The sequence below is a fragment of the Nonomuraea sp. NPDC050022 genome (assembly GCF_044460705.1).
Lineage (GTDB): Bacteria > Actinomycetota > Actinomycetes > Streptosporangiales > Streptosporangiaceae > Nonomuraea.
The window spans coordinates 445681-559356 of record NZ_JBITKE010000004.1 but is presented as its reverse complement, the minus strand read 5'-3'; the positions used below and the strand labels follow the sequence as shown (position 1 = coordinate 559356).

Below are 113676 nucleotides of genomic sequence, written 5' to 3'. Positions count from 1 at the left end.
CTGGCCGACCCACCGGACGCGGTCTTCGTCACGCTGCACGGCGGCGCGGGTGAGGACGGCGCCATCCGTTCCATCCTCGAACTGCTGAACGTCCCCTATGTCGGCGCCGACCCCGACGCCTGCCGCGTCGCCTTCGACAAGCCCACCGCCAAGGGCGTCGTACGCTCGGTCGGCCTGCGCACCCCCGAGTCGGTCACCCTGCCCAAGGAGACCTTCCACGACCTCGGCGCCACGGTCGTCCTGGGCCGCATCGTGGCACATCTCGGCCTCCCCCTGTTCGTCAAGCCCGCCCGTGGCGGCTCCGCCCTGGGCGCCTCGATCGTCCGCACCGCCGAAGAGCTCCCGGCCGCGATGGTCGGCTGTTTCGCGTACGGCGACACGGCGCTGATCGAGCGTTACGTGGCGGGCGTCGAAGTAGCGGTCTCGGTCGTCGACCTGGGCAACGGCCCCATCGCTCTGCCCGCCGTCGAGATCGTCCCGGACGAGGGCGTCTACGACTACGCGGCCCGCTACACCGCCGGCCACACCGAGTTCTTCGCGCCCGCCCGCCTCTCCCCCGAAGCAGCCGCGGCCTGCGCCGAAACCGCCGTGACGGCCCACACCGCCCTGGGCCTGCGGGACATCTCTCGCACCGACCTCATTGTCGACGCCTCAGACCAGCCACACTTCCTGGAGGTCAACGTGGCCCCTGGGATGACGGAGACGTCGCTGCTGCCGATGGCGGCGGAGGCCGCGGGCCAAGACCTGGGCGACCTCTGCCGCATCCTCCTCCAGAACGCCGCCTCCCGCGTACACGCTTGACGTCTACGCGTCGTCTCCCGCTCTCCCCTGGCGCTGACCTCACGCCACCTTCCACCCTGGGGTATGACCCCCCTCCGTTTTGTAGGGCCGGCCTCTGCCCCGTCTGGTGTTTTGCCGGGCCGGCCTCTGTCCCATCTGGCCTTCCCGCAGGCCCGGTGCCGGACTCACCCTCGGCGTCGCATGCCCCGCGTCGGAGCTACCTCGACTTCGCACACCCAACACCGGGCGTAGCTCCGCTTCGCACGCCCGGCCCCTTCACCCCTTCACCCCCTTGGCCCTTCACCCCTTGGCCCTTCACCCCCTCACCCCCTTGGCCCCTCACTCGTCGGGACCCACACCTTTTGAGCGGGTCCACGCGCGGTGAGGCCGACGCCCGGTGGGCCCTCGATGTCCGATCCACAGCTTGGACCCCACACCGTCAGCTCACGCTGCCGATCCACATCCCCGACTCCCACCCACAACAGGAGGCATCACCGCCGTCAGGAGGCATCACCACACCAGCAGGGGATCACCGCGAACTAGCAACGCAGCACCCGAGCCAGCGGACACCTCCCAATCACCGGGCCCACCCTGCCGATCGTCTCTCGCCTCTCTGAATCTTGTGAGTCGTGAAAGTAGCCTGGGCATGTGCCGATCGATTCGACCTATCCCAAGAGCTTCGCCAGCGACAATCACGCAGGCGTCCACCCCACCATCCTCGAAGCCATGGCTGCGGCGAACCACGGGGACGCACCCGCCTATGGCGGTGACCGCTGGACATCAACCTTCGAGGACCACATCAAGGACGTCTTCGGCCCAGGGGCGGAAGGCTTCCCCGTCCTGAACGGAGCCGGCGCGAACATGGTCGGCCTCGCGCCCATGCTCGGCCGCTACGACGCCATCATCTGCGCCGACACCGCCCACATCGCCACCCACGAAACAGGCGCGACAGAACGACTGCTGGGCGCGAAGCTCCTGACGGCCCCCACAGCCGATGGCAAGCTACGCCCCCAGGACATCACCACACGACTCGACACCTTGGGCAGCCACCACAACTCCCAACCCCGCGTGGTCTCCATCTCCCAGGTAACCGAACTCGGCACCTGCTACTCCCCCGAAGAACTCGCCGCCCTCGCTGATACCGCCCACGCGGCCGGCTTGCTCCTCCACATGGACGGCGCCAGACTGGCAAACGCGGCCGCCCACCTGAACACCACCCTCAGTGCCATCACCACGGAAGTCGGCGTAGACATCTTCAGCTTCGGCGGCACCAAGAACGGCGCGCTGGCAGCTGAGGCAGTTATAGTCCTCTCCTCTTCTTCCCTCGCCCACGCCATCCCCTTCCTCCGCCGCCAGTCCCTCCAGTTGGCCTCCAAGATGCGCTTCGTCTCAGCCCAACTCTCGGCCCTCCTCACGAACGACCTCTGGCGCCACAACGCAACCCATGCCAACGAAATGGCCACCCGCCTCGCCAACGGCATAGCCGACCTCCCCGGCCTCACCCTCGCCTACCCCGTCCAATCGAACGCCGTCTTCGCCACACTCCCCAAACCGGCCGCGGCCGCCCTCCTCACCCGCTACCAGTTCCACTACTGGGACGAGACCGCCGGGACAGTCCGCTGGATGACCGCCTTCGACACCACCCCGAATCATGTAGACGACTTCCTCGATGACATCCACAAGTCCCTCGTCCTCCCCTGATCCTCCGGCCCTGACATTCGCGTGACCTCCCCCGCCCACGCACTCCACAAGCCTCCGGCCCACGGTTTCACGTGAAACAACCCTCCCCAGGCCGCTAGTCGGACGCACTGTAAGCGGCTACAGGAACTCCTGGTAGCCGGGCACCACGTGCCAAGCGGATGGCCAGACGACTCCAGCCAGGTAGGCGACCACGAGAATTCCCGGTGGACGGACCATGGAATCGCTCACCGGGGTCTGCACTGGCCTCGTTGAGGGTGCTTCTGGGCCGAGCTCGTCGACGCCGTTCGGGTCTCGGTGAGTCGCAGGGGTACTCCGATGCCGTGGGGCCGACGGAGGAGGTCCTGCGGCATCTACCGCCTTCGGCCATTGCCCTACCTAAGCCCGCCACCCCCAGGCGATCATCGCCGCAGGGCCAACGAAGGCGATCCTGCGGCACCGATCACCCTCGGCCGCTGCCCTACATCCACCACTCCCAGGCGATCGTGAGGCCCTGGCCACTCCGACCTTGCCGCCAGTCCGGCCTCCCCCGCTGTCCGCAGAACCGAAGGCCACATGGCGGTGTGCCTGGAGAACCGACGTCTTCGGAACAGGATGTCCGTGTCCATCCACCCGGAGTGCCTCGTGTCCGTTAACAGGCACCACCGACGCCCCCGTTTCACGTGAAACCATCCACGCGCCAGCACAGCTGCAACCCATCACACCCCTCCCCCGACGGACGTCCATGGATGTCCCGCAGAGCGGTGTAGTTCTCCCCCGCTCAACCCTGCTCGCCCGCATCGGAAACGCACAACGAGATCGTTGATCCGCCGTTGGATGGGACACCACCCAACGGCGGTGATGTCCCGAGAGCGAGGGAGGCGGTGGGCGATGGGGAGTGCCCCTTCTGGATGAAGTTGGCGGCCGGGACAGGTTATGACCGGCGGTACGACACCTTGGCCTGGTCGGTTTCGCGCGGGTTGCTGCAGCCCTCCTGCCGGCGAGAGGGACGCGAACGTCCGGGAGTAGATCGCCATGAGCACTGGTGAGCTTGGCTGGTCCGGGCGCTCGGAGATTGGCCGGTCCGGGCGTCCGGAGGTTGGTTGGCCCGGGCGTCCAGAGGTTGGTTGGCCCGGGCGTCCGGAGGTTGGTTGGCCCGGCGTCGGCCGGAGGTTGGCCGGTCCGGACCGCGCGGAGGTTGGTTGGCCCGGCGTCGACCGGAGGGTGGCCGGGTCGGGCGCTCAGAGGATGGGCCGGGCTGGCTTCTCCAGGTCGTGTGGATCAGCGCGAGTGAAAGCATTCTCACCGTCGCGGCAAGAAATAGGTGTGATCGTGTACAAAACGCGTAGCGGGAGAGATCAACCGGTGGTGCCGACCAATCTCTTCGACCGCTACTTCGCCGTGATCCACCGGTACATCGCCCGTCGCCTGCCCGCGGACGACGCTGACGACCTAGCCGCCGAGGTGTTCCTCGCGGCGTTGCGCGGCGGATACGACCCAGCCGTGGGAGAGATCAGGCCCTGGCTGTACGGCATTGCTACCAACCTGGTCGCGCGGCACCGCCGTACCGAGACCACGCGGCGGAAGGCGCTCAGCCGCGCGGCGGAGCGTGACTGGGACGGCCACGAGGACCCCGCACTGAATCGAGTGCTCGATCGGGTGGACGCCGCGCGCTTCACCGCCCCGCTCGCGGGGGCGCTGGCCGCACTGAAGCAGCGCGATCGCGACGTGGTGCTGCTGATCGCGTTGGGCGGCCAGAGTCACGCCGAGGTCGCTTCCGACTCGGCAGCGCATCGAGCGAACGGCTCCGCTGAACTCCTCGGAGAGGTCCATACTGCAGACCTCCGTACCGAGCGCGCTCCCTGCCTCCGCAGCCGATGAGCGCGCATGGCGTGCGGCGGGAGCACCTGCCCGGATCAAGCCGCGCTGTCCCAAGGACAACCCGGCCGACGAGTGCCGACCGATTCGGATCCCTGCCCAGCCCCAAGGCTGCGAACGGCGTGACGGGGACGACGCTCGGGTCGGGGACTACTCCCTCGCGGCCTTCACGCTCGCCGATCTGGCTGCCATCCCCGCCGACCGGAACGGCCTGCTCGCCAAGCTCCGTGACTATCACCGCATATGGCAGAGTCGGGGGTTCGAGCAGCCGTTTGATGAGTTCCTCCCTCTCGCGGGCAATCTTCTGTCCATGCCGATCCGCCCGCAACTTCGTGCCACGATCCTGCGTCTGTTGGCGGAGCTTCTCGACACCAAGGTGTACGGCACGGCAACCGATCCGCTAGGCAGGCAGGCGTTGTCGATCACGTTCACCCGTGACAGTGAGCAGCATCAGTCGCGGGGATCGAAGTCGCTCCCCGCGTACACGCGCACTCTCTTGGACATGGAGACCAGCGCCAAGCTGGCCCGGACCAGTTATGTGCCGGGCGGCTCCAGAGGCGACATCCTGACTTACTACGCCGCGCAGGCGCCTGAGACGGGGTGGATCGCCTCTCGGCCAATACCGCCGAAGTCCTGCAAGGTCAGGTAACCGGGGTTAGGGATGCTCGCGCACAGGTACCGCCGACTTTTCGCGGCCGGTGAATCGGTGTGTTGTGCGTTGGCTTTGCCAGATCGCGCCGGTGAAGCGTTCCACCGGGATGCGCCACTCGCGGATGACGACCGGACCGGACCGGCCCGCCCGCGACTCGCCTACAAATCGCCTGACAAGGGTGGGGGTGAAGGGCGGGCTGCGGACGACCTGACTGAGTGGCCGAGAAACCACACCGCTCTGCGTGACGCCATCCACAGGATCACCTGACCGAGGCGGAGCCGTCCGCGCACGCCGGGGGCGCCAGAGCAGGTGGAGGGTTTCACGTGAAACAGGGGCGTCGGTGGTGCGGCCAGGCGAAGGCGGCCCGCACCGTGGAGTGGCTGCCACCGCGAGGCGCGAGCGAGCAGCCCACTCGGCGCGCCCACGGGCAGCACCCGGCGCGGCGCAGCCGGGGTGCGGCGCTGCTGTGCTTGTGGGAGACCCAAAGAACGGCCTTGTCGGGGCGTGGGCGCATGCAGGCCGCCCAACCGCCCATCCCACGGCTCGGCCGTATCCCACTGAGTGGTGGGATCCACAATCTCGCCGTGAGGCTTCCATCCGTGACGAGCAGGGCTGCGTGGCCGAAAACGCACACCGCTCTGCGTGAGGCCATCCCCGGCCAGCCCGCGACTCGCTTACGGTCGCCTGCAGATCGTCCACGACCCGCCTTTCACCCCCACCCTTGACCTCTACGCCCCCTCTGAGGGCGCCCGCTCGGGACCCGCGCTCGGGACCCGCGCTCGGGATGTTCGCCTCGGGGCGCCCGTGGGGACGCCCGCTCGAGGGGTTTGGCTCGGGACGCCCGTCGGGACCTTCGCTCGGGGATTGGCTCGGGGGGTTCAGCTCGGGACGTCAGCTCGGCGCGTCCACTCGGCGCGTCCACTCGGAGCGTCCGCTCGGGACCCCAGTCCGGGGGTTCGGCTCGGGACGTCAGCTCGGGGCGCCCGCTCGGAGCGCCCGCTCGGGACGTCAGCTCGGGGCGCCCGCTCGGGGAGTTCGGCTCGGGACGGCCGCTCGGGTGTTCGCTCGGGTGTTCGCTCGGGGTGCCCGCCGAGGTCGTCTCTCGAGGCTCGGGGGCTCGCCAGTACGAGTGGCGGCGGTTGGTGGAGTCGGAGCTGGTGGTGTTTCACGTGAAACACGAGCTATTCCGACGGACAGCCACGGATCGAAAATCGGGTTCAGCGGGCCCGGCGTACCCGCCTCGCCGGCGCCGAAGGACTTCTCGACCTCGGCCACCGACATCGATCGCGAGCACCCCGCTGATGTCGCGGCCGGGCTTCCTGCAGATGCTCCCCGTCGTTCCTCAGGCGATACGGCGCCTTAGGGGTCATGTTTCACGTGAAACGGCCAATGGTTTCACGTGAAACAGGGGTTAGTCTTCGGCGTCCTTCATGGCGCGGACGGCCTCGGGAGCCATGGTGCCGATGATGCGCTCAAGGTCATCGATCGTCGCGAACTCCACCACGATGCGCCCCTTTCGGCGACCGAGGTCGACTTTGACCTTGGTCTCGAAGTGGTCTGAGAGACGGTCTGCGAGGTGGACGAGGCCGGGCGCGGAGGGCTTGTTGGGCTGGCGGTCGCGGGTGGCCTTGGGCGCCGCCTTTGAGCTGCCGAGGGAGACGATCTCTTCGACGGCTCTGACGGAAAGAAGTTCGGCGACGATCCGCTTGGCGAGTTGGATTTGCTCTTCCGGGCTGTCGAGGCTGAGGAGGGCGCGGGCATGGCCGGCGCTGACGGTGCCGGCGGCGACGCGGAGCTGGACCTCCGGCGGGAGGTTGAGCAAGCGAAGGGTGTTGGTGATGTGAGGACGGGATCGGCCGACCTTCTGGGCGAGCTCTTCATGTGTCGCCCGGAAGTCGTCGAGCAGTTGCTGGTACGCGGCGGCTTCTTCCAAGGGGTTGAGCTGCTCGCGCTGGAGGTTCTCGATCAGCGCGTCTCTGAGGAGCTCGTCGTCCTGGGTGTTGCGGACGATCGCGGGGATCGGGTCGAGCTCAGCCAGTTTGCAAGCGCGCCAGCGGCGCTCCCCCATGATCAGCTCGTACTTACCGCCGCCCACCGAGCGCACGACGATCGGTTGCAGCAGACCGACCTCGCGAATGGACGCGGACAACTCATGGAGGCGCTCGTCGTCGAAGACATCACGGGGCTGGCGTGGGTTGGGAACGATCGCGCTGAGGGCGATCTCCCTGAAGTACGCTCCGGCAATCGGCTTGGGGCCGGCGGTCTCCCCCGTTGCGCCATTCGCGGGGGCTACTGTCCCCGTGCCGTCAACGATGGGACCGGTCGGGATGAGTGCCCCGAGTCCCTTGCCCAACCCCCGCCGATGCTGACTCACTGCTTCTCCTCATCCACCGGGCCGATTCCGGTCACTCCAGGAGAGGTTACCGTCGTCAACGCAACAGGGTGCCCGCTCGCCACACGCGGTTCCTCCGGATTTACACCGCCACAACCTCACGCGTACACATCCGACCAGGCATGCACTCTGCAGGCCCTGTACCCCATGGCTTTGGCCGCCAAGACAGACCGTTCAGAAAGATTCGAATCTTGGAGCGGCAGTTTGGGGGTGTGGGTGTGTGAGGAGGTGGGAGGTGCGGGATGCAGGGGTGCGGAGTGCGGCGCGGGGGCTGCGGATGCAGGGTGCGGGGTGGCGCGGGAGGTGCGGGAGGTGGGATGTGCGGGGTGGCGCGGGGGTTACCGGAGGCGTGAGTGGCGTGGGAGATGGAGGTGAGTGGGGGTGTGGGGAGTTTGGTCGAGGTAGGGGGTATCACGGCGTGCCGCGCTTCGCTCGTATGCCGTCTTCGCCGCGCTACCATCGCACGTCGTCTTGTCGACGCCCGGCATCACGCACCCCGTGGGCGCCCCCGGACTTGGAGGGCATGGTGAGCGGCCCATGGTCCTATGGGTTGTGCCTACGAACCCGCCCCGCGTGCACGGCCTCCACGGGGCCGTCGGGGCGCCGCCAGGTCCTACGCTCTTGTATGCCCTAGAAGGGCGGTTCGCAGGGCGGCCGCCGCATTCAGGCCGTACGAGATACCTACGGCCACACAAAGCTCAGCCCTACGACACGGCAACAGGTCAGACGGCGGCGCGGTGGGCGATTTCTCGGGCGGCGTCCATGTAGGCCATGGCGCCACTCGAGCCAGGGTCGTACGTCATCACCGACTGCCCATAGCTGGGCGCCTCAGAAAGGCGGACGCTGCGCGGGATGACCGTGCTGAGGACCGTCTCCCCAAAGTGGGCGCGGACCTCGTCGGCGACCTGGGACGCAAGCCGGGTGCGGCCGTCGTACATAGTGAGGACGATCGTCGACAGGCTGAGCGTGGGGTTCAGGTGCGCCTTGATGAGGTCGACGTTGCGGAGGAGCTGGCCCAGGCCCTCCAGCGCGTAGTACTCGCACTGGATGGGGATCATGACCTCTTCGGCGGCGACCAGGGCGTTGACGGTCAGGAGGCCGAGCGACGGCGGGCAGTCGATGATGATGTAGTCGAGCTCGATCGCCTCGAAGGCCCCCAGTGCGCGGCGGAGGCGGGCTTCGCGGGCGACGAGTGAGACGAGTTCGATCTCGGCGCCGGCGAGGTCGATGGTGGCGGGGGCGCAGTAGAGGCCTGGCATGTCCGGCACCTCCTTGACGATGTCGGCCATCGGCAAGTCGTCAACGAGCACCTGATAGACGTCCGGGACATCGCCCCGGTGCTCGGTGGCCAGGGCCGTGGAGGCGTTGCCCTGGGGGTCGAGGTCGACAACGAGTACGCGCTGGCCGTGCATCGAGAGCGCGGCGGCGATGTTGACCGAGGTCGTGGTCTTTCCGACGCCACCCTTCTGGTTCGCCACCGCGATCACTCGGCACTTGGGCGGCCTGGGCCAGGCGCCGTCGCCTCCCCCGGGCGCTTCGCCCGCCTTGGCGGCGGCTGTTTGGGTGGCAGATGTTTCACGTGAAACCACTGAGCTGAGCGCCTCTCGTACCAACGGCGAATCACCGGGGTTTAGGGGGGTCTGGGTCACGTTGGCCATCCTTTCAACCAGTGGCAGGCCGGTGCCAGGAATTCGCTGTCGCGACACGCCCATTTCGGGCCAGCCAACCCCGCTGGGACTCTCGGACAGAGGACTGTCCGGCCAGCCAAGACCGCTTGACGCGATTGGCACGACCGTCACCTCCTTCGTCGCCGCCTACCGGGCTCCGGCGCGCGACCTGCTACCACCCGAACCAATGTTGCAGGCGGCTCGACCTTACCGCGCCCGACGGTCACAAGCTCGGCTGTCCTCGCCCCACTGGCCCGCAATTGGGGCTCCGCCTCGGCAAGTTCCTCCGCGGCCCGCTCCCCCTTCATGGCGATCAACTCGCCGCCTTCGCGAAGAAGTGGCATGGCCCACTTCAGCAGCCGGTCAAGCGGCGCGACCGCGCGGGCGCTGGCGACGTCGAATTCGCGCTTGCCCGCCAGCTCTTCCGCGCGGCCGCGCAACACCTCGACGTTGTCCAGTTTGAGCGCTTCGACGCACTCCTCCAGGAAGACGGTACGGCGAAGCAGCGGCTCCAACAGGGTCACCGTGATGTCCTGCCGTACGATCGCCAACACGAGGCCCGGCAACCCGGCGCCCGAGCCGATGTCGACCAGCCGCACCTCCGGCGGCACGGCCTCGGCGACGACGGCGCAGTTGAGCAGATGACGATCCCAGATCCGGGGGACCTCGCGGGGGCCCAGCAGCCCGCGTACCACCCCAGGGCCGGCGAGGAGCTCGGCAAACGCCTGTGCGCGGCCCCAAGCCTCGCCGGTGAAGACCTCTCGCGCCACATCGGGCGGAGGCGGCAGCTCACGCGCTTCGTCGGGCGGAGGCGGCAGCTCGTCGGTCACTGGTGGGTGGCCCTTCCTCGGGGGTCATGGGCGATGGTCTCTATCTACTTAAGGCTAGGTGAGCGATCACTTGGCAAGGCTAGCGGGCCGCCCTGAATGAACGCCGCGCGCCACACTCTCTGCACTCCGCACGGACCCGGAATGCTCCAAGCTTCACGAAAGGTGGCAATCAGCTATCGAGCGGACAAGCCGTACGTACATGAAGAATGCCCTCACGCGAACCGGCCGCCGTCCCCGAGTGCGGGACGGCGGCCGGTCGGCGAGCGAGTGTGCGTACGTGTGGTCAGACCGGGAGTACGACCACGTAGCGGTGCGGTTCCTCCCCCTCGGACTCGCTACGGAGCCCGGCGGCCGCCACCGCGTCATGGACGATCTTGCGCTCGAAGGGCGTCATCGCGTGCAGCGCCTTGGGCTCGCCCTTCTCCTTCACCTCGTTGGCGATCTCGGTGCCGAGCTTGGTGAGCTCGGCGCGGCGCCGCTCGCGGTAGCCGGCGACGTCGAGCATCAGCCGGGACCGCTCCCCCGTCTGCCGGTGCACGGCCAGGCGGGTCAGCTCCTGGAGCGCCTCCAGGACTTCCCCCTCGGGCCCGACGAGGCCGGTGCCCTTGAGGCCCACGACCGAGACCAGCGCGCGGTCACCTTCGACGTCCATGTCGATGTCGCCGTCGATGTCGGCGATATCCAGGAGACCCTCGACGTAGTCTGCCGCGATCTCGCCTTCCTGCTCGAGCGCGTTGAGATCAGGAGTCTTCTCCTGCTCGGCCTCGGTCATGGCCGGCCTCTCCTTCGTGTTCACGACTTCTTGCTGCCGGTGCGCTTGCTGCGGGGCTGACGACTGGGCTGCTGCCGAATGATCTTAGGCTCCGGCGGCGCGGAAGGCACTTCCTCTTCCGGAGTGGCGCCGCCCTTGCGGAGCTTCGAGAGCAGGCCGGTCTTCGGCTCGACCGGGACCACGTTGCCCTTGGCGTCGAACTGCGGCATCGGGTGGCGGCTGTAGAACCAGTGCTGCTGACCGAGCGTCCACAGGTTCGTGGTGACCCAGTACATGATCAGGCCGAGCGGGAAGTTGAGGCTGAAGAAGGCGAACAGCGGAGAGATGTACATCAGGATCTTCTGCTGCTGCGCCATGGGGTTGTCCGGCATTTGGGCCATGGAGCGGGTGACGCTCTGCCGGACGGTGAGGAACGTGGTCAGCGAGCTGATCGCCACGAAGACGCCCAGCACGATCTTCGTCGTGACGACGGTGGCGCCGAACCCCTCGACCTGGGCCTGCGACATCCAGAAGCTGGCCGGAAGCGGCGCACCGAAGATGTGCGCGGATCGGGCGCTGTCGACGAGCTGCTGCGTCATGCCGTAGACCGGGCGGCCGTCGGCCATGGCCCGCAGCACGGTGAACATCGAGATGAAGATGGGGAACTGCGCGACCACGGGCAGACAGCCACCGAGCGGGTTGGCGCCCGCTCCCTGGTAGACCGCCATGACTTCCTGGTTCATGCGCTGCTTGTCGTTCTTGTAGCGCTTGCGGAGCTCCGCCACCTTGGGGGCGAGTTCCTGCATCTTGCGCGACGAGCGCATCTGCTTCAGGAAGAGCGGGAAGATCAGAACCCGCATGAAAACGGTCAGCGTGATGATGGTCAGGGCCCATGTCAGCCCGCTGTCCGGGTTGAGGAATGTGCTGTATCCCTGATGGATCCAGATGATGACATGGGCTACGGCTTCATAGAGCCAGCTCAGCCAGGACAGCTCCACCGAGCTATCTCCCTTGCGTTTCGTGGGACCGAACCGGGCGTGGGGGCACCGGGTCTATACCTCCGGGATGGAATGGGTGGCACCGCCCGATGCGCCGGACAGTCAGCCATGTGCCGCGCAATGCACCATGTACGGCTATCGCTTCGAGCCCGTAGGCACTGCACGACGGATAGAAACGGCAACGTGGACCGAGCATCGGGCTGATGAAGGCCCGATAGAACCGGATCGGGATGATCAATGCCCGAGCGGGGAGGCTCGGCATCCCTTGCGGCTGCTCCGTCATCTGTGTCCATCCATCGCGGACTCGCGCCGCCTGAACAAACGATCCAACGCGAGGTCGAGCTCGGCGGCAAGGTGCTCGTATCGCGCTGACGCGGCCGGTGGATTGGCGCGTACCACCAGCAGGCTACCTCGCGGGAGCCGGTCGAGACGGTCCCGCATCAGGTGTCGGAGCCGCCGCTTGACCTTGTTACGGACGGCGGCGCCACCCACAGCTCGGCTCACCACGAAACCAACCAGAGGCGTCGAATCCCCAGAAATGCCTAGATGCACTACCAGGGTAGGACGGCCCGCGCGCTTCCCACGCTTGACGGCCGCCTCGAACTCCTCCCCGCGTCGCATGCGGGATTGACGGGAAAGCACCATATACGCCTATCGCCCGCCGGCGGACTTCACCGGCGGGCGGACTATCGGACGCGAGTCGATCAGGCCGACAGCGTTTCGCGGCCCTTACGGCGGCGAGCGGCCAGGATGGCGCGACCGGCCCGGGTGCGCATCCGCAGCCGGAAGCCGTGGGTCTTCGCGCGGCGACGGTTGTTCGGCTGGAAAGTACGCTTGCTCACGGGTGGGCTCCAGGCTTGAAGGTGCGCCGCAGGGGCGCTGATACACACATGGCTGGCTTGCCAAGAGAGCGAGGGCACGCGAAATAGCCGTCGCGTGACAAGCCGACCATGGCACGTTACGGGGCAAGCATGCCCCAGGTCAAACTGGCGGCCCGGACGAACGGGTTATCCACTAATCCACATGCGGGTTTTCCACATCCTCGGCCGCGTCCACAGTATGTGCACTCAGGTACCACTAGGCTGTGGACAACGCTTGAACACAGCTGTGCACAGAGCTACTGTCAGCCCTCCCAGAGCCGCTCAAAGCCTGTGCATAACTTGTGGATGGCCTGTGGATGGTGTGGGCGTCCAGCTCGGCCGACACGCTGTGGACCAAGGCGCCGGCCGCCCCTGCGGGTGGGAGCTCCATGTGGATAACTCGCCCCGGTGGACAGCCAGTGACGGTGCACCGACGACTTGTGACGTACGTGTGCGAAGCGCCAATAATCAGGCCGCAACAGGCCAATGCCCGCACTGGGCAGGCGGTAAACGATCTATCGCGGGGGGCCGCGAGAGGAAGGAGGGGCACCGCACATGAACCATGTCGACCTCGGCAAGGTATGGGCGAGGGCCCTGAGCAACTTCCTCAACGAGAACGTCCCGATACAGCAGCGCACCTGGCTCTCCATGGTGCGCCCGATCGCCCAGGCCGACGACACGATCGTGCTGGGCGTCCCCAACGACTTCCTGAAGGACCTCATCGAGGGGAAGCTGCGCCCCCTCGTGGCCCACGCGCTCTCCCAGGAGCTCGGCCGGGCGATGCGCCTGGCCGTGATGATCGACACGACGGCTCCCGAGCAGCAGATGCCGGACCTTCATCCACAGCCTGTGGCTCAAAATTATCCCCAGGGCCTGGACCCCCAGCCACGTTACGCACAGCCCCCATCGGCCCAGCACTACCAGGCTTCCGAGCCTCCGCAGTTCTATTCTCCACAGCCGGACCCGGCTCAGATATCCACCGAATATCCACAGCCCACGTTCACTTTTGAACAGGGGCAGTCGCCTGTGGAGAAACTGCCGGAGCCGACGCACAACCGCTGGGAAGCGAAGAGCAACAAGCCCAGCGAACCCGCCCGGCTCAACCAGAAGTACACCTTCGAGACATTCGTCATCGGGGCCAGCAACCGATTCGCCCACGCGGCCGCCGTGGCCGTAGCCGAATCCCCCGCAAAGGCGTACAACCCCCTCTTTATTTATGGCGACTCGGGCCTGGGGAAGACCCACCTCCTGCACGCGATCGGGCATTACGCCCAGAGCCTGTACGACGGCGCGCGGGTGAGATACGTGAGCTCGGAGGAGTTCACCAACGACTTCATCAACAGCATCCGCGACCACAAGGCCGACGGCTTCCGCGGCCGCTACCGGGCGATCGACATCCTGCTCGTGGACGACATCCAGTTCCTGGAGGGCAAGGAGCAGACGCAGGAGGAGTTCTTCCACACCTTCAACACCCTGCACAACGCCAACAAGCAGATCGTGATCTCCAGCGACCGGGCGCCGAAGCAGCTGATCACGCTGGAGGACCGGCTGCGCAACCGGTTCGAGTGGGGCCTGATCACCGATGTCCAGCCGCCCGAGCTGGAGACCCGCATCGCGATCCTCAGGAAGAAGGCCATCCAGGAGGGCCTGGCCGCCCCGCCCGAGGTCCTGGAGTACATCGCCAGCCGCATCTCCACCAACATCCGCGAGTTGGAGGGTGCCCTGATCAGGGTCACCGCCTTCGCCAGCCTCAACCGGCAGGGCGTCGACCTCCAGCTGGCCGAGGTGGTGTTGAAGGACCTGATCACCTCCGACGGCGGCGGCGAGATCACCATCGCCACGATCATGGCCAAGACCGCCGAATACTTCGGCATCAGCATCGACGACCTCTGCGGCAGCTCGCGCAGCCGGGCTCTGGTCAACGCCAGGCAGATCGCGATGTATCTGGTACGCGAGCTGACCGACCTCTCACTGCCGAAGATCGGGCAGCAGTTCGGCGGCCGCGATCACACGACCGTCATGCATGCCGAGCGCAAGATCCGCTCGCTCATCGCGGAGCGCAGGTCGATGTACAACCAGGTCAACGAGCTAACAATGCGCATCAAACAGACGTCGCGCGGATCCTGACCGTTATGCACAGCCTGTGGATAACACTGTGGATCAGGGGAAACGTCAGATCGCGACGGCCGTACGCCCCATCTTCGCCTGAAAAATCCTGCGCGATGCCTGGGGATAAAGTTGGGGACATCCTGAGGACAACCTGGGGACATCCGGTGGATGACTTGTGGACGGCCTGTGCACAGTCGAAAAAGGGTCTCCCGCGAGGCCGTTTATCCCGTGGATAACCTGTGGAAAGCCGGTGGATGACCAGTGGATGAACGCACCATGATCTGGGGACGAGCTGTGGGCAACGAACCTTCATCCCCAGGCGGCGAAGTTTCCCCCAGGCGTAATCCACCGAGCATGTGGGCGACGCCACGCAAGCTGACCAGGGGAAACGCCCGTTGTCCACACTATCCACAGCCCCTAGTGTGAAGACCACCTATCTCTCTTACTAAGAAACTCAAGACCCATAGAGGGGTTCTCCCGGAACTCGGGTGCGGGAGAGGCAACACTTGAATCAACGACGAACTCAGGAGGCTGATGACCGTGATGTTCCGAATCGAGCGAGACGTCCTCGCTGAGGCGGTGGCATGGACGGCACGCAGCCTGCCCGCGCGACCGTCGGTCCCCGTTCTCGCCGGAATGCGGATGGAGGTCACCGAGGACCAGCAGCTGAAGCTGTCGGGCTTCGACTACGAGGTCTCCGCCGAGGTGACGCTCGAACTCCACACCGGTGAGGCCGGCGTCGTCCTGGTCTCCGGCAAGCTGCTCGCCGAGATCACCCGCGCGCTTCCCGCACAGCCTGTGGACTTCGTCGTGGAGGGAGCCAAGGCGGTCGTCACTTGTGGCAGCGCCCGGTTCACCCTGCTGACCATGCCTGTGGAGGACTACCCGTCGCTGCCGGCCATGCCGCCGGCCGCCGGCCGGGTGGGCAGCGACGTCTTCGCCGCCGCAGTCGGCCAGGTCGCCGTCGCCGCGGGCAGGGACGACACGCTGCCCATGCTCACCGGCGTACGGATGGAGATCGAGGGCGACACCGTGACCCTCGCCGCGACCGACCGCTACCGCCTGGCCGTACGCGAGCTGAAATGGCAGCCCGACCAGCCCGACTTCGCGGCGATCGCGATGATCCCCGGCAAGACGCTCGCCGACTCGGCCAAGGCGCTCGGCGCGACCGGCGCCGAGGTGGAGATCGCGCTCAGCTCGGCGGGCGGCACCGGCGAGGGCATGATCGGCTTCTCCAGCGCCGGGCGGCGGACCACGACGCGGCTGCTCGACCCCGAGTTCCCCAAATACCGCTCGCTGCTGCCGACGGAGTTCTCGGCGCGCGCCGACCTGTCCACAGGCTCGTTCGTCGAAGCGGTCAAGCGCGTGGCCCTGGTCGCCGAGCGCAACACTCCGGTACGCCTGGCGTTCAAGAGCGGCGAGGTCGTGCTGGAGGCCGGCAGCGGCGACGAGGCCCAGGCCGTCGAGGTGCTGCCGGTCGACTACGAGGGCGAGGAGATGAACATCGCCTTCAACCACCAGTTCCTGCTGGAAGGGCTGGGCGCGATCGACTCGGACGTCGCCCGGCTGCAGATGACCACGTCCACCAAACCCGCCATCCTCACCGGTGGAAAGCCTGTGGATGACGGCGGAGTGCCCGACTACCGATACCTGATCATGCCGATCCGCTTGTCGAGCTGAAAATCCCATCGGGGATTATGGAGGCCTGACTAGGGGAGTTGGTACATCATGCAGATCGGCATGGTCGGACTTGGCAGGATGGGCGGCAACATGGCCGAAAGGCTGCGCCGCGGAGGTCACGAGGTCGTGGGCTATGACCACAACCGGGAGGCCAGCGACGTCGGCAGCTTGAAAGAGCTGGTCGACAGGCTGGAGACGCCGCGCGCGGTCTGGGTGATGGTCCCGGCCGGCAAACCCACCCAGCAGACGGTCGACGAGCTCGGCAAACTCCTCTCCGAGGGCGACATCGTCATCGACGGCGGTAATTCACACTATGTGGATGACCAGAAGCACGCCGCCGAGCTCGCCGAGCGCGGCATCCGCTTCGTCGACTGCGGCGTGAGCGGCGGCGTCTGGGGTCTGCAGAACGGCTACGCGCTGATGTGCGGGGGCGACGAGCCGGTCGTCCAGCACATGATGCCGATCTTCGAGACGCTCAAGCCCGAAGGCGAGGACGGCTTCGTCCACGCGGGCGAGGTCGGCGCGGGACACTTCGCCAAGATGGTCCACAACGGCATCGAGTACGGCATGATGCAGTCCTTCGCCGAGGGCTGGGAGCTCCTGGAAGCCTCCGACATCGTCAAGGACGTCAAGGGCTGCTTCAGCAGCTGGCGCACCGGCACCGTCATCCGCTCCTGGCTGCTCGACCTGCTGGTGCGGTCGCTCGACAGCGACGAGCACCTCGAGGAGCTGCGCGGTTACGCACAGGACTCCGGCGAGGGCCGGTGGACCGTGCAGGCCGCGGTGGACCACGCCGTGCCGCTGCCGGTGATCACCGCCGCGCTGTACGCCAGGTTCGCCTCGCGTCAGGAGGACCCGCCCGCGATGAAGGTGGTGGCCGCGCTGCGCAACCAGTTCGGCGGCCACCCGATCGCCTCGGCGGAGGGCTCGACGGGCATGGGCGCCGACTCCCCCGGCGCCGACGTGACCCCGCCGAACGTGCGCTGAGCCGATATCGATTTATCCGATGCCGGTTTTCCACAGGCGCACGCCGGTGACCCCAGTGAGCTGCGTGGCCCACTAACCTTCTTGGGGTGCACGTCGCCCATCTGTCGCTGACCGACTTCCGGTCCTACGCCTCCGTGGAGCTTGGCCTGGAGCCGGGCGTCACGGCGTTCGTGGGGCCCAACGGCCAGGGCAAGACCAACCTGGTCGAAGCCCTCGGCTACGTCGCGACGCACTCCAGCCACCGGGTGGCGAGCGACGCGCCTCTCGTACGACGGGGCGCGAGCCGGGCCATCGTGCGCTGCGCCATCCACAGGGACGACCGGCGGGCGCTGGTCGAGCTGGAGATCAACCCGGGGCGCGCCAACCGCGCCCGGCTCAACCGCTCCCCCGTGTCCAGGCCGCGCGACGTCATCGGCCTGCTGCGCACGGTGCTGTTCGCCCCCGAGGACCTGTCGATGGTCAAGGGCGACCCCTCTGAGCGGCGGCGCTTCCTCGATGAGCTGCTGGTGAGCCGCACTCCGCGCTTCGCCGGCGTACGCGCCGACTACGACCGCGTGCTGAAGCAGCGAGGAGCGCTCCTGCGTGCCGCCTCCCAGGCCCGCAGAGGGGCCAGGAGCGCCCGAAGGGCCGAGAGTGACACAGGATTCTCAGCGGCGGGCGCCGGAGACGTCCTGAGCACTCTGGAGGTCTGGGACGCGCATCTGGCGAGACACGGCGCGGAGCTCCTCCAAGCGCGGCTCGATCTCATCGACGCGTTGCGCCCGCTGGTCGCCGGAGCCTATGCCGCGCTGGCCCCCACGAGTGCCCCCGCGACACTGGCCTATCGCAGCAGTTTGTCCACAGGCGGCGACGCGGCTGAGGACGAAGTCCCCGGTGAGACGGGATCTTCCGATACACAGACGTTATCCACAGACTTGGGGAAAACCCTTGAAGAACGACTCCGCGAGCGGCTATTGGAAGTCCGCGCGGCCGAGCTGGAGCGAGGTGTCACGCTCGTCGGCCCGCACCGCGACGACCTGATCCTGGGCCTCGGCGAGCTGCCCGCGCGCGGCTACGCCAGCCATGGCGAGTCGTGGTCGTTCGCGCTGGCGCTCCGGCTGGCCGCCTACGACCTGCTCCGGGCCGAGGGCGGCGACCCGGTGCTGATCCTGGACGACGTCTTCGCCGAGCTCGACAGTCAGCGCAGGCGCCGCCTGTCCGAGATCGTCGCCCCCGCCGAGCAGGTGCTCATCACCGCGGCGGTGGCCGACGACGTGCCCGGGGAGTTGATCGGGGCCAGGTTCGACGTCGCAGAAGGGAGCGTGACGCGTGTCCGCTGACAGCAACCGCCAAGGATCCGCCGACGGCACATCCCGGGTGCCCGCCGATGACAACCCCACGGCCAGGGGCGCGGCGATGGCCAGGGAGAAGCTGGCCCAGGCCAAGGCCGACGCGGCCAAGCGCGGCCAACTCCCCCGCCGCGAGCCCAGGCGCAGGGCGGGGGCGGCGCGCAGGGACGCCGGCGATCCACAGCTTTTCGGACGCGCGATCTCCGACCTGCTGGCCGACCGCGGCTGGGAGCGGTCGGCGGCCGTCGGCGGAGTGTTCGGCCGCTGGTCCGACATCGTCGGTCCCGAGCTCGCCGCGCACACCAAGCCCGATTCGTTCGACGACGGCGAGGTGCTCATCCTGGCCGATTCCACCGCGTGGGCGACCCAGGTACGCCTGCTCGCGCGCACTCTCGTACGCCGGCTCAACGAGGAGCTCGGACACGGCACGGTGACGAAGGTGAAGGTCAGAGGCCCGCAGAACGCACCGCGCGCGGCCGGGGGCCTGAGGGTGACCGGCAGCAAGGGCCCGGGAGACACCTACGGCTGAGCCGGATCGGCGACAAACCCATGGGCCGGATCCGCGAGAAAACCCATCAGAGAGCCGCAGACGCGATGACCCCCCTTCCTGTGGGGGGATGCTCGAAGAGGGGGAAATCAAGCGACAGGCCGTTACAGGCGCGTTCAATGCCACCTTGGGCCCTCAGAGCCGGTAGAATGAAACTGGATTCCGGACACGTCCGTTTGCGTGTCACCCCCGGCACGCATACAGCGCCGATTCCCCCGGGTGATCAACGCAACGGGGCACTCACGACGGTGACGGGCACGGCAGGGGCAGCTTGACATGTGTCGCCTCCCCAGCCGCGTGTCCGCGGCAGGAGGATTTGGCACTTGTCCTACGACGCTAGCTCAATCACCGTACTCGAAGGGCTTGAGGCGGTTCGCAAGCGCCCGGGTATGTATATCGGCTCGACCGGTGAGCGCGGTCTGCATCACCTGGTCTACGAAATCGTCGACAACTCGGTGGACGAGGCCCTCGCCGGCCACGCCGACCGCATCGACGTCACCCTGCTCGCCGACAACGGTGTGCGGGTCATCGACAACGGCCGCGGCATCCCGACCGGCATCCACCCGGTCGAGAAGCGTTCCGCCGTCGAGGTCGTGCTGACCACGCTGCACGCGGGCGGCAAGTTCGACGGCAAGTCGTACGCCGTGTCCGGAGGTCTGCACGGCGTCGGCTCGGCCGTCGTCAACGCGCTGTCCACCGCGATGGAGGTGGAGGTCAAGCAGAACGGCCACATCTGGCGGCAGCGCTACGAGCACTCCAAGCCGACCGCGCCGCTGGCGACGGATGGGGAGACCACCGAGACCGGCACCACGATCACGTTCTGGGCCGACGAGTCGATCTTCGAGACCACCACCTGGAACTTCGAGACGCTCTCGCGGCGCTTCCAGGAGATGGCCTTCCTCAACAAGGGCCTGACGATCGTGCTGCGCGACGAGCGGCCCGACCACGTCAACGGCGACGTCGTCGAGGTCACCTACTGCTACCAGGGCGGTCTGTCCGACTTCGTGACGCACCTCAACTCCAAGAAGGAGCCCGCGCACGCGTCGGTCATCGACTTCGAGGAGCACGGCGACGGCGTCTCCGTAGAGATCGCCATGCAGTGGAACAACTCCTACAGCGAGTCCGTCTACACCTTCGCCAACACCATCAACACGGCTGAGGGCGGCACCCACGAGGAGGGCTTCCGCGCGGCGCTGACGTCGATCGTCAACCGCTACGCGCGCGAGCAGAAGTTCCTCAAGGAGGGCAAGGACGACAACCTCTCCGGCGAGGACGTCCGCGAGGGCCTGACCGCGATCGTCTCGATCAAGCTGGCCGACCCGCAGTTCGAGGGGCAGACCAAGACGAAGCTCGGCAACACCGAGGCCAAGTCGTTCGTCCAGAAGGCCTGCAACGACCACCTGCGCGCCTGGTTCGAGCGCAACCCGGGCGAGGCCAAGGACATCATCAACAAGTCGCTGCAGGCCGCCAGGGCCCGCCTCGCGGCTCGCCAGGCCCGTGACCTGACGCGGCGCAAGTCGCTGCTGGAGTCGGGCAGCGGCCTGCCGGGCAAGCTGGCCGACTGCCAGTGGAACGACCCCGACAAGTGCGAGCTGTTCATCGTCGAGGGCAACTCGGCCGGCGGTTCGGCCAAGGGCGGCCGCGACTCGCGTTTCCAGGCGATCCTGCCGATCCGCGGCAAGATCCTCAACGTCGAGAAGGCCCGGGTCGACAAGGTCCTGCAGAACACCGAGGTCCAGTCGCTGATCACGGCCATGGGCACCGGCGTGCACGACGAGTTCGACATCAGCAAGCTGCGCTACAACAAGCTGATCCTGATGGCCGACGCCGACGTCGACGGCCAGCACATCACCACGCTGCTGCTGACGCTGCTGTTCAGGTTCATGCGCCCGCTGATCGAGGGCGGCCACGTCTACCTGTCGCAGCCGCCGCTCTACAAGATCAAGTGGGACCGCAAGGGCGACGACGCCTCCTACGCCTACTCCGACCGCGAACGCGACGCGATCATCGAGGACGGCATCGGCCGCGGCAAGCGTGACCCCCGTGCCCACGACGGGGTCCAGCGGTTCAAGGGTCTCGGCGAGATGAACGCCAACCAGCTGTGGGAAACCACCATGAACCCCGACAGCCGCGTCCTGCTCCAGGCCACGCTCGATGACGCGGCCCAGGCCGACGAGATGTTCAGCGTGCTCATGGGTGAGGACGTCGAGGCACGCAGAGCCTTCATCATCCGCAATGCGCGAGATGTCCGTTTCCTAGACGTGTAGCGCACGGCCGTACAGTAGAAAAGGATCTTCACACGTGACGGAAGTGAACACTCCGCCTCCACCGTCTTCGGACCGCATCGAACCGGTCGACATCCAGACCGAGATGCAGCGCAGCTACATGGACTACGCGATGTCGGTCATCGTCTCGCGTGCCCTGCCGGACGTGCGTGACGGTCTCAAGCCGGTGCACCGCCGCGTGCTCTACGCGATGTACGACGGCGGCTACCGCCCCGACCGCGGCTACTTCAAGTGCTCGCGCGTCGTCGGTGACGTCATGGGTTCCTACCACCCCCACGGCGACTCCTCGATCTACGACGCCCTCGTACGCCTGGCGCAGCCGTGGTCGCTGCGCCACCCGCTGGTCGACGGGCAGGGCAACTTCGGCTCTCCGGGCAACGACGCGCCCGCGGCGATGCGCTACACCGAGTGCAAGCTCGCGCCCATCGCCATGGAGATGCTGCGCGACATCGACAAGGACACCGTCGATTTCCAGCCCAACTACGACGGCCGCTCCCAGGAGCCCGTCGTACTCCCGGCGCGCTTCCCCAACCTGCTGGTCAACGGCTCGGGCGGCATCGCGGTCGGCATGGCGACCAACATCCCGCCGCACAACCTGCGCGAGGTGGCCGAGGCCGTCAAGTGGTCGCTGGACAACCCCGAGGCCTCCGAAGAGGAGCTGCTCGAGGCGGCCATCGCGCGGGTCAAGGGCCCCGACTTCCCGACCAAGGGCCTGATCGTCGGCCGCCGGGGCATCGAGGACGCCTACCGCACCGGCCGCGGCTCGATCACCATGCGCGCCGTCGTCGAGGTCGAGGAGGACAACAAGGGCCGGCACGCCCTCGTCGTCACCGAACTCCCCTACCAGGTCAACCCCGACAACCTCTCCTACAAGATCGCTGAGCTGGTCAAGCAGGGCAAGGTCACCGGCATCGCCGACGTCCGCGAGGAGTCGTCGTCGCGGGTCGGCCAGCGGCTGGTCATCGTGCTCAAGCGCGACGCCGTCGCCAAGGTCGTCCTCAACAACCTGTACAAGCACACCCAGCTCCAGGACACCTTCGGCGCCAACATGCTGGCCCTGGTCGACGGGGTGCCGCGTACGCTGCGGCTCGACCAGTTCATCACCTACTACGTGGCGCACCAGATCGAGGTCATCGTCCGGCGGACGCGCTACCTGCTGCGCAAGGCCGAGGAGCGGGCCCACATCCTGCGGGCGCTGCTCAAGGCGCTCGACCGGATGGACGAGGTCATCGCGCTGATCAGGCGCTCGCCGTCGGCCGCGGAGGCCCAGGGCGGCCTGATGACGCTGCTGGAGATCGACGAGATCCAGGCCCAGGCCATCCTCGACATGCAGCTGCGCAAGCTCGCCGCCCTGGAGCGCCAGGCGATCCAGGACGAGTACGACGCGCTGATGACGGCGATCGCCGACTACCAGGACATCCTGAGCTCGGAGCCCCGGCAGCGGCAGATCGTCGGTGACGAGATGGCCGAGATCGTCGCCCGCTTCGGCAACGACCGCCAGACCGAGATCGTCGCGTACGACGGCGACATGTCGATCGAAGACCTCATCGCCGAGGAAGAGATCGTCGTCACCATCACTCGCGGTGGCTACGCCAAGCGCACCCGTACCGACCTTTACCGGGCGCAGAAGCGTGGTGGCAAGGGTGTCAGGGGCGCGCAGCTGCGCCAGGACGACATCGTCGACCACTTCTTCGTCACGACGACCCATCATTGGTTGCTGTTCTTCACGAACAAAGGCCGCGTTTACCGCGTCAAAGCGTACGAACTCCCCGACGCCGCGCGCGACGCGCGGGGCATGCACCTGGCGAACCTGCTGGCCATGCAGCCCGACGAGACAGTAATGGAGGTCCTCGACCTGCGTGACTACGACGTCGCCCCTTACCTCGTGCTCGCCACCCGCAGCGGCCTGGTGAAGAAGACCCGCCTGTCGGAGTACGACTCCCCCAGGTCCGGTGGTCTGATCGCGATCAACCTGCGGGACGACGACGAGGTCATCGGGGCCCGCCTGGTCTCCGAGGAGGACGACCTGCTGCTCGTCTCCAAGGGCGCGCAGTCCGTCCGCTTCACCGCCTCCGACGATGCGCTGCGCCCGATGGGGCGGGCGACGAGCGGCGTCATCGGTATGAGATTCCTTGATGGTGACGAACTTCTCGCCATGAATAGAATTGCCGATGGTCAACATGTGCTTATCGCCACGAAGGCTGGGTACGCAAAGCGGACACCCGTCGAGCAGTATCCAGTTCAAGGACGTGGCGGTAGGGGCGTGCTGACTGCGAAAATCGTCAGTTCCCGTGGCAAGCTGGTCGGAGCAGTCATGGTCAACCCAGAGGATGAGGTCTTCGCGATCACGTCCGCCGGCGGGGTGATCCGGACGAGTGCCGGGGAGATCAAGCAGTCCGGCCGCCAGACCATGGGAGTGCGTTTGATGAATCTCGCCGAAGGCGACAGCGTGGTGGCCCTCGCCCGGAACGCCGAGTCCATGGAGACTTCGGTGGAGATTGAGGAAGACGGGGGAGGAGAGTAGGTCATGAGCGCCCAGGGTGGCTCCGCCAGGACTAAGGCGGCCCGGGACAACGGCCAGCAGCCGAAGAAGCCCAATGAAACCGAGATCTTCGACGGACCGGTCGACGAGGAGAAGGCGACGCCTCCGCAAGGAGTAGTGCCGCCGGTCACGGGTCAGCCAGGGGAGGAGCAGACGACGGAGGGCAACGAGACCGTCCGCCTCCGTCCCTCGCTGACTTCCGAGGCCCCTCCGCTTGTCGAGATGCCCAAGAAGAAGTCCTCCGGCTCCGCGGGGGCCCGTCTCCCCCGCAAGGCCCACCTGGTCCTGCGTCGCGTCGAGCCGTGGTCGGCCATGAAGTTCAGCTTCGTGGTCTCCCTCGTCTGCTTCGTGGTGCTGTTCGTGGCAGTGGCCGTCCTGTACGGCGTGCTGTCCGCCTTGGGCGTGTTCGACTCGCTCGTGGACCTGGTCAACCAGCTCGGCAAGGGCGAGCAGGGACAAAACTCGATCCCGATCGACATCGCCTCTTGGTTCGAGCCGGTCCGCATCCTCGGCTACACCGCCCTCATCGGCGCGGTGAACGTGGTGCTAATCACGGCACTGTCCACGCTGGGGGCGGTCATCTACAACGTCGCCTCCGACCTGGTGGGCGGCGTCGAGGTGACCTTCAGCGAGGCTGAGTAGCTTTCGGTCTGTTGTACGTGGTTCTGTGGCTCGTCGTTTTGCGGCTTTTGGGCTCGCGTCGCCCGTCGATCTTTCGGGGGCGGCGCGAGCAACTACGGAGAGGCGGTAAGCTTTTCCTCGTCCGAACAACCGGTTCGCCTTCCCTGCTGGGGATGCGATACGGTTTGGCGTACGCGGGGCTATAGCTCAGACGGTTAGAGCGCTTCCCTGATAAGGAAGAGGTCCCAGGTTCAAGTCCTGGTAGCCCCACACAGTTCGAGCAGTTCAGAGGCTGGATCCCGAGATCGTGGATCCGGCCTTTTGATCGTTTGGCCCTCACTAGGCCGTGACCGGACCTCAACCCGTCGTCGGGGGACCCAGCTCATAGCCCTTAGGACGGCCCCCGACCTTCCGAGCAGGCGTCGTCCAGGACTGCGGCGACGCGATCCAGGACGGGGTGCGGCGGGGTGAACGGGACGCGCAGGTAGTGGGTCAGGGTGGCGTCGGCCGCGAAGCGTGGGCCCGCGACGAGCGCGATTCCGTGCTCGTCCGCGTGGCGCACGACAGTGTCGGCGGGTGTCGCGCTCAGCCGCAGCCACAGGGCCAGCCCGCCGGGCGGGCGGGTGAAGCGCCAGCGATCGTCGCCGTCGAGCAGGGCACAGAGGTGGTCGCGCTGTGCGCGCAACTCCTCCCGGCGCAGTTCGAGCACCTGCTGGAGGTCGCTCAGGAGTTCGGCGGCGACGAGTTGTTGCATGGGCGACGCGGACAGGGGCCCGGCCAGGGGGTGGTCCTGTAGGTCACGAACGAGCGAGGCTCGGGCGCGGATCCAGCCGACACGCAACCCGCCCCATACCGACTTGCTGGCCGACCCGATGAGCAGCGCGCCGGCGATCCGTGGCAGGCCGGCCGGCTTCTCGCGCAGGTCGAGGTCGCGCAGTGTCTCGTCGGCGATCACGGTCACTTGATGGCGGGCGGCCAGTTCGGCGACGGCGCGGCGGACATGTGGGGACATCAGCGCCCCGGTCGGGTTATGGAAGTCGGGCACCAGGTAGGCGAGGTGGCCGCGCGCGGCGGCGAAGGAGGACTCCAGCTGGTCGAGGTCCCATCCGTCGCCGGTGACCCGGAAGCCGACCAGCCTCGTACCGGCGGCGCGCAGCACGTGGAGCGCGTCGAAGTACGTGGGTATCTCCACCGCCGTGAGGCGGGGCCGGAAATGGGCCGCCAGCAGGGTCAGCGCGGCCCGCGTCCCATTGGTGACCAGGATCTGCTCGGGCCGGGTGGCCGTCCCCTCACGGCTGTAGCGCGTGGCGATCATCGCGCGCAGTTCGGGCAGCCCCGGTCCCGGCTCCCCGTGTTCGGCCAGAACGGGCCCGGCCCGATCGGCCGCCCGTCGCATGGCCTCCAGGTACGGCTGCTGCGGCGCGGCCGGGACGGCCCGGCGAAGGTCGATCGTCGACCCGGTTTCCCCGGACGCCGAGAGCGGGGCGACACGCTCGGCCGCCGCTGGGGGCAGCCGCACGATGCTGCCGCTGCCATGCCGCGTATGGACCCATCCGGTCTCGCGCAGCCCCGCCAGGGCGGCCGTTACCGTGCCCCGGCTGACCCCGAGCGTCGCGGCCAGGCGGCGCTCGGCGGGCAGTTCGCTTCCGGCGCGGATGCGGCCGTCCAGCAACGCTTCCCGCACAGCGCGGGCCAGCGCCGTGCCGAGTGGCTCCCCCGTGTCGCGCCAAGACCGCAGAGCCCTGGCCAGCTGCTGCTCTCCGATCCTCACTGGTCCAGTTTTCCACGATTGGACCAGGCGGCTGGGTAGGTGGCCCGCATACCGTCGTAAATCGTTCCAGACGAAGGGAGAACCACCACCATGCACCCCACACTCGCCGCCGACCGTGACCAGCTGCCCGAGCTGTTGCGGGTGGTTTCGGAGCACAGTGCCGACCTTCTGGGGCGCCTGGCGGAACGGGAGGTCGTCCCCACGGCCCCGATCCCCGAGCCGGCTGCGATGCCCGTGCGGGGCGAGGGGTTGAGAGCGGCGCTTGAGGAGTTCACCGCGCGCTGGGAGCCGACGCTGTCGGCGAGCGCCGGGCCGCGCTACTGGGGTTTCGTCACCGGAGGTGTCACACCGGCCGCGTTGGCGGGTGACTGGTTGACCGCGACCTGGGACCAGAACTCCTTCACCTCTCTCGACGCGGCGGGGCAGCACCTGGAACGCCAGACGATCGCTTGGCTGCGCACCCTGTTCGGGCTCTCCGGCGACCACCACGGAACGTTCGTCAGCGGCGCGACCATGTCCAACACCGTCGGGCTCGCCATCGCCCGCGAGTGGATCGGCGAACGGACCGGCGTCTCGCCGGCCGAGGACGGGGTCGGCGCGCTCGGGCCGGTGACGGTGCTGTCGGGCACCGCGCACTCCAGCGTGGCCAAGGGCCTGTCGATGCTCGGGCTCGGGCGCCGGGCCCTGGTGACCGTACCCACCAGCCCGGGGCGGGAGTGCGTCGACCCGGCGGCGCTGGAGCTCGCGCTGCGCCAGGTGGACGGCCCGTGCGTCGTGGTGGCCAACGCCGGGACCGTCAACACCGCCGACTTCGACGACCTGCGCGCCATCGCGGCGCTGCGCGAGCGTCACGACTTCTGGCTGCACGTGGACGCCGCTTTCGGCGCCTTCGCCGCCGTCTCCCCCGCCCACGCCCACCTGTGCGACGGCCTTGACCTGGCCGACTCCATCTGTGTCGACCTGCATAAATGGCTGAACGTGCCGTACGACAGCGCCCTTCAGTTCACGCGCCGCCCGGATCTGCAGACGGCCGTGTTCCAGAACGCCGCCGCCTACCTCGGCCCGCTCGGTGACACGCCCGACAGCGGCCACCTCACACCGGAGAACTCCCGGCGTCTGCGGGCGCTGGCCGCCTGGTTCACCCTGCGCTCCTACGGACGGGACGGCCACCGCGAGATCACCGAACGGTGCGTCGCCTGCGCCCGGCTACTGGGCGAGGCCATCGAGAACATCCCCGGTCTGCGGCTGCTGGCGCCCGTCCGGCTCAACGTCGTGTGCTTCACCCTGGCCGCCGACCCCACCGCCGAGCGACTGGCCGCGCTCGGCGAACGCCTCGCCGGCGAGGCGTTTTTCACGCCCACCGTCCTGGACGGCGTGCCCGCGCTGCGCGCCGCCTTCTCCAACTGGCTGACAACGGAATCCGACGTCCATCACTTGGCCGAATGCCTGCGCGCCGCCGTACGCCACATCTGAGAGAGAACCAGGCGTCATCCGCCCTAAGGAGTCGGCATCCCAGTAGTCGGTGTCCGATCATGTGCGGAGCTCAGGATGGCGGCCAGGAGGGTCAGGCCCACGCCGATGCCCAAGGTGTGTTCGACGATCGCGACCGCCGTGTATTCGCCGGTCACGAACCCGCCAGGCCGCAGAATCACCATCGGCAGCTTCCAGCCGCTCCACGCGAACAACGAGCCGGACGCCCCGAAGGCCAGCGTCATCGGAACCCACCGCCGGAGCCGGGCGGGGCGGCCACGCGTGAGCGTCCACACGCTCCAGGCTCCGAGCAGCGCCCACAGCCCGGAGCTCCCGCTCAACAGCCGATCGTTGAGCTCCAATTGGGCGCGTGACGCCGGGTCGAGGCCCAGCGTCCCGCCCAGTGCCCAGGACGACCAGAGCAGGCCCAGCCCGACGGCTACCGTCATCGCCACCGTCACCAGCGCCGATGAGTGTGCCGGGCCGTCACCGACCCGGCCCAGGAAGGGCCGCGGCCATCGCTCCCTCAGGTAGATCGGCAGGGCCACGGCCAGCCCCACCGCCATCCCGGCGAAGCCGATGGCGATGAAGACCTCCTCCCCCTGCGCGGCCGAGCCGGAACCGTCGCCCCCGAACAAACTGCTGATCATCACGTACGGAAGCATCGGGACCAGAAAGCCCGCGCCCACCCAGGAAAAGAAGATCACCGGTACGGCCGCCAGCCGACGGCCCCACGGCTGGGCCAGCGCCAGCCCGAGGGCGATCCCGGTCGCCGCCATCACCACGGTGACGACGTTCAGCAGCACCCAGTCCGCGGTGCCGTAACCGTCCGGAGCGTGCCCGAACAGGCCCGCCGCGATCCAGACGACCTTGACGGCCAAGTACAGCGACATGCTGAGCGCCGCGCCATACCCGGCGAGCCTGCGCACCCGGCTCCATCGCGCACCTACGCTCGAAACGTCCATCTGCCCCCGAACCCCTCTCAACCGGCTGGTCTCTGCATTACCGAGCCTTCCGGAGCCGTCGGTCGGGCGGCCTCCCCCCACGTGGTGATCCTGCTCCCCCGCACGAGGGAGCAGGATTGTCGCTGGGCCTGTACGAATGGACCCGGCAGATGCACGCGGCCATCGGCACCGTCTTCACCGTTGACGACGACGTGCACGGATCCGTCCTGAGGGTGCCGGACTGCGCCGCCGAACTCGTGTCGTACTTCGACACCGGGCGCATCGACCGCGGCTGCGGCGGCACTCCCGTACCCGAGAAATAAATCCTTGGTCGCACCCATTCGCAACAACCGATCGCCAGGCCGCAACGTCCGCACGTGACGGCGAGCCCGGGGCGGACGCGAGGCTGGCCGCATGAGCGCAACAAGATCCATTTCAATGGCGAGGCGGCTGCTCGCTGTGGTCGCCGGCGGCTGTCTGGCCATGACCGCGGGCGTCACGCAAGCCGCCGCCCAGGCGGCGCCGACGACGCCGATCGTGCAGCTGGACTCGGGCCGGATCCGGGGGGTGGACGACGGCAGGGTAAGGACGTACTCGGGGATCCGCTTCGCGCAGCCGCCGGTGGAGCGGCTGCGGTGGAAGGAGCCGGTGCGGGTCGCGCCTTGGCGGGGGGTGGCCGACGCCACCAAGCCCGGCCGGCCGTGCCTGCAGGTGGAGGCGGGTAAGCAGCTCGGCGGGGAGGACTGTCTGTTCCTCGACGTCACCGCGCCCGCCAAGCCGTCGCGCGGGCCGCGGCCCGTGATGGTGTGGCTGCACGGGGGCGGTTTCCTCACCGGCTCCGGCAGCATCTACAACGCGCGGCGGCTGGCCGACCAGGGCGACGTGGTGGTGGTGACGCCCAACTATCGGCTGGGGGCCTTCGGCTACCTCTCGCTGCCGGGACTGCCCGGCTCGGGGAACTTCGGGCTGGCCGACCAGGTCGAAGCCCTGAGATGGGTGCAGCGCAACGCCGCGGCCTTCGGCGGCGACCCGGACAACGTGACGCTGTTCGGTCAGTCCGCCGGCGGGATAAGCACCTGCGCGCTGCTGACCTCGCCGGCCACGCGCGGCCTGATCGACAAGGCTGCCATGCAGTCGGGGACGTGCATGCTCGATTGGCCGAACGGTACCTATCTTCCGATCCCGAGTGTGGGCGCGATACAGCCGTACCGTTCACTGAAGAAGAGCTGGGACGCTGGCCTGGCCGCGGCCGAACAGCTGGGCTGCGTAGCGGGCAAGGAGCTGGACTGCCTGCGGGCCAAGCCGGTCTCCGAGCTGATGAAGGTCAACGGGAGCTTCGGCAACAATGTCGCGTACGGCACGCCGCTGCTGCCGCTCGACCCGGTGCGGGCGCTGCGCGAGGGCAGGTTCCCGCGGGTGCCGATGATCTCCGGCGCTACCAAGAGCGAGAGCAACGGCTTCGTGGCCGGCGCCGCACAGGCCGGGTTCCCGGTGACCGCCGAGAACTACCCGCAGTTGATGAAGGGCGCGTTCGGCGAGCACGCGAACGCGGTGCTGCGGGAATATCCGCTGACGGACTTCACCTCTCCCGGCCTGGCCTGGGCGACGGTGAGCAGCGACCGGGCCTGGGCCTGCCCGACCTTGGAGACGGGAAAGGCGATGACCACCCGCACCACGGTGTACGCCTATGAGTTCGCCGACGCCAAGGCGCCCAACATCATCGGCACCCCGTCCGAATTCCCGCTCGGTGCCCAGCATGCCAGCGACCTGCCCTACCTGTTCGACCTGGACGGCCGGCCAGAAGACGGCATGACGCCGGAGCAGTGGCGGCTGGCCGAGCAGATGATCGGCTACTGGACGTCCTTCGCCCACACCGGGCGGCCCAAGGTCGCGGGCGCACCCATATGGCCCGCCTTCGCACCGTCCGGCCAGACCGTCCTCAGCCTGAAGCCCGCAGGGCAGGGCGGCATCGGCCCGGTCGACCTCAGCGCCGAGCACCGATGCGGCTTCTGGAGCGGAATCGCCGATTGAGCAGGCGATGGTGCCTGCGGGCACCATCGCGCGGAATGGCAGACTGTGCGGATGTCGATCAGGGTTCTGCTCGCCGACGACGACCCGATGGTCCGCCGGCATCTCACGGCGATTCTCGGCTCCAGCGCGGAGATCGAGGTGGTCGGCGAGGCCCGTGACGGGGCGGAAGCGGTCGAGGAGGTCCTGCGTAACCAGCCGGACGTCGTTCTGATGGATCTCCGGATGCCGGGCGTTGACGGGATCACCGCGACGAAGGAGATCGCGGCGCTCGCCTCGCCACCCGCTGTCATCGCGCTCACGACGTTCGACTCCGACGAGCACGTGCTCGGTGCCCTGGAGGCCGGCGCCGGGGGCTTCCTGGTGAAGGCCACTCCGGCAGAAGACCTGATCAACCTGGTCAAGGTGGCGGCCGACGGGAACGTGGTGATGTCACCGAGCGCGGCGCGCAGACTGCTCGCGCGGTCGTCCAGAGGGGACGAGCGGCGCGACACCGCCCGGTCGCGGGTGGCCGCGCTCGCCGAGCGCGAACGCGAGGTGCTGGCCTGCCTCGGCGATGGGCTGACCAATCCGGAGATCGCGGGGCGACTGTTCCTGTCGGAGACCACCGTCCGCAGCTACGTCTCCCGCCTCCTGGTCAAGCTCGACCTCACCCACCGTACGCAGGCCGCCCTGCTCGCCCACCAGGCCGGTCTCCTCGACTAGGTGTCCGCCGTGCGCGCATTGCCACGTTTCTCCAGACCGGAGCTCATTGTCAGCGACCGGAGGATCATGCTCTGGGCCGCCTTCGGAGCGGCCGTGCTGTGCGCTATCATCCAGATCGTCCTGTATGTCGCGTACGCTCGCGGCGCCGCCTCGCTCACCGAGCTGGCCCTGAACCTCCTGCTCGACGCGTCCCTGCCGCTGGTGATCCGCTTCCCGTGGACGGTGGGAGCGCTGGCCGTCGCGGTCACGACGGTGTTCGCGCTGGCGCCGGGTGTGGAGCGGGTCGCCCCGCCCGTGGCGGCCCCGATCGTGGTGTCGTTCCTGGTCGTCCTGCTGCCCTGGCGGCAGGCGTTCGCCTGCGCCGCGGTCCTGGCGGTGCCGGCGATCCCGATCTGGTCCCCCTCATGGGGGACGCTGTACGTGGCGCTGTCGGCCACCGCGCTTCCCGCCCTGATCGCCCTCTACCTGAAGGCCAGGAGCGAACTCGTACGGTCGCTGCGCAAGCGAGCCGAGCTGGCCGACTCCGAACGCCACCTGCTCGCCGAGCGAGCCGAGACCGGCGAACGCCGGCGCCTGGCCGCCGAGCTGCACGACATCGTCACCCACCACGTCACCGAGATCGTCCTGCACGCCGACGCCCTGCGCGTCACCACCCGCGACGACGACGCCCGCGCCGCGGCCGAGCAGATCCGGCTCGCCGGCACGCGCACCCTCACCGAGCTGCGCGACCTCATGCGGGTGATGAGCACAGGGGTCCGGATGTCGCCCGCCGAGCGTCCCGACGACGACACCGGCGGCGACCTGGCCGCGTTGGCGGCAGCCGACCGCGCGGCGCTGCGCGTCGAGGGCGATCCCGGTACGGTGCCCGCGGTGGTGGCCCGCGCCGTCTACCGGGTGGTACAGGAGTCGCTGACCAATGCCCGCAAGCATGCCCCCGGGGCGCCGGTCACCGTCACCATCGCCTATCCCGGCGACCGGGCCGACGTCGAGGTGCGTAACGTGCCGCCTCGGCGGAGCGTCGATCCCACGTTGACCGGTGCCGGCTCCGGGATGGGCCTGACCGGGCTCAATCGCCGGGTGACCCTGCTCGGCGGCACCTTCAGCGCGGGGGACGACGGTGAGGGAGGCTTCACGGTCACCGCCAGCATCCCCGCCGCCGTCACATGAGGACCTCAGGCGAGAGCCGTGAGCAGGCCGATCGTCAGAGCCAGGCGCTTCGGGATGTGCTCGACCAGCAGGTGCTCGTGCCGAGCGTGTGCCCCGTCGCCCACCGCGCCCATGCCGTCCAGCACGGGCCGCCCGAGCGCCGAGATGAAGTTGCCGTCGCTGGCGCCCCCGACCGACACCTCGTCCAGCGGCCAGCCGAGCCCGGCCGCCACCTCCCGGGCCTCCTTGAACAGCCGCTGAGAGGCGGGGTTCGGGGTCATGGGCGGCCGGTTCCACTCGCCGGTCACGGAGATCGTCACCCGTGGATCGGCGGCCCGCAGGCCGGCGAACACGTCGTCGATCCGTCCCATCTCGGACGGTTCGGTCACTCGCACGTCGATCCCGCAGCTCGCGTGACCGGCCGTGACGTTGCGGCCGGTGCCGCCGGTGATCACGCCGATGTTCACGGTGGTTCCGCGCTCGCGCGAGGCGGAGCCGGCCAGGGTGGTGACGATCTCGGCCAGGGCGTGGATCGCGTTCGCCCCCGCGTACGGGTCGAGCCCCGCGTGCGCTTCCACCCCGGTCACGCTCAGGTCGAACAGCCCCACGCCCTTACGGGCGGTCTTGAGCGCGCCGTCGAGTGACGCCTCGAAGACCAGGCTCGCCAGCGCGTCCGCGCTCGCGGACTCGATGTGCTCGCGTGAGGCCGGGCTGCCGATCTCCTCGTCCCCGTTGAACAGGAAGCGCACGCTCGGATGCGGCAGCCCCAGCTCGCGTAGCCCGCGCAGTGCCCAGATCGACTGCACCAGGCCCGACTTCATGTCGAACACGCCCGGCCCGGTGGCCTTGCCGTCGACCACCGTGAACGGCCATTCGGCCAGGGTCCCCGTGGGCCAGACAGTGTCGTAGTGGCTGAGCATCAGCACGGTGCCGGGCGCGGTGCCCTGGTAGGCCAGCTCCAGGATGTCACCGTACGGTCCGCCGTCGTGCCGGACCTCCGCGTCGGGCGGGCCGAGGAGGTCGACGGCCCGGGCGCGGATCGCGTGCAGTCCCTTGACCAGCATGGCCTTGTCGGAGCTGTGGGTTTCCAGCTCGACCACTGCTTTGAGGTCGTCGAGCATGGCCGGGAGGGCCTGGCGGGTCCAATCGGTGATCAAGCCGGGAGTCCTTCCAAAGCGGGGATTTCTCAAGGCTGCCGCTGGTGGGGACGTTTCTCATCGTCCGTTCGGCCAGCAGAACTTTCCGCGTTCGTATCCTCGTACCAACCGACACTTCCCCATTTACCGGCGACGTGGGATGCTCCGGGCTGTGAACGAGCCCGATAAGCCCGCTCGGCGCATCGACCCCCCGTATGACCGCGACGGTATCGAGAGCACGCATACGTACGGCGCGGTGCTTCTCGGGCTGGGACTCGCGCTCTGCGTGGGTGCGCTCATCGTCGAGAACGGCCACCCGCCTTGGCAGGTGCTCGGTGTCTCCGCGCTCGTGGCGATCAGCGGCCTGGCGATGCGCATGGAGGCGGCGATACAACGACGTTCGCAGTGACGCCGCGCTGTTCGGTGGCGTCGATGAAGTCGTGGAGGACCTGGCGGGAGCGGGTGAGCAGGTCGATGTGCTCGTCCAGGCCGTGCATGCGGGCTTTCAGGGTGTCCAGGAGCTCGGGGCAGGGCTCGAGGTCGGGGGCCGCGCCGGTGGCGCAGGGCAGCAAGTAACCGATTTCCTGGGTCGACAGTCCGGCTTCGAGCAGCCTCCGGATCTGAGTCACGGTCAGGACGGCATCGCTGGTGTACTCGCGGTAACCGCTGGCGGCGCGGCGGGGCTCGAGCAGGCCCTGGGCCTCGTAGTAACGCAGTTGATGCGTGCGGACTCCGGTCCGACGGCTCAGCTCTCCGATCAGCACGCGCGCTGCTCCTTGACCTTCATATCGGTGTGAACGTTGATGATTCTGCCATGAGCACTATGAAGCGGAATCGCGACGTGACGGTCATTGGTCTCGGTCTGATGGGCCAGGCGCTGGCCGGAGCGTTCCTGCGCGCCGGCTACCCCACGACCGTGTGGAACCGTACGGCGGCGAAGGCCGAACATCTTGCCGCCCAGGGGGCGAAGGTCGCCGACTCGGTCCGCGACGCCGTCCTGGCCAGCCCGCTCGTGGTCGTCTGCGTGTCGGACTACGAGGCCGTGCGCGCCCTCCTCGATCCGCTGGGCGAGGAGCTCGACGGTCGCGTCCTGGTGAATCTGACCTCCGGTACGTCGCTGGGCGCCCGCGAGACCGCGGAGTGGGTGACGCGGCGGGGTGGCAACTACCTCGACGGAGCGATCATGGCCACCCCCGCGGCCGTCGGGGCGGAGGCCGTCCTCCTCTACAGCGGGCCGCGGTCGGCCTTCGACCCGCACGAGTCGGCCCTGAGGAGTCTTGGCGAGGGTACGACTTACCTCGGCGACGACCACGGCCTGTCGGCGCTGTACGACGTGGCCGTACTGAGTCTGATGTGGAACATCCTGAACGGCTTCCTCCAGGGTGCCGCCCTGCTCGGCGCGGCGGGCGTGGACGCCACGGCCTTCGCCCCGATCGCGAGCCAGGGGATCGAAACCGTGAACGGCTGGGTGTCCACCTATGCGCGGCAGATCGACGACGGCGCGTACCCGGCCGTTGATTCCACCATCGACACGCACCTGGCCGCGATGGAGCATCTCATCCACGAGAGTGAGTCCCTCGGGGTGAATGCCGAACTTCCGAGGTTCATCAAGGTCTTGACCGATCGGGCCGTGGCGGATGGGCATGGCGGCAGCGGGTACGCGGCGATGATCGAGCAGTTTCGTCCTGCATGACACACCGCTGCCGTCCTTGCCCAGGACGGCACAGGACGGCAGCGGAGTCCGGCCGGCCGCTATAAGTCGCTGATGTGGGGGATGATCTCGGTCAATACCCAGAGGGCCAGACCGAGGGCGATGAGGTTGACGCGGCCGCCGCCGACGTTGAAGGCGGCGAGCACGAAGCAGGCCAAGGCGAAGATGAGCAGAATGAGGGTGAGCATGCTGGGCGTCCGTCCGTTCGGTGTTACGGGTGTGGTTGCTCAGCGCTACCCATGATCGCCTGGTTCAGGCGTGGCGATTGATCACATGCCCCGAACTGTGACCCGGCCGCCTACCGCGACTCGCGGTGACGCGGATCTCTCATCAGGCATGCGAACGAAAGATCCCGGCCGACGGGTGTCCAGGACCGTGGCGGCACGCCATGGGCGTGCGGGGATCGGAAGTCTGCGGTTCGAGTCGTCGGTGACCTCTCCGGCGGCCGGCTCGGCCGGAACTAGCCTGGGCCCGTGGAGAAGCCCGGGTTCGTGGAGAAGCCTGAGGAGGAGGAGCCCAAGGAGGAGTACGCGACGGCCTGCCGGCTCGTCTCCGGCAGGGTGCCCAGCTTGTTGACCTCGTTGGTCAGCCCTTCGAGGACCGCGCGCAACTGGACCTGGGTGACCTCCGCGAAGGTACGCAGGTAGGCGATGCGGCGTTCCAGTTCCTCGGCTTCGACCGACTGGACCTCTCCACTCGCCCGATAGACGTTGACCGCCTGGCTGGCGGCCTCCTCCGCCTGCTGCTGCGCCTCCTGGAGGATCTGCTCGTACTGCTGGCGAGCTTGGCCCACCAGCCTGCGGGAGTAGTCCTCCGCCTCGGCTATCTGGGCGTCCGCCGTCTGCTGAGCGCGGGAGAGGAGGTTGACCGCGTCGACGTTGAGCCTGGCCGAGGCGCCCGGGGAGGTGTCGTGGCCGTGGTCCTTGAACCAGTTGCGCAGCCGGTCGACCTCCGCGCGCAGGTCGGCCTTCTCCGTGTCGCTGGCCGCTATGTCGTCGGCCATGCGGAGGAGGAACGTACGTACCTCATCCGCGTTGTAGCCGCGGCTCCCGAGCTTGGCGCGTGAGAAGTCCTTGTTCCGTACCCGATCCGGCGTCAGTGGCTGGCGGTCGTTCGATGGGTTATGTGCCCATGGCGTCTCTCCCGTCACTGCTCTCTACCTCCAGCACTGGTGAATTCGTCGAAGCGGATTTGCTCGGCCGGCACGCCGGCGTCCAGCAGCCGGGCGATCGTGCTCTGAACCATCTCTTCAGAGCCGCATACGAAGACCTCCTGGCCACGCCAGGCCTTCAGGGCGACGTCCACCACATAGCCGCGCTCACCGCGGTAGAGCCCGTCATGGGACACGACGGGCACGACACTCAACCATGGGTGCTCGGCGTCCAGCTTGGACAGTGCCTCCATGTCGTACAGCTCGCGGGCGGTCCGGGCACCCACGAAGAGGCGGATGTTGCAGCGCGCCCCTTCGTAGGCCACCTGCTCCACGAGCGCCTTGAGGGGAGCCAGGCCCGTGCCGCCGGCGATCAGGAGGAGATCCTTGGGCAGGCTCGTGTCGAGCGTCAACCGGTCGCCCAGCGGTGCGCCGATCTTCAGTGCGTCGCCGCGTTGCGCGCCGTGCACCAGGGCCGTGCTGACCGCGCCACCGTCGACCACCCGTACGTGCAGGTCAATCGTGTTGTCGCGACGCGGCGCGTTGGCGAAGGAGTAGAACCGCCACATTCTCGGTCGCAGCCCGACCGAGATCGACGCGAACTGGCCCGCGCGGAAGGGGTACGGGTAGTTCAGGCGAGCCCGGATCACCGCGATGCCGGGGGCGCGCGACTCGTGCAGGATGATCTCGCCATCCCACCAGGGCGGGGTCGTGGCCGACGCCTCTTCGGCCGCTTCGGTCATCACCTTCGCGACCAGTCCGTACGCCTGCGTCCAGTCGTTGGCCAGAGCGGGTGTCCAGCGATCGCCGAGGAAGTGCTGCAGCGTGGCCAGCAGTGCCTGGCCGACAGCGGGATAGTGCTGCGTGACCACGGCGAACTTGCGGTGGTCGCGGCCGAGCTGCTGGAGGAACGGCACCACGTCTTCCACGTGGTCGACGTTGCTGACGACGCGCCCCAGCGCGCTGACGAGCCGATCCCGCTGAGTGGCCATGGACACCGGGAACAGGGCCCGCGTCTCGGGGTACATCAGGAACAGGGCTGAGTAAAAGAACAGCGGCACCTGATCACCCGACCGGGCGACCTGGTGCCAGCTGTCCTTTAAGGCTTGCGTGTCCACTTACCCGGCTGCCTCTGCGGGCTTCTCCACGATGGAGCCGCGCACCTGGCCCAGGACCGCCACGACGTTCGCCACGACCTCCTCAGGAGCGCCGAGGTCGCGGAGCACGGTGACGAGGATGTCGCCGACCTGGTCGTAGTGCTCATCGGTGATGCCCATGCCACGGTGCGCGTCGGCCAGGTCGTGGCCCTCGTACACCTCGGGGCCGCCGAGGACGGAGCAGAGCAGCATGACCATGTGCCGCTTGAGCCGCGCCATGTCGATGCCGTCGAAGTACGGCTTGAGGTCGGGAGTGTCCAGCACGACCGTGTAGAAGCGGTCCACCGCTTCACGAACGGTGGGAGCGCCACCGATCTTGTCATAGTCCGAAACCACAGCTACCACAAAACCTCCCAAATCGGACACACATGCACGTGCGGGTACATGGGGTCAATTTCCTTGGTTCTCCGCTGTCGCGGGCGCCCGTCCGGCTGGACGGTCGTCAGTCGGCGGTCTGGGCCTCCCACTCGGTGGAGGTCACGTCTGTCTTCTTCCTGCGGGCCACGACCGGCTCCGCGCGTTCAGTGCACGGCAAGGGTCGGCGGGCATGTCGAAGGCGGCGGCCTCGGGCCGCGGCGGTGGGATCACGCCGCACTCCATTGCCGCTGGTACCACCACGGCCGAAGCCGTGTGCGGTTTGAGCGCCATTCATGCCCCCATAGAGCGGATCCTGTGCAGGCCGAATGCCTGTACCGGCCCTTAACCCTTCAGGTGTCCGAACACGTGAATATGCCTCAGGCACACTAGGGGGTGACCAAGATGCTGGCAACTCGTCGCTCACAGAGCGTGTCGCCTTTTACACACAGCCACTCCGCGGTCAATTCCGGTCGTTGCCCTGACTTCTCCATGACTACCTGTGGCACGACCGGGGCTGACTCTATCGGTTCATGGCGATCTAGCTGACAATGTCAAAGGAGAGCGCCTCTTCGTGGCGCGGGATCGACCGGTTCCTTCGCGCGCTGGCGGGGGCGTCACACAGGTGCGGGTCAGGGGCTGGGCCTGGGCCGCGACCTCGAAGCGGACGCCCTGGTCGATAGCACGCAGTCGGCTGCGGCGGCTGATGAGATGCGGACCGTTCCATTGTGTCCGTCCTTTCAGGAATGGCTGAGTCAAGTCGCACTGAGTTACCTCAACCTCGTCCAGAAAACGCGAACCCGCTGTTCATGATTTCCTGCTGACCTGGGGAAACGCGGCTTATTCGCGGCATTGAGACGCGCGCATTCATCACTGAATGCGATGCGGCATAAACAGAGCGACGGTCCGCTTGCGGCGGGGCCGTCGCTCTCCTGAACGTCGCTGCCTGCGGTTATTCACACAGGGCGGTGTCGAGGGCGGCTTCGAAGTGTTTGAAGGCGGACAGTTCGGTGGGCAGCGCGGTGACGGCGATGGTGGCGGCCCGGCCGTCGTCGGTGATGGCGTTGGCGGTGGCGTAGCCGGGAGCGGAGCCGCCGTGGGACCAGGCGTAGCCGCCGCAGCTGAGTTTGAAGGTGGCCAGGCCGAGCCCGTAGCGGGAGCCGCCGACGGTGTCGAAGTCGGGGGCGTCGACGGTGGTCTTCATCTGCTTGAGCTGCTCGGGCTTGAGTAGCTTGCCGCCTAGTAGCGCGATCATGAACCGGTTGAGGTCGGTGGGGGTGGAGATCAGCTGCCCGGCCGCCCAGGCCATGGAGGGGTCCATCGTGGTGACGTCGGTGTACGGGTCGCCGGACTTGGCGGCGTAGTAGCCCTTGGGGTGCGGGCCGCGGATGGACTGGTCGCCGAGAGCCGGCCAGTACGTTCTGCGCAGCCCGAGCGGCTCGATGATCCGCTGGGTGATCTGCTCGCCGATCGGCCGGCCGGTGACCTTTTGCGCGATGAGCCCGGCCAAGATGTAGTTGGTGTTGCTGTAGCTCCAGCCGTGGGTGGGGGAGTTCTTGCTGGTCAGCCCAGCGTCCACCAGCTCACGCGGCTCGTAGTGGGTGTGCTGGATGGTCAGATAATCCTTGATCAGGACGTCGTCGTAGTCGGCCAGGCCGCTGGTGTGCTGCAGCAACTGCCGGACCGTGATCTTGCGGCCGTCGACGCCCTTGCCGCGCACCACCTTGGGCAGGTACTTCTCGACCTTCGCGTCCAGCTCGATCTTTCCCTCGCCGACCAGCTGCAGCACGACCGTGGCGGTGAACATCTTGGTGTTGCTGGCGATGCGTACCTGCCCGTCGACGGGGACCTTCGCCTTGGTCTCCAGGTCGCCCACTCCGGCGGTGTAGTTGCGGGTCCGCCCGTCACGGCCTCGTACGGCCGCCAGCGCGGCGGGGTACTTGTCGACCTTGACCAGGGCGTCCAGGCTCTTCTGGACGACGTCGGTGTCGGCGCTCGCCGGTGTGGCGGACAGGCCCAGGCCGCTCAGCGCGGCGACGGCCACCGCCGCCAGGGCCAACCGGCTACGACGCTTGGTGGAGGGGTACGACATCGGGGGGCTCCCTGCTTGGTGGCTCGTTTGCGATGCCACAAGCCTGTCGGCCGGACCACCTCGTGATCGATCCCACTCGCTGGAGTTCACAGGTATAGCCAGCGCTACCGGCGTTCGGGCGGGCCGTCACGGCCCGCCACCCGGCATCGCGCTACCAGTCGCCGCCTTCCTCTTCCTCGTCGCCCTCGAAGATCTCTTCGGCCACCTCGGCCGCGACGAACCCGCCCACCAGGCCCGCTGCTCCGGCCGCGGCCACCGTTCCCCAACCGGGACCGCCACTGCGGTGGTGGTCGTCGTGGTGCCCGTAGCCCTCGTGATGCTCCATGTGGCCGTGGGACCCATAACCGCCGTGGGACCCGTAACCGCCGTGCGAGCCGTAACCGCCGTGCTGGGCCAGGCCGGTCAGCCAGCGGTCGAGCTCGCTGGACCAGTCGGTGTGCAGCGCGTCGTCGTGGCTGACGTGGAAGCGGCCGATGGCGTCGCCGGAGTAGCGGCCGGCCCGCTTGTCGGCCTCCAAGATGACCTCCAGCCCGGCCGGGCTCGCCACGAAGGTCAGCTCGACCTCGCCCACGACCCCGGCGTGCTGGGCGGGCGGGTAGAACTCGATCTCCTGGTAGAACGGCAGGTCCTGGTGCACTCCGTACAGGTGGCCGGCTTCCAGATCGGCGGACTTGAAGTGGAAGCCGAGCCGCAGCAACGCCTGGAGGATGCGGAGCTGGGAGGGCAGGGGCTCGACCGCGATCATGTCCAGGTCGCCCTTGTCCACGGCCTTGGCGATGGCCAGCTCGGTGCGTACGCCCAGGGCCATGCCGTTCAGGTGCTGGCCGTCGATCTCGCTGATCGGCGTCTCCCACGGCACCGGGATCTGGAAGTCGAGGGTGCGGTTCTCGCCCTCGCGCAGCGTGAACGGGCCCGAGACCTGGGTGCGGGAGAACTCGCCGAGCCCGCCGTGCTCGCCGTCGCCGTGCTCGATCTCCACTCGCGCCACGAGGCCGAGGGTGATGTGCTCGATCTCGGCGTCGAAGTCGCCGCCCTTGAGACGTACCTGCCCGGTCAGCAGCCCGCCCGGCTGGATGCGCGGGGTGGAAAGGACGGTGTCCACCGAGGGCGCGCCCACGCCGAAAGCGCCCAGCATCCGTTTGAAGACCACGCTGTTGTCTCCCTGTCTTCGGGATCGGTTGTGTCAGCCGCCCGTCACAACGATCAACGCCAGGGCCGGGTTCCGAAGCGGTCAGGATTCGAGAAGCGCGGGTCACCGAGCCGCACCTAGCCTGAGCGATGTCGGGAGGGCGGTCCGCCGGTTCCGGCCCGCCCCGCCGATCAGGTAGACAGGGGGCCGTTGCCGAAGGGGGCGACCTGATGGGGAGCGCGACGGCGGCCCCGCCCAACAGATGGAGACACGATGAGCATGGCCACGAGGACGGACACGCAGTCGCCTGAGCCGAACGTCGCCGACAGTCACGACCTGATCCGCGTGCACGGCGCTCGCGAGAACAACCTCAAGGACGTCAGCGTCGAGCTCCCGAAGCGCAGGCTGACGGTGTTCACCGGCGTCTCCGGCTCGGGCAAGAGCTCGCTGGTGTTCGACACGATCGCCGCCGAGTCGCAGCGGCTGATCAACGAAACCTACAGCGCCTTTGTCCAGGGTTTCATGCCGACGCTGGCGCGGCCCGAGGTCGATGTGCTCGACGGGCTGACCACGGCGATCATCGTCGACCAGGAGCGGATGGGCGCCAACGTCCGCTCCACCGTGGGCACCGTCACCGACGCCAACGCGATGCTGCGCATCCTGTTCAGCCGGCTCGGGCAGCCGCACATCGGCTCGCCCCAGGCCTACTCCTTCAACGTCGCCTCGATCAGCGGAGCGGGTGCGGTCACGCTCGAACGCGGCGGGAAGGCGGTGAAGGAGCGGCGCGAGTTCAGCATCACCGGTGGCATGTGCCCGCGCTGCGAGGGCATGGGCAAGGTGAACGACATCGACCTGACCCAGCTCTTCGACGACTCCAAGTCGATCGCCGAGGGCGCGATCACCATCCCCGGCTACAAGACGGACAGCTGGTGGACAGTGGGGATCTTCACCCAGTCGGGCTTCATCGACCCCGACAAGCCGATCCGCGACTACACCGAGACCGAGCGGTACGACTTCCTCCACCGCGAGCCGACCAAGGTGAACGTCAACGGCGTCAACCTCACCTACGAGGGGCTGATCCCGAAGATCCAGAAGTCGTTCCTGTCCAAGGACCGGGAGGCGATGCAGCCGCACATCCGGGCGTTCGTGGACCGGGCGGTCACCTTCACCGCCTGCCCCGAGTGCGGTGGTACCCGGCTCAGCGCGGCGGTCCGGTCCTCGAAGATCAAGGGGATCAATATCGGCGACGCCTGCGCGATGCAGATCAGCGACCTGGCCGAGTGGGTCCGCGACCTCGACGAGCCGTCGGTGGCGCCGCTGCTCGCCAAGCTGCGGCACACCTTCGACTCGTTCGTGGAGATCGGGCTGGGCTACCTCTCGCTCGATCGGTCGTCGGGCACGCTGTCGGGCGGCGAGGCGCAGCGGGTCAAGATGATCCGCCACCTCGGGTCGTCGCTCACCGACGTCACCTACGTCTTCGACGAGCCGACGATCGGGCTGCACCCGCACGACATCCAGCGGATGAACGGCCTGCTGCTGCGGCTGCGCGACAAGGGCAACACGGTGCTCGTCGTGGAGCACAAGCCGGAGGCGATCGCGATCGCCGACCACGTCGTCGACCTCGGTCCCGGCGCCGGTACGGCGGGCGGCACCGTCTGCTTCGAGGGCACCGTCGAGGGGCTGCGGGCCAGCGGCACCATCACCGGACGCCATTTCGACGACCGGGCCGCCCTCAAGGAGACGGTGCGCAAGCCCACCGGCACGCTGGAGATCCGCGGCGCGACGGCGAACAACCTGCGCGAGGTCGACGTCGACATCCCGCTCGGCATGCTGGTCGTCCTCACCGGCGTGGCGGGCTCGGGAAAGAGCTCGCTGATCCACGGCTCGGTGTCGGGGCGGGACGGAGTGGTCTCGATCGACCAGGGCGCGATCCGCGGCTCGCGACGGAGCAACCCGGCGACCTACACAGGACTGCTCGAGCCGATCCGCAAGGCGTTCGCGAAGGCCAACGGCGTGAAGCCGGCGCTGTTCAGCGCCAACTCCGAGGGCGCCTGCCCCACCTGCAAGGGCGCCGGCGTCATCTACACCGACCTGGCGATGATGGCCGGGGTCGCCACCACCTGCGAGGAGTGCGAGGGGAAGCGGTTCGAGGCCTCGGTGCTGGAGTACCACCTCGCCGGCCGCGACATCAGCGAGGTGCTCGCGATGTCGGTGACCGAGGCCGAGAAGTTCTTCGGCGCCGGTGAGGCGCGTACGCCGGCCGCGCACGCCATCCTCGACCGGCTCGCCGACGTCGGGCTCGGCTACCTCAGCCTCGGGCAGCCGCTCACCACGCTGTCCGGCGGCGAGCGGCAGCGGCTCAAGCTGGCCACCAACATGGGTGACAAGGGCGGCGTCTACGTCCTGGACGAGCCGACCACCGGCCTGCACCTCGCCGACGTCGAGCAGTTGCTCGGCCTGCTCGACCGGCTCGTCGACGCGGGCAAGTCGGTCATCGTCGTCGAGCATCACCAGGCGGTCATGGCGCACGCCGACTGGATCATCGACCTCGGTCCGGGCGCCGGCCACGACGGCGGCCGGATCGTCTTCGAGGGCACACCGGCCGACCTCGTCGCCGCCCGCTCCACCCTCACCGGCGAGCACCTCGCGGCCTACGTCGGCGCCTGACCGAGGCCTTCGCGGACTCGGCGCCGGATCACCGTCCGGCGCCGAGCACCGCCCAACTGCCGGATCACCGTACGGCGCCGAGCACCGCCCAGCGGCCGGACCGCAGTCTGGCCAGCTGGGTGGTCATCCGAATCACCAGGAAGGCCGACAAGCCCGACCAGATCCCCACCAGCCCCCAGCCGAAGCTCAGCGACCCCCATACCAGCGGCAGGAACCCCAGCACCGCCGCACCCAACGTCGCGGTCCGCATGTACGCCGCGTCCCCGGCCCCGAGCAGCACTCCGTCCAAAGCGAACACGACGCCGCCGATCGGCTGCAGCGCGACGAAGAACCACCACGCGTGGGGCATCTCGGCCAGCACCGTCGCATCGGTGGTGAACGCGTGGGGCAGGATGCCGGCCAGCGCCGCGAACACCACCCCGAGCAGCGCCCCGAAGACCAACCCGCAACCGGTCACCTGCCAGGCCAGCCGGCGCGCCCGTTCCCCGTCGCGCGCGCCGAGCGCGGCCCCGACCAGCGACTGGGCGGCGATGGCCAGCGCGTCGAGCACGAAGGCCAGGAACATCCACAGCTGGAACACCACCTGGTGGGCCCCGACCGCCGCCGTGGAGGTGTGCGCGGCGACCACGGTCGCCGACACCCAGCACGCCTGGAAGACCAGACCGAGCACCATCATGTCGCGCGCGAGGCCGAGCTGGGCGCGCATCGCGGCCGGGACCGGCGCGAGCGGCACGCCCTCCGCCAGCAGCGCCCGCACGAACAGGCTCGCCGAGATCACCTGCGCGACCACGTTGGCGAACGCCGAGCCGTTGAGCCCCCAGCCGAACCCGTGCACGAGCACCGGGCACAGCACCGCCGAGATCCCGTTGCCCACGAGCACGTAGCGGAGCGGGCGCCGCATGTCCTGCACGCCGCGCATCCAGCCGTTGCCGGCCAGGGTGATCAGGATCATCGGGGCGCCGAGCAGGGCGATCCGCAGCCAGCTCACCGCGGCGGCGGCGACCCGGTCGTCACCGGCGAGCAGGCCGGCGATCGGCGCGGCGAGGAGTTGCCCGGCCACGATCAGCACCAGCCCCACGATCGCGCCGAGCCAGGTCGCCTCCACGCCCTCGATCACGGCATCGGTACGGCGGCCGGCGCCGTGCAGCCGGGCCGCGCGGGCGGTCGTACCGAAGGACAGGAACCGCATCTGGGTGGCGATCTGCGCCAGCACGATCGCGCCGATCGAGAGCCCGGCGAGCGGCACCGCGCCGAGATGGCCGACCACGGCGGTGTCGACGAGCAGGTAGAGCGGCTCGGCGGCCAGGACGCCGAGCGCGGGCACCGCGAGCTTGAGCAGCTGGCGCAGGGGAGACCCGGCCCGGTCGACATGCTCCACTATGCGCTCCTCTGGTAAGGCGCTCAGCCAGCTTTCGCTCCTGACGGCCGACTTTAACTGTAAGGAGCACCTAGCGGCAATGCCTCTTACTTCGGTAGTCGAAGCCAAGGTCGGGCGTGCTCTCGGAGGTGATCGAAACGCGCCCGCGCTTCCCCGCGAATGGGGTAAATTACGCGATCACTGATCGGCCGTTCGCACAGGTGCCGCCGCACCGGCAGGCGTCCGCGAGCCGCTGGGCTGGAGGTCGAAAGGCGTGACCGCGGACAGAACCGCGTGGGAGCAACAGGCGTCGGAGCAACAGGCGTCGGAGCAACAGGCGTGGGAGCAACACAGCGTGGCACGGGTGGTCTCGCCCGTCAGACCGCGCAAGCTGGCGAAGGTGCCCTTCGTCGAGATGGCCGACGGGCGGTTGCAGGGAGTCGTGTCGAGCGGCTCGGACATCAGCCGGGTGTACGTCTCGTCGGTCACCGCCGGGACCCATAGCTACAACTGCAGCACCAACAACAACCGGCCGTGCGGCGGTTTGTACGGCGACATGTGCAAGCACCTGCGATCACTGGTCGACGAGGCGGTGCTGCAGTACGGCCAGGACCGGGTCGCCGGCTACCTGCGGGTGGAGCTCGCCGAGGGGGAGAGGCTGTCTTACCACCTGAACGGCGGTGTCGAGCGTACGCAGGGGGCCGAGGTGTTCAGCCGGTTCCTGCGCCACCTGGCCTACCTGGAGTTGCCCATGACCACCGAGCCCATCGCCGAGCTGCACTGGTTCCCGTCCACCGGGGCGGTGGGCTGATGCTGAGCGTGCAGCTGGCGGAAATGGTCGACCAGCCCCTGCCCGGTGTCGGCGAGGCGCTCGACCTGGTGACGGGCTTCGACGAGGCCCTGACGAACGGCTTGGCCCGGCTCGGCGAGGAGCGCGCCTCGGCGCTGACCGACCTGGCCGGCGCGGTGGCGGCCACGCCGCTCGGCGATCGGGTGGGGGAGGCGGCGGCCAAGGTCGCCGCGGGCTCGGTCTCGGAGGAGAACGTCACGGCGCTGGCCGGTGGGCGTACCGCGCTGCTGGGCGCGGTGCACGACGCCCTGCTGGGCCGCCTCGACGCGGCACTGGGCCGGCAGCGGGACTCCTGGGCGGAGCCGCCGGCGGCCGGTACGACCGACAACCTGCTCAGCGGGTGCCGGTCCTGGCTCAACGAGCTGGCCATCACCGGCTGGCGAGGCGTCGACCACGACCTCGTCTCGGCCGTGAGCCAGACGATGGAGGCGCTGCTGGCCGAGCCGCGACTGCGCCGGCCGGCCGTGCTGATCGACGGCCTGGCCGCCGAGCTGCGCGCGTCGTGCCCGGTCGCGACGATGGAGGTCGTACCCGCCCGGCGCTGGGCCGACCTGTGGGCGCGGGCGCTGATGCTCACGCAGGCGGGCGGCCTGCCCGCGGGCGCCGGCGAGCCGGTGTCCGGGCGGCTGCTGGTGCTCGGCGTGGACGTGCACGAGCACGCCACCGCCGTGCAGGCGCAGGTCCACGCGATCCTGGAGCCCGCCGACGGCGGTCAGTGCCGTCTGGTGCGTACGAGCGTCGCCGCCACGAAGGTGGACACGATCGTCGGCACGGCCGTGTGGCGGCTGCTGTCCGGGGCCCCGGTGCTGCTCAACGCGCTGGCGAAGCACCGCAGCCTGGACATCAAGGACATGCCGCTGCTCGGCGGCGGCGACCTGGTGTGGCACGACGACCGGGCCACGGTGGGGAAGCCGGCGGACCCGTTCACCACGGCGAGGCTCCAGCTCGGGAGCGCGCTCGCCCCGGCCGTGCCGCCGCTGGAGCGCCACCCGGTGCGCCTCGCCGAGCCGGTGCTGGTCGAGGGCTACTCCGTGCCCAAGGGTGATCCGATGGTGTTCGACTTCGACGGCAAGACGATCACCGTGGACATCGACCGGCTGCCGTCATGCGGCCCGCTCACGCCCGCGATCGTGCGCGGCTCCGAGTCGTGCATCGGGCTGCTCCGCTGGGACGCCGGCCGATGGCTGCTCCAGCCGCTCGCCGTCCAGGGGACGGTCAAGAAGCTGCCGGTCACCGCGCACAACGGCGACTGGGCGCAGGGCGCGACCGACCCCAAGATCGCCAAGGCCGAGGCCAGGAACGGCGACGCGGTGGCCGTGCTGCGCGAGCGGGCGGGACGGCTGCTGCGCAAATGACTGCCAACAACGAGAACAGGCGGCAGGTGCTCTACTGGCGCCTGCTGGCCCGGGTGTTCAACACCGAGGAGCAGGCGGCCCTGGAGTCGGCCAGCGTGGCCGTCGTGGACGACCTCGGCCTGCCGGCCGCCCTGCTCGACCCTTCGGTGTCGGTGGACAACCTCGTGCAGCGCTTCCCCGACCTGGCCGCCGAGTTCGACGGCCTGCTCGACCACGCCGAGGACGCCGAGGACTCCGGTGAGCAGGTGCGCAGGGCCGCACTGATCTCCAAGCTCCTGCTCAACGTCTTCGCCACTGGGACGGGCGACGTCTCGGCCTCCCAACTCGCCGCCTGGCAGAAGGACGCCGGGTGGTTCAAGAAAGCGTGCCGGGGAGGCGGCGCCGGGCAAGGCCAAGGAGAGCAGGGCGAGGGATCCGGCCAAGGCCGGGGGCTGGGCACCGGCGGCGGCGGTCGCGGAATCGACGACGCCGAGCTGAACAAGGCCCTGGCCAACCTGGAAGGCGACCTGGTCCGCCGCATGCGCCTGCGCGAGGTGCTGTCCAACTCCTCCCTGGCCGCCCAGCTCAATCCCAGCATGTCGCTCATCGAGCAGCTGCTGCGCGACAAGGACAACCTCTCCGGAGTCGCCCTGGCCAACGCCAAGGCGCTGATCCGCAGGTTCGTCGACGAGGTCGCCGAGGTGCTCCGTACGCAGGTCGAGAAGACCAGCGTCGGCAAGATCGACAAGTCGGTGCCGCCGAAGCGGGTGTTCCGCAACCTCGACATCGAGCGGACGATCTGGAAGAACCTCACCAACTGGAGCCCGGAGGACGAGCGGCTGTACGTGGACCGGTTGTTCTACCGGCACACGGCCAGGCGGACGACTCCGGCCCGGCTGATCGTGGTGGTGGACCAGTCGGGGTCGATGGTCGACTCGATGGTCAACTGCACCATCCTGGCGTCGATCTTCGCCGGGCTGCCCAAGGTGGACGTGCACCTGGTCGCCTACGACACCCGCGCGCTCGACCTGACGCCGTGGGTGAAGGACCCGTTCGAGGTGCTGCTGCGGACGACTCTCGGCGGCGGCACGGACGGTACGGTCGCGATGGCCCTGGCCCGGCCGAAGATCGTCGACCCGCGCAACACCGTGATGGTCTGGATCTCCGACTTCTACGACAACCGGTCGCTGATCGACGACTTCACGTCCCTGCATCGTTCGGGGGTCAAGTTCATCCCGGTCGGCTCCGTGAACAGCTCGGGGTACGCCAGCGTGGACCAGTGGTTCCGCGAAAAGCTGAAGGACCTGGGCACCCCCGTGATCTCCGGCCACATCCGCAAACTCGTGCTCGAGCTCAAGAACTTCCTCACCTAGGAGACCCGCGAATGACTGAGACACTGCGTGCCCCCGCCGAGGTCAAGTACGCCGAAGAGCTCGACTGGCTGGAGTCCATTGACGACGGCCCCAAGCCGTTCTCGTGGCGGCTCAGCCCCCGGATGGTCCGCCTGTTCGTGCTCGGCTCCGAGCGCTCGGACGGGCTCGACCGCGAGATCCCGCAGAAGTGGTTCGGTGACCGCAGCTTCGTCGAGCGCAGCATCGTGACGCTGGCCTCCGACCGCGGCCTGCTGCTCATCGGCGACCCGGGCACCGGCAAGAGCTGGCTCGCCGAGCTGCTCTCGGCGGCGATCAGCCGCAACTCCACCCTGGTCGTCCAGGGCACGGCCGGTACCACGGAAGACCACATCAAGTACTCCTGGAACGTCTCCATGGTGATCGCCAAGGGGCAGTCCCGCCAGTCGATGATCCCCTCGCCCATCATGACGGCGATGGAGCGGGGCGTGATCGGCCGCTTCGAGGAGCTGACCAGGTCGACCAGCGACGTCCAGGACGCCCTGATCTCCATCCTGTCCGAGAAGTACGTCTCCATCCCCGAGCTCGACGACGACAACATCGTCTTCGCCCAGCCCGGATTCTCGATCATCGCCACGGCCAACAGCCGGGACCGGGGCGTCAACGACCTGTCGTCGGCGCTGAAGCGGCGCTTCAACTTCGTCCGCATCCCCGTGGTGACCAGCAAGACCAGCGAGGCGGAGATCGTCCGGTTCCGTACCACGGAGCTGCTGCGCCGGCACCGCATCGAGCTGGACGTGCCGCCCACGCTGCTCGACATCCTGCTGCAGAGCTTCGCCGACCTGCGGAGCGCGGCGGCCTCGGCCAAGAGCGACGACGACAAGCTCGAGTCGGCCCTGTCCACGGCCGAGCAGATCGGTGTGCTCGAGGACGCCATCCTGCACAGCCAGTTCTTCGGGGACCGCCAGTTGCGGGCAGAGACGCTCGGTGGCTCGCTGGTGGGCTCGCTGGCCCGCCGTCAACCGGAGGACCTGGCCATCCTGAACAAGTACTGGCACGGCATCGTCGAACCCCGCAGCAAGAAGGACGGCGGGCCGTGGACGGACTTCCTCGAAGGTGGCCGCCAGGCCATCAAGACGCTCTCATGAGCCCGTTCGGCGCACTCCGCGAGCAGCTGCTGGACGCCGCCGCCGCGTTCGCCGGCGAGCCGGACACCCTGGCCGGGATCCTGTCGGGCCTGGTCGACGACGTCGACCGGGCACTGAGCGAGCAGCTCGAGATCTTCCCGGTGTGTCACCACTCGCCGGCCTCGGCGCTGGCCATGGTGCGGCGCCTGCGTGAGAAGCAGCCCAAGGTCATCTATCTGGAGCTGTGCGAGGACCTGCGGCCGCTGCTCGACGAGCTGCGCAACTGCCGCCTGCCGGTGGCGCTGCAGGCCTTCGCCTCCGACGTCGACGGCTTCCCGGCCAGCTGGGAGCCGCTCAGCGTGGTGGCGCCCATCACGGAGGTGTCGGCCGAGTACCAGGCCATCTCGTACGCGCTCAACACGCCGGACGTCGAGCTGGTGCTGGTGGACCGCTCGACGGACCACGTCTTCCAGTGGCTGCCCCGCGACCCGGCCGATCCGGCCGAGCCCAAGCAGGGCGGGGACGACGACGCGGGCCTGCACGGCGACGCCGTGGGCGTCGAGATCGGCGACCTGCGGCCGCGCTTCGCCGAGCTGGAAGAGCACCTGCTGCACCACGGCAAGGTCCGGCACTGGTCGGAGTGGTGGGACCAGTACGTCGAGCAGCCGCTGACCGGCGCGGACTACGACTCGTACCGGCAGGTCATGGTCCTGATCGGCAGCCTGTTCCGCCGCCTGCGCCCCGAGGGCGACCGGCGGACGGACCGCGACGAGGACCGCGAGCGCTACATGTGGACGCGGATGCGCGAGCACCTCGCCGCGACGGGCGCCGACCCGGCCGAGTGCCTGTACGTCTGCGGCGCCTTCCACGCGGCCAGCCGGGTGGAGCAGTTCGGGCTGGCATCGGACGCGCCCTTCGAGATCACCCCGCGTACGGCCACCCAATGGCTGTACGGGCTCATCCCGTCGAGCCACTCGGCCATCGAGGCCCAGTTCGGCCTGGCCTCCGGCTCGGTCTCGATCGCCGCGGCCACCTGGGAGAAGGCGCTGCAGCGCGACGGCGTCAAGCCGTACCAGCTGGCGGGTCAGAAGAAGCCGGCCAAGAAGCCACGGAAGCCGGTGGCGCCCGTCCCGCCGCAGCCGGTCACCGACCGGTTGTCCGGCTTCCTGGCCAAGCCGCCGGTCCTGGACGGCCTGGACGAGGCCGAGCTGCTCGGCTGGTCCGTCGACATCGTCCGGCTGGCCCGGCGCAACGGCTACCAGTCCAGCACCGCCGACGCCATCGCCGTGTTCGAGACGTCGATCCTGCTCGCCGGGCTGCGTGGCCGGGGACGTCCCACGCCGTACGACTTCCAGGACGCCGCCGTCACCTGCATCGAGAAGGACACGGTGCCGGGCCGCCGGGACGTGCGCCGCCTGTGCGAGATCCTGCTCGGCGGCGACCGGATCGGCCAGGTGGGCTACCACGCCATGCCGCCGCTGGCCCAGGACGTGTTCGACCGGCTGCGGCCGCTGGGACTGGACCTGAGCAAGCGCACGGTACAGCGGGCGCTCATGGACCTCAAGGCGGACCCGCACCTGGTGCCCTGCTCCGACCTGCTGTGGATCCTGCGTCACCTGCTGCCCGACGACGCCGTACGGCCCATCATGGGCGCGCGGCGACTGGGCGAGCGGGCGATCCAGGAGAGCTGGGACCTGACGATCGGCAAGCACCAGCGCTCGATCATCGAGCTGGGCTACGAGGGCATCACCGTCGAGCAGGTGCTGGAGCAGCGGCTGCGGCGCAAGGTGTGGGACCCTAAGGCGACCGCGGCCGTGGCGCTCGCGGCCGTCGAGGACTCGATCCTCTACCTGCGCAGCAGGCGGTTCACCGACGAGCTCGGGGCGCGGGCCGTGGAGCTGCTGGCCGCCGAGCGGTCCGTGGACGACGCGCCGGAGGTGCTGCGCCGGATCAGGCGGCTGCTGGCCCACTACCGCGCGACCGAGCCGGAGCTGCCGGCCTGGTGCGAGGCGTTCGTCACGGCGGGGTTCGCGCATTACTGCACGCTGCTGCCGACCGCCTTCGTGGACGAGTACACCGGGGTCCGGCAGGTGTCGGCCATGCTCGGGTTCCTGTTCACGATGGAGAGCCTGGCGCTGGCGCTGGGCTGCGAGCGGGCCCAGCTGGAGATCGCGGTACGGCAGTCGCACCCGGAGGCGCCCGCCAAGGTGGCTCTCCTGTGGTCGGCCCAGTACCTGCTCGGCACGTTGCCGCTGGCCGAGCTGCGGGCGCGCTGCGACGAGCTGCTCGCCAACCCGCTCGTGATCCCGGCGTTCCCGGAGTACATGAGCGGGTTCGCGCAGGCGATGGAGCCGGCTCCCGCGCTGGCGTCGTTCGTGGTCGAGCTGATGTCGAAGGCCTTCGGCCGGTTGCCCGACTCCATCCTGCTGCCGTGGCTGCCCGGCCTGATCCTGACTCTGCGCGAGCAGGCCGGTGAGCTGGTGCCCGTACTGGTGCGCGAGGCGGGCCGTACGTTCCCCGGCGGCCTGGCCGCGCTCGACCAGTGGACGCCGCCCTGGTCGGCGAAGCCCGCCAAGAAGGCGGTAGGTGCGGCGGCGCCCGCGCAGGCGGGCCCGGTGACCGACCTGCTGGCGGGACATCCGGCCGCGACCGACGCCGTGGCCGCGCTGCTCGGCTGCGAGGGCGGCTGGCAGCAGGCCGCCGACGGCCCGTCCGGCGGCACGTCCAGCGGCTCGTCCAGCGGGGAGGCGGGCGCACTCCTGGCCCGTCACCCCGAGACCGCCGACGCCGTGACGGCGGTGCTCGTCAGCGTGTGAGTCGGGGACCGGCGCCTACCGATTCACCGGTAGGCGCCGGTCCGCAGGGTTCGGCGGCCCCGCCCTTCTCCCAGGTGCCCCGGTCGCGGCGGGTCACATGGGAGGTGGCGGCACCGGGCCGAGCTCGGGGCGTTTGGCGACGCGCCCGTCCCCCGAGGACCGGCCGCGCAGGCGCCGGTAGATCCAGGGCCCGGCGAAGCTGGCGACCCAGCGCACCTCGGCCCCGGCCACCCGCCAGCGCGCGGCCGGGGGGAGCGGGGTGAGCGGGACCGACCAGGTGTCGTCGCTGCCGGGCAGCCCGATGGCGTGGGCGATGGCGGCGGCGATCCTGGCATGACCCAGCGGACTGGCGTGCAGCCGGTCGCTGCTCCACATCCTGGCGTCGGTGGTGAAGGAGTGCGGGAAGGTGTCGACGACGATGACACCGTGGCGGGCGGCGGCGGCCTTGATCCGGTCATTGATGTCGAGCACGCGGGGGACCAGCCGCCGGGCCAGCGGGGCGATCTTGCCGATGTCGGGGAAGGTCACGGTCACCACGCACGCGCCGGACGCGGTGAGCCGCTCGAACATCTCCTCCAGCGCCGAGGCGACCGCGGCGGCGTCGAAGCCGGGCCGGACGAGGTCGTTCATCCCGGCCATCACCGTGGCCAGGTCGGGCCGCAGCCGCAGCGCCGGGCCGAGCTGCTCGTCGCGGATCTGCCCGGCCAGGCGCCCGCGAACGCCCAGATTGGCGTACTGGACGTCGGGGTTCGCGGCGGCCAGCTGCTCGGCGAGCCGGTCGGCCCAGCCGCGGTGGCCCCGGACGTCGTCACCGTCGCCGAGGCCCTCCGTCTGGCTGTCACCGAGGGCGACATATCGGGCGTAGGTCATCCAGAGAGTAGAGCCCACAAGACGGCCGGGGTCAACGGCGTTCCGGTGACGCGGCCGGCGATCTCCGGAAGCGCGGCGGCGACCGCGTTGCCGATGGCCGCCGGCGGGCCGATCGTCCCCGACTCCCCGGCGCCCTTCATGCCGCCCGGCGTGCGCGGCGAGGGCACCTCCAGCGTCGCGAGCCGGATGTCGGGGATCTCCCGGGTGGTCGGCAGCAGGTACTCGGCGATCGGCTGTCCCTCCTCGGTGTAGACGATCTCCTCCGTCAGCGCCATGCCGATCCCCTGCGCGATCCCGCCGAGAACCTGGCCCTCCACGATCGCCGGGTTGACCAGCACACCGGAGTCGTTGACCGCCCAGTAACCCTCGACCTCGACCGCTCCCGTCTCCGGATCGACCGCGACCGCCGCCGCGTGCGCCCCGTAGGCGTAGGTCATGTCGGCCGGATCGTAGGAGACCCGCTCCTCCAGCCCGGGCGCGGCCCCCTCGGGCAGGTCCCAGCCCCGCCACGCCGACGTGGCGATCTCCCGCAACGTCAGCGACGCCTGCGGATCCCCCTTGACGCGTACGACGGAGTCGACGATCTCCAGGTCGGCCGGCGCCGCCTCCAGCCGATGGGCGGCGATGGCCACGATCTTCTCCCGCAGCCGGTCCCCGGCCAGGGCCAGCGCGCCGCCGCCCACCGCGAGCGAGCGGCTGGCGATCGACCCGATCGAGGAGTACGGCGTGGCCGAGGTGTCGCCCAGCACCACGCGTACCCGGTCGAGCGGCACCCCCACCCGGTCCGCCGCGATCTGGGACAGCGCCGTCTCGATGCCCTGCCCGACCCCCGACACACCCGACGAGACGACGACCGAGGCGTCCTGCTCCATGCGCAGGATCGCGGTCTCGAAGCCCCCGGCCAGCATGCCCATGGCCTTCATGCCCATCGACGAGCCGAGCCCGGTGCCCTCCACATGGCAGGAGTAGCCGACGCCGCGCCTGCGCCCGTCGTCACGGGCCGGGGGAGTGACCAGGTCGCGCAGGGTACGCAGGGCTCGGGGATAGTCGCCGGAGTCGTACGCCTGCCCGGTCCGGGACGTACAGGGGAGCTCGTCGGGGCCGAGCATGTTGCGCAGCCGCAGCTCCACCGGGTCGGCGCCGAGCCGTCTGGCCGCCTCGTCGATCAGCCGCTCCCTGGTCCAGGTGGCCTCCGGCTGACCGAAGCCGCGGTAGGAGCCGGTCGGGGTGGTCGTCGTGACGACGGCGCGCAGCCGTACCCCCGCCCGGTCGAAGCGGTAGGGGCCGGGCAGCAGCGTGGCGGTCACCGCGAACGGCGAGATGCCGACGTTCGATGGGTGGCCGCCGAGGTCGCCGACGACGTCGGCGTGCAGCGCGACGAAGCGCCCGTCCGCGTCGAGCGCCAAGCGGGCCCGGTGTACGGCGGCCCGCGAGGGCAGGGTCGCGGCGAGGCGGTCGGTGGGCGACTCCGTCCAGCTCACCGGGCGGCCCAGGCGCATGGCGGCCAGGCAGATGAGCACTTCATCCGGATACAGGTGCTCCTTTCCCCCGAAACCCCCACCGGCGTCGCCGGTCACCACGCGTACCCGGTCGTGGGTGAGCCCGAGCGCGTCCGCGGCCTGCTCGCGTACGTGGTGCGGGGCCTGCGTCGAGGTCCGCACGGTCAGCTCGCCGTCGGCGAAGTCGGCGACGATGCCGCGCGGCTCCAGCGGGTACGGCGTGGCCCGGCCGAACGTGAACGTCATCTCCACCACGTGCGCGGCCCCCGCGATGACCGCGTCGCAGTCCTGGTCGCCGAGCGTGAAGTCGGTCAGCACGTTGCCGCCCCAGTCCGGGTACAGCAGCGGGGCGTCATCGGCCAGCGCCCGCTCGATCCCGATCACCGGGGGCAGCGCCTCGTAGCCGAGGTCGAGCAGGTCGGCCGCGTCCCTGGCGGCCTCCGGCGTCCGGGCGACCACCACGGCGAGCGGCTGGCCCACGTAGCGGATCGCCTCGTCGAGCGCCAGGTAGGAGGTGACGGGCTGGCCGGGGCTCAGGGTGACGCAGGGCAGCCGGACCGCGGCGGCATCGCCCGGCGTGATGACGTCGAGCATCCCGTCGATCGTCCACGCCTCCTTGGCGTCCCAGCTCACCAGCCGCCCGTGGGCGATGGGGCTGCGGACGACGACCGCGTACGCCATGCCGGGCAGCCGTACGTTCGCGACGTAGCGGGCGCGGCCGGTCAGCAGCCGGGCATCCTCGCGGCGGGGCGTCCTGGCACCCACATAACCTTCAGGCATAGCCCGATTGTGAGCGTGGGCGGGCGGCCGGTCCATCGACACACGGGTGTCACTCGGCTACCTCTTGTGTCACCCGGCCGCCTCTTGCGTCATCCGGTTGCCGTCCGGCACGGGTGTTACCCGGCCGCCTCCCACACGGCCTCGAAGGCGGCTCCGGTGATCTCGGTCAGCTCCCAGATCTCCACGGCCTGCTCGGTGAGGAAGCCGTGCTCGTCCTGGAGATGCCGCCACCAGTAGCGGTGCGCGGCGCGGTCGGGTCCGATCTCGATCTGCCTGACCGCCCAGTGCTCGCCTTCGCCCTCGACGGTCTCGAACAGCCATAGGCCGCCGCGCTCGTCGTCGCCGCGCCAGTGGTGGCGCGGCAGGTCCGACTCGGCGAGCTGCTTGATCAGGTCGGGAAGCACGGCTCCACTCTAGGTTGATCGCGAGCCGCCATGGGTAGCCGGTGGGCATGAGGCGACCACGGGGCAGCCGTGCAGACGTTCCTGCCTTATCCCGACTTCGCGCGCACCGCGGCGGTCCTCGACCCGCTGCGGCTGGGTAAGCAGCGGGTCGAGGCCCTGCAGATCCTGCGCGCCCTGACGATCCCCGGCTACGGCTGGCGGCACCACCCGGCGGTGCGCATGTGGGCGGGTTACGAGGAGGCGCTGGTGCGATACGGGATCGACGTGTGCGGCCGGTGGTGCGCCACCGGCCGCGCCGACACCTGTGCCGACACTCTGACCAGGGAGTTGGCCGAGCGCTGCGGCAGCACCGCCGTCCGCTCCCAGGTATGCCTGGAGGCGGACGGCGAGCTGCCGCCGTGGCTGGGCGACGCCGGTTTCCATCTCAGCCACCGCTCCGCCCTGCTGCGCAAGGCGCCCGGCTTCTACCGGCCGCTGTTCGGCGACGAGCCCGACGACCTGGACTACGTCTGGCCCGCCTCGGGCCGCCCGCCCTCGTGCCTGCCCGGCCGGGAGTTCGGCTGAGTCCGCCCGAGTTCGGTTGAGCAGGCCGGGAGCTCAGCTGAGCAGGCTGTCTCCGATCCAGCCCTCGGGTGCGCAGCCCGGTGGGATGGCGAAGACAGCCGAGCCGACGGGTGTGATCCACTCGTTCAGCAGGTCGCCCTTGGCCAGGTTGCGCTGGATGGGAACGAACTGCCGGTCGATGTCCGCCTGGTAGGAAGCGAACAGCAGCCCGGAGTCCGATTCGCCGTCCGGAGTGAGCCCTTCGTCATAGTTGTAGGGACGGCGCAGGATACGCAGTCCCGGGTCCGTGACGTGCGCCCGCCTGATGTGGGCGTACTCGGAGATGATCGGGAAGCCGAGCTTGTTCACCTGGCGGTAGTCCGCCTCGTCGCGTTCCGCCCGGCCGGTCAGCGGGGCGCCCGTGTCGAGACGGCGGCCGATCGTGAACTCCCTGGCCACCCGGTCGGCCGCGTCCCATGACTCCAGGCTCATGCGGATGCGCCGCAGCACCAGGGTGGTGCCGCCGCGCAGCCACGCGGGTCCTTGGGAGATCCACACGGCCCGGTCCAGGTCGGCGGGCTGGATCGTGCCGTCGACCTGGCCCATCAGGTTGCGCCGCGTCGCGCTCTGGAAGCCGCGCTGGATCCAGCGGACCTTGGCGAACGCGCGGGCGTCCTTGACGATCATCCGCAACGCGTGGGCGACGGTGACCCCGTCGTCCGCGCAGATCTGCACCATCAGGTCGCCGCCGCTCCACCGCTTGTCCAGCTTGTCGATCGTGAACGACGGCAGCGGAGCCACCGGCGACTCCGCCTTCACCGCCGCGAACAGCCCCGGACCGAAGCCGAACGTGATCGTCAGCCGGGCGGCCGTCGCGGCCAGCTCGGGCTCGGTGTCGGCCAGCGCGGGCCGCCCCTGGGTGAGGCGGCGCGCGTCGTCGGTCAGCAGCTGGAGGAGCCGTACGACGGCCTCCTTGTCGCTGTCCGGCGACAGGTCGAGGCCGACGAAGACGGCGTACGCCTGCGGAGGCGTCGCGATCCCGGCCTGGTGGGGCCCATGAAAGGGCTCGACAGTGGCTTGCGCGGGGGCTGCGGTCAGGGCACCGACGGCCGTCAGAGCCCCTCCGGCGATGAGACCCCGGCGGCTGATCACTTGTGGCCCATGCCGGGCTGGTAGTCCTCCTTGCCACCGGCGAAGTCCTTGCCGATCGCGGTGAACTCCAGCTGCTCGCCGCCCTTGACGGTGAGCGTGAACGGGATCCGGGCGCCCGGCAGCACCTCCTGCGCGACGCCCATCAGCATGATGTGGTCGCCGCCGGGCCGCAGCTCGTGCGTGCCGTGCGCGGGGATGACGAAGCCGCCCTCCTTTGGCCGCATGATCATCTTGCCGCCGGACTCCACGACCTCGTGCAGCTCGATCTTCGGGGACAGCGGCGAGGCGCCGGAGACGATTGTCACCTCGGCGTCGGTGTTGTTGACCAGCGTGCCGAAGGCGGCGCTCATCCCCTTCTTCGCGGTCTTCACCCAGGGGTCGGTGATGGTGAGGGCCACGGCGGGGGACTGCTCGGCGGCAGCGGGGGACTGCTTGGCCGGTACGGCGGCGACCTGCGCGGAGCCGCAGCCCGTGAGCGCGAAGGCAGTGGCGGCGGCGAGCAGCAGGGCATGGCGAGAGAACATGAGGGAATGCCTTTCTCCACCCGGTACGGCACGCCGAAGCGCGCCCTGCCGGGCGTGGTCATCGAAACGGGGGTTAGCTGGTTTCGACGACCATCGGCGGACCCCGCCCGGAGACCACGTGCCGCAGCACGGCCGAGCGGAAGACCGGTGGCTCCGCCGTACACGGAGCTTGGAACGGCGCCCGGATGACGGGCAGCAGCACGACCAGCAGCCGTACGGCCAGATGGCGCAGCAGCCCCCAGAGCAGGGCCTCGCCGCGCGCCAGCCACAGGGCGGTCAGCCCGATCGCCCAGCCGTGCGCGACCAGCATGCCAAGACCCGGCACCAGGCCCGAGTGCGCGTGACCGATCGCCGCGATCGGCGAGGCGGCGTGGGCCAGTGAGAACAGCAGGTGCATGACCACCTGGAGGCCGCCGAGCAGCGGCAGGATCGCGCCTACGGTGCGCTCGCGCCCCGACAGCGGGAAGGCCGCCGCGAACGACAGCCCCAGCGCGATGCCCATGGCCGGCGCTCCGACAGTGCCGCCGCCGAACGCGTGCGCCGCGACGCCCAGCCCGAGGCACACCGCGGCGAAGGCCGAGGTGCGGGCGAGGCGGAAGGGCAGACCGGCGGTCACAGTGCCGTCATCATGCCACGGCCGTTGGCCGCCCCGCGATCAAGAATCGGAGTGAATACTCACTCCGCTCTTGACGGAGTGAGTATTCACTCCGTACCGTGGTCCGCATGAGTGAGAAACCAGTCCGGCGCAGGGCGCCGGGAATGAGCCCGGAGGAGCGCCGCGCGATGATCATCGCCGCCGCCCTCCCTCTGGTGGCCGAGTACGGCACCGCCGTCACCACCAGCAAGATCGCCAGAGCGGCGGGCATCGGTGAGGCCACCGTCTTCCGTGTGTTCGCCGACAAGGACGAGTTGCTCGACGCCTGCATGGTCGAGGCGATGCGGACCGACCGCGTGGTCACGGAGCTCGCCTCCATCCCGCTCGACCAGCCGCTGGCCGACCGGCTCACCGATGCGGCCGACGCGCTCCGCGCCCACCTGGAGCGGATGGGCGCCGTGGCCGGAGCCCTGCATTCCAGCGGCCACCGGAGCGGCGAGCGGCGCGGCCGCCCGCAGCCGGGCAGCCGGGAGGCGTCCATGGAGCTGATCGGGGACTCGATCGCCGACCTGCTCGAACCGGACGAGGCGGCGCTGCGGCTGCCCGCCGCGCAGGTGAGCAAGATCTTCCTGGGCCTGCTGTTCGCCCGGTCGGCCGTCCTGTCCACCGGCCAGTTGGTCGAGGTGTTCCTGCACGGAGCCATCAAGGAGAAGGAGTCGGCATGACCGTGTCCCTCAATCACACGATCGTCTCCGCCGCCGACAACAACCGGGAAGCCGACTTCTTCGCCGACATCATGGGGCTCGAGCGTCTGCCACCCACAGGGGCCCGCGGGCACTTCGCCCCCGTGCGGGTCGATGAGCGGCTCACGCTCGACTACATGACCGTCGAGAATCCTGAGGGGCATCACTTCGGGTTCGACGTCGATCCGGCCACGTTCGACGCGATCCTGGCCCGCATCCAGGAGCGCGGCGTGCCGTACGGGAACCACCCCGCGACCCCCGACAACGGACGGATCGACCACCCGCTCTGCCCGCGCGGGCTGTTCTTCACCGACGCGGTCCGCAACCTCTACGAGATCATGTCGCGTGAGTGAGCGCGCCTCGCCGATCAACGCGAAGCAACCGGCGGCGTGCGCCGCCGACCGACTCGGGGCCACGCCGACCGATGCGGAGCCACTGGCCGCGCCATCGGCCGACACGACCGCTTCTTCCCCGGCATAATGGCGCTCAATGCCGAAATTACATGACCTGGCGGATTATGCGGCGACCATGGGTCCCGTCATCGGCGCGGTCCACGTGAACGTGCATGCCTCGGCTCGCGCGCAGGACGCGGGACTGCTGCCCGGCTTCCTGATCGACCTGCGTTTCACGCTCCCCCTCCGCCCGCTGAGCCGCCGCTCGCTCGCCACGATCTACCGGTACGGCGACGCGGCCGAGCTCGACGCCGAGATCCAGGACCACCTGGACCTGGGCATGCTGGAGGAGGACGGTGACGGCGCGCTGCGGGCGACGGCCAAGGCGCTGGCGTTCATCGACGGCCTCTACGCCGTGCACGCCGCCACCACCGAGCGGATCTGGGCGGGCCGCGACCTCAAGACGCTCGCCGACCTTGCCGGACGGGTGATCGGCGCGGCTGGAGCGGATCCTGGTGACGCGCAGGGCGCCACGACGGATCTGGGCGCCTTCGCCGCGATGGCGCCGCCGTACGAACCGGTGGGCACGCCGACGGGTGTGCTGCTGTTCAACCGGCTCGCCGCGCTGCGCTACCACCGCGCCGACTCGCACGCCGCCGCCTGGCGGGCCGCCGGCCTCACCGCCGCCGAGATCATCGTGCTCGGGCCGGGGCCGCTGCGCGACCGGATCGAACGGGAGACTAACCGGCGGGCCGCCGAGCCGTACGGCGCGATCACTGAGCACGAGCGCGCGCTGTTCCACGACGGCCTGCTGGCACTGGTCTAGCGAGCCCCGGCCCGCTCAGAGCGAGCCGGGCAACACCGCTCCGAGCGAGCCGGGCAACGCCCACTCAGAGGGCGGCGAGTAACGCCCGCTCAGAGAGAGGCGAGCAACCGGCCCACCTCCGCACGGTCGTTGACGCCGAGCTTCTCGTACACGGCCTGCAGGTGGTTCGCGGCCGTCCGGGTGGAGACGGTGAGCCGGGCGGCGATCTGCCGGTTCGTCAGGCCGGCCGCCGCGAGCTGGACGATCTCCCGCTGGCGCGGCGTCAGCTCGGGCGTGGCCAGCTCGACCAGCGCGGGCGTCGACACCCCCGGGCAGCGCCTGGCCAGCGACCACGCCCTGGTCTGCGCCCCCTTGGCCAGAGCGCCCCTGCCCATCGCGCGGTAGGCGGCGGACTCCTGGGCGGTGGCCTCGGCGGCGTACAGGATCATCCCGAGCCGCTCGAACCCGGCCGCCACCGCACGCAGCTCGTCGGGGTCGCCGGTGGCCCGCGCGTGCCGGGCCAGGAGCCCGGCGAGGTGCCCGTCCACCCGTTCGGCCAGCGCGGACAGGCGGTCAGCGGCCAGCGCGGGAACCCCCAGCCGCACCAGATCGTGCAGCGCGAACATCAGATGCCCCGACTGCTCGTGCTTCTCCGCGGCGTCGGCCGCCGTCAGGCACAGGCGTACCGCCTCGTCCAGGTCCCCGCTGGCCGCCGCCACCCACACCGCGGCCTGCAGCGTCGGATAGCGGGTGAACGCCCATCGGGAGGCCAGCTCCTCGGCCTCGGCCTGCAGGTCGCGCGCCTCCGCCGTCCTGCCCAGCAGCGCCAAAGCGTGCGCCTGCTCGGCCAGGCACCGCCCCCGGTACGGCGAGCGGTCGTACAGCCCGGCGGCGTCGTCGCGGCTCCAGCGCACGGCGCCCTCGGCGTCGCCCCGCAGCCTGCTGACCAGCGCGCGGAACGCCCCGAACCCGGAGACCGACAGCTCGGCGGCGGCCAGCTCCATGCCGTAATCGGCGGTGCGCTCCGCCGCGTCCAGCCGCCCGGCGAACGTCTCGGCCGCGCAGCGCGCGTCGAGCATCGTCGGCAGCGCGTGCGGCGTCTCGTCCCCCCAGCCGTCCACCCCGGCCAGGGCCTGCTCGACGACCGCGATGGTGTGCTCGGTCCGTCCCGAGTAGGCGCTGGTCCACGAGTCGAGCGCGGCCAGGTGCGCCGCGCCGCGCACGGTGATCGGCGTGCACGCGCGAGCCCGTTCGAGCGACTCGACGGCTCGGGTGGTGCGCCCCGCCCAGAACTCGGCCACGCCGAGGTAGATGTGCGCCTCCTGCTGCCAGGCCGAGTCGGTGAGTGTACGAGCCGCCTCGCCGAGCACCCGGCACGCCTCGGTGAGCGAGCCCGCCCAGGCGTGGTTGAGACCCAGGCTGATGGCGTGCTGCGCGCGCTCGCTCTCGGTGACCACCGCCGGTGCGGTCTGCCGCAGCGCCGTCAGCGCGGCGTCGGCGTCGCCGAGCACCATGAGCGACTCGCCGAGCAGCGCGACCGCGGCCACGCTCGGTCCCGCGTCCATCGCCGCCCTGGCCAGCCGCGCGGCCAAGCGGGGATCCTGCCTGGCCCAGGCCAGCCGCGCGGCGACGAGCAGCATGTCCGGATCGGTGGTCGAGCCGCTGTCGAGCCGCCACACGGCCGCGCGCAGCACGTCCTCGCGCCGCCGCAACCCGCTCGCCTCCAGCGCCTCGGCGAGCATCCGCAGCCGCCGCCGGGTCCGCAGCGTGCCGCAGCCGCCGCGTACCACCTCGCCATAGAGGGGGTGGCCGAGCCGCAGATGCTCCCGCTGCACGTCGCGTACGGCCACGATCAGCCCGCGGTCCTCGACTCGCTCCACCGCGATCGGCGAGGTGAGCGAGACCAGCAGATCGGTGCCGAGCGGCTCGCCGAACGCCACCAGCTCCAGCACCTCCCGCTCCTCCTGGTCGAGGTGCCCGATCCTGGCGTCGACCAGCTCGCGCAGCCGGGTGGTCATCGACAGCTCGCCCTGCCAGCGCCACTGCCCGTCGGTCTCGGTCAGACATCCCGAGGTACGGCCGGCGTGCACGACCTCGCGCAGGTAGAGCACGTTCCCCTCGCTGACCCTGGCCAGGTGCCTGACGGTCTGTCCGGCCACCTCCCCGCCGAGCGCCCCCTCCAGCACCTCCCCGACCTCGGCCACGGTCAGGGGCGGCAGCTCGACCCGGCGGAGCAGTTCGTCCTTCCACAGCGCGGCGACCGGCGCGGGCAGCGGCTCACCGCTGCGCACCGTGACCAGTAACCTCGCGGCGCCGCTCTCCGCCAGGTGGTGCACCAGCGCCGCCGAGGCGGCGTCGAGTCGGTGCGCGTCGTCCACGCTCACCAGCAGCTCGTCCCGTCCCGCGCTGATGCCCAAGTGTCGCGCGGCCCAGCGCAGCAGGTTCTCCCCGCTGCTGGGCGGTTCGGTCAGCGCGTGGGCGAACGCGCCGAACGGGATCGCCGCCGCCGTCTCCGTACCCAGCGCCCGAACCACCCCGTACCCCTCCAGGCCGGACAGCGCCTGCGCCGCCAGCCTGCTCTTGCCCACCCCCGCGTCTCCGGCGATCATCACGCCCGCCCGCGACCGCAGTGCCCCCCGTATGGTCGCCAGCTGGCCCCCTCGCCCGACGAACGGCCATCTGCTCCCCAGCTGCTCGCTCATCGTGCCTCCTCTCACCCTCGATGATGGTGAGCGAGGTTCGCGGGAGGTTCAGGGCTGATCTCGGGTCAAACCGGCGGCGGAGAGCAGCAGGTCGACGATCGCCTCGCTCCCGCTGAACGGCACCGGTTCGCCACCGACTTCTTCGAGCAGCCCGCGGAGCTGGCCGCCGGACTGCTCAGGCTCGACCAGCCGTACGATGACCGTCCTCATTTCGGCACCATCTCCCCGACCGGTTCAGGCCAGGTTCAGGTGGGTTGGAGAGGGGCCGCTCAGGTGGGGTAGGGCGCGGGCTCGACCTCCAGCTCGCGCATCCGCTCGGCGTACAGGGCGTAGCGCCGCCGCGCGTCGCCGCGCCGGCCTGCCGAGTCCAGCACCCGCACCAGGCCGAGGTGGGCGCGCTCGTCGTAGCGGTCGCGTTCGAGCAGGCGCAGCCAGTAGCGAGCCGCCTCGTCGTGCCGCCCCTCGCCCGCCCGTGCCGTCGCGAGCCTGGCCGCCGCCCGCACGTACGCCAGCCTCGCCTCCTCCCGCAGCCCCACGGCCCAGTCGGCGTACGGATCCTCCTCGCAGAAGTCGCCCCCGTAGGACGCCTCGGCCTCCGCCCACCGCGCCAGCGCCTCCGCCGCCCGGCCCGCCTGATCCAGTTGCCCGGCCGAGCCCACCAGATCGAGGAAGCCCTCCACATCGACGTCCACGTTGGCCAGATCGAGCCGTAGCGCGCCCTCGTCGGAGACGACGAACTCGTCCGCCGGACGTACATGATCCGGATCGAGCACCGCTCGCAGCGTCGACACCATCACGTTCAGCCGCTTCAGCCCGACCGCGTCGCCCTGCTGCTCCGGCCAGAGGATCTCCACCAGCCGCTCCCTGCCGATCGCCGCGCCCCGGCGGCTGACCAGGATCTTCAGCAGATCGCGGGCCTTGCGCGACTGCCAGGCGGTGCGGGCGACGGGCACCGCGCCGCGCAGGACTCGGAACGTTCCCATGGTCTCGACCCGCACGCGCGCCTCCGCCACCGGCGTGAACCGGCCGACCAGCGCGTCGATCCGGGCATCGAGCGCCCGGCAGCCGATCGCGTGCATGCGGCTCCTGACCTGATGCGCGATCTCCCTGCCGGGCACCGCGTCGCCCAGCGCGGCCCTGACCAGCTCGGCCCTGGCCCGGCCGATCGGATCGCCGAGCGCCGACCACTGACGCACCGCCTCGTCGGCCAGCCGGGAGTCGCCGTCGAGCTCGGCGCGCAGCTCCACCATCGCGGCCCGCGCCGCGTGATCCCTGCGCCGCACGGCGACGGACTCGGCCTCCGACAGCAGCACCCTGGCCTCGTCGTACCGCCCGGCGGCCAGCGCGACACGGGCCGCGACCAGCCTGGCGTCCACCCCGGCGATGCCTTCCGCGTGCTTCAGCGCCCGCGCGGCCACGCGGGCCGCCTCATCGGGATCGTCGTCCGTGAGCAGGACGGCCAGTTTGTTCAGGGCGTTGGACAGCTCCTGAACCTCGCCGGACGCGCCGGCGTCCGCGATGATCCGCCGGTAGATGGCCATCGCCGACCTGCGGTCGCCGCGCAGCACCTGGATGTCGGCCAGCCGGATCAGCCCATAGCCGACGAACCGCGACCCCATCGCCTCCCACCTGGCCGCCGCGTCCGCGGCGTCGATCGCCGCCTCCTCCAGCCGGCCGAGCCCGATCAGCGCCTTGGCCCGGTTGGCGATGTTCAGCGCGGCGTACGGGGCGAACGACACCAGATCCGACAGCCTGGCCGCGATCTCGACCTCCGCCAGCGCCCTGGTGTAGGCGGCCTCGTCGAGGTGACAGGAGGCGCGATTGGCGCGGATGCGGATGAGCTGGACGACGTCCCCGGCCCGCTCGGCGTACTCCAGCGCGCGCAGGTAATAGGCGTCGTTGGCCCGCCGATCGCCGTCGAGCGAGGCGAGCATGGCCTGCACGGTGTTGGCCGCGGCCAGGGCTCCCGGATCGCCCAGCGCGCTGGCCAGCTCCAGCGCCCGGTCCGCCAGCTCGGCGCAGCCCGCCCGGTCGCCCTTCAGCCAGAGCACCGACGCGGTGGAGGCCGCGCACATCGCCGCGTCGGCCGGCGGCAGCCCGTACTCGAAGCCCTTGGTGTAGATGGCGATGGCCGAGTCGAGGTCGCCACGCAGGTGGTCGATGAGGCCGAGCCGCCTGGCCAGGAACGCGTCGAACACCGAGGTCGCCGCCGCGCGGGCGAGCAGGTCGCGCGCTCGGGTCCAGTCGCCGCGATTCTGCTCGGCGATGCCCGCGAGCCGCTGCATCGCCGGCGACTGCCGGATCGGCTCGGGCAGCAGGGCGAGCGCCGCCACCACGTCATCGCCGCGCTCGGCCAGGCGCAGGCCGTGCGTGCCGAGCAGCGAGGTGACGAGCGTGCTGTGCCGGGTGGCGACCGCGGCGCGCAGGGCCAGCTCGGGCTGGTCGTGCTCGACGTACCAGCGGGCGGCGACGGCGGCCGTGTCGTGGGCCTCGTGCCGGTCGAGCGGCGCGTGCGCGGCCAGTACGTGGGCGCTGGTGGCGGTCAGCCGGTATCCGCTGGGGAGAGTCGGCCGGTGCGCGCCGGTGGGCAGGGTCGGCCGGTGCTCGCCGACCGTGGGGTGGTTGCCTGTCCCGGCCGGCTGGTGTCCGTCGGCCGCGCGGTGGGTGCCCGTCGAGGCGGCCCCGGACCGGTGTCCGTCGTGGCCGGCCTCCAGGAACAGGCCCCGGCTGGTCAGCGAGGCCAGCGTGTCGGGCGGGGCGCCGAGCGCGGCGGCGAGGTCGTCGGTGAGCACGGGCAGCACGGTCGCCGCCCGCAGCAGCTCGCGCATCGCCGCGGGCAGGTCATTGAACGCCGACAGCGTGAGCCGCTCCAGCGTGGCGGAGGTGGCGGCCAGGCCCGCGGCCGTACCCGGCCAGGCGGCCGGATCGGTGCGGGCGAGCGCGTCGAGCGCGGCCCGCACGGCGGCGGGCCAGCCGCCACAGGCGTCATGCAGCGTGGCGGCGATCGCCGCCCCAGGCTCGCCCAGCCGCTCGCGCGCCCAGGCCGTGGTCTCGCCGATCGTGAGCGCGAGGTCGGTCGCGTCGAGGTCGAGCACCTCATGGTCCTGGCGAAGGCGGGCGGTGGGGAACGGCAGCGGCGCCCGAGATGCGGTGACCACGTGCAGGTGGCGGGGGGCGGCCCGGACCAGGGTCTCGACATAGCGTACGGAGCCGGCCGCGCCGACGATCGTCTCGATGCCGTCGAAGACTAAGGCGAGCCCCCGTCGCAGCCGCCCCGCCAGCGCCTCGGCCAGCGCGCCCGCCAGCGCCGCCGCCCTGGACAACTCGTCGGCGTCCGGCCCGAGCGGGGACTCGGCGGCGGCGGCGAGCTCGGCGGGCAGGTCCGGAACCACCTCCGCGAGGGCCGCGACCAGCGCGCCGGCCAGCGTGGTGAGGTCGCGATCGGCGGGCCCCAGCCGGTGGAGCACCGCGCCGACCGCCTCACTCCAACTCGTCAGCGCGATCGACTTGCCGTAGCCCGTGGTGGCCACCAAAGTGGTGAGCCTGTGCGTCAGCGCCCCGTCGAGCCGCCGGTCGAGGGCGGGACGGGGTTGCACCCACCCACGTTCCACCCACGCATGCTACGCCGGGGATCGCGAACGACTCCAGAGTTCGCAAAGTGCCACCTCCCGGTAACCGGGCCGGAGGCGCACTATGGTCGAGTACCTCTTCGAGGAGGGTCGCGGTGGATCAGGACCTGCCCGGCGGAGCGAGGCTGATCGTGGGGGTGGACGAGTCCCCGGCCTCGCGCTGGGCACTGGCGTGGGCCATCGGGGCCGCGCGGCTGCATCGGATGGCGCTGATCGCCGTCCACGTCAGCCGGGCCCCGGTACACCCCTTCCCCGAGGCGCTGCCCGTGCAGCACGCCATGAAGGCGGGGGAGGAGGCGCGGTGCAACGAGGTGATCGCGGGCGTGTTCGACGACGTGGCCGGTGGGCTGCCCGCCGACCTCACCACGGCGGTGGTCGGCCGGGTCGGTGACCCCGGCTATCACCTCGTCGACCTGGCCCGTGAGGGCGATCTACTGGTGCTGGGGCGGGGGAAGCGGGGGATGATCAGCCGGTTGTTCCTGCCTTCGACGAGCATGTACTGCGCTCGGCACGCCAAGACGACGGTCGTGATCGTCCGGCAGCCGACACCGCCGGACGAGCCGCACCTGCCGGGGGAGCGCACGCGACGGTTCTGGAGCCGCAAGCACATCTAGCTGGGTCGGGTGTCCGTTTCTCCTCTCTCCGACTCCCGGACCTCCGACTCCCGGACCTCCGACTCCCGGACCTCCGACTCCCGGACCTCCGACTCCCGGACCTCCGACTCCCGGACCTCCGACTCCCGGACCCCCGACTCCCGGACCCCCGACTCCCGGACCCCCGGCTCCCGGACCCCCGGACCGTTCGGACCCCCGGACCCCCAGGTCCGTCGACCCCGGTTCCCCCGGGTCCCCGATCCCTCCGACCCCCGGACCGACCCCCTCGGGTCCCCTGGGTCCTCGACCTCCTGGGTCCCCCGGTCCCCCGAAGGGGGTATCTCCCAATAAGGACCCCAGCCCCCACAGACCGTCACAGGGATCGAGACGGTCGTTAGCCCAGGGCTTCCTTCAGGACGCTCAGGCCCGAGGGGATCTCGGCTTGCTGGATCGCGCCGTACCCCAGAACCAGGCCCTGCTGGGCGGGGCTCTCACCGCAGTAGGCGTCAAGCCGTTCCAGGGCCAGCCGGGGAACCGGGCGTACGGACACTCCGGGGGAGAAGCGGGCGCACAGGTGCAGCCCCGCGACCGAGGGGACCAGACGCAGGCGGTCGTCACCGGCGAGGGCGTCGACGACGAGGGCGTGGCGGGCGGCGTACTCGCGGGTGGCCTTCCTGATGTGTCTGGCCAGCAGGCCCTCGTCGATGAAGCGGGCCAGCGCGGCCTGCGTGGACAGCTCGCCGTGGCAGTCGCTCAGCTGCCTGGCGGCGCGCAGCGCGGGCATGAGCGAAGCGGGGGCCACCAGGAAGCCGAGGCGCAGCATGGGCAGCAGCGTCTTGGAGAAGGAGCCGATGTAGATGACCCGCCCCGCCCGGTCCAGGCTCTGGAGCGGCTCCAGCGGCCGGTCGCCGAAGCGGAACTCACTGTCGTAATCATCCTCGACGATCACGCCACGCCGCCGCTCCGCCCAGGCCAGCAGCGCGGCGCGCCGAGCCAGCGACATCGGAGTGCCGAGCGGGAACTGGTGGGACGGGGTGACATACACCAGCCGGGCGGCGTTGGGGATGGCGGTCACGTCGATGCCCTCGCCGTCCACCGGGACTCCGACGACGCGGGCGCCCAGCGAGCGGAACAGCCGGCGCGCGGGCGGGTAGCCCGGCTCCTCGACCGCCACGCAGGCGCCGGGGTCGATGAGCACCCGGCCGACGAGGTCGAGCGCCTGCTGGGCGCCGTCGGTGATCAGGACGTCGTCGGCGCCGGCTCGTACGGAGCGGCTGATGCCAATATGTCGGGCTATAGCGTCCCTTAGGGCTTCGTGGCCGGAGGGGTCGGCATATCCGGCGAGGCTGGTACGGAGCTCACGGGCCACCAGCCTGCGCCACGTCTCCATCGGGAACAGCCGGGGATCGGGCACGCCCACGCGGAAGTCGTACTCGTGACCGGCGGCTGGTGAGTCGGCGGCCACGGACCGCCAGATGGCGCGGGGCCGTACGACCCCCTGGGGCGCCGCCCTGGTGCGTACCCGCTCCGCCGAGACGAACGTGCCCGCGCCCGCCCGGCCGACGAGGAAGCCGTCGGCCACCAGCCGGTCGTAGGCGACCGCGACCGTGTTCCGGGAGATCTCCAGCCGTCTGGCCAGCTCGCGGGTCGGCGGCAGGCGTTCGCCCGATCTGAGCCGGCCGTCGAGGATCGCGTCCAGCAGCTGCCGGTAGACCTGTGCGGCCAGGTCACCCCGGCCATGAAGGCTTACATGGACATCCATCTTGGCCCAATCATTTACCCGAAAATTGGAGCTTATATCGGGACAAGATGAGTCTTAGGTTGGAGCCATGACAGAGCGCATGAACCTCGGCGAACTCGCCGGAGAAGCCTACAAAGCCATGGCCGGCCTAGACCGGTACGTCCGGCACAGCACCCTGCCCGCACCCTTGCTGGAGCTGGTACGCCTGCGCGCCAGCCAGATCAACGGCTGCGTCTACTGCGTGGACATGCACAGCGGCGACGCCAAGCAGGCGGGCGAGAGCGACGCCAGGCTGCACGCCGTGGCCGTGTGGCAGGAGGCCCCCTTCTTCACCGACCAGGAACGCGCCGCCCTGGCCTTCACCGAGGCCGCCACCAGGCTCTCGACCGACGACATCACCGATGAGATCTGGCAGCGGGCCGCCGAACACTTCGACGACCAGGAACTCGCCGCCCTGGTGGTGGCCGTCGCCACGATCAACGCCTGGAACCGGATGGGCGTGGCCACCCGCATGACCCCCGAGTCCTACAAGGGCTGACCACCGGTGCCACTCTTACCGCGACGGGACCTGCGACGATGACTACGACGGGACCCACTCCGGAACCCACGACGGGACCCATAACAGCGAGCAGACGGTCGAGCTGGGGGTCGAGCAGAGGGCTCCTCGTACAGGCGCAGCTGGCGAACTCGATCGGCGACGGTGCCTACCTGGTCACCTCGGCGCTCTATTTCGCCAGGATCGTCGGCCTGTCGGCGACGGAGATCGGCTTAGGGCTCACGCTGGGCTGGGCCGTCGGCACCGTCGCGGGCGTCCCCCTCGGCCACCTGGCCGACCGCCGCGGGCCGCGCGGAGTGGCCGTCCTCCTGGCCCTGTCGACCGCCGTCGCGGTCATGTCGTTCCTGTTCGTGCGGTCGTTCGCGCTGTTCGTCCTGGCCGCCTGCCTATACGGCACCGCGCAGACCGGCCTGTCCGCGGCCCGCCAGGCGCTGCTGGCGGGACTGATCGAGCCGGGCAAACGCACCGAGGTCCGGGCCGTACTCCAGTCCACGATCAACGGCGGCCTCGCGATCGGCGCCGCTTTGGGCGGATTCGCGCTGCACGTGGACACCCGGGAGGCGTACCTGGCCGTGTTCGCGGTGGACGCGGTCAGCTTCCTGGCCGCCGCCCTCCTTCTGCTCCGGCTGCCCGCCGTCGCCCCGGTCCCCGCCGCTGCCGGGCCGAAGCTGGCCGTGCTAAGGGACCGGCCGTACGCGGTGATCACGCTGATCAACGCGATCATGCTCTTCTACATGCCGCTGCTCAGCCTGATCGTCCCCCTCTGGATCGTCCAGCGCACCACGGCACCGACCTGGCTGGTCTCGGCCCTGCTCCTGGTCAACACGGTGAGCGTGCTGCTCTTCCAGGTACGGATCGCGCGTCGGGTCAGGGGCCTGGCCGACGCCTCCCGATCGGTGCGGTACGCGGGCCTGGTCATGCTGGCGGCCTGCGCGGTGTTCGCGATGTCGGCCATCGGCTCGTCGGCCTGGCTCGCCGGGCTGATCCTGCTCGCCGCGTCTGGGCTCCAGGCGTACGGCGAGATGCTGCTCGGGGCGGGCGCCTGGGAGATCGGCTTCGCCCTGGCACCGGCGGACAAGCAGGGCCAGTACCAGGGCTTCTTCGGGACCGGGATGGCGGTGGCCAGGATGCTCGGCCCGGTCGTTCTCACCACCCTCGTCATCGGCGGGGGCACGCTGGGGTGGCTGCTGGTCGGCGGCCTGTTCGTGGCGGCCGGCGCCGCGATGGGCCCGGCCGTGAGCTGGGCCACCCGCAACCGCTACGGTTTGACATGATCTACCTGGTGTCCGAGATGGGACGGGATAACCGGCCCCACCTGGGGTTGTTCATTCGTTCTTTGCACATCCGGTACATCTGGTTCGTGCACAACACAAGGACCGCAGCCATCCCTTGCTAGGCTGCATGTCAACCGTTGGGTCTCACCCCGGCAGGTGAGGCCGTCGAAGAAGTGGGGTCACACCGTGAAGAAGCTTGTCGTTCTGGCGCTGATCGCCCTTGGGGGGCTGCTGGTCTGGCGCAAGGTGCAGGCCGACCGCGCCGAGCTCGATCTCTGGACCGAGGCCACCGGCAGCGAGAACTAACCGACCTGGCGAGGCGATGAATGACGTCGTCCAGATAAAGCTGGCGTGCCTGGACCTGGCCGGCACAACAGTCGGTGACATCGCCATGGTCGAGCGGGCTTTCGCTGAGGCGATAGCCACTCAGGGCATCGTCCCCGGGACCGGCGCGTACGCGCGTGCCATGGTGCACGTGCACCGGTCCCGGGGCTGTCCCAAGATCGATGTCTTCCGAGGGATCTTCCCCGGCAACGAGGCCCAGGCTCAGGCGGCGAACCTGACGTTCGAGCGCTCATACGAGGGTGCGCTCGACCGAGCAGGTCTCGTTCCCATGCCCGGAGTCATCGAGGTCCTCGACAAGCTCCGCGGCTCCGGCCTGAAACTGGCCCTGATCACCGGCTTCAGCCGCGTCACCCTGAGCCGCGTCCTCAGCGTCCTCGGCTGGCACGACAAGATCGACCTCGCCATCTGCCCCGAAGACGCCGGCGGCCGTGGCCGCCCCTGGCCCGACATGGTCCTGCACGCCGTACTCCGCCTCGGCATCGAGGACGTACGACAGGTGGCGGTCATCGGCGACTCGGAAAGCGACATGCTCTGCGGCCGCCGAGCCGGCGCCTCGATCGTGGCCGGCGTGATGACCGGCGTCCACAGCCGGGAGCGACTCCTCAAGGGAGGCGCCACACACATCCTGGACTCGATCGCCGACTTCCCAGGCTTGATCTTGAGCGAAGACCCGAGTAGGCAGCAGATGGGTGTCGGGGGCCGGTAAGCTATCTTCGTCACGTCGAGGGGCCTTAGCTCAGTTGGCAGAGCGCCTGCTTTGCAAGCAGGAAGTCAGGAGTTCGAATCTCCTAGGCTCCACCAGCAAAAACACCCCGCCACTGATCATGTGACGGGGTGTTCGTGCCATTAACGTGCCATTAGCTCGTGGAGACCAGCGCGCCCGCGCCGTCGTCATCTCCCCTCTTGCGCTTCTTCTCCGCCTTCTTTCGCTCAGCTTTCACTCGTGCGGTGAGTGCGTCGGCGATCCGCTGGTCTGCGTCTCGGGTGGCGTGCTGGTAGATGAGCGCGGCCCGGTCGCTGTCGTGTCCCATCCGTGCCTTGAGATCAGCGAGGCTTGCCCCTGACTGCGCGGCCAGCGTGTTCCCCGTGTGTCGAAGATCGTGAAAGTGCAGGTTCAGGAGACCCATCTCCTTGAGCGCGTCCGCCCATCGGGCTTCACGCCGAAAGTTGCCGCCCCGTAGGAACGCGCCCCGCTTGCCGAGGAACACGAAGCTGTCTTCGGCCTCGTCGACGAACAGCGCGAAGTGCTCGACCAGCGACGGGATGATGACCGAGGGAATGCTGACAGCCCGCCGGCCAGCTCGTGACTTGAGCGGCCCCAGGCGCATCTCACCGCCGTCGAGTTCGAGGAGCTGTTCCCGCACCTGCACGGTTCGTTCCTTGAGATCGATGCTCGAACGGCGCAGTGCGATCACTTCACCCCAGCGCAAGCTCGCGAAGGTGGTGAGCAGGATGAGCGCCTTGAATCGCCTGTCCGCCATCCGGTCGGCGAGCTCGAAGACCTGAGTCACGGTCAGCACCGGGCGTTCTGGGGTGTGCTCGTTGCCCGCACCCTTGATCCGGCACGGGTTGCGACTGATCATCTTGTCCTCTTCGACAGCCGTCATCAGCACGGCCCGGAGCAGGCGGTACGCCTTTGCCGCCGTGGAGACGGACACGCCACGGTCGAGGAGACCCGCACGCCAGGAGCGGACCGTCTTCGTCGTGAGCTTGCCGACCGAGACCTTTCCCAGCGTCGGGACGATGTGGCGCTCCAGCAGCCACGTGTACAGCTCGACAGTCTTCGGCCGAAGCCCCGGACGTTCCTTGATCCAGTCCCGCGCGTAGTCGGCCAACTCGATCTTGCCGCGCTCAGGATCGGTCCATTCCCCCGAGATCATCTGAGCCTCGATGAGCGTCAGCGCCCGATCAGCGTCCGTCCTGGTGGCGTAGGTCGTTGTACCTGTGTGGATTACGCCGTCTGGCCCGGGATAGCGAATCTGGAAGCGTCCAGAGGGGAGCTTGCGGATATTGCCGAAACGCCGGTGTCTGTCCTTGTTGGCCATCAGGCGGCCCTCCCTGTGACGTCCTGGTGGGTGAGGGGCGCGATGGTGCCCGCGACGACGAAGGCGATCAGAGCCGATTCGCGGATGCGGACGTGTCTGCCGACCTTCACGAACTCGATACGTCGCTCAGAGATCAGGCGACGGACGAAGCGCGCCGAGGTGTGCAGCAGTTCGGCCGCTTCATCGACGGTCAGTAGCTGGTCCACGTATCTACCTCCTTCACGCCGCTTGTGGATCTGCCGAAAGATCTTGGCCGTCTGCTCTGGCTTGGAGTTCGGCCATGTGGGCGCGCCAGCGTTGCCGCTCGCGAACGGATCGCAGGAGCCGGACAGCCAGGGGAGCGACATTGGCGTCACCGACCGGGATAGGTCGCCAGACGTAGCGGTGTGGGTCTATGGGCTCGTCTGCCTTGCCGAGGGCCTCCAGGACCCAGGTACGGCGGTCCTGCTTGTGCTCCGCCAGCGTCTTGTTCGACCACTTACGGGAGACCAAGACGCGGCGGCCCGCATACCCGAGGTGTTCGGGCTTGTGCGCCTTGGACCGGCATCGGCCAGGCGCCATCCCCACCTTGGCACCCTTGGGCTGGACGCCGTAGCGCAGCCAGTTCGGGCAGGTCGGCGAGCACGGCTCGTAGCGCAGGGCGTCTACGAAGCGAGCCGCGTGCTCCTGCTGGGCGCGACTGTCGAGTCCGTCGCCGAGGCTTTTGGTCAGATACTTCGATAGGTAACGGATGCACTGGTCGGCGTCCGTAGTGCCCGCGAGCACGCCCTTGACGTCCACCTGCTCACCGAAGCGGATCGCATGCAGCGGCTCGGCGTCCAACTCGTCGAGGGCCTCGTCCCAGGTAGGGAGTACCTCTCCGGTGGCGGGGTCGAGGTAGCCGGCCCCTTCCTGCCAGACCGGCAGGTGCTCGCCCTCGAAGACCACCTGATCGACAGAGGGCCACCACACCTGGTGGTACGTGGCCGCCGCGATCTGCTTGATCTCCGCTCGCGGTAGCGTCCCCCGGATGGCCATGTGCAGGTGCGGAGCAAGCCGTTTCTGTGGTTCCACGGTGGCGAAGTACTGCACGTCGTAGCCAGCGACGCGGCGAAGGTTCTGCACGAACCGGTCCACCAGCTTGGAGAAGTGCAGCGCGTCCCGAGCAGCCCGCGCGTAGTCGTAGGTGTTGGGATCGACGGGCGCGCCGTCGCGGACCTTGCCGTACGAGGGCAGGGTGAGCGTGACGAACAGCGAAGGCCGGTAGGTCCTGCCGTCCGGGGCCTGGAACGTCCGGCCCAGCGTCGTGTGCGCCATCTTTCGCTTGGGCAGGTCTGGCGCGTCCTGCCGCCGTCGGGTCGAGCGCGAGCGCTTTGGAGTCGCACGGCCGAGCACGCTCCCGCGCATACCAGCCGCGTTGATCTCCTCGTCCAGGCCCTCGATGACCGAGTCCAGGTCGGTGGTGTCGCCGCCGTCGCGTTCGGTGTCGTCGCGCTGCGCTTGGATGTCGGCGCGGAACTCGACCAGCCAGCGCTGTTCCTCGTTGGGCTTGTCCGGGGTGATCGTGGGTTCGTCGTCCAGGTGCCAGCCCTCACGGCATTGGGCCTTGCGCAGTTGCTTGTTGCGCTTGGCGCACGGCGGGCACTTGCTGTCCATCGGCGAGCCGCACGGAACGTCGATGATCTCCCACCGGCCGGTGTGGGTGTCGAGCCGCTTGAGCGGGACGGGGCGGATGCACACGCCGTGTTGCTTGGCGACCTCTTCCATGACGTCGCGGGCAAGCGGCTGGGCCATCCGCAGGGCGCGAGGGGTGGACCGGTCCGTCATCGGGCCTCACCGCCCTCTGGGGCGAAGTCGGCGACCATGGCGTGGATGTCGGTATCGGAGACATAAGCCGCGCGGACGCGTACCGGGTCGGGCGAAGTTTCCAGCCGGACGTAACCGATGCCCGCGCCCTTGTCGGGGTTCGGTGAGATCTGGTCGGCGAGCGCGCCACGGTCGCGTGCGCCGTCGCCGAGGACCATGTCCACCTGTTCGGATTCGTCGAGCCGGAGGGCGATCTTGTCGGGGAACAGGTTGCGGATGCTCATGACCTCTTTGCGCGGGTCTTGAAGGGCCGCCAAGACGCCGACACCGACCGCCCGTCCCTGGGTGGTGAGCGTGGCCAGCGCAGCGGAGACGCGCCGTCGGAGGTCCTTGTCAGCCTGGTAGGCGGTCAGGAACGCGACCTCATCGACGATGACCAGGATGAACGGGTCATCGACGGTGGGCGTGTGAGAGCGCTGGACACCGCCGAAGCGGGCGGCCCGCTCCTGCATCGTCTTGACGGCCTTTTCCAGCAGTTCGGCGCACTCTTCAGGGGTGGCGGCGTAGTGGGAGCCGAACAGGGCACGGCCGAAAGAGAGCTCCATCAGTTTGGGGTCCAGCGCCCAGATCTCCACCAGGCCCGCCCGAAGCGCCGGGAGTAGCGCGCGGATGGTCGACCAGATGATGGAGCCCTTGCCCGCACCCGTGGCACCCGCGACCAGTACGTGTGTACCAAGGATCTTTAGCAGCCAGGGAGAGCCGTCCTCCTGCCTGCCGATCTCGACCGGCCCCACGGTCGGCACAGCTGGGATGGGGAGAGCGGGCATCGGCGTGGCCAGCGGATCGCGTCGAGGGAAGGTCAGCATCAGCCGACCGGCCTTGACTACCTGGACACGGCACGATGGTGCGCCGAAGCCGTGCGCGAGATGGTCGGTACGGTCGGACCAGTCTTTGACGGTTTGCCCGTCGAGCATGCGCACGGTGACGGTGTCGGCCCAGGCGCTGCAGGTGACCTTGCCGAGGCGGGGCAGGTAGTCACGGCCGCGCAGGTGTTTGCCGAGCCCGGAGACGATCATGACCGGTTGCCAGTGGCGGCGGTAGACGAATATGAGCCGCCACCAGGCCAGCAGCCGCCGGCCGACCCAGCGGGCGAACGAGCCGCGATCGACGAGGGCCCAGGCGATGAGCCCTGCTGGGATGGGCGCGACCAGGAGCAGCGCAGTTTGCCAGCCGTACAGCCAGCACAGCACGGATGGCACCGCCAGGACCACGACGGCGATCGGGTGCCGCCAGACGGTACGGACCAGACTCACGAGGAGCCGACCGGCCAGGATGGCGATGGTGATGATGGCGGGGGTGGTGACGACGGCCGGGCGGAAAACGACGGCCGTGTCGGGGGTGGTGGAGACGAGGTTGCGCGCCTCGTCGCCGGGAAGCCTGCGGAACATAAGGTGGATGCCTCTCGTGATGTGGAGTCGTGGGAGAACCGAGGGGCCGCCGGAAGTTGCCGCTTCTGGCGGCCCCGCCTTGCTTGGTCAGGCCGCCGTGTCGGTGGCGGTCTTGCCGGTGGCCGACTGGTTGATGTGCAGGCGCTCGCAGTCGGCCAGGTAGCGAGCAGCGGCGTTGAAGATCTCGCGGGCCGTGTTCAGGTCCGCGTCGGTGACGGGTCCGGCCCCGGTGGTGGAGACCGACACGTTCGCCTCGCGGGAGGCGATCTCCAGGTACGGGCGCGGGCTGTCGAGCATTCCGGCACGGATGTTCAGGTCCGCCGTGTGGAAGGAGATGTGCAGACGCGGAGTGGAGCCGGGCTCCATCGACAGCGTGATGTAGGTATACGGGCCGAGGTTGCTCATGCCGCCGTCCCGTTCTGCACCATCTCGTGGTCGCTGATCATGGCGCGGTAAGTGCGCTCGACCAATCGGGCGTAGCGGGCGGCCTCGTGGGCGAGCTGACGTGCGAACGTCAGGTCGTCTGCGGTCACGGGTCCTCTTGCGGTGACCTGGACGCAGGCGGAGCCGAAGTCGAGCGCCAGCACCGGCTTACGGTGGCCGTAGGGGTGGAGCAGGGTCCGGGCGGTCCGGCCGGTGGTCAGCCGGATCACGCTGGTTCGAGGGGTACGGCGTCGGGTCATCAGGCGGCGTCCTTTCCGACCTTGGCCGTCTGGTTGGTCTGGTTGGTCTGGTTGGTCTGGCGGGGAGCATGCATCTCGTGGACCTTGATCGAATAGGCGAGACGTCCGGCCGCGTTGACGTACGGCGTGACGGACATGCCGTCGAACTCGACCGGCGTGAACGGAAGCCCCGGCATCGGGGCGGGAGGCACCGGCTGCACCGGCGCGAGGATCTTGACCGCGACCGTCTTCTGAGCGGGCTTGAGGGTCGGGTCACCGTCCATGACCGCGACCTGCCAGACCAGCTCTTGGGTCTGCTTGTCGCGGGCCTGCACGAACCGGCCGTTGGACGAGGCGTCGAAGTCCTTGACGGGTTCGACCTCGCCGACGATGTAGCAGCCGTGCGGGAAGACCATGGCGAAGGTGACGGGGACAGGGCCTTGCAAAGCCATAAGGTTTCCTCTCTCGACTGACAGGCACTTAACCTATCAAGTGCTTAGAGCATAAGAAGAGCCCGCTTGATAGGTCAAGTGCCTAGGGCGGGCTCAGTGGGTAAGACTTCCCTAGCCAATCGGATAGGCGTCCTCCAGCTCATGACGATCCGCCGGCAGCAGTACCTCGACCACGACCAAAGGACGCCCGGACGCATCCCGGACCGAGCCGAAGACCGCCAGCAACGGCGTGTTCTTCGGCATGGCGAGCTGCTTGGCCTCACCGGCAGTGGGCATGCGCGCGGTGATCTGCTCCACGATGTGATCGAAGCGAACGCCCTTGCGCGACCGAAGGTGCCCACGCAGGCCATCGGGCAACGGTTCACCACTGGTCAAGTCCGTGCCCTCCGACAGCTCCAAGGGCAGCCAGAGCGAGACCAACTCGGTCGGCTCACCATCACGGACGATCAAACGACGACGCAGAAACGCCCTGCTCTTGGGTTGCAGCTCCAGCAGCGCCGCCACCCTGTTAGGCGCCGCTACCGCCCCCGCCTCGATCAGCTCCCCGGAGGCATCGGTCTCAGGGTTGGTGAGGTACGCCCGGCCTGGCCGGTTCTGCTCCACCGACGACATCGCCGGACGGCCGAGAACGAAACGCCCCTTGCCCTGCTGGGACTCGATCCAGCCCTGTTCGCGAAGCACCCGCAGCGCGGCCACCACCGTGGGGCGGGAGACGCCGAACTCTTGGATCAGTTGGTTCTCACTGGGAAGGAGGGAGCCCGGGGGATAGGTTCCCGATTCGATACGCCGTTGAAGAGTCTGCACAAGCTGCGCATACTTCGGCGGTACGGACTCAAGTGACATCATGACCGTCCAGCACCCGACAGGTTGTTTTACCAAGTTTGAGCGTATCCTGGCCGGACCCATCTGTCCACGCCAGTTCAGGCAACGCAAGCCGCCCAGGAACACACCCCGGCAGGCAAGACCGGCAGCAGGCGGCCGGGACGAGATTGCCATGGCCTGCCGGGATGAAGAGACGCGACGAGGCAGGGCAAGCGCACCCCGCCCCCTCCGACCGAGGCGCTGTCACTGCCTCGCCGCGTCCGTCTCAGCGACCCTTGACGTACTCGGCCAGGATCGAGGCCGCCCCTCGCGGATCGTTGGTCGGGTGTCGTTTCTTCGCGTCATGCCAGGAGTAGTACAGACCGTCGTACTCGACGATCACCCGCACCGGCAGCCCCGGACGGAGCCGCGCAACCATCAGGGCGCTGTTGTTGTCGCGCAGTTCCGCATTCACGCCGAAGGCGGTGAGCTCATCACGCAACTGCACAAGCATGCGCTCCGCAACCCACTGGATGACATCTGCCGCCAGTTCGGCCGCACTCGGATTCATCTCCCGCTCCCTTCGGCCTGGCCTCTTCCGAGGCAGTCGAGACACTCCCGCTCCCCAATCCGTTCGGGCCCCTCCCTGTCGTTGCCGATCAGGAGGGCGCGACGCGAGCCCCTCAGCTTGTAACCGCGCCCTCGACACGCAGGGCAGAGCCTTGCCTCGCTGTTCTCGTCTGGCCGGGTCACCGTCGCCATCTCCTTGCGAGTCGTTCGGTACTCCCTGTGGCGGAAGTCCGCTTGACGTACCGTGGTTGATTGATGGCAAGTCCACCGGCAAAGCAGAATGAGGGGACCCGCTAAGAGGCCCCCCTCTTAACCCCTTTTCGATCCACCATCGGAAAGCAGGCCAGGTATGCCCGAGGCAACACCCAATGTGCTACTTCGGAACTGGCGGCAGCAGGCCGATTTGACCCGTGCCGAAATGGCTAAAATGGTCAACCTCACCAAAAGCGGGATCAAGCACAACCTCGCCTGCGACGAGGAACGCATACGCCGCTGGGAGGCAGGCGAGGTCACATGGCCACACGAGCCCTACCGACTGGCCTTGAGCGAGCTCACCCATCTGGACCCGGAAGATCTGGGTTTCGTCCGCACCAAGCGCGCCCGCACGCACACGAATTCCAGCAAAGCGGTTGATACCCTTGCAAATGCACCACGTGCTGTGAATCTCGTCGAAAGAGGAGAGGACGCGAACGACGTGCGACGCCGCGAATTCGTCGGCCTCACGGGGGCGGCCCTGTTTGGCGCAGTAGTCGGGAAACCAGCCCCCACCCAGGACATCGGCCCCGACATTGAGAGCCTCGCCGCCGCTCTTGTCGATTACTCCACTCCCGCAGACAGCCTGATCGACCTCGACGCGCTTGCCAATGCGGTGAGCACCGCCAAGCGCAACTACCAGGCATGCCGATACGCCCAGGTGACCGCCAAACTGCCGACCCTGCTCAGCAAACTTCGCGCCGCAGGCACCCTGCTGCACGGCGACGAGCGGCTACGCGCCCACAGGCTGTGCGCCGAGGCGTACCACGTGACCGCATCCATCCTGCTCAAGCAGGAGGACAAGGGACTTGCCTGGCTCGCCGCAGACCGCAGCGTCCAAGCCGCGCACGCCAGCCAGAGCCCCCTCATGATCGGCTCTAGCTCCCGCATCATCACCCACGCCCTGATGGACGGCGGACACCACCGCGCCGCCACTGACGCCGCCCGCAGCGCAGCTCAACGCATGGACGCCGACCTCGTCGCCCCTTCCGCCGACGACCTGTCGATCTACGGCTCTCTGCTGCTACGCGGAGCCGTCGCCGCAGCCCACACCGGCAACCGGCACAACACCGTCGAGCTCCTAGACGAGGCCGCCGACGCAGGCACGCGACTCGGTCACGACGGCAACCACATGTGGACCGCATTCGGCCCGAACAACGTCCTGTGCCACCGGGTACACGTCGCCCTCCGGCTGGGAGACGCGGGCACCGCCATCGACTACGCCCGCCAGGTCGAGCTGGACAAGCTGCCGATCAACGAACGCAAGGCCACTGTCCTGGTCGACACCTCCCGCGCGTTCCTGATGTGGAACCAGCACGACAAGGCCCTGCACATTCTGCGCGTCGCGGGCGAACTGGCCCCCGAGGAAATCACCGGCCGCCCCGCGGCTCTCCGGCTGGTCCGTGACATCCTGGCAACCGCCCCGATCAGCGTCCGCCGTGAAGCCCGCGAGTATGCGGCATCCCTGGGAGTCAGCGCGTGACCCAACCCGGCAAGGTCCTTTACATCATCGTCTGCGCCGCAGGACCCGCCCCCGACGTTGGTCGCCTCGTCACGCTGGCCCAGGACCAAGGCTGGACAGTTCAGATCATCGCCACCCCGCCGGCCCTCGACTTCATCGACATCCCCGAGCTGGAGAAACAGACCGGCCGCCCCGTCCGCAGCCAGTACCGCAAACCCGACGAACCCAAATCACCCCGAGCCGACGCGATCATCATCGCCCCAGCGACCTACAACACGATCAACAAATTCGCGCAGGGCATCGCCGACACCTACGCACTCGGCCTGCTCTCCGAAGCCCCCGGACTCGGCATCCCGGTCGTCATCTTGCCGTTCGTCAACAGCGCCCTGGCCTCTCGTATCCCTTTCCGGAGCAGCATCGCCCAGCTTCGAGCGGAAGGTGTGCGCGTTCTACTCGGACCAGGCCAGTTCGAGCCACACCCGCCCAGCTCTGGCGGGGAACGCATCGACAGCTATCCATGGGCTCTCGCGCTGGAAGCATTGCCGAATTGATCTCATAGGTATCAAGCGGCGGCGCGGCGCGCCGCCGTACCCCCGGCCCTCCGCCCGCCCGCCGTCCGGGCGTGCGGCCTGGGGGCCGGTCCCGGACGGCGGCGGGACACCGGGCCGGGCACCGCACGCCAGTCCCGCCGTACGGACCGAACGCTCCGACCGGGGTTGCCGCGCCGCCGCACAGATGCAGCCCTCACGATCGCCATAGTGTGGCCGGCCGCTGTACGTGGCTGGGGGCGATCGAAGGTCCAGGGCTTCGTTCCTCAGCCCCGGCCCACCGGACAACGTGGCTGATCACCTTATAGACGGTGGACGGCGATGAGGTTCACCCGCTCAGTTCGTGCACTCCGAGGCCCGCCCGTTACCGTGCGAGCGTCCTCATCACCAGCCCTACGATAGGTCGTACTCGTCGATCCATAGATCGGCTCCAGCTCTGTGAAGAAAGCTGATGGCTTCTTCGTCAAGAACGAGCCCTCGCGGGCTGGAGTGCTCTCCCGGCTCGAACGACCGAAGCATGACCAACGTGGCCGCTGCGCCACTAGCAGTCAGTTCTCCGATTCGATCCCAGGCGCCGGCCAACTGATTCATCACGGCTCCCACCTGCTCACTGAGTGAGGTGGTGTCCGCAAGGCCGGAGTCGAGCATCCATTCGTGTCGTGGCGGTATCAGGCGCCCACTCTTCCTGCCGCGTCGTGACTCCTTCGCCTCATATCGAGTCGGCTCGACGCCCACGTATTGGGTGATCTGCCCGGGATCCAGTTCATCGGACTTGATCATGAAGTAGACCTGCTGCTCGACGATCACGTGAACACGGTAGCCGTTCAAGGGTTGGCGGGCGCCTGCATGACTTGGAAGGGGCAATCACAGGAGAACCGGCGCGTGATCGTCGTGCCAGATCCGTGCCAGATGCCACGGGAAACCAGGGGGAATCACGAGAACACACGGGCAATCAACACGAGAGGCCCCTCACTGCGTTTCCGCTGGTGAAGGGCCGCTTCCCGCTGGTGTGGCAGGTGCAAGGTTCGAACTTGCGTAGGCTGAGCCGACGGTTTTACAGCCTTCCGCTCTCACCCTGCCTGCGAGTTGAGACGCGGCCCGCCCAAGAAGGCTCAACCGATGTCCGCCACCGGTCACGGAAGGTGCATTCGCCTCAAGCGAGGCTCCCCACGCGTAATGTCAGTCGCATGCCCTAGCGTGTCCACCTGTCAAAGGCGGCCATGTCGCCATGTACCCCGGGCAGGAGCGCTTACGTGGGTGTCTTCTATGAGTACTACCGCGCCGCGGACCGTGCTGCGGCGACTGTCCAACCTGAGCATTCCCGCGAGATCGCCGATGCCTCGCGTGGAGTTCCGGAGTTCGATGTGGTGGTGACCAAGTGGATCGACCCCGAAGTGGTCCTGGGGCAACTCGTCGCGTTCGCCGGCCAAGTCGACTATTCCCTGGGGCTGGTCGAGACGGTGGGGCTGTATCCACCTCCGGAGGGTGCACCACGAAGCGACGAGGAGTGGGATGCCCTAACCGAAGACTCCCCGTACCTGGAAGGGCCCGGCATCATGGAACTGCCGGCGGAGGCTCGTGACATGCTCGCCGGAGTGGACGACGCCCGCCTGCCGATGCTGGCGGAGCAGTGGGCAGCCATAGAGGAGTTCTCCCGCTTCACCGACGATGACGACGGGTACATGCTGTCGCTCACGAAGGATCTTGTTGGTCTGGCACGTCGCGCGAGAGAGAACGATCAGCTGCTCTACTGCTGGTGCTCCTTGTGATGTGCCTGGCGGCCGTGCCCGTAGCGTCCCGATGGGGCGGGAAGCAAGGGGGAACGGCGGGGAGTCGCGGGGAATGCGATCAGTGCGCTGAGCTGTGTTTGTCCTGATGCAGCATGATCGGCGTGCGTCTTTGCAAGCAAGATGTCGGAGCTCGGAGCCAGCTCTGCCCCGAAACGATTCGCAATTGGGTTGTTCATGCGAGGGCTTGCGCGCCATTGGCTTGAAGGGCCCATGCCCCGGCGATGCCGCCGCGATCGTCGTTCTTCCGTTCACTATCCACGGTGCTACAGATTCGCAAACATCGAAAGCGTGATGTATGCGACTTCTCCGACGAACAGGCCCACCATGCCAAGCGCCCCGCCGGTCGCAAGGGCAAAGATTCGTTCGTCACGTGGGCGCCCCGTCGTGAGCGCTCGCCCCAACGCCATACCAACAGCAGGGACGGAGACTGCTGCGATGCTTCCACCGGTGATCAGCGTGGGGGTTAGCCAGGAGCGAAGGCCCCAGGCGACGAACACATAGCCGACGAGCGAGACCAGGCTAAGTCCAGCGAAGCCGATTGCGCCATATATACGGGTGCGGCGAGCAGAAGGGGTGGCCATGAGGTGGATGATCGCACACCTGCTCACGTGCCGGTGCTGGAGGAGTGAGCCGGGCAGCTAGCGGCCGTGATCGCCGTGCCATTAGCGTGCCATTAAGGGCGGTCAGCAGCGGCCAATCACGGCCACTTGCGGAGCGTCCTCCGCGCAGGTCGAGGCCGTTCGGCCTGGAGATCAGACCGTTTTGCAAGCAGGAAGTCAGGAGTTCGAATCTCCTAGGCTCCACTCATACGAAAGCCCAGGTCAACGGCATGGGCTTTCGATCTTTCTAAGGGCTATTCAGGGTCCCGTGCCCGTTGCGTGCCCGATGGCTTGTCACGCGCCCCGCGTGCGAGGTCGTCGAGCTTCTGGGCCACCTCACGCTGACGTTCGTCAGTGGAGTGCTGGTAGATGATCGCGGCGCTCGTGCTCACTGCGCCTTTTATGGGCGGCTTCCACCGCAATCATCGTCCTGGGAATCCTTGGCACTGGCATCGCCTACGTCCTCAATTACCGCCTGATCGCCGACGAAGGCACAACGGCATCCGTCGTCACGTACCTGCTCCCCGGTCGTGGTCGTCATCCTGGGAGCAGCCGTCCTGCACGAACCTCTCACCATCCCGGTCATAGCTGGGATGGCCATCGTGCTTGTCGGCGTAGCACTGACGCGGAAAGTGATGCCTCAGAAGGCGGACATACGTTGAGCCCTTTCATCTTGAGTACTTAGCGGCCATCTTCACTGCGTCAGCGGTTGTCGGACGCTGATGTGGTCAATCACTGTGGTCAGCCGCTGGGGGCAACTCAATTCCACGACGAAGCGCCTCGACCACATCCATGGCAGGCTCGAGAGGGAGCCCAGTCGCTCGGCGGATCTCTTTGATGGCGGCAATACGTTGCCCCGACACGATCAGCGTGCGAACAACATGCTGCACGTCGATGGGAACAGCCACATCAGCGATCCGATCCGGATCAGGTCGTCTCAAGCGGCCCTTTTCGCTGATCATTCGACCGGACCCCACGAGCCAGACCATTATCGCGGCAGGCACAACCCAAGCGAATGACACCAAGATCTCAACTACGTTGATGATGCGCTCCCCGTGTCGCCTTAGACGCTCACCCCAACCGCATCCTCTACGGGGATGGAGCACACATCAAGAGAGGCGATCAAGGCGGCCTAAGAAAGATCACCATGCAGCCAGCCCTTGTCTGGTCTCACTTGACGCTTGACACTCCTAGCCGATCTTTCGCTTCTTACAAAAGCCCAGGTCGGCGGCCTGGGCTTCTGATCTTTCTGAGGGCTATTTCTGGTCCCGTGCCCATTGCGTGCCCGTTGGCTTGTCGAGTGCGCCGCGTGCAAGGTCGTTGAGCTTCTTGGCCACCTCTCGTTGGCGCTCATCGGTGGAGTGCTGGTAGATGATCGCGGCGCGGGTGCTGGAGTGGCCCATGCGGGTCATCAGGTCTCGGATGGACACGCCCGCGTTGGTCGCCAGCGTGTTGCCCGTATGCCGCAGGTCGTGAAAGTGGATCTTCGGCACGCCCGCGTTCTGGAGCGCCTTTGCTCAGACGCGACGGTTGAAGTTGGTGTTGCGGATCGGGCCGTCATCGGGACCCGCGAAGATCAAGGCGGCGGCCCTCCGCGCCACCGCACGGCCCGCGGCCCGCCCGCCGTCCGGGCGTGGGCGCCGGTCCCGAACGGCGGCGGGACTCAGGGCCGCCCGCCGTACACAGCGCTCGCCGCACCATGCCTCACCCGCCGACCATGGACGCGCCGCCGCCCAAATGCAGCACTACGATCGCCTGGCAGTGGCCAGCCAGCGTACGGGGTCGGGGGCGATCGCCGATCCGGGACTTCGTTCCTCAGCCCCGGCTCACGGAGCATCGTGGTAGCCGTGATCAGTAAGCCCGCCCAAAGATGACACGCTTGCCATACGCAGATGCTTCACCGCAATGCACGCACCATCCGGTCTCTGAAGCACCGTCGAGCGGAATGCAGCGCGGAGTTGCTGCGACCTTGGCCTTGATGTCGTCCTCACACGCGGGACTGCCGCAGTGCAACACCAACGCCCATCCCGACGCTACGGCCTCCGTGAAGGAGTCCCAGGTGTCCACCCTCATGGTGTGACTGTCGCGGTATTCGGTAGCCCGCTGAAGAAGGAAGGCTTGGAAATCTTCCAGTACGCCAGGAATGAGCTCCGGCGCAGAAGACAGCGAGATGCTCTGTTTGCCCTCGTCGCCAAGCCTCTTGGCCATCACCACAGTGCCAGACTCAAGATCACGCGGACCGAGTTCCAGCCGGATGGGAACGCCGCGCAGCTCCCACTCATTGAACCGGAAGCCAGGCGAAAGCTGTGCGCGATCATCGACATGGGTGCGTATACCGGCCGCCTTAAGCCGCCCTGCAAGCTCCAGCGCCGCGGCCGAGGTCTGCGCGCCCTGATCGCCACGTCCAATCGGCACGATTACCACTTGATAGGGGGCAAGTCTGGGTGGGAGGACCAGGCCCTTGTCATCGCCGTGGGTCATGATGACCCCGCCGATCATTCTCGTTGACATGCCCCATGAGGTGGTGTGACACAGTTCGAGACGACCAGCTTCGGAGGTGTACTGAATGTCGAAGGCTTTGGCGAAATTCGTGCCCATGTAGTGGGAGGTTCCAGCTTGGAGCGCCTTTCCGTCCCTCATCATGCCCTCGATGGTGAAGGTGCGGACGGCGCCGGCGAACCGCTCCCCGGCTGTCTTCTCACCAGGTACTACGGGGATCGCCGCGATGTCCCGCGCAACCTCTGTGTAGAGATCGAGCGCCAGCATCGTCTCGCGCATGGCGTCCGCCTCGTCGGCGTGTGCTGTGTGACCCTCTTGCCAGAGGAATTCCGTCGTGCGCAGGAACATGCGGGGCCGCAATTCCCAGCGCACGACGTTGGCCCACTGATTCAGCAGGAGCGGAAGGTCTCGATGGGATGAGACCCACTTGGCCATCATCTCGCCGATGATCGTCTCTGACGTGGGCCGAACGACCAGCGGCTCTTCAAGCTCCTTACCGCCAGCGTGAGTGACAACGGCGAGCTCAGGGGAGAATCCCTCGACGTGATCGGCCTCTCGCCGGAGGTAGCTCTCCGGGATCAGCAGAGGGAAGTAAGCATTCTCATGACCGGTGTCCTTGATCCGGCGATCAAGTTCCCCCTGGATGAGCTCCCACAGGCGATAACCGTACGGTCGGATGACCATGGTGCCCTTGGCGGGTCCCCTGTCAACGAGCTGCGCCTTGGCAACCAGCTCGTTGTACCAGGCCGAGAAGTCCTCATTCTGAGGAGTCACACCACGTTCATCACGTCCCATGCACGGAGAATATCGCTCATGGCATGTCCTCGTGGCTCGTCGAGGAAGGCCTCGCGACAGTGCCCGTAGGGGACGGGGGGATGGCGCTGAATCGCCACGAACTCACCCCATTGCTGCAAGACGTTCTGCAGAGGTGCCACCGTGCTCTGTCGTGCCGCCTGCTCTGTCGCCTGGTCGAGGTGGTCGACAAACTGGCTGAGGTAGGCCGGAGCGATCTGGGCAACTGCTGCCCTGAGGGGGGCAGTGGCCAGTGGCGGCTGAGGAATCAGCGACTCGCTGTCTTGATGCCGGGTGGACATCGTTGACCTCTAAGCTGTTACACCTCCACGCTACCGATACAACTGAACCCTTATCCACCTTGGAACCGCAGGTCAAAAGCCCTGTGTCGGGCGGCTGGCGTCCTCGTGTCGCTGGCGGCGGATTCCGGAGCGCGTAATCGTCAGGATAGACCTCTGCTGGATGTCGAGTCCGGTCTTCGGCTCAGGCGTCACCACCGTGCCGCCGGACGATCGGCGCCCGGGAGTCATGACTTGTCGTCCGTTCGGTGGGGCGCTCCGCCTGGACCTGTAGCCCTCGCTCGCTCCCTATGCGGATGGGTCGATGGCAGATGGGATGATCAGGCGGGCGGGTGCACGCCTCGCATGGAAGCGACGGTCTTCGCAATGGGGCGCTTCGCGCAGGGGGCTCAGGCGCTCCTTCCAGTCGGGCCGAAGCCCCGACCCCTGGAGGACTTCGCTCCGCTCAGACGCTTTGTCTTCTTGAGTGCAGGCTTCGCCTGCGCCTTCTACGTGGCCGTTAATCTGGGGTTCGCTGGAAAGTTCCTGCTGGCCCTGCGACTTCCCACGGCCACGCCGCTCCCCCAGCCGAGAAGGGGCATTTCGCAGGCGGAAGCAGTGACGGCCCGATGCCTAGCGTGGCTTCCACCCTTCGCTGGGCGCCCCCGTCGTACCGCACCCGAAGCGATCGGTCACGACCCAGCTGTGCAGTGGTGACGCCCGACTGGTGTGGGGGAAGATGGGGCCGAATCGTGCGGCATCGCAGTTGAGGTGGCATCCTGGGAACCAGGAGGTGCCATGAGTGTTGACTTCACGACCGTCTACGCGCAGTTGGTCAAGCTGTGCGAGAGGTACGGGATTGCCGAGTTGGCTGTTTTTGGCTCGGTTGCTCGTGGCGAGGACGGAGACGGCAGTGACATCGACCTCCTCTATGTTCTGAAGCCTGACAGCAACATCGGGCTTGAGTTCTTCGCGTTCCAGGAGGAACTGGAAGATCTGCTGGGCCGTAAGGTCGATGTGGTCTCCAAGGAAGGTCTCCACTGGGTCATCCGCGACCAGATTCTTACCGACGCCCGGGTGCTGTATGCAGCGTGAGGGCCTGTATCTGGTGGACATCGTGGAAGCTGCCAGGAAGATCGCCTCATACCTCGAAGGCGTCTCAGCTGAGGTGTGGGCTGCTGACTCGATGCGCCGCGACGCGGTTATATGGCAGCTTTCCATTATCGGTGAGGCTGTCGGAGGGATCTCGGACGAGACTCGAGCTTCCACCCCCGAGATCCCGTGGAAGCTCATCAGAGGGCTGCGCAATAACGTGGTCCACCGATACTTCAGCGTCGACTGGAAGATCGTGCACAGCGCTGCCACGGTGAACGTTCCCGATTTGGAACGGCAAGTGCGAGATCTGCTTCAGCATGCCTATCCGGATCTCTTCAGGCGCCTGGAGCATGAGGAATCACGCGCCTTTGCCGATTCCTCCGACGATGAGCACACCGAGCCCTCAACCAGTTCGGATCTTCACTGACTTCTCCCCGCGCGGTAGAGAAACCCACAGAAGGCCGTCGGATGGTGGGGCGGGACACTGCGTGGGGGCGTGTACAGCGTCGGCCTACAGCAACACCACCTCGCACGATCACACGCCACCAGACCGCATACGCCCCGTGATCATGGTGAGGGGCCCTCTGCATCGTGGCTGGCTCCCGTTTGCAAACAGGAAGTCAGGAGTTCGAATCTCCTAGGCTCCACCATTTCTTTGGGTAGGTGGGCCGGGTGCCGCCCACCCGTTGCCCATCTGGGTGGTTGATCGTGGAAGCCCGCCCCGAGCGGTCCTCGCTATCGCTCGGGCTGTTCTTCCTGGGGCGCGCCTTCGGCACACAAGGTCTTCACAAGGAGGCGCTTCGCGCTTTAGGGGCTCAGGCGTGCCTTCAGTCGGGCCGGAGCCCCGACCCCTGCAGGCTCTCGCTCCGCTCGGACACCCTTCCGGAGCGCAGGCTTCGCCTGCGCACCCCTAACCGGCCAGGTCTCAGCAGGGACGAGAGCGCTGCACCGCAACTTCTACGCTCTGAGCAAGCTTCCTCGGAACCGGCAGTAGAGGGCCGTCGCGTTGTCGACGGTCTCGCCGCGCGGCCAGCGGATGCCGTTCAGGTCGGAACAGTCAGAGATCGAGCACCATCAGGATTTCGTCGCGATCATCGCCGCGCGCGAGCCGCAGCGCGCCAGGCCAACGGCCGACCTCTTTCCAGCCTTGCCGCCCATAGAAGTCTTCGAGCCCAACTCCACCACGGGCGGCGAGGTGGAGCTGTTCGAGTCCCATTTCTTCGCGGGCCAGATGGCGCACGCGGTGCATCAGTGCTGCTCCGATCCCCCTGCCGCGGAAGTCGGTGTGGGTTTGGACGTGATGGACTGTCCCCCAGTGGGCGATCAATGGGTTGGTGTCTCTGCGCACGTTCAGCCAGCCAGCGAGCATCCCGTCGACGAGAGCCAAGAGGAAGCGGCTGCGGTCTGAGTCGAGGCCGGCGATGAGCTGATCAGCCACTTCCGCCACCTGATTGAAGGTGACAGGTGGAAACGGGAAACCGGCCGCGCCCCCGGCGTTGGTCACCGTGACCCAGCACTCGACCAGCTCCCGCCGCAGTTCGGGCGGCATCTCGTACGGGCTGGTGACCTGGAGAAACTCTGTGACTCCCTCATGCGGCATGGCCACAGCCTGGCAGACCGCTCCGACAGGACGGAGAAAGGATCAGCTCCGGCGGGAGACTCCGGCTTCGGGATCCTCACCAAGCGCTGGCGAGGTCGTAGGTGGCTGAAGTGGACCGGATCTTCCCGCCGCAGTCGTCCCAGGCCAAGCCGCCGTTAGTCTGAAGCCGGACGCTCTGCGAGGTCACGAGCGAGGTCGAGCAGGTGGGGCAGGCGCAGGGTCCGGCCGCCGCTGCCGGATAGCGGGACGTGTAAGGGCTCGGTCCAGGTGGTTGGAATTGCTGCCGGTCCGTATATGGCGCCGGCCAGGCCGCCGGTGACTGCGGCAACGGTGTCGGTGTCGCCGCCCAGGTCGATCGCGGCCCGGAGGGCATCCTCATAGCTGCGGGTGGTGCGCAGCGCCCAGACGGCTGAGCCGAGGCATGGCCAGACGGCGCCGTTGAATTCGGTGGCCTGGTCGGGATGCCAGCTGGGGGCGAGGACGGTGGCATAGCGTTGACGATGGTCGGGGTGGGCAGCGGTGAGGGTCTGGGAGAGTTGGTTCAAGGGGTTCGCACCGTCCAGGGCGACACGTATCAAGTCGTGATAGATCGCGGTGCCTTCCCATGCCGCCGGGTCGCCGTGGGTGAGGGCGGCGATGGCCGGGTGGCGTCCATGGTGGCCTGCTGTCCGTCGCGGGCGAAGTACACCGCCGATGGGGTGGCCCGCATCAGCGCGCCGTTACCCGCGGCTCGGTGGCTGCTTCGGTAGTGGGCGGTGGCGGCCTGGTCCCAGGGCAGTCCGCGGGTCAGTACGTCTTCGGTCTGTAGTCCGATGTCCTTGGGATCATCGGACGCCCACCGCTGGAAGCGGGCGAAGATATCCGGCAGGTCCAGGCCGCCATGCTCCAACAGCGACTCAGCTACGTGAACGGCCATCTGCGTATCGTCGGTGGCCTCGCCAGCGTCCCAGCCGCCGCCTCCACTCATCTCGCCGCCGGCATCCGGTAGCGGGAAGCGGGAGGAGAACGCTCCCGCCGGGCCGAACTCGAATGGAGCACCCAGCGCGTCGCCCACAGCCGAGCCGACGACCGCGCCAACGGCACGCTGCACAAGATTCACTCCAGCAAGCTACCGAGCTGATCGAAGGAGAGGACGAACATCGCAAATCAGGACGGGTCAGATTGCTGGACAGAGTGACGTGTACAGCAACATCACCTCACACGAAAGGCTCTGTGGCTGCATGTAGTGACGGCCACAGGTCAAGCTGTTAACTGCCGCATCGCGAGCGCTTTCTATTCATGCCCTGGCCCACTGCGGACGGGTCACTGGGACCACGGTAAGCAGATGATCAAGTCCTTTGAAATCCCTGGGATTGCAGGTGTACAGAGGAAGCCGGTTCGCGATCGCCACACAGGCGATCATCAGGTCTGCGGTGCGGGGGCGTGGTTTGCGCCCTGAGGTAATGACTGCCGTCCACAACTGGCCGTACTCGCGGGCTGCGGTGTCGTCGAAGGGAAGTGGATCGAATTCGGCTTCGGCGGTCTGAAGGATCTTCATTCGCTGGGCGAGCTCCTGCGGTCCTGTCGCCACCAGGACGCCGACCGAGAGCTCCGCGGTGGTGATGGCACTGATCATCATCTCATCGGGGAGCTCGTCGGGATCGAGGCCGGCGCGCAAGATGAGGATGTTGGTGTCGAGCAGCCCCAGAGCGTGGGTCATTCCTCGTCCTCTGCGAATTCCCGTCTGCCGTATGCGCGATCGTAAGGGTCGTAGAGATCGTCGTTGGCGTGGTGGTCCATGTCCTCGCGATATTTAGCGTCGTCCAGTCGTGGCATGCCACACGACACAGCGGCGAATTCGGCGCGTGACACGGCCCGGCGTCGGCGGCGGAGAGGGACCAGATCGCCGATGTGATGGCCATTACGGGTAACGGCGTATCGCTCCCCACGCTCCAGGCCATCCATGATCTCCGCTGACCGATTGCGCAGGTCACGTTGAGAGATCTCATGGGAATGGTCAGGCTCAGGAGCGCTCACATCTGCAGTCTACGGCGTTGTGCCATCCGGTGCTGCAAGGTGACACGCCTGGATACATAGCAAGCCTAAAGGAGTTGTAACTGATGGGAGCGACAGGACACCACGGGCCAGCGCCTGGTACAGGCAGGCCATCCCGCTCGCTGAGCAACGCTATGAGACCTATCTGAAGGAACGTCAGGCGGAGGAGGGCAGATCATGACGGGATATGTGCGTTGGAAGGACATTCGTGCCGAGCACGTCGAACGTGCCGGCGGTGAGGAAACCGTGGAGGCTGGCAAGCAGGAACTCCTCGCCAAGGTGCAAGGACACCGGCTCGCTGAGATCCGTCGCGGCCGCGGGCTGACCCAACAAGACATCGCGCAGCGCATGGGGGTTACCAAAGGACGCGTCTCGCAGATCGAGCAAGGAAAGATCTCTGGGCAGGATGTTCTCGCCCGCTACGCCACTGCGCTCGGCGACCGGCTCCATCAGTCGATCTACTTCGACGACGGTGACATCGCCGCCATTGCCTGAGGTTTCAGTGAGATACCCGGTTCATGGTCCCGCAGTTGCTGTGTGACGCGAAACAGGCTGGTGCGATACGCGCCGACGAGCCGGCCTCGCTAGCCGTCGGTGGCGCCGCACTGTGTTCGGCACGCTGGGAGCGGGCACGCTGCACGCAGCTGGTGCAAGTGGAGCCCAGGAGCGGCCAGCGGGAACCGTTCGGGTCGGGCTGCTCGGCCTTGCGAACCTTATGGATGAGATCAGAAGGTCCCCGATAGTCGAGGATGTCTATGGCCTGCCATTAAGGGCGGTCAGCCGCGGTATCCGGCGATTGCCTCCGTCTCATTATGACCGGAGGACCTTATACCTTTTCGGCAACAGCCTCTCTCGGCGCGGACAGATGTGCGGTGATCAGTCCAATGGCCATGATCAGCCCGAACACGAGAAAGGGCCAGCCGTAAGGTCGGCGGGGCGCCCACTGATCGTAGGCAGTCGACACTCCCGCCAAGATCACTGCAGCATTCAGCACCCAGCCTGCGCCCAGCCCCACCAGACGGGTACTCCGCCGCGTCAGCAAGAGAACGAGGACCACAGCGGTGACGATTCCCGGCCAACTCATCAAGGCGTATTCCAGGTCATCGCTGTATTCCCAATAAGCAGGACTATCGTTCGGGCCAAGAACTGCGCCCTTCAGCGCCTCGCTCAGAGGGCTCGCGACGAGGGAGAGAGGAAAGGCGATCATGGCCATGAACAGGCTTCCGTAGAGTCTGTCACCGAGGTAACCGCCTGTGGTCAGCCATGTCAGCGTGAGCACAGCCGCCGTGTACGCGCCCGCGATCAACACCGTCGGCAGGCTGTGGCCGCGGGTGATGGCTCGAATCATGTCGTTCCTTCCAGAGCGGCGGCCAGTGCTTACCTTCGGGGTCGGTGTGTCCGGCTTGGCGGACCTACATGATCAGGGCTTGAGGCCATGCTCGGCAAGGAGGTCGAGGGCCCGGTACAGAGGGTCGCTACAGTCCTGTCGAACCATGCCATGGTCAGCTCGATCGGGTTGCGGTGAGTACGGCGATGTCATGGTCGAAGCAGACGATGATGTGGCCTTGTGGGGCCGCAGCGACGGTGGCAGAGATGGAAGCCTGCTCATCCCGTCCTTGCCCTACGTCTCCCGAGGTGGTCTGGATCCTCCTCCACGGTAATGTCCTGATCTTCGCGTCGTTCCTTCGGAGGAATCATGTCCCGTCCCGAGCTTCCCCAGCCGGCGCCCGGTGATGTGCTGTTGGTCGCCACGCGCTACGAGCACGGCAAGGCCTCGTGGGGCGGGCTGCTCAACGAGATCGGGGGCCATCAAGAAGGCGACGTGCTCGTTCTCGGAGGCAGCGGGATGCGACTCCGCCTGGTCGAGGATCCTGGATGGGATGACCTGCACGGCGGTAACGTTCCGGCGCTCATCCTGCACGGTGGCCCCGTGCCGCCGGTCGTCGTCTTGGCGGACACCCCGGTGGTGTACGGCGGGGATGGGCCCCTGCTGGTGGACTTGGCGACGGTACCCGGGCGCGGCGTACGTGTTCCGCCGGCCCGGCTCGGCGAGATCCTGGCCGCCCTGCTGGGCAGCGCGCTCGCGTTTGACGACCTAGTGCGCGACATGGACAGGTACGGAATGTACTAAGGGGACGGCGGCCGGCTGGCCTTCCCCGTGCTGACGGTGCCGCCGTACAGGTCCTTCCCCGCTCTGCCCTCCACCGACGCGGCCATGCTGGTCCGCACCTCCTTCGACGACGAGGAGGGTTGGCGCGTGCTGCTGGACGAATTGGGCGGGCTGGACAAGGACGGCTGGCTCGGCGCGGACCTGTACGCGGATGAGACGGACGAGACGGACGAGACGGATGACACGGACGACACGGATGAGGTCGACGCGGATCACTACCCGTGGGAGGCGCTGGTCGTCGACGACCGGACCTTCGAGGGACTTCAGCCCGGTCAGGTCCCGGCGCTGATGCCGCCTGAGGAGAACCCCACGCTGATCGCGCTCGCTGACGCCCGGACCTTCGCCGAGTCCGGCCGACCGCTGACCGTCGTCGACCTGTACGACACCCCAGGGCAACCTGCCGTCGTCCCTTGCCGCATGGTCGGGTCGATCGCGTGCAACCTGGAGATCGCCAACATGGACTTCTTCGAGTTCATTGCCGAGGAGGGCGTGGAGCCGTGGTGGGAGGGCTCATGAAAGACATCCCAGGAGTTCGACGGTGAAGCCGTAGCACGCGGCCTCGAGTACAGGACGTGGAGATACTCGCGGTCACGCCGCCCACGTCTAACTCGTCCGTAAGCTGAGGGTGTGTCCCCCGCTCTGGTCCTGCTCGACGGCGTCCGCTGGCAGGGTGTGCCCGTAATCGGCGATCGTGCGCAGACCCTGCTGTCCATGCTCGCCATGCATGGGCGTGCGGGGGTCAGTGACGAGCGCCTGGTCGAGGAGCTGTGGCCCGACGAGGTGCCGGCCAATCCGACGAAGGCGCTGCAGGTGGTCGTCTCGCGGACCAGGGCGGCGACCCATGCCGATGTCGTGGTGCGGATGTCGCGCGGCTACCGGCTTGGGCTGGCCGCCGATCAGGTGGACGCGCTGCTGGTCGGCGCGCTGGTGAAGGAGGCGCGGGCCGCACTGGGCGAGGACGACGTGGCGCTCGCGCGTCGCCGCTCCGAAGAGGCCATGGCTCTCGTGGCCGGCGGCTCGGATGGTGTCATGGGCGGGCTTGCCGAGCTGAGGGGCTCGGATGGTGTCATGGGCGGGCTTGCCGAGCTGAGGGGCTCGGATGGTGCCACGGGCGCGCTAGCCGAGCTGAGGGGCATGGCGGCGAAGTGGGTGGCTGAGGCGCGGCGGGTGGCGGCGATCGCGCGGGGCCGGAGCGGCGCTCACGAGGCCGCGCTGTCGCTGCTGGAGGAGGCCGCGGTCGATTGGCCGCACGACGAGGAGCTGCTGGTCTGCCTGCTGCGGAGCGAGGCCGCCGTACGAGGTGCCGCCGCTGCTCTGGAGCGCTACGAGCGGTATCGCACGGGCCTGGTGGCGCGGCTCGGCACCGGACCAGGGCCTGAGCTCGCCCGCGTGTACGCCGAACTCCTCATCGCGGATCGGCCGGTGCGTGCCGGCATCCTTTTCGACGGCTCCTCGTTGCTCGGCCGCGACGGCGACATCCGTGCGGTGCACGCCCTGCTACAGACCAACCGGGTGGTCTCCATCGTCGGCCCTGGTGGGCTGGGCAAGACGCGGCTGGCTCATGTCGTCGGCAGAGACGTCGCGCAGCCCGTCGCTCACTTCGTCGAGCTCGTCGGCGTGTCCTCGCCGGAGGGCGTGGTGGGTGAGGTTGGTTCGGCGCTCGGGGTTCGGGATTCGGTCAGCGGGCGTCGGGTCCTGACCGCTGAGCAGCGCTCAGACGTTCGCGCCCGGATCGCCCAACATCTCGATCAGGCCCCGGCGCTGCTGATCCTGGACAACTGCGAGCACGTGATCGAGGCCGTCGCCGACCTGGTGGCGTTCCTGACCGTGACGACCCGCGACCTGCGGGTGCTCATCACCTCGCGCGCCCCCTTGTCGATCCCCGCCGAACGCGTCTACCTGCTCGGTGAGCTGCCCACGGGCGACGCGGTGGAGTTGTTCCGCCAGCGCGCCACGGCCGCCCGACCGGGTGTGCGGATCGACGAGGGAGTGGTCGAGGAGGTCGTCGCCCGCCTCGACGGGTTGCCGCTCGCGATCGAGCTGGCCGCGGCCAAAGTGCGGGTGATGTCGGTGGAGGAGATCGCGCGGCGCCTGGCGGACCGGTTCGCCCTACTGCGTGGAGGGAACCGTACGGCCCCCGACCGGCACCAGACGCTGCTCGCGGTAATCGACTGGTCATGGAATCTGCTGGAGGAGCCAGAACGGCGGGCATTGCGGTGGTTGTCGGTGTTCGGTGATGGTTTCACGCTGGCGACGGCCGAGCATGTACTCGGCCCGGACGCCCTGTGCGCCGTTGACGCGCTGACCGAGCAGTCGATGCTGAGCGTCCACGAGACGACGTACGGCCTCCGCTACCGGATGCTGGAGACCGTCAGGGAGTTCGGGCGGATGCGGCTGAAGGAGGCCGGTGAGGAGGCGCCCGCCCGGGCGGCGCAGCGGGCCTGGGCGACAGCGTACGCCCTCGAACACGCCTCCGCCCTGTTCAGCCCGGCGCAGTTCGCGGCGGCCGACGCGTTGCACGCCGAGGAGGGCAACCTCGCCGAACTGCTCCGGCAGGCTCTCGGCGAGCCCGATCCCGTCACGATGGTCCAGTTGCTGGCAGGCGTCGGCGGGCTGTGGTCGATCCGTGGTGACCACTCCCGGGTGTTCGTTCACCGGGACGCGATCGCCCAGGTGATCACCGGCTGGGTGCCGCCGCCGTACCTCGTCGAGGTGACCAGGGGCGCCATGCTGATCACACTCGCGAACATCATGATCGTCACCGACCGCAGCGGCGATCCGCTGCGCGATCTCCTCCGTACGCTGCCCACCAGTGACACGACGGATCCCCGCCTGGCGGCGATGGCCATGGTGGTGCTCGCGTGCGACGCGCCCGATGGCGCCGACGTGCGCCGCCGACTGGCGGAGTTGTGCCGGAGTGTCGACCGTGACGTGGCCTTGGCGGCGATGCAGACGAGCGTCCACGTCTTGGAGAACTCGGGAGACGTGACCGGGGCGATCGAGGCCGCCGAGCGAACCCTGACGATGCTCCGCGAGGACGAGGGGCCGTGGTTCGCCGCGATCATGCACGCCCTGCTGGCCCACCTGGTCATGCAACTCGGCGATCGCCGGCGGGCGGTCGGACACGCGCGGATCGCCATCCCGGTGCTGAGCCGGCTCGGCACCACAGACGATGAGAGCCAGCTCCGCTCGCTGCTCCTGGTCTCCGCGCTCGCCGACGGCGACCTCGACACCGCGGCGGCCGAGCTCGCCGAGATCACCCGGATCAACGACAACGAGGCAGTGCTCGGCGGGGTGGCGATCGTCTCGTTGTGCGCGGCCGAGCTCGCCCTCGCTCGCGGTGAGACGGCCGCCGCGCTCGCGGAATACCGCCTGGCCGTCCAGCGGGCGCGCGACCTGCGCCTGCCCGGCGTGGCGCAGACGGAACTCATGCCGTGGACGATGATGGCGGAGGCGGTCACCCTGACGGCGTACGCGTACCACGCCTCGCCGGAGGACGTCCGGTACGGCGAGGAGTTGTTCGCCACCGCCCGGGGCTACGACCTGCTGGCCGCGGAAAACCCCATCCTCGACTACCCGATGTGCGGCTCGATGCTGTTCGGGCTCGGCGCCTGGGGGCTGCTGCGGGGAGCCATGGCCCCCCGCGACGCGATCAGGTTGCTGGTGCTGGCCGAGCGGTTTGCGTACAGCGGCAACATGCCCTGCATGAGCTTCGAGCGGATCGAACCGTACGCGGAGCGGGCCGCGCCCGGGATGATTGCCTCCTTGCGGGCCGAATACGGCGATCGGCGCGGCTCCGACCTGCTCGACGAGGCGCGCGGTCTCGTCGAGCGGGTCTCCGGTCGTGACGGGGGCGGGTCACATGTGCCGCTTGTAGCTGCGTACCGACAGCGGCGCGAAGATCGCGATGACGATCACGCACGCCAGGAGCGTCCAGGCCACCTCTGCGCTGACGAGGGCGCTGTTGGCGAGGTCGCGGGCGGCCGTGACCAGGTGTGAGACCGGGTTGATCCGGACGAACGCGGCCAGCCAGCCGGGCAGGGTCTCGACGGGGACGAACGCGTTCGACAGGAACGTCAGCGGGAACAAGATCATCATGGAGATGCTCTGGACGGCCTGGGCGCTCCGGGCGATCGTGCCTACCCACGTGAAGACCCAGGCCAGCGACCAGCCCGTGATGATCGCCAGCAGGATCGCGGCGAGCACGCCGCCCACTCCGCCGCCTGGGCGGTAGCCCATCACCAGGCCCATGCCAAAGGTCAGAGTGGCCGCGATCGTGTAGCGCAGCAGGTCGGCCACCATGGGGCCGGCGAGCGGCGCGATCCGGGCGATCGGCAACGACTTGAACCGGTCGAAGACGCCCTTCTCCATGTCCTCGCGGAGTTGCGTGCCCGTGGCCATGCACGTCGTCAGTACGGTCTGGGCGAGGATGCCGGGGATCATCAGGGGGAGATAGCTCTCCACGTCGCCGGCGATGGCGCCACCGAAGATGAAGGCGAACATCGCGGTGAACAGGATGGGCTGCAGCGCCACGTCGAAGAACTGCTCCGGGTTGCGGCGCATCTTCTTGAGCGCCCGCCACGCCATCGTCAGGGTCTGGACGATCGTCTCCCCCGTGGAGACGCGCCGCCGGGCGGCCGCCACGCGGTCGGCGGCCCGGACCGCCTCGCGGGCGGGTGCGGTCATGGTGCTCATCGGTTCTCCTTCGTGCCGGTCTCGTCCGTTCTTGTCCGGTCGTCGCTGTCCGTCTTGTGGCCGGTGAGGGCGAGGAACACCTCGTCCAGGCTGGGCTTGGCCACGCTCACCGAGGAGATCGACACCCCGGCGGTACGCAGTGCGATCAGTACGTCCGCGGCCAGGTCGGCCTGGTCGAGGGCGACGTTGAGGCGGCCCTGCTCCGGGCTGAGTACCGGGTCGGAGCCGAGGACGCGCCGTACGACCTCCACCGCGGCGGGTACCTCGCCCGGCTCGGCGAGCAGCAACTGGAGTGTGGAGTTGCCGACCGCGGTCTTCAGCTCGTCGGGCGTGCCCTCGGCGACTTTGCGGCCATGGTCGATGACGGCGACACGATCGGCGAGCTGATCGGCCTCGTCCAGATATTGCGTGGTCAGCAGTACTGTGCAGCCCTCAGCGACCAGACCGCGGATGGTGTCCCACATCTGGCCGCGAGTGCGCGGATCGAGACCGGTGGTCGGCTCGTCGAGGAAGATCAGCGGTGGCCTGGTGATCAGGCTGGCCGCCAGGTCGAGGCGCCGGCGCATGCCACCGGAGAACTGCGCGATCGGTCTGTCGGCGGCCTCCTCCAGGCCGAACTGGCCCAGCAATTCGACGGCGATGCGCCGGGCGCGCGGCGCGGCGATGCCCTGCAGGCGGCTGAAGAGCCAGAGGTTCTCGCGGGCGGTCAGGTTCTCGTCGACCGATGCGTACTGTCCGGTGACGCCGACCAGCTGGCGGATCATGTGCGGGTTGCCGGCCACGTCGACCCCGAAGATCTCGGCACGGCCCGCGTCGATCTTCAACAAGGTGGCCAGCATCCGCAGCATGGTGGTCTTGCCGGCGCCGTTCGGGCCGAGGACGCCGAAGATCTCACCGGGGCGTACGTTCAGGTCGATCCCGTCGACGGCGCGGTGCTCGCCGAACGTCTTGGCAAGCCCTTGCGCACGTACGGCCAGATCGGTTCCTCCGCCGGAGGCCGGGCCGCCCCCGGTACGTCCGAGTTCTGTGATGCTCATGGCTTCACTCTCGGGGGCGCCGGTTTCACGGCACCCTCGGCCGGTTTCACCGGTTGCCGGGAGCGGCGTCCGAAGCTGGGCCAGTCACCCGGCCAACGTTGCGTGACGGGCCACTTGCGCGGCAGCACGGGCTGCGGCACGAAGGCTCATAAGTCGTTCAATGCCGCAACTTCTCGCGCGTCCGATCAGTCGTGCGGTTTCTCCAGTGGCACCGTCTCAGCGGCTGGCGGCGGCTCGCCCTTTCGCTCCAGCACCCTGACGCCGTCCGCGCCGGACGCCACCCGCCAGCCCGCTGGCCAGACCAATTGCGCGCCCGGCGCCTGCGCCACCTGCGCCCCGGCAAGATCAACCCCTTCCTTGAAGGCCGCCCCGCCGAAGTTGGCGTCCGTGAAGAAGGTCGCCCCGCCGAACTCGGCGCCCCCGGAGAAGGTCGCCCCACCGAAGTCGGCGTTCATGGAGAAGGTCGCCCCGGTAAACCGGGCGCCCCCGGAAAAGGTCGCCTGGGCGAACTCGGCGCCCCCGTTGAAGGTCACCTGGGCAAACCCGGCGTCCCCGGAGAACGTCGTCCCGACGAACCCGGCCCCGCTGGAGAAGTCCGCCTGGGCGAAGTTGGCGTTCATGGAGAAGGTCGCCCCGGCGAACTCGGCGATGCCAAGGTTCGCCCCGGCGAATCTGGCGCCCCCGGCGAAGGTCACCCCACCGAACCCGGCGGTCCCGATGAAGGTCGCCCCGCCGAAGTTGGCGTTCATGGAGAAGGTTGCCCCGGCAAACCGTGCACCCCCGAAAAAGGTCGCCCCAAGGAACTTGGCGTCCCCGAAGAAGGTCGCCCGATGGAACACCGCCTGCGCGGTGCGACAGTAGGCGAAGTCGAAGTCGATCAGCAGCGCCCCGGTCAAGTCGATGCGGATGTCGTGCCAGAACTGTTCAGGCGGGGCGGTGGTCGCTCGCTCATGGGGTGAGCGGTTGTCGCGGAGGTGGTCGGGGAGGATGCGCTGCGCGGTGAGGCGCACCTGGCGCTCGTTTTCCGGATCGGCGCCGGGGGAAACCGGCGCCGTGCCGATGGTGGTGCGGTCGGCGGCGCGGTAGCGGCGGGCGGCGTCCCGCAGCGTCTGGCGGCGGGCCTGCTCGGGGTCGGGCGGCTCGGGTGGGGTGTAGGGCATCCGCAGGTAGGCGCAGATCACGTTGACGATGGTCTGCCGGTGGCCGGGGTTGTCCTGGGCCAGTCGTTCCAGCGCGTACAGCCCGGCCAGCCGGACTGCGGCCTTGTCGTGGCCGAGCTGCTCGGCGGCCTTGGTGTACAGCTCGGTCACCCGCCGCTCGGTCGCGTCGTAAGCGGTGAGGTGCGCGGACATCTCTTGGTGGCGCTGGCGGCGGAAGGCCAGCATCAGCGTGATGGCCGCGCCCACACCGGCGCCGGCCGCCAGCGCGGTACGGATGATCTCGCTGCGCGCGGCCGTCTCGGCCGCCTGCTGCGGTGTCGGCACCGTGGGCAGCCCGGCCAGCAGCCACCATGCCACCGTGTACACCGTGCCGACTACGACCAGCGCGGCCGGGGCGATCCACCATGCGGCCGGGCGCGGTTCCCGCAGCGCGGGCACTCTGGTGGTACCGCCGCGGCGGCGAAACGTCTGAGGCAGGCGCATACCGCCATATCAGCCGAAAGACCCTCGCGCGTTACTGAACCCCCAGATCGCTATCACCGAAAGATCCAGGTCTCGCACAAGCATTCTGACGACTTGCCTCATGATCGATGAGACAAGCTCGCTGTCGGACTGTCTCACTTATCTGGGGCAGCGCAGGTCATGGATCTTCCCATGCCTCGGGATCAGCTAGCCGGGACACGCGCCTTCATCCCCCAGTTCGACAGGCGGAGGTCATCCACGATGGTGTAGTACCGGTCATCGCTGGAGGATCTGTCGACCCTGGTAGAGGGTGGTGCGCACCTCGTCGTACACGCCTGCGGGCCGCCTGTCCGTGGTGGTGGCCAGCACCGCTCTGAGCGTGGCCTGGTTGGCGCGGTCGACGAAGCCGGACTTCAGTACGAGCCGGCATGGCGGCCAGTCGTCGGACACCCAGGTCGCGTCAGGCGCATGAAACTGAAGGGTGGTGGCCGGCGCAACTGCGACCGTGACTTGACCATGACACGGCGCGGACAAGATGGCGACACGGCTGGTCGACAGTGGATCGCGGTTGACCGGCGGGCGAGTTGCCGAGTGTGCTGCGAGACCCGGCGGCGTGTCACGCGTGTTGTTGATGGTGATCCCTGGCATCTCCGACGCCTCCGTGGCGTCCATCGGCGAGACGGCACGACAGGTCATCGCGTGATCCGCCCGCGCCTTGTTGACCCCTTGTCGTCACCTCGAAGGAGTTGTTGTCTTGAAGCGCATGTCTGTTGCCGCCGCGACCGCGGCAGCCCTGCTGCTGGCCACCGCCTCGCCCGCGACGGCCGCCAGCGCCGCCGGCGCCGCCGCGGTCGGCGACGCCCAGCAGGCCATGGAGAACCTCGCCAAGACGCCCGGCGTCGTGGGCGCGATCGGCGGCGCGTACGTGGACGGCAAGGCCGCCGGCCAGGGCACCGCCGGGTCGCGGCTGCTCAACGGCGAAGGCGGCACGATCCCGGCCGACTCCCGCTTCTACATCGGCTCACAGACCAAGGCGATGGTGGCCACCGTGCTCCTCCAACTCGTCGAGAAGGGCAAGCTCGGCCTGGACGACAAACTCGCTGACCGGCTGCCGGAGGTGGCCGCCGACGGGCTGGTGGAACGAGCCGGCGAGATCACCGTCCAGCAACTGATCCAGCACACCTCCGGCATCCCCGACTGGTGGTCCCGGAGCGGCTCGACCGAACCGGCGTTCGACGTCTTCGACTTCACCACCTACTACCGGCCCATCGACATCGTGGAGACGACGCGCGGCTTGCCGCGCACCGGCGAGCCGGGTGAGAAGTTCACCTACTCCAACACCAACTACACCCTCATCGGCATGCTCATCGAGCAGGTGACAGGTCACACCCTGGCCGACGAACTCGACCGGCGCCTGTTCCGCCCGCTTGGCATGACCCGGACCTACGCGCTCACCAAGCCCCCGGAGGGCATCAAGGGCCCGCACGGGCACGGCTATTACGCTGACTCCACCGGCACTCTGCGCGACATGCACCGCGCCAACGCCAGCTGGGGCTTTGGCGCCGGCAATGTCGTCTCGACCACGCGTGACGTCAGCATCTTCCAGCGGGCCTTCGACCAGGGCAGGCTGCTGCCACCGTCGCTGCGGAAGGTCCTCGCCGGTGGCTCTGCCGGTGGGTCAGCCGACGGCGATGGCAGCGGCAGCGCGCGGCAGGGCACGGAGAAGTGCGAAGAAAATCTGAACATGCAGGGCGGCTCGGGACTCGGCTACACCACACTGATCCTTTACTCGACCGATGGCCGACGGCAGTTCGAGATCTCCGTCACGCGGAGCACCACCGACGACGCCATCATCCCCGAAATGATCAAAGCCGGCCAAGCCGTCCTGTGCCCGACGGGTTGAGGCTCTTCGCGTCGACGACTATCTCACTCCGGGTGCATCTCCTACCCGCCCGGGCATCTGTCCGAAGTTCGACAAAGGCCGGATCGCCCAGCCAGGCCAGGCGCGGCGGCTGAATTCGATGGCCGGCCGTCCGGCCGGGCGCCGACGGCAGTACCCAGGCATGCGGGCATCCCGCATGCCTGGACTCTTCAGGCGGCTCCCTTGATCCGGTACGCCTTGGCCGCGCCGACTCCCTCCTCCGAGCAGAATCGTGCGCCCACCGCGTAGCTTCCAGAACCGCCTGACCTGCGCAGACTCCGCGCGCTGCCGTACGAAAAAGATGCAATGTACGAAATCAGCAGGTCGGCGCACAACCTCAGACCGCTGTTTGTGGCCATCCTGAAACCTGGCGATAACAGATTAGTAACGACTCATCTACACGAGTTGCTCCTGCGGATTCTCTGGCCGAATACTGCATCAACACGAGTAGATGGGACTTGCTAGTGGTCACACGCCGCGATGTGGCGCGGCTGGCCGGCACCTCAGACGCCGTCGTCAGCTACGTGCTCAACAACGGGCCGAGGAATGTCGCCCCGCACACCCGCGAACGGGTGCTGCGCGCGATCGACGAGCTCGGCTACCGGCCGAACGCCGTCGCCCGCTCGTTGCGTACCAGCCGCACGCACACCATCGGGCTCGTCGTCCCCGACAACGCCAACCCCTTCTTCGCCGAGCTGGCCCGCGAGATCGAGGACGTCGCCTTCGAGCACGGCCTGACGCTGCTGCTCGGCAACGCGATGGACGACGACGATCGCGAGGCCGCCTACGTGCGGACCCTGATCGACCGCCAGGTCGACGGGCTGATCCTGATTCCCGCCCACGGCCCGCACGCCTGGCGGTCCCAGCTGGCCGCCTCCAAGGTGCCGTGCATCGTGCTCGACCGCGCGCTCGACGACGCCCCGGCCAGCCACCTGCTTCTCGACAACGAGGGCGGTGCGTACGAGGCGACCGGCCACCTGCTCGCGCACGGGCAGCGGCGTATCGGCTGCGTGGCGGGGCCGGAGAACATCCATCCGACCGTCGACCGTGTCGCCGGCTGGTCGCGGGCGCTGACCGAAGCCGGCCTCGACCCGGCCTCGATGCCGCTGGCCCATGGTCCGTTCGGGCGGCGGCAGGGTTATCTCAGCGGCCGCCGCCTTCTGTCGCAGGAGGACCGGCCCACCGCGCTCTTCGTGACCAGCGACGAGCAGGCGATCGGCGTCATGCGCGCCGCAGCCGAGCTGGGGCTGAGCGTGCCCGGCGACGTCGCGCTGTGCTCGTTCGACGGCGTCGCCGCCTCCTCCTACACCGTGCCCGCGCTCACCACCATGCGCCAGCCGATCGAGGTAATGGCCAGGCGCGCGGTGGAGCTGCTGATGGCACAGATCGGTGACTCATCGGGAGGCGAACGTGTCGTCCTGTCCGCCATGCTGATCAGGCGCGGCTCATGCGGCTGCCCTGACCCGGTCGGCGGGCTCGACGATGCGTGAGCTGGAGCTGGTCGTCGTCGGCAGTCTCAACATGGATCTCACGGTTCCGGTGACGCGCCTGCCCGGCAGGGGCGAGACGGTCGCGGGCGCCGCCGCGGTGCGGGCCGCCGGAGGCAAGGGCGCCAACCAGGCGGTGGCCGCCGCCCGGCTGGGCGCGCGGGTCCGCCTGGTGGGCCAGGTCGGCGACGACGCGCTGGGCCGCGAGCTGCTCGCCGCCGTGGCGCGCGAGGGCGTGGACGTCTCGGGCGTACGGCAGGCGCCCGCCGCCACCGGGCTGGCGATGATCGTGGTCGAGGACGGCGGCGAGAACATGATCACCGTCGCCAGGGGCGCCAACGGGCTGCTCCGCCTCACGGACCTCGATCTCACCGGCGCCGACGCGCTCCTGCTGCAGTTGGAGATCCCGGTGGCCGCCTGCCTCGCCGCCGCCCGTCAAGCCAGGGCGCACGGCGTGCCGGTGATCCTCAACGCCGCGCCGTACACGCAGGGTCTTGAGGAGCTGCTCACCCAGGTGGACCTGCTGATCGTCAACGAGGGCGAGGCCGCCGCCCTGTGCGGCGACACCGACCCCGCCGCGCTGCTCGCACTCGGGCCGCGCGCCGCGGTGGTGACGTTGGGCGAGCACGGGGCGCGCGGCCAGGACGCCTCCGGCGCCTGCCAGGTGCCCTCCTTCCCGGTGCCCGCGGTGGACGCGGTCGGCGCCGGGGACACCTTCTGCGCGCAACTCGCGCTCGCCCACGCGGCCGGCCTGCCCCTCGACCAGGCTGTACGGCGGGCCTGCGCGGCCGGCGCGCTGGCCACCACCGGCCACGGGGCCCAAGCCCCCATGCCCACCGGCGATCAAGTGGAAAGGCTGCTCGCCCGTGCGTCATGACGGCCTCTGGCATCCCCGCCTGCTGCAGATCCTGTCCGCGGCGGGACACACCGACCTCATCGTGGTGGCCGACCCCGGCCTGCCCGTCCCGCCCGGCGTCGAGACGGTCGACCTCGTCTGGCGCAGGGGCGAGCCCGCCTTCCTACCCGTACTCGAAGCGGTGCTCGGCGAGCTCGTCGTCGAGACCGCCTATGTCGCCGAGGAGTCGCCGCCCGGCTTCCTCGACGGCCTGCTGACAAGAACAGAACGCATTCCTCACACCCAGCTCAAAGAGCTCACCGGCCGGGCCCGCGCAGTCGTGCGGACCGGCGAGGCGACGCCGTACGCGAACGTCGTCCTCCAAGCGGGCGTTCCCTTCTGAAGGAGAAACACCGAATGAACAAGAAGATCGTCGCCGTGGCCGGTCTGGCCCTCGCGCTGACCGCCTGCGGCAAGGAGGGCGGCACCACCACCGGCCAGACCGCCGCCGCCCCCAAGCCGGGCGAGAAGCCGGGCATCTGCCTGGTGATGAAGTCGCTGGCCAACGAGTTCTTCCAGCAGATGCAGAAGGGCGCCGAGGAGCACGCCGCCAAGCGCGGCGACCTCACGCTCAGCGTCGTCGGCATCCAGAACGAGACCGACATCGACAACCAGGTCGCCGCCGTCGAGAAGTGCGTCACCCAGCAGGCCAAGGCGGTCGTCATCGCTCCTGCGGACTCCCGCGCGCTGGTCGCGCCGATCAAGCGCGCCGTCGACGCGGGTGTGAAGGTCGTCAACATCGACGTCCAGCTCGACGAGGGTGCGATGAAGGCCGCCGGCATCGGCGACAAGGTGCCCTTCGTCGGCCCCGACAACCGCGAGGGCGCCAAGCAGTCGGGCATGGAGCTGGTCAAGGCCGTCGGCAAGGACGCCGAGGTCGTCATCCTGGAAGGCAACCCCGGCGCGGCCAACGCCACCCAGCGCAAGGCCGGCTTCGAGGACGCGATCAAGGAGGGCGGGCTCAAGCTCGTCGACGCCAAGACCGCGCATTGGGAGACCGACGAAGCGCACACCGTCTTCGGCAACATGCTCAGCGCGCACCCGAACATCAAGGGCGTGCTGGCCGGCAACGACAACATGGCGCTCGGCGCGTTGAAGGCGATCGAGGAGCAGGGCAAGAAGGGCCAGATCAAGGTCGCCGCGTTCGACAACATCCCGGCCATCGCCCAGTACGTCAAGGACGGCTCCGTCGTGTCCACCCTCGACCAGTACGGCGCGCAGCAGGCCTCCAACGGCATCGACTACGCCATGAAGATGATCGCCGGCGAGAACTTCGGCGGCTGGCAGAAGACCGAGATCAAGCTCATCACCAAGGACAACGTCGGATGATGACGGTCAGCGGCCTCGTCAAGCGCTTCCCCGGTGTGGTGGCGCTCGACGGGGTCGACCTCGACATCCGCGCAGGCGAGATCCACGCCCTCGTGGGCGAGAACGGCGCGGGCAAATCCACGCTGGTCAAGGCCCTGGCCGGGATCCACGCGCCGGACGGCGGCACGATGACCTTCGACGGTGCGCCCTACACCCCCGCCAATGCGGCCGACGGTCTGGCCGCCGGGATCTCGGTGGTTCACCAGGAGCTGGCGCTGCTGCCCTACCTCACCGTGGCGGAGAACCTGTTCCTGCGCGAACTGCCGCGCACGGCGGGCGTCGTCGACAGGAAGCGGCTGCGCATGGACGCCGCGCGGCTGTTGACCGAGATCGGGCTGGATGTCTCGCCCGACACCCTGGTCGAGCGGCTCGGCATCGCGCAGATGCAGCTGGTGGAGATCGCGAAGGCGATCTCCACCGACAGCAAGCTGCTGATCATGGACGAGCCGACCGCCACGCTCACCTCGCGCGAGGCGGGACGCCTGTTCGACATCCTGCGGGCATTGCGCGAACGCGGCGTGGCCATCGTCTACATCTCCCACCACCTGCAGGAGGTGCTGGAGCTGGCCGACCGGGTCACCGTGCTGCGCAACGGACGCAGCATCGAGACCCGCGAGATGGCCGACGTGACCGCGCCCGACCTGGTCAGGCTGATGGTGGGGCGCGACCTGTCGCAGGAGTACCCGGCCAAGCCGCCGACGGCGCTGGGCGAGGTGGCGCTGAAGGTGCGCGATCTCAAGGTCGCGGGCTTCGAAGGGCCGCTCTCCTTCTCGGTACGGCGCGGCGAGGTCGTGGGCCTCGCCGGGCTGGTCGGCTCCGGCCGTACCGAGGCGATGCGCGCGATCTTCGGCGCCGACCCCGCCTTGTCCGGAAAAATCGAGCTTTACGGCGAGAAGGTACACATCCGGCATCCCAAGGACGCCGTACGGCACGGCATCAGCTTGCTCACCGAGGACCGCAAGTCGCAGGGTCTGGTCCTCGACCTGCCGATCAGCGCCAACGTCACCCTCGCCAAGCTGCGTGGACTCCTGGTGCGCTTCGGTCAGGAACGCTCGCTCGCCGAGGCCCTCGGGCGGCGCCTGCACCTGCGCTCCTCGGGCGTCGGCCAGCACGTACGTACCCTGTCGGGCGGCAACCAGCAGAAGGTCGTGCTGGCCAAGTGGCTCAACGCCGGATCCGACATCCTGATCGTGGACGAGCCCACCCGCGGCATCGACGTCGGCGCCAAGTACGAGATCCACGAGCTACTGCTCGGCCTGGTCGCAGAGGGCAAGGCCCTGCTCGTCGTCTCCTCGGACCTGCCGGAGCTGATGGGCATCTGCGACCGCGTCCTGGTCTTCTCCCGGGGCAAGATCGCCGGAGAGGTCACCCGGGCGGACTTCGACGCCGAGCGCATCCTCACGCTGGCCTACTCGGGCTACCTCAAGAACGGTGAAACACAATGATCAAAAGGCTCGTGCTCGGCGAAGCCGGCATCGGCGTCGCCTTGGTAGTGCTCGCGGGCTTCTTCGTCATCCTCGCACCGAACTTCGCGACCGAGCAGAACCTGCGCAACATCATGACCCAGATCACGCTGAACACCGTGCTCGCCGTGGGCATGACGTTCGTGATCCTGGTCGGCGGCATCGACCTGTCGGTCGGCTCGGCGATGGCGCTGTGCGCGGTCGTGTCGGGCACCATGATGGCCGGATCCGGCTCCGCCTTGACGCTGGTAGGCGGGATCCTGGTGAGCATGCTCGTCGGCGGCTTGGTCGGCTGGGTCAACGGGTTCGTGTCAGAACAGTGGCGGGTGCCGTCGTTCATCGTCACCCTGGCCATGCTCAACATCGCGCGCGGCGGCGCCGAACGGTATACCAACGCGGCCACCATCTACAACCTGCCTGCCGCGCTCAACGACTTCGGCACCCTCACGCTGATGGGCATCCCCGCGGTGTTCTGGGTGGCGCTGCTGCTGGCAGGGGCCGGCTGGTTCGTGCTGTCGCGCACCGTCTTCGGGCGGCTGATCTACGCCACCGGCAACAACGAGGAAGCCGTCCGCCTGTCCGGCCACAAGACCTCCCGCATCAAGATCGCCGCCTTCATGATCGCCGGTTTGACCGTGGGCATCGCGGCCATCCTGTACATGGCCAGGCTCAACATCGCCAGCCCGATCCTGGGCCAGGGCTACGAGCTCAACGCGATCGCCGCCGTGGTCATCGGCGGAGCCAGTCTGATGGGCGGGCGCGGCTCCATGGTCGGCACGTTCCTCGGGGCATGTCTGCTCGGCGTGCTCACCAACGGGCTGCTGCTCATGGGCGTCTCCGACTTCGAACGGCAGATCATCACCGGGCTGGTGATCCTGGTCGCCGTGGTGCTGGACGCGTACCGGCTCCGCCTGGCCCGCAAGCTGGCTGTCACCCAACCCGCGCAGGCACTCACGCCGGCGACGATCCCCTCCTGACCACATCCGAGGCGGCGCCTTCGCATGAGACCGCCGTGGCTTTACGGCCAGTTGTCACGTGCGGTGTAGGTGGGGTGCAAGTGACGATCAAGAGCTGATCCATATGTTCTTCTCGTTAGGAAAACCTATGAAAAGGACGGTCCCTTGCCCCGCTCCTACGGCGAGTCCAAGCTCGTCGTCCGCTACCGAGCCGGTCTACGGCTGCGGCGTTCGGGCTCTCTGCCCACGCGAGTGGTGAGTGTCATGGGACTTCTTTCCTCAGGCAATCAGTCGAGACGCATCCGGAGGATCGCTGTGAAGAGCATCAAGAGAATCGCCCTCGTCTCCGCCATCTCTGCCTCCCTGGTCGCGGTCATGGGCGGTGCCGCCAACGCCTCGATGTCCGCGGACACCGGGTCGACGTACGTGGCCTACGAAGGGCCGGGCTTCACTGGCCAGACACAGGTCATCGACAGGTGCGGCACGACCAACCTCCGCTACCGCGGGTCGTACAAGTGGTTCGGCTCCGGCCAGTCCGGCCGGATGCACAACGAGATCAACAACAGAGGGCCGGTGCACTTCACGCTGCCCACCAACGGCAACGCGAAGCAGGGGACGGGCGTCGGCTGGAAGAGCATCTTCGTGGTGTGCTGACACCCACCCCTTGACGTGGCGGCCTCACCCCGGGGATCGGTGTCGTTGATGCCCTGGGGTACATCGGAACTGCCGGGCGCGACCAGAGATCAGGACGTTCGGGATCAGGACGTTCGGGATCAGGACGTTCGGGATCAGGACGTTCGGGATCAGGACAAGGTGTCCTTGACCGCGATCTGGCCATCCTCGACGACGAACTTCTGGTTGGTGTTGTTGGGGTCGCACTGCCACAGGTACACCTGGATGCCGTTGCCGCGGCCGTTGGTGGCGTCCAGGCATAGGCGGTTGGCTGAGTTCAGGGTGGACTTGAGGATGATCTGGCCGCCCTGGATGACCCAGAGCTGGTTAGCGTTACCCAGGCACTGCCACTGGTAGACCCGGGTGCCGTTGGTTCGGCCGTTGGAGGAGTCCAGGCACATCATCTGGCTCGTGCCGATGGTGTCTTCCACCTTGATGAGGCCGTCCTCGACGACGAGCTTCTGGTTGGTGTTGTTGGGGTCGCACTGCCACTGGTACATCAAGACGCCGTTGCCGCGGTAGTTGCTGACGTCGACGCACATCGCGGTCCCGACCGGGATGGCGCGGTTGGCGGCCCCTTGCCCGGCGGCCACCGCAGGCGGAGCGGTGACCGCGCTCATGGTGGTGGAGATGACGGCGGCGGCCAGCAGATGGCGAGCAAGCATGGGTGCCTCCAGAAGAGTTGATCAAGACTCCAGCACCATGTCACAACTGAAAGTAGTTGATCAATCACCGTCCGCACAAAGCTCCGTGCGTCGCGATGTGCTGCCCGCCAGAGGCGAAGCTTCGGGCATCCGCGATTGCGGTTCAGGATGATCCAGAACGTACAGACTGGATCACATCGCCCGTCACACCCGGACGGAGGCCGCCGTCGAGGGAGGCGTCCCTAGCTCTTCGACGGGTACGTCGATGGCGCGCTGAGTGGTGAGACTCGCGCGTTCGATCCGATCGAGGCGGAACCATCGGATGGCCTCGCGGCGCCGGCAGTGCGCAATGAGGAACCAGTGCCCGGCCGTGAACGCGAGCAGCTGAGGGTCCACCCGGCGCGTTGTCGGCGTTCCATGACTATCGCGGTAGTGCAGCGAGAGGACCTTGCGTTCCTCAAGGGCATGCTCGATCACGTCGCGTCGGCGCGGATCAGCTGCCTCGGTCGTGGTGTGGTCGATCCAGATGCGCTCGGTCAAGTCGTCCGCGTGCCGTCGCGCCTGCGGGTCCATCACCGCCAATACCTTCACCAGGGCGGCTCGGGCCTGCCTGTCGAATGGTTGTCCACGGTGTGCCGCGATCGCCGCGGCGAGCGCGCAGGCTTCGGTGGCGGTGAAGTTCACCGGCGGCAGGGTGGCGGCACGATCGACGACATATCCACCGAGCCGGCCCGTACGTGCCCAGACTGGAAACCCGCCCTGTTGCAGAGCGGAGATGTCGCGCTTGACGGTGCGGACACTGATCTCGAATGCGGCGGCGAGCTGTTGGGCGGTGCGGCCTCGCGGACCCGCACGGCGGAGATCTTCGCGGATCGCGTAGAGCCGATCGGTGCGGTTCATCCATAAATGGTGCCATAACGGTGACATCCAGCACCTTCAGAATCGGAGCATGACGAAGTCGCGAGAACCCATCCTGTTGCTGAGCGGTGCCGGTCTTCCCGTCTGGATCTGGGATCAGGTGCGCGAAGAACTGGCCGCATCGCACCAGACGGCGGTCGCTGAGCGACCGCGTCATGATCGCGCTTCGCTCACGGAGTACGCCGCCGCGGCGCTGGATTCGGCACCGTGGGAGCGATTCGCGGTCGTCGCGCACTCCAGCGGCGGGACTGTCGCGACGGAAATCATGACCCTCGCGCCTGACCGGGTGGGCGCGTTCCTGGCGGTCACTGCTGTCGTGCCGAAGCCGGGACGCAGCTTCGTCGCGTCGATGCCGATGCCGAATCGGCTCGTGCTGAGCCTGGCGATGCGGCTGGCCGGCACCCGACCGCCCGATGCCGCTATCCGGCGCGGCGTGGCCAGCCGCGTCGACACGAAGACGGCCGATCGCATCGTGGCGGAGTTCCGCCCCGAGTCTGTGCGTCTCTACCGGGACACGCCGCAAGACGGCGTTTTTCCCGAACGTCGAGGCTACCTCTCCACCAGCCAAGACGCTGAGCTCCCGATCGGACTGCAACAGCGATTCGCGCGCAACCTCGACACGAGCTGGAACGAATCCCTCGACAGCGGACACCTGCCGATGCTCGAAGCGCCCGACGCTCTCGCCCGGCGAATCACGAACTTCCTCGCCGACAGACCCAGTTGACCGAGAGGTGTACGAGGGCCACCCCATAGTTGGGAGTGGCCCTTTTAGCACAGCTCCAATGAAGCAGCTTTTCTGCCGGCTTAGTTGTAGGGATTGTCGTAGGTCACGGATTTGGTGCGGCTGTTGTAAGTCTGGCCGGGATAGAACCAGCCGCCCGTCACGTACAAGGTGACATTCGTGAGGGTAGTGGAGTGGGTGTATTCACCGTCGTAGAGGTATAGGTACAACTGGCAGCCAGGGGGAGCGGCCGCCGTGCCCGTCTGGCTCGGGTAGAAAATGGTGCCGCCGTTGACGGAGACGTAGAAGTTCGGCATGGGGTAGGACCCGCTCCCCCAGCACAGCCGGAGCGCGTACCTGAACTTCGTGTT

107 protein-coding genes, 2 tRNA genes and 2 pseudogenes (2 of these 111 cut by a window edge) are annotated in these 113676 nt (G+C 68.5%); 54 read left to right on the top strand and 57 right to left on the bottom strand.

Translation table 11 applies throughout. The annotated features are described in order from the left end of the window. The 4 genes from ACIBO2_RS19215 to ACIBO2_RS19200 all read left to right on the top strand — a co-directional run. Positions 1-801 carry the 3' portion of a D-alanine--D-alanine ligase gene (locus tag ACIBO2_RS19215; RefSeq protein ID WP_358534356.1) on the top strand. It extends 156 nt beyond the left edge of the window, so 801 of the gene's 957 nt are visible here — the last part of the coding sequence; its start codon lies off the left edge, out of view; it ends in the stop codon at positions 799-801. Positions 802-1428: 627 nt separating this feature from the next. Further along, positions 1429-2481, top strand: coding sequence for a threonine aldolase family protein (locus tag ACIBO2_RS19210; RefSeq protein ID WP_397298182.1), 1053 nt, complete (start codon positions 1429-1431; stop codon positions 2479-2481). A 1344-nt stretch (positions 2482-3825) separates the two neighbouring features. Continuing rightward, positions 3826-4338, top strand: a complete 513-nt coding sequence (locus tag ACIBO2_RS19205; RefSeq protein WP_397298180.1) for an RNA polymerase sigma factor — start codon at positions 3826-3828, stop codon at positions 4336-4338. Between the two features lie 307 nt (positions 4339-4645). Beyond that, entirely contained in the window at positions 4646-4984 is a 339-nt protein-coding gene (locus ACIBO2_RS19200; protein WP_397298178.1) for a hypothetical protein, read from the top strand. 1414 nt (positions 4985-6398) lie between these two features. Here ACIBO2_RS19200 and ACIBO2_RS19195 read toward each other — a convergent pair. The 8 genes from ACIBO2_RS19195 to rpmH form a co-directional block, all read right to left on the bottom strand. Then, complete coding sequence (locus tag ACIBO2_RS19195) at positions 6399-7361, bottom strand: ParB/RepB/Spo0J family partition protein (RefSeq protein WP_358534346.1); 963 nt, start codon at positions 7359-7361, stop codon at positions 6399-6401. Positions 7362-8101: 740 nt separating this feature from the next. Next, positions 8102-9037 carry a ParA family protein gene (locus ACIBO2_RS19190; protein ID WP_357938162.1) on the bottom strand — a complete coding sequence of 312 codons (936 nt, stop codon included), beginning with the start codon at positions 9035-9037 and terminating at the stop codon, positions 8102-8104. A 137-nt stretch (positions 9038-9174) separates the two neighbouring features. Then, positions 9175-9834, bottom strand: coding sequence for a 16S rRNA (guanine(527)-N(7))-methyltransferase RsmG (rsmG, locus tag ACIBO2_RS19185; RefSeq protein ID WP_358534826.1), 660 nt, complete (start codon positions 9832-9834; stop codon positions 9175-9177). 325 nt (positions 9835-10159) lie between these two features. Then, complete coding sequence (locus ACIBO2_RS19180; protein ID WP_357939728.1) at positions 10160-10648, bottom strand: R3H domain-containing nucleic acid-binding protein; 489 nt, start codon at positions 10646-10648, stop codon at positions 10160-10162. Between the two features lie 20 nt (positions 10649-10668). Next, entirely contained in the window at positions 10669-11625 is a 957-nt protein-coding gene (gene yidC, locus ACIBO2_RS19175; RefSeq protein ID WP_358534344.1) for a membrane protein insertase YidC, read from the bottom strand. Between the two features lie 4 nt (positions 11626-11629). After that, the gene (gene yidD, locus ACIBO2_RS19170) at positions 11630-11887 is read right to left on the bottom strand and encodes a membrane protein insertion efficiency factor YidD (protein ID WP_357655404.1); all 258 of its coding nucleotides are present in this window, start codon (positions 11885-11887) and stop codon (positions 11630-11632) included. Positions 11888-11904: 17 nt separating this feature from the next. Beyond that, positions 11905-12270 (bottom strand): ribonuclease P protein component, encoded by a 366-nt coding sequence (gene rnpA, locus ACIBO2_RS19165; RefSeq protein ID WP_358534342.1) that lies wholly within the window; start codon positions 12268-12270, stop codon positions 11905-11907. 59 nt (positions 12271-12329) lie between these two features. Then, the gene (gene rpmH / locus ACIBO2_RS19160) at positions 12330-12467 is read right to left on the bottom strand and encodes a 50S ribosomal protein L34 (RefSeq protein ID WP_093172456.1); all 138 of its coding nucleotides are present in this window, start codon (positions 12465-12467) and stop codon (positions 12330-12332) included. A 573-nt stretch (positions 12468-13040) separates the two neighbouring features. Between rpmH and dnaA the strand changes: the two genes are divergently transcribed. The 9 genes from dnaA to ACIBO2_RS19115 all read left to right on the top strand — a co-directional run bounded on the left by dnaA (position 13041) and on the right by ACIBO2_RS19115 (position 24854). Further along, positions 13041-14612, top strand: coding sequence for a chromosomal replication initiator protein DnaA (gene dnaA / locus ACIBO2_RS19155; protein ID WP_358534340.1), 1572 nt, complete (start codon positions 13041-13043; stop codon positions 14610-14612). A gap of 522 nt (positions 14613-15134) precedes the next feature. After that, the gene (dnaN, locus tag ACIBO2_RS19150) at positions 15135-16274 is read left to right on the top strand and encodes a DNA polymerase III subunit beta (protein ID WP_358534824.1); all 1140 of its coding nucleotides are present in this window, start codon (positions 15135-15137) and stop codon (positions 16272-16274) included. Positions 16275-16322: 48 nt separating this feature from the next. Then, the gene (gene gnd, locus ACIBO2_RS19145) at positions 16323-17261 is read left to right on the top strand and encodes a phosphogluconate dehydrogenase (NAD(+)-dependent, decarboxylating) (protein WP_358534338.1); all 939 of its coding nucleotides are present in this window, start codon (positions 16323-16325) and stop codon (positions 17259-17261) included. A gap of 86 nt (positions 17262-17347) precedes the next feature. Beyond that, the gene (gene recF / locus ACIBO2_RS19140) at positions 17348-18580 is read left to right on the top strand and encodes a DNA replication/repair protein RecF (RefSeq protein WP_397298173.1); all 1233 of its coding nucleotides are present in this window, start codon (positions 17348-17350) and stop codon (positions 18578-18580) included. Further along, complete coding sequence (locus ACIBO2_RS19135) at positions 18570-19118, top strand: DUF721 domain-containing protein (RefSeq protein WP_358534334.1); 549 nt, start codon at positions 18570-18572, stop codon at positions 19116-19118. The genes recF and ACIBO2_RS19135 overlap by 11 nt, the downstream gene beginning before the upstream one ends. A 341-nt stretch (positions 19119-19459) precedes the next feature. Beyond that, positions 19460-21403, top strand: coding sequence for a DNA topoisomerase (ATP-hydrolyzing) subunit B (gene gyrB / locus ACIBO2_RS19130; RefSeq protein WP_358534332.1), 1944 nt, complete (start codon positions 19460-19462; stop codon positions 21401-21403). A gap of 34 nt (positions 21404-21437) precedes the next feature. Next, positions 21438-23945, top strand: coding sequence for a DNA gyrase subunit A (gene gyrA, locus ACIBO2_RS19125; RefSeq protein WP_358534330.1), 2508 nt, complete (start codon positions 21438-21440; stop codon positions 23943-23945). 3 nt (positions 23946-23948) lie between these two features. Next, positions 23949-24605, top strand: a complete 657-nt coding sequence (locus ACIBO2_RS19120) for a DUF3566 domain-containing protein (RefSeq protein WP_358534328.1) — start codon at positions 23949-23951, stop codon at positions 24603-24605. Positions 24606-24780: 175 nt separating this feature from the next. Beyond that, positions 24781-24854, top strand: a tRNA-Ile gene (locus ACIBO2_RS19115). 121 nt (positions 24855-24975) lie between these two features. On the opposite strand, the gene ACIBO2_RS19110 is transcribed toward ACIBO2_RS19115, so the two are convergent. Next, entirely contained in the window at positions 24976-26355 is a 1380-nt protein-coding gene (locus ACIBO2_RS19110; protein WP_397298169.1) for a PLP-dependent aminotransferase family protein, read from the bottom strand. 90 nt (positions 26356-26445) lie between these two features. Between ACIBO2_RS19110 and ACIBO2_RS19105 the strand changes: the two genes are divergently transcribed. Next, positions 26446-27828 (top strand): pyridoxal phosphate-dependent decarboxylase family protein, encoded by a 1383-nt coding sequence (locus ACIBO2_RS19105; RefSeq protein ID WP_397298167.1) that lies wholly within the window; start codon positions 26446-26448, stop codon positions 27826-27828. Positions 27829-27851: 23 nt separating this feature from the next. On the opposite strand, the gene ACIBO2_RS19100 is transcribed toward ACIBO2_RS19105, so the two are convergent. Next, positions 27852-28754 (bottom strand): hypothetical protein, encoded by a 903-nt coding sequence (locus tag ACIBO2_RS19100; protein ID WP_397298166.1) that lies wholly within the window; start codon positions 28752-28754, stop codon positions 27852-27854. Positions 28755-28906: 152 nt separating this feature from the next. On the opposite strand from ACIBO2_RS19100, the gene ACIBO2_RS19095 reads away from it, so the two are divergent. The 4 genes from ACIBO2_RS19095 to ACIBO2_RS19080 all read left to right on the top strand — a co-directional run bounded on the left by ACIBO2_RS19095 (position 28907) and on the right by ACIBO2_RS19080 (position 32669). After that, positions 28907-29092, top strand: coding sequence for an alpha/beta hydrolase (locus tag ACIBO2_RS19095; protein ID WP_397298164.1), 186 nt, complete (start codon positions 28907-28909; stop codon positions 29090-29092). A 115-nt stretch (positions 29093-29207) separates the two neighbouring features. Beyond that, positions 29208-30800 carry a carboxylesterase/lipase family protein gene (locus ACIBO2_RS19090; RefSeq protein WP_397298162.1) on the top strand — a complete coding sequence of 531 codons (1593 nt, stop codon included), beginning with the start codon at positions 29208-29210 and terminating at the stop codon, positions 30798-30800. Between the two features lie 51 nt (positions 30801-30851). After that, on the top strand, positions 30852-31502 hold the full coding sequence (locus tag ACIBO2_RS19085) for a response regulator transcription factor (RefSeq protein ID WP_358534316.1): 651 nt from the start codon (positions 30852-30854) through the stop codon (positions 31500-31502). A 9-nt stretch (positions 31503-31511) separates the two neighbouring features. Then, positions 31512-32669, top strand: a complete 1158-nt coding sequence (locus ACIBO2_RS19080; protein WP_397298160.1) for a sensor histidine kinase — start codon at positions 31512-31514, stop codon at positions 32667-32669. Between the two features lie 5 nt (positions 32670-32674). Here ACIBO2_RS19080 and ACIBO2_RS19075 read toward each other — a convergent pair whose 3' ends face one another. Continuing rightward, positions 32675-33769 carry a M20 family metallopeptidase gene (locus ACIBO2_RS19075; protein WP_397298582.1) on the bottom strand — a complete coding sequence of 365 codons (1095 nt, stop codon included), beginning with the start codon at positions 33767-33769 and terminating at the stop codon, positions 32675-32677. A gap of 187 nt (positions 33770-33956) precedes the next feature. On the opposite strand from ACIBO2_RS19075, the gene ACIBO2_RS19070 reads away from it, so the two are divergent. Then, positions 33957-34193 carry a hypothetical protein gene (locus tag ACIBO2_RS19070; protein WP_397298158.1) on the top strand — a complete coding sequence of 79 codons (237 nt, stop codon included), beginning with the start codon at positions 33957-33959 and terminating at the stop codon, positions 34191-34193. Here ACIBO2_RS19070 and ACIBO2_RS19065 read toward each other — a convergent pair. Continuing rightward, positions 34141-34548, bottom strand: coding sequence for a MerR family transcriptional regulator (locus ACIBO2_RS19065; RefSeq protein WP_397298156.1), 408 nt, complete (start codon positions 34546-34548; stop codon positions 34141-34143). The two genes, ACIBO2_RS19070 and ACIBO2_RS19065, sit on opposite strands and share 53 nt — an antisense overlap. Before the next feature lie 50 nt (positions 34549-34598). Here ACIBO2_RS19065 and ACIBO2_RS19060 point away from each other — a divergent pair, with 50 nt between their 5' ends. Then, entirely contained in the window at positions 34599-35477 is an 879-nt protein-coding gene (locus ACIBO2_RS19060; RefSeq protein WP_358534305.1) for an NAD(P)-binding domain-containing protein, read from the top strand. Between the two features lie 59 nt (positions 35478-35536). On the opposite strand, the gene ACIBO2_RS19055 is transcribed toward ACIBO2_RS19060, so the two are convergent. From ACIBO2_RS19055 to ACIBO2_RS19030, 6 genes are all read right to left on the bottom strand, one after another. Beyond that, positions 35537-35683 carry a hypothetical protein gene (locus ACIBO2_RS19055; protein ID WP_357938195.1) on the bottom strand — a complete coding sequence of 49 codons (147 nt, stop codon included), beginning with the start codon at positions 35681-35683 and terminating at the stop codon, positions 35537-35539. Positions 35684-35955: 272 nt separating this feature from the next. Then, positions 35956-36645: a DivIVA domain-containing protein gene (locus ACIBO2_RS19050; protein WP_358534303.1), complete on the bottom strand. Its 690-nt coding sequence runs from the start codon at positions 36643-36645 to the stop codon at positions 35956-35958. Further along, entirely contained in the window at positions 36642-37706 is a 1065-nt protein-coding gene (locus tag ACIBO2_RS19045; RefSeq protein WP_358534301.1) for a globin domain-containing protein, read from the bottom strand. Before ACIBO2_RS19045 ends, ACIBO2_RS19050 begins: the two co-directional genes overlap by 4 nt. Before the next feature lie 57 nt (positions 37707-37763). Further along, positions 37764-38147 carry a group 1 truncated hemoglobin gene (locus ACIBO2_RS19040; protein WP_358534299.1) on the bottom strand — a complete coding sequence of 128 codons (384 nt, stop codon included), beginning with the start codon at positions 38145-38147 and terminating at the stop codon, positions 37764-37766. A 961-nt stretch (positions 38148-39108) separates the two neighbouring features. After that, positions 39109-40248, bottom strand: coding sequence for a serine hydrolase domain-containing protein (locus ACIBO2_RS19035; RefSeq protein ID WP_358534297.1), 1140 nt, complete (start codon positions 40246-40248; stop codon positions 39109-39111). A gap of 151 nt (positions 40249-40399) precedes the next feature. Next, positions 40400-41398, bottom strand: coding sequence for a sporulation protein (locus ACIBO2_RS19030; RefSeq protein ID WP_397298152.1), 999 nt, complete (start codon positions 41396-41398; stop codon positions 40400-40402). Between the two features lie 252 nt (positions 41399-41650). Between ACIBO2_RS19030 and ACIBO2_RS19025 the strand changes: the two genes are divergently transcribed. Next, positions 41651-44044, top strand: coding sequence for an excinuclease ABC subunit UvrA (locus ACIBO2_RS19025; protein ID WP_358534293.1), 2394 nt, complete (start codon positions 41651-41653; stop codon positions 44042-44044). A 64-nt stretch (positions 44045-44108) separates the two neighbouring features. On the opposite strand, the gene ACIBO2_RS19020 is transcribed toward ACIBO2_RS19025, so the two are convergent. Further along, a complete protein-coding gene (locus tag ACIBO2_RS19020; RefSeq protein ID WP_397298150.1) occupies positions 44109-45422 on the bottom strand; it encodes an MATE family efflux transporter in 1314 nt (437 codons plus the stop codon). 253 nt (positions 45423-45675) lie between these two features. Between ACIBO2_RS19020 and ACIBO2_RS19015 the strand changes: the two genes are divergently transcribed. Genes ACIBO2_RS19015 through ACIBO2_RS18995 form a run of 5 tightly spaced genes read left to right on the top strand, consistent with a single transcriptional unit; the run spans position 45676 to position 52877 of the window. Further along, positions 45676-46212, top strand: coding sequence for a hypothetical protein (locus ACIBO2_RS19015; protein WP_397298148.1), 537 nt, complete (start codon positions 45676-45678; stop codon positions 46210-46212). Further along, the gene (locus tag ACIBO2_RS19010) at positions 46212-47606 is read left to right on the top strand and encodes a hypothetical protein (RefSeq protein ID WP_397298146.1); all 1395 of its coding nucleotides are present in this window, start codon (positions 46212-46214) and stop codon (positions 47604-47606) included. The genes ACIBO2_RS19015 and ACIBO2_RS19010 overlap by 1 nt, the downstream gene beginning before the upstream one ends. Continuing rightward, on the top strand, positions 47603-48958 hold the full coding sequence (locus ACIBO2_RS19005) for a VWA domain-containing protein (RefSeq protein WP_397298144.1): 1356 nt from the start codon (positions 47603-47605) through the stop codon (positions 48956-48958). The genes ACIBO2_RS19010 and ACIBO2_RS19005 overlap by 4 nt, the downstream gene beginning before the upstream one ends. Before the next feature lie 11 nt (positions 48959-48969). Further along, a complete protein-coding gene (locus tag ACIBO2_RS19000; protein ID WP_358534283.1) occupies positions 48970-50082 on the top strand; it encodes an AAA family ATPase in 1113 nt (370 codons plus the stop codon). Beyond that, positions 50079-52877, top strand: a complete 2799-nt coding sequence (locus tag ACIBO2_RS18995; RefSeq protein WP_397298142.1) for a DUF5682 family protein — start codon at positions 50079-50081, stop codon at positions 52875-52877. Before ACIBO2_RS19000 ends, ACIBO2_RS18995 begins: the two co-directional genes overlap by 4 nt. Positions 52878-52970: 93 nt before the next feature. On the opposite strand, the gene ACIBO2_RS18990 is transcribed toward ACIBO2_RS18995, so the two are convergent. From ACIBO2_RS18990 to ACIBO2_RS18980, 3 genes are all read right to left on the bottom strand, one after another. Then, complete coding sequence (locus ACIBO2_RS18990; protein ID WP_358534279.1) at positions 52971-53747, bottom strand: SGNH/GDSL hydrolase family protein; 777 nt, start codon at positions 53745-53747, stop codon at positions 52971-52973. Next, on the bottom strand, positions 53744-56026 hold the full coding sequence (locus ACIBO2_RS18985; protein WP_397298140.1) for a xanthine dehydrogenase family protein molybdopterin-binding subunit: 2283 nt from the start codon (positions 56024-56026) through the stop codon (positions 53744-53746). The genes ACIBO2_RS18990 and ACIBO2_RS18985 overlap by 4 nt, the downstream gene beginning before the upstream one ends. Before the next feature lie 116 nt (positions 56027-56142). Further along, positions 56143-56430, bottom strand: a complete 288-nt coding sequence (locus tag ACIBO2_RS18980; protein ID WP_358534275.1) for a hypothetical protein — start codon at positions 56428-56430, stop codon at positions 56143-56145. Between the two features lie 69 nt (positions 56431-56499). On the opposite strand from ACIBO2_RS18980, the gene ACIBO2_RS18975 reads away from it, so the two are divergent. Then, positions 56500-56994 (top strand): MSMEG_6728 family protein, encoded by a 495-nt coding sequence (locus ACIBO2_RS18975; RefSeq protein WP_358534273.1) that lies wholly within the window; start codon positions 56500-56502, stop codon positions 56992-56994. Between the two features lie 33 nt (positions 56995-57027). Here ACIBO2_RS18975 and ACIBO2_RS18970 read toward each other — a convergent pair whose 3' ends face one another. The 3 genes from ACIBO2_RS18970 to ACIBO2_RS18960 all read right to left on the bottom strand — a co-directional run bounded on the left by ACIBO2_RS18970 (position 57028) and on the right by ACIBO2_RS18960 (position 59265). After that, a complete protein-coding gene (locus ACIBO2_RS18970) occupies positions 57028-58125 on the bottom strand; it encodes a Dyp-type peroxidase (RefSeq protein WP_358534271.1) in 1098 nt (365 codons plus the stop codon). After that, positions 58122-58649, bottom strand: coding sequence for a copper chaperone PCu(A)C (locus tag ACIBO2_RS18965; protein WP_358534269.1), 528 nt, complete (start codon positions 58647-58649; stop codon positions 58122-58124). The genes ACIBO2_RS18970 and ACIBO2_RS18965 overlap by 4 nt, the downstream gene beginning before the upstream one ends. Before the next feature lie 73 nt (positions 58650-58722). After that, positions 58723-59265, bottom strand: coding sequence for an MFS transporter (locus ACIBO2_RS18960; protein WP_397298137.1), 543 nt, complete (start codon positions 59263-59265; stop codon positions 58723-58725). Positions 59266-59372: 107 nt separating this feature from the next. Between ACIBO2_RS18960 and ACIBO2_RS18955 the strand changes: the two genes are divergently transcribed. From ACIBO2_RS18955 to ACIBO2_RS18945, 3 genes are all read left to right on the top strand, one after another. Beyond that, the gene (locus ACIBO2_RS18955; protein WP_397298135.1) at positions 59373-59969 is read left to right on the top strand and encodes a TetR/AcrR family transcriptional regulator; all 597 of its coding nucleotides are present in this window, start codon (positions 59373-59375) and stop codon (positions 59967-59969) included. Next, on the top strand, positions 59966-60340 hold the full coding sequence (locus ACIBO2_RS18950; RefSeq protein WP_358534263.1) for a VOC family protein: 375 nt from the start codon (positions 59966-59968) through the stop codon (positions 60338-60340). The genes ACIBO2_RS18955 and ACIBO2_RS18950 overlap by 4 nt, the downstream gene beginning before the upstream one ends. 136 nt (positions 60341-60476) lie before the next feature. Beyond that, a complete protein-coding gene (locus tag ACIBO2_RS18945; RefSeq protein WP_358534261.1) occupies positions 60477-61205 on the top strand; it encodes a hypothetical protein in 729 nt (242 codons plus the stop codon). Positions 61206-61294: 89 nt separating this feature from the next. On the opposite strand, the gene ACIBO2_RS18940 is transcribed toward ACIBO2_RS18945, so the two are convergent. The 3 genes from ACIBO2_RS18940 to ACIBO2_RS18930 are packed head-to-tail and all read right to left on the bottom strand — an operon-like array spanning position 61295 to position 67497. Then, complete coding sequence (locus ACIBO2_RS18940; RefSeq protein WP_358534259.1) at positions 61295-63886, bottom strand: LuxR C-terminal-related transcriptional regulator; 2592 nt, start codon at positions 63884-63886, stop codon at positions 61295-61297. A gap of 48 nt (positions 63887-63934) precedes the next feature. After that, on the bottom strand, positions 63935-64096 hold the full coding sequence (locus ACIBO2_RS18935) for a hypothetical protein (protein ID WP_358430534.1): 162 nt from the start codon (positions 64094-64096) through the stop codon (positions 63935-63937). Between the two features lie 59 nt (positions 64097-64155). Continuing rightward, on the bottom strand, positions 64156-67497 hold the full coding sequence (locus ACIBO2_RS18930; protein ID WP_397298132.1) for a BTAD domain-containing putative transcriptional regulator: 3342 nt from the start codon (positions 67495-67497) through the stop codon (positions 64156-64158). A gap of 113 nt (positions 67498-67610) precedes the next feature. Here ACIBO2_RS18930 and ACIBO2_RS18925 point away from each other — a divergent pair, with 113 nt between their 5' ends. Beyond that, positions 67611-68129, top strand: coding sequence for a universal stress protein (locus tag ACIBO2_RS18925; protein ID WP_358534255.1), 519 nt, complete (start codon positions 67611-67613; stop codon positions 68127-68129). Positions 68130-68502: 373 nt separating this feature from the next. Here ACIBO2_RS18925 and ACIBO2_RS18920 read toward each other — a convergent pair whose 3' ends face one another. Next, complete coding sequence (locus tag ACIBO2_RS18920; protein WP_397298129.1) at positions 68503-69870, bottom strand: PLP-dependent aminotransferase family protein; 1368 nt, start codon at positions 69868-69870, stop codon at positions 68503-68505. Positions 69871-69937: 67 nt separating this feature from the next. Here ACIBO2_RS18920 and ACIBO2_RS18915 point away from each other — a divergent pair, with 67 nt between their 5' ends. The 5 genes from ACIBO2_RS18915 (at position 69938) to ACIBO2_RS18895 (ending at position 72825) form a co-directional block, all read left to right on the top strand. After that, positions 69938-70387, top strand: coding sequence for a carboxymuconolactone decarboxylase family protein (locus ACIBO2_RS18915; protein ID WP_358534251.1), 450 nt, complete (start codon positions 69938-69940; stop codon positions 70385-70387). A gap of 38 nt (positions 70388-70425) precedes the next feature. Continuing rightward, the gene (locus tag ACIBO2_RS18910; protein WP_358534249.1) at positions 70426-71679 is read left to right on the top strand and encodes an MFS transporter; all 1254 of its coding nucleotides are present in this window, start codon (positions 70426-70428) and stop codon (positions 71677-71679) included. Positions 71680-71865: 186 nt separating this feature from the next. Next, a complete protein-coding gene (locus tag ACIBO2_RS18905; RefSeq protein WP_214635294.1) occupies positions 71866-71985 on the top strand; it encodes a DLW-39 family protein in 120 nt (39 codons plus the stop codon). A 16-nt stretch (positions 71986-72001) separates the two neighbouring features. Beyond that, positions 72002-72730 (top strand): HAD-IA family hydrolase, encoded by a 729-nt coding sequence (locus tag ACIBO2_RS18900; protein WP_363991948.1) that lies wholly within the window; start codon positions 72002-72004, stop codon positions 72728-72730. Between the two features lie 19 nt (positions 72731-72749). Beyond that, a tRNA-Ala gene (locus tag ACIBO2_RS18895) sits at positions 72750-72825 on the top strand. Between the two features lie 56 nt (positions 72826-72881). Here the strand turns inward: ACIBO2_RS18895 and ACIBO2_RS18890 are convergent. The 9 genes from ACIBO2_RS18890 to ACIBO2_RS18850 form a co-directional block, all read right to left on the bottom strand. Continuing rightward, positions 72882-74069 (bottom strand): tyrosine-type recombinase/integrase, encoded by a 1188-nt coding sequence (locus ACIBO2_RS18890; protein ID WP_397298126.1) that lies wholly within the window; start codon positions 74067-74069, stop codon positions 72882-72884. Beyond that, positions 74069-74275, bottom strand: a complete 207-nt coding sequence (locus ACIBO2_RS18885; RefSeq protein WP_397298124.1) for a helix-turn-helix domain-containing protein — start codon at positions 74273-74275, stop codon at positions 74069-74071. The genes ACIBO2_RS18890 and ACIBO2_RS18885 overlap by 1 nt, the downstream gene beginning before the upstream one ends. A 13-nt stretch (positions 74276-74288) precedes the next feature. Continuing rightward, on the bottom strand, positions 74289-75875 hold the full coding sequence (locus tag ACIBO2_RS18880) for a replication initiator (RefSeq protein ID WP_397298122.1): 1587 nt from the start codon (positions 75873-75875) through the stop codon (positions 74289-74291). Further along, complete coding sequence (locus ACIBO2_RS18875) at positions 75872-77302, bottom strand: FtsK/SpoIIIE domain-containing protein (RefSeq protein ID WP_397298120.1); 1431 nt, start codon at positions 77300-77302, stop codon at positions 75872-75874. The genes ACIBO2_RS18880 and ACIBO2_RS18875 overlap by 4 nt, the downstream gene beginning before the upstream one ends. An 87-nt stretch (positions 77303-77389) precedes the next feature. After that, on the bottom strand, positions 77390-77707 hold the full coding sequence (locus tag ACIBO2_RS18870; protein ID WP_397298118.1) for a hypothetical protein: 318 nt from the start codon (positions 77705-77707) through the stop codon (positions 77390-77392). Continuing rightward, the gene (locus ACIBO2_RS18865) at positions 77704-77985 is read right to left on the bottom strand and encodes a hypothetical protein (protein WP_397298116.1); all 282 of its coding nucleotides are present in this window, start codon (positions 77983-77985) and stop codon (positions 77704-77706) included. The genes ACIBO2_RS18870 and ACIBO2_RS18865 overlap by 4 nt, the downstream gene beginning before the upstream one ends. Beyond that, complete coding sequence (locus ACIBO2_RS18860; protein WP_397298114.1) at positions 77985-78416, bottom strand: plasmid replication, integration and excision activator; 432 nt, start codon at positions 78414-78416, stop codon at positions 77985-77987. The genes ACIBO2_RS18865 and ACIBO2_RS18860 overlap by 1 nt, the downstream gene beginning before the upstream one ends. A 111-nt stretch (positions 78417-78527) precedes the next feature. Further along, positions 78528-79262 (bottom strand): GntR family transcriptional regulator, encoded by a 735-nt coding sequence (locus ACIBO2_RS18855; RefSeq protein ID WP_397298112.1) that lies wholly within the window; start codon positions 79260-79262, stop codon positions 78528-78530. Between the two features lie 241 nt (positions 79263-79503). Continuing rightward, positions 79504-79788 carry a hypothetical protein gene (locus ACIBO2_RS18850; protein ID WP_397298110.1) on the bottom strand — a complete coding sequence of 95 codons (285 nt, stop codon included), beginning with the start codon at positions 79786-79788 and terminating at the stop codon, positions 79504-79506. 348 nt (positions 79789-80136) lie between these two features. On the opposite strand from ACIBO2_RS18850, the gene ACIBO2_RS18845 reads away from it, so the two are divergent. Further along, on the top strand, positions 80137-81522 hold the full coding sequence (locus tag ACIBO2_RS18845) for an XRE family transcriptional regulator (RefSeq protein ID WP_397298108.1): 1386 nt from the start codon (positions 80137-80139) through the stop codon (positions 81520-81522). Continuing rightward, complete coding sequence (locus ACIBO2_RS18840; RefSeq protein ID WP_397298106.1) at positions 81519-82052, top strand: flavoprotein; 534 nt, start codon at positions 81519-81521, stop codon at positions 82050-82052. Before ACIBO2_RS18845 ends, ACIBO2_RS18840 begins: the two co-directional genes overlap by 4 nt. 390 nt (positions 82053-82442) lie before the next feature. Here the strand turns inward: ACIBO2_RS18840 and ACIBO2_RS18835 are convergent, their stop codons facing one another. Next, on the bottom strand, positions 82443-82856 hold the full coding sequence (locus ACIBO2_RS18835) for a DUF4279 domain-containing protein (protein ID WP_397298104.1): 414 nt from the start codon (positions 82854-82856) through the stop codon (positions 82443-82445). A 446-nt stretch (positions 82857-83302) separates the two neighbouring features. Between ACIBO2_RS18835 and ACIBO2_RS18830 the strand changes: the two genes are divergently transcribed. After that, entirely contained in the window at positions 83303-83818 is a 516-nt protein-coding gene (locus tag ACIBO2_RS18830; protein WP_397298102.1) for a hypothetical protein, read from the top strand. 284 nt (positions 83819-84102) lie between these two features. Here ACIBO2_RS18830 and ACIBO2_RS18825 read toward each other — a convergent pair whose 3' ends face one another. The 5 genes and pseudogenes from ACIBO2_RS18825 to ACIBO2_RS18805 form a co-directional block, all read right to left on the bottom strand. Next, positions 84103-84420, bottom strand: coding sequence for a hypothetical protein (locus tag ACIBO2_RS18825; protein ID WP_397298100.1), 318 nt, complete (start codon positions 84418-84420; stop codon positions 84103-84105). Positions 84421-85166: 746 nt separating this feature from the next. After that, complete coding sequence (locus ACIBO2_RS18820) at positions 85167-85400, bottom strand: hypothetical protein (protein ID WP_358534245.1); 234 nt, start codon at positions 85398-85400, stop codon at positions 85167-85169. 294 nt (positions 85401-85694) lie between these two features. Continuing rightward, a pseudogene (locus tag ACIBO2_RS18815) lies at positions 85695-85940 on the bottom strand (tyrosine-type recombinase/integrase); the annotation flags it as partial. 349 nt (positions 85941-86289) lie between these two features. Continuing rightward, positions 86290-87732 carry a proline--tRNA ligase gene (gene proS, locus ACIBO2_RS18810; protein ID WP_358534241.1) on the bottom strand — a complete coding sequence of 481 codons (1443 nt, stop codon included), beginning with the start codon at positions 87730-87732 and terminating at the stop codon, positions 86290-86292. After that, complete coding sequence (locus ACIBO2_RS18805) at positions 87708-88031, bottom strand: hypothetical protein (protein ID WP_397298097.1); 324 nt, start codon at positions 88029-88031, stop codon at positions 87708-87710. Before ACIBO2_RS18805 ends, proS begins: the two co-directional genes overlap by 25 nt. Before the next feature lie 774 nt (positions 88032-88805). Between ACIBO2_RS18805 and ACIBO2_RS18800 the strand changes: the two genes are divergently transcribed. Next, positions 88806-89102: a nucleotidyltransferase family protein gene (locus ACIBO2_RS18800; RefSeq protein WP_358534233.1), complete on the top strand. Its 297-nt coding sequence runs from the start codon at positions 88806-88808 to the stop codon at positions 89100-89102. Beyond that, positions 89092-89529: a DUF86 domain-containing protein gene (locus tag ACIBO2_RS18795; protein ID WP_358534231.1), complete on the top strand. Its 438-nt coding sequence runs from the start codon at positions 89092-89094 to the stop codon at positions 89527-89529. The genes ACIBO2_RS18800 and ACIBO2_RS18795 overlap by 11 nt, the downstream gene beginning before the upstream one ends. 630 nt (positions 89530-90159) lie before the next feature. Here ACIBO2_RS18795 and ACIBO2_RS18790 read toward each other — a convergent pair. The 5 genes from ACIBO2_RS18790 to ACIBO2_RS18770 form a co-directional block, all read right to left on the bottom strand. Continuing rightward, complete coding sequence (locus ACIBO2_RS18790) at positions 90160-90702, bottom strand: GNAT family N-acetyltransferase (protein WP_397298095.1); 543 nt, start codon at positions 90700-90702, stop codon at positions 90160-90162. Positions 90703-90857: 155 nt separating this feature from the next. Further along, positions 90858-91280 (bottom strand): ADP-ribosylglycohydrolase family protein, encoded by a 423-nt coding sequence (locus ACIBO2_RS18785; RefSeq protein WP_397298093.1) that lies wholly within the window; start codon positions 91278-91280, stop codon positions 90858-90860. Continuing rightward, on the bottom strand, positions 91277-91801 hold the full coding sequence (locus tag ACIBO2_RS18780) for an ADP-ribosylglycohydrolase family protein (RefSeq protein ID WP_397298091.1): 525 nt from the start codon (positions 91799-91801) through the stop codon (positions 91277-91279). The genes ACIBO2_RS18785 and ACIBO2_RS18780 overlap by 4 nt, the downstream gene beginning before the upstream one ends. Positions 91802-91978: 177 nt before the next feature. After that, a complete protein-coding gene (locus ACIBO2_RS18775) occupies positions 91979-92401 on the bottom strand; it encodes a type II toxin-antitoxin system VapC family toxin (RefSeq protein ID WP_397298089.1) in 423 nt (140 codons plus the stop codon). After that, positions 92398-92718 (bottom strand): prevent-host-death protein, encoded by a 321-nt coding sequence (locus ACIBO2_RS18770; RefSeq protein ID WP_358534220.1) that lies wholly within the window; start codon positions 92716-92718, stop codon positions 92398-92400. Before ACIBO2_RS18770 ends, ACIBO2_RS18775 begins: the two co-directional genes overlap by 4 nt. A gap of 195 nt (positions 92719-92913) precedes the next feature. Here ACIBO2_RS18770 and ACIBO2_RS18765 point away from each other — a divergent pair, with 195 nt between their 5' ends. Then, on the top strand, positions 92914-93231 hold the full coding sequence (locus ACIBO2_RS18765) for a helix-turn-helix transcriptional regulator (RefSeq protein ID WP_358534217.1): 318 nt from the start codon (positions 92914-92916) through the stop codon (positions 93229-93231). A gap of 331 nt (positions 93232-93562) precedes the next feature. Here the strand turns inward: ACIBO2_RS18765 and ACIBO2_RS18760 are convergent, their stop codons facing one another. Further along, a complete protein-coding gene (locus tag ACIBO2_RS18760; protein ID WP_358534214.1) occupies positions 93563-94084 on the bottom strand; it encodes a hypothetical protein in 522 nt (173 codons plus the stop codon). Positions 94085-94432: 348 nt separating this feature from the next. Here ACIBO2_RS18760 and ACIBO2_RS18755 point away from each other — a divergent pair, with 348 nt between their 5' ends. From ACIBO2_RS18755 to ACIBO2_RS18745, 3 genes and pseudogenes are all read left to right on the top strand, one after another. Next, positions 94433-94867, top strand: coding sequence for a DUF6924 domain-containing protein (locus ACIBO2_RS18755; protein ID WP_358534211.1), 435 nt, complete (start codon positions 94433-94435; stop codon positions 94865-94867). A 36-nt stretch (positions 94868-94903) separates the two neighbouring features. Then, positions 94904-95422 carry a DUF6924 domain-containing protein gene (locus tag ACIBO2_RS18750; protein WP_358534208.1) on the top strand — a complete coding sequence of 173 codons (519 nt, stop codon included), beginning with the start codon at positions 94904-94906 and terminating at the stop codon, positions 95420-95422. Positions 95423-95617: 195 nt separating this feature from the next. Further along, a pseudogene (locus tag ACIBO2_RS18745) lies at positions 95618-97075 on the top strand (ATP-binding protein); the annotation flags it as partial. A 1689-nt stretch (positions 97076-98764) separates the two neighbouring features. Here ACIBO2_RS18745 and ACIBO2_RS18740 read toward each other — a convergent pair. The 4 genes from ACIBO2_RS18740 to ACIBO2_RS18725 all read right to left on the bottom strand — a co-directional run bounded on the left by ACIBO2_RS18740 (position 98765) and on the right by ACIBO2_RS18725 (position 102932). After that, positions 98765-99601 (bottom strand): ABC transporter permease, encoded by an 837-nt coding sequence (locus ACIBO2_RS18740; RefSeq protein WP_358534206.1) that lies wholly within the window; start codon positions 99599-99601, stop codon positions 98765-98767. After that, positions 99598-100638: an ATP-binding cassette domain-containing protein gene (locus ACIBO2_RS18735; RefSeq protein ID WP_397298085.1), complete on the bottom strand. Its 1041-nt coding sequence runs from the start codon at positions 100636-100638 to the stop codon at positions 99598-99600. The genes ACIBO2_RS18740 and ACIBO2_RS18735 overlap by 4 nt, the downstream gene beginning before the upstream one ends. Before the next feature lie 185 nt (positions 100639-100823). Further along, positions 100824-102281 (bottom strand): pentapeptide repeat-containing protein, encoded by a 1458-nt coding sequence (locus ACIBO2_RS18730; protein WP_397298083.1) that lies wholly within the window; start codon positions 102279-102281, stop codon positions 100824-100826. A gap of 255 nt (positions 102282-102536) precedes the next feature. Further along, complete coding sequence (locus ACIBO2_RS18725) at positions 102537-102932, bottom strand: hypothetical protein (RefSeq protein ID WP_397298081.1); 396 nt, start codon at positions 102930-102932, stop codon at positions 102537-102539. Between the two features lie 91 nt (positions 102933-103023). Here ACIBO2_RS18725 and ACIBO2_RS18720 point away from each other — a divergent pair, with 91 nt between their 5' ends. The 8 genes from ACIBO2_RS18720 (at position 103024) to ACIBO2_RS18685 (ending at position 111004) form a co-directional block, all read left to right on the top strand. Further along, positions 103024-104163, top strand: coding sequence for a serine hydrolase domain-containing protein (locus tag ACIBO2_RS18720; RefSeq protein WP_358534822.1), 1140 nt, complete (start codon positions 103024-103026; stop codon positions 104161-104163). A 482-nt stretch (positions 104164-104645) separates the two neighbouring features. Further along, the gene (locus ACIBO2_RS18715; RefSeq protein WP_358534820.1) at positions 104646-105671 is read left to right on the top strand and encodes a LacI family DNA-binding transcriptional regulator; all 1026 of its coding nucleotides are present in this window, start codon (positions 104646-104648) and stop codon (positions 105669-105671) included. Next, positions 105664-106545 carry a ribokinase gene (locus ACIBO2_RS18710; protein ID WP_397298079.1) on the top strand — a complete coding sequence of 294 codons (882 nt, stop codon included), beginning with the start codon at positions 105664-105666 and terminating at the stop codon, positions 106543-106545. The genes ACIBO2_RS18715 and ACIBO2_RS18710 overlap by 8 nt, the downstream gene beginning before the upstream one ends. Further along, complete coding sequence (locus ACIBO2_RS18705; protein ID WP_358534191.1) at positions 106535-106906, top strand: RbsD/FucU domain-containing protein; 372 nt, start codon at positions 106535-106537, stop codon at positions 106904-106906. Before ACIBO2_RS18710 ends, ACIBO2_RS18705 begins: the two co-directional genes overlap by 11 nt. A 14-nt stretch (positions 106907-106920) precedes the next feature. After that, the gene (locus ACIBO2_RS18700; protein ID WP_358534188.1) at positions 106921-107892 is read left to right on the top strand and encodes a sugar ABC transporter substrate-binding protein; all 972 of its coding nucleotides are present in this window, start codon (positions 106921-106923) and stop codon (positions 107890-107892) included. Continuing rightward, positions 107889-109376, top strand: coding sequence for a sugar ABC transporter ATP-binding protein (locus ACIBO2_RS18695; RefSeq protein WP_358534185.1), 1488 nt, complete (start codon positions 107889-107891; stop codon positions 109374-109376). The genes ACIBO2_RS18700 and ACIBO2_RS18695 overlap by 4 nt, the downstream gene beginning before the upstream one ends. After that, positions 109373-110371, top strand: a complete 999-nt coding sequence (locus tag ACIBO2_RS18690) for an ABC transporter permease (RefSeq protein ID WP_397298076.1) — start codon at positions 109373-109375, stop codon at positions 110369-110371. Before ACIBO2_RS18695 ends, ACIBO2_RS18690 begins: the two co-directional genes overlap by 4 nt. A gap of 294 nt (positions 110372-110665) precedes the next feature. Further along, positions 110666-111004 carry a MiAMP1 family antimicrobial peptide gene (locus tag ACIBO2_RS18685; RefSeq protein ID WP_397298074.1) on the top strand — a complete coding sequence of 113 codons (339 nt, stop codon included), beginning with the start codon at positions 110666-110668 and terminating at the stop codon, positions 111002-111004. Between the two features lie 149 nt (positions 111005-111153). Here ACIBO2_RS18685 and ACIBO2_RS18680 read toward each other — a convergent pair whose 3' ends face one another. Continuing rightward, a complete protein-coding gene (locus ACIBO2_RS18680; RefSeq protein WP_397298072.1) occupies positions 111154-111687 on the bottom strand; it encodes an RICIN domain-containing protein in 534 nt (177 codons plus the stop codon). A gap of 183 nt (positions 111688-111870) precedes the next feature. Beyond that, positions 111871-112566 (bottom strand): WYL domain-containing protein, encoded by a 696-nt coding sequence (locus tag ACIBO2_RS18675; RefSeq protein ID WP_358534172.1) that lies wholly within the window; start codon positions 112564-112566, stop codon positions 111871-111873. A 49-nt stretch (positions 112567-112615) separates the two neighbouring features. Here ACIBO2_RS18675 and ACIBO2_RS18670 point away from each other — a divergent pair, with 49 nt between their 5' ends. Beyond that, the gene (locus ACIBO2_RS18670; protein WP_358534169.1) at positions 112616-113308 is read left to right on the top strand and encodes an alpha/beta hydrolase; all 693 of its coding nucleotides are present in this window, start codon (positions 112616-112618) and stop codon (positions 113306-113308) included. 80 nt (positions 113309-113388) lie between these two features. On the opposite strand, the gene ACIBO2_RS18665 is transcribed toward ACIBO2_RS18670, so the two are convergent. Further along, positions 113389-113676 carry the 3' portion of a hypothetical protein gene (locus tag ACIBO2_RS18665; protein ID WP_397298069.1) on the bottom strand. The gene runs 210 nt beyond the window's last position, so 288 of the gene's 498 nt are visible here — the last part of the coding sequence; the start codon falls outside the window, past its right edge; it ends in the stop codon at positions 113389-113391.

Bases quoted from the DNA above. Each gene is read 5' to 3' on its own strand.
- ACIBO2_RS18985 (WP_397298140.1), bottom strand. From the start codon at position 56,026: ATGCCTGAAGGTTATGTGGGTGCCAGGACGCCCCGCCGCGAGGATGCC.
- ACIBO2_RS18990 (WP_358534279.1), bottom strand. From the start codon at position 53,747: ATGACCTACGCCCGATATGTCGCCCTCGGTGACAGCCAGACGGAGGGC.
- ACIBO2_RS18730 (WP_397298083.1), bottom strand. From the start codon at position 102,281: ATGCGCCTGCCTCAGACGTTTCGCCGCCGCGGCGGTACCACCAGAGTG.
- ACIBO2_RS19025 (WP_358534293.1), top strand. From the start codon at position 41,651: ATGAGCATGGCCACGAGGACGGACACGCAGTCGCCTGAGCCGAACGTC.
- ACIBO2_RS18950 (WP_358534263.1), top strand. From the start codon at position 59,966: ATGACCGTGTCCCTCAATCACACGATCGTCTCCGCCGCCGACAACAAC.
- ACIBO2_RS18690 (WP_397298076.1), top strand. From the start codon at position 109,373: ATGATCAAAAGGCTCGTGCTCGGCGAAGCCGGCATCGGCGTCGCCTTG.
- ACIBO2_RS19105 (WP_397298167.1), top strand. From the start codon at position 26,446: ATGCACCCCACACTCGCCGCCGACCGTGACCAGCTGCCCGAGCTGTTG.
- ACIBO2_RS19090 (WP_397298162.1), top strand. From the start codon at position 29,208: ATGGCGAGGCGGCTGCTCGCTGTGGTCGCCGGCGGCTGTCTGGCCATG.
- gnd (WP_358534338.1), top strand. From the start codon at position 16,323: ATGCAGATCGGCATGGTCGGACTTGGCAGGATGGGCGGCAACATGGCC.
- ACIBO2_RS18775 (WP_397298089.1), bottom strand. From the start codon at position 92,401: ATGACCCACGCTCTGGGGCTGCTCGACACCAACATCCTCATCTTGCGC.
- ACIBO2_RS19010 (WP_397298146.1), top strand. From the start codon at position 46,212: ATGCTGAGCGTGCAGCTGGCGGAAATGGTCGACCAGCCCCTGCCCGGT.
- ACIBO2_RS18870 (WP_397298118.1), bottom strand. From the start codon at position 77,707: ATGAGCAACCTCGGCCCGTATACCTACATCACGCTGTCGATGGAGCCC.
- ACIBO2_RS18900 (WP_363991948.1), top strand. From the start codon at position 72,002: ATGAATGACGTCGTCCAGATAAAGCTGGCGTGCCTGGACCTGGCCGGC.
- ACIBO2_RS18725 (WP_397298081.1), bottom strand. From the start codon at position 102,932: ATGGACGCCACGGAGGCGTCGGAGATGCCAGGGATCACCATCAACAAC.
- ACIBO2_RS18755 (WP_358534211.1), top strand. From the start codon at position 94,433: ATGTCCCGTCCCGAGCTTCCCCAGCCGGCGCCCGGTGATGTGCTGTTG.
- ACIBO2_RS18805 (WP_397298097.1), bottom strand. From the start codon at position 88,031: ATGTCCACCCGGCATCAAGACAGCGAGTCGCTGATTCCTCAGCCGCCA.
- ACIBO2_RS19190 (WP_357938162.1), bottom strand. From the start codon at position 9,037: ATGGCCAACGTGACCCAGACCCCCCTAAACCCCGGTGATTCGCCGTTG.
- ACIBO2_RS18910 (WP_358534249.1), top strand. From the start codon at position 70,426: ATGACTACGACGGGACCCACTCCGGAACCCACGACGGGACCCATAACA.
- ACIBO2_RS18740 (WP_358534206.1), bottom strand. From the start codon at position 99,601: ATGAGCACCATGACCGCACCCGCCCGCGAGGCGGTCCGGGCCGCCGAC.
- ACIBO2_RS19005 (WP_397298144.1), top strand. From the start codon at position 47,603: ATGACTGCCAACAACGAGAACAGGCGGCAGGTGCTCTACTGGCGCCTG.
- ACIBO2_RS18675 (WP_358534172.1), bottom strand. From the start codon at position 112,566: ATGAACCGCACCGATCGGCTCTACGCGATCCGCGAAGATCTCCGCCGT.
- ACIBO2_RS18790 (WP_397298095.1), bottom strand. From the start codon at position 90,702: ATGCCGCATGAGGGAGTCACAGAGTTTCTCCAGGTCACCAGCCCGTAC.
- ACIBO2_RS19060 (WP_358534305.1), top strand. From the start codon at position 34,599: ATGAGCACTATGAAGCGGAATCGCGACGTGACGGTCATTGGTCTCGGT.
- ACIBO2_RS19180 (WP_357939728.1), bottom strand. From the start codon at position 10,648: ATGACCGAGGCCGAGCAGGAGAAGACTCCTGATCTCAACGCGCTCGAG.
- ACIBO2_RS18820 (WP_358534245.1), bottom strand. From the start codon at position 85,400: ATGATCAGCGAAAAGGGCCGCTTGAGACGACCTGATCCGGATCGGATC.
- ACIBO2_RS19200 (WP_397298178.1), top strand. From the start codon at position 4,646: ATGCCGATCCGCCCGCAACTTCGTGCCACGATCCTGCGTCTGTTGGCG.
- ACIBO2_RS18875 (WP_397298120.1), bottom strand. From the start codon at position 77,302: ATGTTCCGCAGGCTTCCCGGCGACGAGGCGCGCAACCTCGTCTCCACC.
- ACIBO2_RS19075 (WP_397298582.1), bottom strand. From the start codon at position 33,769: ATGCTCGACGACCTCAAAGCAGTGGTCGAGCTGGAAACCCACAGCTCC.
- ACIBO2_RS18680 (WP_397298072.1), bottom strand. From the start codon at position 111,687: ATGCTTGCTCGCCATCTGCTGGCCGCCGCCGTCATCTCCACCACCATG.
- ACIBO2_RS18940 (WP_358534259.1), bottom strand. From the start codon at position 63,886: ATGAGCGAGCAGCTGGGGAGCAGATGGCCGTTCGTCGGGCGAGGGGGC.
- ACIBO2_RS18965 (WP_358534269.1), bottom strand. From the start codon at position 58,649: ATGTTCTCTCGCCATGCCCTGCTGCTCGCCGCCGCCACTGCCTTCGCG.
- ACIBO2_RS18695 (WP_358534185.1), top strand. From the start codon at position 107,889: ATGATGACGGTCAGCGGCCTCGTCAAGCGCTTCCCCGGTGTGGTGGCG.
- ACIBO2_RS18700 (WP_358534188.1), top strand. From the start codon at position 106,921: ATGAACAAGAAGATCGTCGCCGTGGCCGGTCTGGCCCTCGCGCTGACC.
- ACIBO2_RS18880 (WP_397298122.1), bottom strand. From the start codon at position 75,875: ATGACGGACCGGTCCACCCCTCGCGCCCTGCGGATGGCCCAGCCGCTT.
- ACIBO2_RS19000 (WP_358534283.1), top strand. From the start codon at position 48,970: ATGACTGAGACACTGCGTGCCCCCGCCGAGGTCAAGTACGCCGAAGAG.
- ACIBO2_RS18955 (WP_397298135.1), top strand. From the start codon at position 59,373: ATGAGTGAGAAACCAGTCCGGCGCAGGGCGCCGGGAATGAGCCCGGAG.
- ACIBO2_RS18735 (WP_397298085.1), bottom strand. From the start codon at position 100,638: ATGAGCATCACAGAACTCGGACGTACCGGGGGCGGCCCGGCCTCCGGC.
- ACIBO2_RS18670 (WP_358534169.1), top strand. From the start codon at position 112,616: ATGACGAAGTCGCGAGAACCCATCCTGTTGCTGAGCGGTGCCGGTCTT.
- ACIBO2_RS18920 (WP_397298129.1), bottom strand. From the start codon at position 69,870: ATGGATGTCCATGTAAGCCTTCATGGCCGGGGTGACCTGGCCGCACAG.
- ACIBO2_RS18845 (WP_397298108.1), top strand. From the start codon at position 80,137: ATGCCCGAGGCAACACCCAATGTGCTACTTCGGAACTGGCGGCAGCAG.
- ACIBO2_RS18855 (WP_397298112.1), bottom strand. From the start codon at position 79,262: ATGATGTCACTTGAGTCCGTACCGCCGAAGTATGCGCAGCTTGTGCAG.
- dnaA (WP_358534340.1), top strand. From the start codon at position 13,041: ATGAACCATGTCGACCTCGGCAAGGTATGGGCGAGGGCCCTGAGCAAC.
- ACIBO2_RS18860 (WP_397298114.1), bottom strand. From the start codon at position 78,416: ATGGCTTTGCAAGGCCCTGTCCCCGTCACCTTCGCCATGGTCTTCCCG.
- ACIBO2_RS18890 (WP_397298126.1), bottom strand. From the start codon at position 74,069: ATGGCCAACAAGGACAGACACCGGCGTTTCGGCAATATCCGCAAGCTC.
- ACIBO2_RS18800 (WP_358534233.1), top strand. From the start codon at position 88,806: ATGAGTGTTGACTTCACGACCGTCTACGCGCAGTTGGTCAAGCTGTGC.
- ACIBO2_RS19120 (WP_358534328.1), top strand. From the start codon at position 23,949: ATGAGCGCCCAGGGTGGCTCCGCCAGGACTAAGGCGGCCCGGGACAAC.
- ACIBO2_RS19085 (WP_358534316.1), top strand. From the start codon at position 30,852: ATGTCGATCAGGGTTCTGCTCGCCGACGACGACCCGATGGTCCGCCGG.
- ACIBO2_RS18710 (WP_397298079.1), top strand. From the start codon at position 105,664: ATGCGTGAGCTGGAGCTGGTCGTCGTCGGCAGTCTCAACATGGATCTC.
- ACIBO2_RS18935 (WP_358430534.1), bottom strand. From the start codon at position 64,096: ATGAGGACGGTCATCGTACGGCTGGTCGAGCCTGAGCAGTCCGGCGGC.
- ACIBO2_RS18765 (WP_358534217.1), top strand. From the start codon at position 92,914: ATGACGGGATATGTGCGTTGGAAGGACATTCGTGCCGAGCACGTCGAA.
- ACIBO2_RS18850 (WP_397298110.1), bottom strand. From the start codon at position 79,788: ATGAATCCGAGTGCGGCCGAACTGGCGGCAGATGTCATCCAGTGGGTT.
- ACIBO2_RS18825 (WP_397298100.1), bottom strand. From the start codon at position 84,420: ATGGCCACCCCTTCTGCTCGCCGCACCCGTATATATGGCGCAATCGGC.
- proS (WP_358534241.1), bottom strand. From the start codon at position 87,732: ATGGGACGTGATGAACGTGGTGTGACTCCTCAGAATGAGGACTTCTCG.
- ACIBO2_RS18760 (WP_358534214.1), bottom strand. From the start codon at position 94,084: ATGATTCGAGCCATCACCCGCGGCCACAGCCTGCCGACGGTGTTGATC.
- rnpA (WP_358534342.1), bottom strand. From the start codon at position 12,270: ATGGTGCTTTCCCGTCAATCCCGCATGCGACGCGGGGAGGAGTTCGAG.
- ACIBO2_RS18945 (WP_358534261.1), top strand. From the start codon at position 60,477: ATGCCGAAATTACATGACCTGGCGGATTATGCGGCGACCATGGGTCCC.
- ACIBO2_RS18865 (WP_397298116.1), bottom strand. From the start codon at position 77,985: ATGACCCGACGCCGTACCCCTCGAACCAGCGTGATCCGGCTGACCACC.
- ACIBO2_RS18995 (WP_397298142.1), top strand. From the start codon at position 50,079: ATGAGCCCGTTCGGCGCACTCCGCGAGCAGCTGCTGGACGCCGCCGCC.
- ACIBO2_RS18795 (WP_358534231.1), top strand. From the start codon at position 89,092: ATGCAGCGTGAGGGCCTGTATCTGGTGGACATCGTGGAAGCTGCCAGG.
- yidD (WP_357655404.1), bottom strand. From the start codon at position 11,887: ATGCCGAGCCTCCCCGCTCGGGCATTGATCATCCCGATCCGGTTCTAT.
- ACIBO2_RS18915 (WP_358534251.1), top strand. From the start codon at position 69,938: ATGACAGAGCGCATGAACCTCGGCGAACTCGCCGGAGAAGCCTACAAA.
- ACIBO2_RS18720 (WP_358534822.1), top strand. From the start codon at position 103,024: ATGTCTGTTGCCGCCGCGACCGCGGCAGCCCTGCTGCTGGCCACCGCC.
- ACIBO2_RS19035 (WP_358534297.1), bottom strand. From the start codon at position 40,248: ATGTCGTACCCCTCCACCAAGCGTCGTAGCCGGTTGGCCCTGGCGGCG.
- ACIBO2_RS19055 (WP_357938195.1), bottom strand. From the start codon at position 35,683: ATGCTCACCCTCATTCTGCTCATCTTCGCCTTGGCCTGCTTCGTGCTC.